Below are 115,343 nucleotides of genomic sequence, written 5' to 3' on the forward strand. Positions count from 1 at the left end.
CTTCCACGCCCCACAGGAAGGGGCTCGCCCTTTCCCGTCCCCCGGCCGCCGCCCCCCCCCCCCCCCCCCGGGACCACGGTTGCGAGGCGTGACCGAGCGCACGTCCACCGGGCCTGGCCCGGTTTGACCCTCTCGGCCACCGCCCCGTAACCTTGACCGTCGGCGTGTCCACTGAGCACGCCACATCCCCGTAAACCTCTTCCTCCCGAGCACACGGTGGTCGGGAGAGGTCGTCCGCGTCGTATGCCGGACGGCTGGCCTGCGGGGTGCCGTTCCGAGCGAAAGAGAGATCCGCGTGTACGCCATCGTGCGCAGCGGCGGTCGCCAGCACAAGGTTGCTGTCGGCGACGTCGTCGAGGTTGACAAGATTTCCACCGCCAATGTTGGCGACACGGTCGAGCTCTCGACCCTGCTCGTTGTCGACGGCGACTCCGTGACCAGCGACCCGTGGGTCCTGGCCGGGATCAAGGTCCAGGCCGAGGTCGTGGACCACCACAAGGGCCAGAAGATCGACATTCTGCGCTACAAGAACAAGACGGGCTACCGCCGTCGCCAGGGTCACCGTCAGCAGTACACGGCGATCAAGGTCACGTCCATCCCGACGGCCGCGAAGTAAAGAGGGACTGAGCAATGGCACACAAGAAGGGCGCATCGTCCACCCGGAACGGTCGCGACTCCAATGCCCAGCGGCTCGGCGTGAAGCGCTTCGGCGGTCAGGTCGTGAGCGCCGGTGAGATCCTGATCCGTCAGCGCGGCACCCACTTCCACCCGGGCTCGGGCGTCGGCCGTGGCGGCGACGACACGCTGTTCGCGCTCCAGGCCGGTGCGGTGGAGTTCGGTACCCACCGTGGCCGCAAGGTCGTGAACATCGTCCCGGTCGGCTGACCGGAACACTTTCGCGAGGCGGACCTCACTTCCCGGTCGGGAAGGCGGGTCCGCCTTTCGCGTGTTAAGCAGTAGACATCCCGTACGTACCAGGAGGCACCCACCATGACCACCTTCGTGGACCGCGTCGAGCTGCACGTCGCCGCGGGTAGCGGAGGTCACGGCTGTGCCTCCGTACACCGCGAGAAGTTCAAGCCGCTCGGCGGCCCGGACGGCGGCAACGGCGGCCGGGGCGGCGACATCGTCCTGACCGTCGACCAGTCGGTGACGACGCTGCTCGAGTACCACCACTCCCCGCACCGCAAGGCGACCAACGGCAAGCCCGGCGAGGGCGGCAACCGCTCCGGCAAGGACGGCCAGGACCTGGTCCTCGTCGTGCCGGACGGCACCGTCGTCCTGGACAAGGCGGGCAATGTGCTCGCCGACCTGGTGGGCCACGGCACCTCGTACGTCGCCGCCCAGGGCGGCCGCGGCGGCCTCGGCAACGCGGCGCTGGCCTCCGCCCGCCGCAAGGCGCCCGGCTTCGCGCTGCTCGGTGAGCCGGGCGACCTCCAGGACATCGTGCTGGAGCTCAAGACCGTCGCGGACGTGGCCCTGGTGGGCTACCCGAGCGCCGGCAAGTCCTCGCTGATCTCGGTGCTCTCGGCCGCCAAGCCGAAGATCGCGGACTACCCGTTCACCACGCTGGTCCCCAACCTCGGTGTGGTGACGGCCGGTTCGACCGTCTACACCATCGCCGACGTGCCCGGACTGATCCCGGGCGCCAGCCAGGGCAAGGGCCTGGGCCTGGAGTTCCTGCGCCATGTGGAGCGCTGCTCGGTGCTGGTGCATGTGCTGGACACCGCGACGCTGGAGTCGGACCGCGACCCGGTGTCCGACCTCGACATCATCGAGGCGGAGCTGAAGCAGTACGGCGGCCTGGACAACCGGCCGCGGATGGTCGTGCTGAACAAGATCGACGTGCCCGACGGCAAGGACCTCGCCGAGATGGTGCGGCCGGACCTGGAGGCGCGCGGCTACCGCGTCTTCGAGGTGTCGGCGGTGGCGCACCTCGGTCTGCGGGAGCTGTCGTTCGCGCTGGCCGACCTGGTCGCCAAGGCGCGTGCCGCGAAGCCGAAGGAGGAGGCGACCCGGATCGTCATCCGGCCCAAGGCCGTGGACGACGCGGGCTTCTCCGTCGTACGCGAGGACGTGGGCGGCGAGCCGCTGTTCCGGGTGCGCGGCGAGAAGCCCGAGCGCTGGGTCCGCCAGACCGACTTCAACAACGACGAGGCCGTCGGCTACCTCGCCGACCGGCTCAACCGCCTCGGTGTCGAGGACCAGCTGATGAAGGCGGGTGCCCGTTCGGGCGACGGCGTCGCCATCGGCCCCGAGGACAACGCGGTCGTCTTCGACTGGGAGCCGACGGTCACGGCGGGCGCGGAGATGCTCGGCCGGCGTGGCGAGGACCACCGTTTCGAGGCCCAGCGTCCGGCGGTCACGCGCCGTCGCGACAAGCAGGCCGAGCGGGACGAGGCTCAGCAGGAGTTCGACGACTTCGACCCGTTCTAAGCCTCACTCGTACTTCCGTTCGGGCGGTCCGCGTTTCTGCGTGGGCCGCCCGTTCTGTTGTGGGCGTGTTCTGCCGTGCGCCCGAATGGATCGGAATTCCGAGGTCCCGGCATTTGGAGAACATGTGCGGCCCGGCAACCCGGGGCGTGAAGATCTGTATACGTCGGTGACCGGGGTGGCGCGCTCCCACGGTGAACCGGACGCCCGAATGGCCCCCTCGTCGCATCCATGAAGCCCCCGGTGAGGACGCCGAGGTCCTGGTGCCCCAGGGGGTGTATGGTTTCGCCGATATCCGACGGAGTATCACGTCACGTAATCGAACATTTGCTGTGGAGTAACTCACAGCTAATTCATGTGTCCCGCTTGATCTGACTCGCTTGGAATGATCCCGACAATCACCGGGCGTACAAGGTGAATGACAGGTTGCCGACGCTTATGCTGTGAAGGACGTCCGCCTTGCATCGCGGTGACGGAAAGTGGGACAGTTTCCGCGTTCCGAGTCGTCCCGAGGTAGGTCATCTGTGTCTCAGCACCTAGCCAAGCCCCGAACCACCGCAGTGATCCTGGCCGGTGGCACTGGTCAGCGCGTGGGCCTGTCGATCCCCAAGCAGTTGCTGAAGATCGCCGGCAAGGCAGTCATCGAGCACACCCTGACCTCCTTCGAGAAGGCCGATTCCATCGACGACGTCATCGTGCTGATGGCGCCCGGCTATGTGCCCGACGTCGAGAAGATCGTCACCCGGGCCGGGTTCAGGAAGGTCCGCCGGATCATCGAGGGCGGCGCCACCCGCAACGAGACGACCGAGCGCGCCATCGAGGCGCTGAGCGAGGGGCTCGCCGAGGGCGAGGACGCGAACGTCCTGTTCCACGACGCCGTACGCCCGCTGCTCTCGCGGCGCGTCATCGACGACTGCGTGACCGCGCTCGAGCGCTACCAGGCCGTCGACGTCGCCATCCCGTCCGCGGACACCATCATCGTGACCCGCACGCACGGCGAGGACGGCGAGTTCATCACCGAGATCCCGGACCGATCCCGGCTGCGCCGGGGCCAGACGCCGCAGGCCTTCAAGCTGTCCACGATCCGGCACGCCTACGAGATCGCCGCGGGCGACCCGAACTTCCAGGCCACCGACGACTGCTCCGTCGTGCTGAAGTACCTGCCGGACGTCCCGATCCACGTCGTCGCGGGCGACGAGTACAACATGAAGGTCACCCAGCCGGTCGACGTCTTCATCGCCGACAAGCTCTTCCAGCTCGGCTCCACCGCCGCGCCCGACCGGATCGGCGAGGACGACTACCGCGCGCTGCTGACCGGCAAGACCGTCGTGGTCTTCGGCGGTTCCTACGGCATCGGGCACGACATCGCCCAGCTGGCCGAGTCCTACGGCGCCAAGGTGTACGCCCTCGGCCGCTCCACCACCGGCACGCACGTGGAGAACCCCGAGGAGGTCGACGACGCGCTGTCCCGGGCCTACGCCCAGACCGGGCGCATCGACCACGTGGTCAACACCGCGGGAGTCCTGCGCATCGGCAAACTCGCCGAGACGGACAACGCCACCATCCAGGAAGCACTCAAGGTCAACTACCTGGCACCGGTCCAGATCGCCCGATCAGCGTACAAATACCTCGCGGAAACCAACGGGCAGCTGCTGCTCTACACCTCCAGCAGTTACACCCGCGGCCGGGCCGAGTACAGCCTGTACTCCTCCACCAAGGCGGCCATGGTGAATCTCACCCAGGCGCTCGCCGACGAGTGGGCCGCCGACGGCGTACGGGTGAACTGCATCAACCCCGAGCGCACCGCAACGCCCATGCGTACCAAGGCTTTCGGGCAGGAGCCGGCGGAGAGCCTGCTGTCCTCCGAGGCCGTCGCCCGCACCTCGCTCGACGTGCTGCTCTCCGAGCTCACCGGGCATGTCATCGACGTCCGCCAGCAGGATCCGACGGCGGCCGCGGGACAGGCCTCCGGATTCGAGCAGGCGCTGGCCAGCGTCCTCGACCGTCAGGACGGCGTGGCATAATCGGGATCAATTAGCCTTCTGTCATTCAGGCCTCTGTGGATGTCCGTTCGGGGAGTATTCGCAGGGGCCTGAATCCGTAGATATCGGAAAAATGGCAACTCATGTTTTTCCGACTTTTACTTGGGCAGGCGGCACGGTCGATGGTTGCACGCTTTTCCACCACCGGTATCCGACAGAGCAGGTTCTCCGTGATATCCACCGCTATTCGCGTCGCCCGGGTCGGCAGCGCGGCCGAGCTGGCCGCGGCGGTCCTCCTGACGCTGGGCTTCCCGGCACTGATGGCGGCCGCGCTCGTCCCGAGCGTGCCCGCCTTCGTGGTCGCGGCCGTCGTGACGTACCTGGCGGACCACTATCTGCATCACAAGGGCAGCTACCTGATCAACCGCCTCAGCAAGGTGCGCGCGGGCGTCTCCATCCGCTTCCTGATCAGGGAGCTGCTCCTCGTCCTGCTGCTGGCCCGGCTCGGCCTGTCGGAGAGCATGGTCTTCTACAGCGCGGTCGCCTGCTTCACCGCGTTCTACGGCCTCCAGGCCCCGCACGGCGCGCTGATCACCCTGATCCGCAACCGTCGCCGGCTGCCCGTCGCCACCCGCAACGTCGACCTGGCCTCCCGCATCCGCATCCCCGACGCCCCGCCGCACGTCCTGCTGCACCGCTCCACGGAGAAGATGCTCCACCTCGACCTCTTCGCGGTCGTCGGGATACTGCTCACGGCCGGCACCGACAACGACGCCTTCGGCTGGACGGGCATCACCGTCACCCTCGCCCTGGGCCTCGCCTACGTCCTCGCCCTCGCGCCCTATGTGCGCGGCGACCGCATCCCGCCGAACGCCGAGAAGGTGCTCGCCGCCGTCGACGACTGGCTGCGTGCCTACCGGCCCGGGACCGTGCTCTACTTCTCCGGCTCCAAGGACTCCGCCTACCAGGTCAACATGTGGCTGGAGACCATGGAACAGTCGGACTCCGCCCCGCTGATCGTCCTGCGCGAGCGCACGATACTGGAGCGCCTCGCACCCACCACCGTGCCCGTGATCTGCGTGCCCGGCGGCGTCCACCTGATGAACATGGACCTGTCGACCGTACGGGTCGCGCTCTACGCGGCGAACGTCGGCAAGAACATCCACCTGCTGCGCGTACCGACCATGAAGCACGTCTTCATCGGCCACGGCGACAGCGACAAGCTCGCCAGCGTCAACCCCTTCAGCAAGGTCTACGACGAGGTGTGGACCGCCGGACGCGCCGGCCGTGACCGGTACGCCATCGCCGACGTCGGTGTCCGCGACGAGGACATCGTCGAGGTCGGCCGCCCGCAGCTGGCGCCGATCCGGACCTGGCAGGGCGTACCGGAGGACCGGATGCCCACCGTGCTCTACGCCCCGACCTGGGAGGGCTGGGACGACAACCCCGGCAACACCTCGCTCGTGCTGGCCGGCGAGAACATCGTGCGCGCGCTGGTCCGCGCCGACCCACCCGTCCGGGTCCTCTACAAGCCGCACCCCTTCACCGGCACCGTCAGCCCCGCCGCGAAGGCCGCCCACCAGCGCATCACCGCGTTGGTCGAGCAGGCCGCGGCCGAGCGCGCCGCCGCCGCGGCCCCGGCCCCCGCCGAACGCGCCCCCGATGCCGGCTCCGTCGGCCCCGCCGACCCGGACGGGCGTCTGCGGGCCCAGGAGGAACTGGCCCGCATCGAGGCCCGGCTGACCGAGCTGACCGGCTCCTCCGACTCCCACGACGAGGCCGAGGCCACCCGCGACGGAGTCGTCGACGTCGAGCGGCACCAGGAGATCGCCCGGCTGCGCGCCGAGTGGAACGACACGTACTGGCGCTCCTTCCCCGACTGGGAGCACCGGGTCGTCACCGGCGCCGAGCCGCATCTCTACGACTGCTTCAACACCTCCGACGCGATGGTCTCCGACATCTCCTCCGTCGTCTCCGACTTCATCGCCAGCGGCAAGCCGTACGCCGTCACGGACTCGGCCGGCATCGGCGCGGCGGAGTTCAAGCGGCAGAACACGGCGGTGCGCGCCGCGGTGATCCTTTCGAACGGCGCCGACGAGCTGGGCGAACTGCTCGACGCCGTCCGCGACCCGTCCGAGGACCCGCTCGCGGGGGAGCGCACGGAGCTCAAGCTGTATCTGATCGGGCCGGACGAGCCGAGGTCCATCGACCGGTTCAACGGCGCCGTCGCGGACCTCGCGCTGAAGGCCGAGACCCGCAACCTCGGGCAGTCGGCGCGGGCCGCGGCGGAGGCCGGCGCGGGGACGGATGCCGACCTGGCCGCGGACGTGGCGGTCGACGCCGTCGTCGACGCGGCCGCGGGCGCCGCCGCCGATGCCGCCGAGGACGCCGCCGGGGCGGGCACCGAGATGGCGGATGTGCTCCCCGGGCAGCACGAGACGAACCGGCCCGGGGCGGGGTGACCTGGGCGGTGGCACCGGGATGTGCGGCGGTGTCGTGACGGCCCGGGCCGCGGGGTGACCCGGGCGGTGGCGCGTGAGCCGTTCAGTGCTGCTTTCCCCGCGGTGACCGGGCCGGGGCGGTGATCCCGGGGGCTGGAATGCCCGCGCGTGTGTCGATCGTCTTCGCGTACATTGCGGGCGGACAGCCGTAAAGCGATGTGCAGCCATGCGAGGGGACGGAAGAGCGAGTGTCAGGGGCAAGGCAGGCCGTGCGCGAGGCCCACAGGATCGTCGTCAAGGTGGGTTCCTCGTCGCTGACGACGGCCTCCGGCGGACTCGACGCCGACCGGGTCGACGCGCTCGTGGACGTCCTGGCCAAGATCCGCAGCGGCGGGGAGAAGGAGATCGTCCTCGTCTCCTCCGGCGCCATCGCCGCCGGGCTCGCCCCGCTCGGGCTGCGCCGCCGCCCCAAGGACCTGGCCCGCCAGCAGGCCGCGGCGAGCGTCGGCCAGGGCCTGCTGGTCGCCCGCTACACCGCCTCCTGCGCCCGCTACGGCGTCCGTGTCGGCCAGGTGCTGCTCACCTCCGACGACATGAGCCGCCGCGCCCACCACCGCAACGCCTCCCGCACCCTCGACAAGCTCCTCGCGATGGGCGCCCTGCCGATCGTCAACGAGAACGACACCGTCGCCACGGACGAGATCCGCTTCGGCGACAACGACCGGCTCGCGGCACTCGTGGCCCACCTGGTGCGGGCCGACCTGCTGGTGCTGCTGTCCGACGTGGACGGCGTCTACGACGGGGACCCCAGCAAGCCCGGCACCTCCCGGATCGCCGAGGTGCGCGGTCCCGCCGACCTGGCGCATGTCGAGATCGGCAGCGCCGGCAAGGCCGGGGTCGGCACCGGCGGCATGGTCACCAAGATCGAGGCGGCCTCCATCGCCGCCGCGGCCGGCATCCCCGTCGTCCTGACCAGCGCCGTGCACGCCGCCGACGCCCTCACCGGCAAGGACACCGGCACCTACTTCCACCCCACCGGCAAGCGCTCCGCCGACCGGCTGCTCTGGCTCCAGCACGCCTCCGCCCCGCAGGGCGCGCTCGTCCTCGACGACGGGGCGGTGCGCGCGGTGGTCGAGCGCCGCAAGTCGCTGCTGCCCGCCGGTATCGCCGCCGTCGAGGGCGACTTCAGCGCGGGCGACCCCGTCGAGCTGCGCGACGGGCAGGGCCGCCCGGTCGCCCGCGGCCTGGTCAACTTCGACGCCAAGGAGATCCCCCGGCTGATCGGGCGTTCCACGCACGACCTCGCGGCCGAGCTGGGACCGGCGTACGAACGCGAGGTCGTACACAGGGACGACCTGGTCCTCCTCCTCCCGTAAAAGGCCCGAAACGTCCGCCCCCGGTGGGGGACGTTCCGTAAAACCGCCCCACAGAGGCTTGCGGCCTGCTCAACTTTGATTCAAGGACGTGTTCCGGGCGCACCTGTCCGTCCGGGCACGGCATGGGTCCGCTGGGGCTGCCGCTCGGTCGTTGCCGGGCGTCGTCCGGGCACTGCGGGAGAAGGAGGCCGTCGTGAGACGAGTGCGCCCTGGGGCGGCGGCGACCCGGGCGGCCGGCGAGGAGCGCGCCCTGACGAGTGTGGCGGCCGGCGAGCGGTACGAGACGGAGGAGCCGGCCGACCTGCCCCGGCTGTGGCACGTCACCCTCAGCGTCTCCGGCGAGGCGGCCCCTCTGAAGGAGGTGCGCCGGGCGCTGGAGCAGCTCGCGCACGACCACCCCTTCCTGCTGACCAGCCGGTACGCCGACGACCACGCCGAGATCCGGTACTGGGAGGAGGCCCGCGACCTGCACGACGCCGCGGCCGTCGCCCTGCGGCTGTGGGGCGAGCACCGGCAGACGGCGGGGCTCCCGCCCTGGGAGATCGTCGGCCTGGAGGTCATCGACCGCGCGACCTACCACCAGCGCGTCGCGGAGGGCTACGGCCCGCCTCCGGCGTCACCGGTGGGGGTGCATCCGTACTGAGGCCGGCGGCCCGGGCCGGGGACCTGGGCCGGGCCAGGGATCAGGCCTGACGGCCTGGGCCGGGCCGGGGGACTGGTCTGACGGTCCGGGCTGCGGCTGGGCCCGGGGGCCGGGCCGGGGCCGTCTCCCGGTGGTGGCGTCGGTGGGGAAAGGTGACGACGTCCCTGCCGCGATCCCCGCGTCGAGGGGCCGGTGTCCGCGCACTGGTACGTGTGTCTCGGGCTGTGGAACAAGCCGTGGGACGCCCCGCCCGTCGCACTACCCTTTCCGCATGACGACGCTCTCCCCGTACGACTCCATGTCCCCGGTCACCCAGGCCGCCTACCGGGCCAAGGCCGCCGCCGCCGACCTCGCCCCGCTGCCGCGGGCCACCAAGGACGACGCGCTGCTCGCCATCGCGGACGCGCTGGAGGTCCGTACGAGTGAGATCGTCGAGGCCAACGCCAAGGACGTGGCCAAAGCCCGCGAGGCCGGGACCAGCGAGTCCGTCGTGGACCGGCTCACCCTCACCCCCGAGCGGGTGCGCGCCATCGCCTCCGACGTGCGGGACGTCGTCGCCCTGCCCGACCCGGTCGGCGAGGTCGTCCGCGGCTCGACCCTGCCGAACGGCATCGACCTGCGCCAGGTCCGCGTCCCGCTCGGCGTCGTCGGCATCATCTACGAGGCCCGCCCCAACGTCACCGTCGACGCCGCCGCCCTCTGCCTGAAGTCCGGCAACGCGGTCCTGCTGCGCGGCTCCGCCTCCGCCTACGAGTCGAACCTCGCCCTCGTCCGGGTGATCCGCGACGCCGTCGGCGGTGCCGGGCTGCCCGCCGACGCCGTCCAGCTCGTGCCCGGCGAGAGCCGCGACAGCGTCCGTGAGCTGATGCGCGCCCGTGGCCTGGTCGACGTGCTCATCCCGCGCGGCGGCGCCTCCCTGATCCGGACGGTGGTGAGCGAGTCCACCGTTCCCGTGATCGAGACCGGCACCGGCAACTGCCACGTCTACGTCGACGCCCAGGCCGACATCGACACGGCCGTCGAGATCCTTGTCAACTCCAAGGCCCAGCGGGTCAGCGTCTGCAACGCCGCCGAGACCCTCCTCGTCCACCAGGACATCGCCCCCGAGTTCCTGCCCCGCGCCCTCGAAGCCCTCGCCGAGGCGGGCGTGACCGTGCACGCCGACGAGCGCGTACTGGCCTATGCCAAGGACTCCCGCGCGAACGTCGTGGAGGCCACGCCGGAGGACTGGGAGACCGAGTACCTGTCCTACGACATCGCCGCCGCGGTCGTGGACTCCCTCGACCGGGCCGTCGAGCACATCCGGCTGTGGACCTCCGGCCACACCGAGGCGATCGTCACCACCTCCCAGCAGGCCGCCCGCCGGTTCACCCAACTGGTCGACTCCACCACCGTCGCCGTCAACGCCTCCACCCGCTTCACCGACGGCGGCCAGTTCGGCTTCGGCGCGGAGATCGGCATCTCCACCCAGAAGCTGCACGCCCGCGGCCCGATGGGCCTGCCGGAGCTGACCAGCACGAAGTACATCGTCACCGGTGACGGGCACATTCGACGCTGACCGGGGCCCGCGGAGGCCACCAGGGCGGGTTCGGGGCGTGCGAGGCCGCTCAGGCGCTCCGGGGCGCCCCGTGCGGCGGCCCGGCGGCGCCCTCGGCCGGAACCGCTCGGTCCGTGTCTCGCCAGGCGGATAATTTCCATACCGTCTGCCCAAATTGACCCCCCAGGTCTACTCTGGACCCGTGCCGGAGGACGTGGGGGGCACGCCGTTCCCTGACGGCTGGGAGCCCGACGACGACCACGACCGCGGGGTGTCGGACGAAGAGTTCGCCTCCGTGGTCTTCGACGAGGCCTTCGTGCGAGCGGCCCAGGTGCATGAGCCGACCGCGGTCGAACGCCTCCTGGCCGCCGCGGAGGCCAGAGCCGAGGCCTCCGAGGCCGAGGCCGCCCGCCGGGCCCGCGGCGGCGGCGAACGTTACGACGACGGCTACGGCACCGCGGACCGCACCGGTTTCGGCCACGATCCCGAGCTCGACGATCTGGACGACCCGGACATCCTCGACAGCCGCTACGGCACCGCAGGACCCTTCGGCAGGCACGCCCGCTGGCACCGCCCCGTCGCCTGGGTGCTCGCCCTCGTGATGGGGGTCGGCATGGTGGTGCTGGCCTTCGCGGCGGTCTACCGGGGAGCCGCCTCGAGCCGTCAGGACCAGGTCCCGCCCCCCGCCTCCACCGGATTGGAGCAGGGCGGCGCGCCGTCCCCGTCCGCCTCCGCGGACTACTCCCGGCCGACCGTCTCGGTGGTGCCCCGCAGCCCCTGAGCCGAGCCCTGTCCACGGGGCCGTCCAGCCCCCGCGCAGGCCCGCGGACCAGGCGTTCGCACCGGCTGGGGGAGTCCTCGCGAAGCCCCGGCAAACCTGGTGAGAACCTGCCAGAACTTGTCGCGCGGCAGTGCGTTTACCGCGGCTCCGCGAGACCTACCCTGAAGGTATGGGAGGGCCAGGAGAGCCACCGGAGGGCACACCCGACGGCGCCCCCGGCGGTGCTGAGGACGAGTACCGGTCCGTCGTGTTCGACGAGTCGTTCATCCGTGCTGCCCGCCTCCAGGAGTTCTCCGCGCAGGAGCGCATGGGCGACCACGCGCCCGCCGTGCGCAGCCTCCCGCCCCTGCGCCGAGGAGGCCTGTCCCGGCAGGCGCTCATCCTGCTCGTGCTGATCGCCCTCGCCTTCGGCACCGCGATCTTCATGGGGCTGCGCAACCCCTACCCGGCGCCCCGGAACGCCTCGCAGCCCACCGGCGCACTCCGGATGACCCTCGTGCCGCTCGCCCCCCAGGGCAGGGTGCCCGGCTCCGAGGACCCCGCCGAACTGTTCGCCCACAGCCCCGCCGCCCCCTACCGGCTCGGCGCCGAGGGCATCCCGCTGCCCTCCGCCCGGCGTACCGCGAACTTCTCCGAGGGCCAGGTCATCGCCGCCCTGACCACCGCCAAGGACTATCTGGTCCGCTCCTCCCTCTATCCGGACGTGCTCACCGGGCAGCAGGTCCGGCCGGTGCGTCTGCTCGTCGCCCCCGATCAGCTGGACCAGTTCGACGCGAGCATCGCCCACCCGGCCGCCGACGGCCTCCACGCGGCCACCGGCTGGCTGGTCCGCTTCGACCCCGCCGACACCGAGCTCGCCGACCCGGCGATCCGGGTGCGGGGCACCCTGCACGCCGTCGAGGCGGACTCCTCCACGCTGGAGGTCACCGCCGACCACACCTTTGTGTACGCCCTGCGCCCGGCCGGCTCCGGGGCCGACGCGAAGGCCTCCCTCTTCACCGTGCGCCGCGAACTGCGCTTCAGGTTCGACCGTGACGACCTGCGTCTGCACCAGGCCCAGCTGGTCGTCTCCTCGCTCCAGGCGGGCCCGCTCTCCTGCGCCACCGACGCGGCCGGCCATCTGACCCCGCTCCTGGCCGGCCAGACGGCCAAGCCCGGGAGCCCCGCGGGCACGAACCCCTATGCCACGGGTGCGGTGCCCGCGCTGTGCGGGACTCTGGCGGACGAGGCACAGCCGAAGGTGTGAGGGCGGACGCCAATCCGGCGATGCGAGCCCGGACGGAGGCCAAGCCGACGCTGCGAGGGCGGGTGAGTGGGCCGGGGGAGGGCAGGCGGCCCGGCGGCCCCCTCACCCCTGTGCTCAGTCCTCGTCGCGCGGGGGCTGGTCCTTCGGCGGGGCGTCCGTTGTGCCGGTCGATCCAGCGGAGCCGGAGTCGGGGGCCGAGCCGGAGCCGTTCGTGCCGCCGGAGCCCGAGCCCGTGAAGCCGCCGAAGCCGCGGCGGACCCGGCTGCCGAGGTCGCCCGCGCCGCCGGCTATGTCGGTGACCAGCTTCATCAGCGGGTCCTTGGAGCTCTTCACATGCCCGGCGTAGCTCGACGCCGACTCGCGGAAGGAGTCGGTGACCGAGGTGTCCTTGTCCTCGGAGCGCCGCGGGTAGTGGCCGTCCATGATCCGCTGGTAGTCCCGGGACTCGGCCCACTTCTTCAGCTCGGCGGCCCGTACGGCCGCGAAGGGGTGGGTGCGCGGCAGCATGTTCAGGATCTTCAGCACCGAGTCGCGCAGATCGCCGCCCGCCTCGTACTCCTCGGCCTGCTCCAGGAACGCGTCCACGTTCATCTCGTGCAGGTGGTTGCCGCCCGCGAGCTTCATCAGGCCACGCATGGACGCCTGAAGGTCCTGGCCGACCAGCAGCCCGGCCCGGTCGGCGGAGAGCTCCGACTTGCGGAACCACTCCCGCAGGGCCGTCACGATCGCCATGATCGCCACATTGCCGAGCGGGATCCACGCCACCCGCAGGGCGAGGTTCGTCAGGAACAGCAGGATGGTCCGGTAGACGGAGTGCCCGGACAGCGCGTGCCCGACCTCGTGGCCGATGACCGCCCGCATCTCCTCCTCGTCGAGCAGCTCGACGAGTCCGGTGGTGACCACGATGATCGGCTCGTCCAGGCCGATGCACATCGCGTTGGGCTGCGGGTCCTGGTTGACGTACATCGGCGGGACCTTCTCCAGGTCCAGGATGTAACAGGCGTCCCGCAGCATGTCGTTCAGATGCGAGAACTGGCGGTCGGACACGCGCACGGAGTCCGACAGGAACAGCAGTCTCAGGCTCCGCTCGGGCAGCAGCCCGCTCAGCACCTTGAAGACGGTGTCGAAGCCGCTCAGCTTGCGCAGCGCCACCAGCGCGGAACGGTCCGCGGGGTGTTCGTAGGCCCGGGAGGAGATCCCCGGGAAGCGCCTGCGCTGCCTGCTCGGCACGTGCTCGTGCCCGTCGTGCTGATGGCTGTCGTCGGACATGTCTTCCCCCATGTGCGTATGAGTGCCTGCCCTGAGGCGCCGGGCCGTCCGTGCCCCCGAAGCCGGGCCCAGCCTAGGCCGGGTTACCGTGGTCGGGCAGTACAGCGAACGGAGTCCGGAGCCATGGAGCACAGTCCCGCAGCCGCCTGGATCGACCAGGCCACCGTCGCCGCCGAACAGCAGGGAGCGGGGAGTCTGCTCCGGGTGGTACTGATCGTGATGGTCGTGGGCTGTGTCCTGACCGCGTGGTTCCTGTTGCGCGGCTACAAACAGAAGGACGACTGACGGAGCCCCCGAGTTCCGGAACACGGGCCGGGGCGGGCCCTCGCGACCCTGACGTTCCCCCTAGGTGTTTCCCCGGGCTCTCCAACGGCGGAGTCGGCGTGAGCCGCGTGAAGCCGCCCGATTACGATGGGCCGACATCTTTATCCCGCCCACACCGGATTGGTCCTGCCGAAGATGAGCTTCCACAGCGCCGCTGCCCAGTTGGTCACTCTCGCCTCCGAGGGCGAGGAGCACGGCGGCAACCACGAGAGCCTCAATCCCCTGGTCACCGGAGGCGCCGCCTTCGTCATCCTGCTGCTGCTCCTCTGGATCACCACTCTCTTCAACCGCGACCGCTGAATCCGGCTCCACCCCGCACGGCGGGCCCCGCGGGAACCGTCCGCCGGAGCCCACAGTCCGGGCCGGTAGGGTCTGCACGCATGGGAGAGCAGGACATGCCTACCGGTCCGGCGCACGACAGGACCGATACCCCGGACACCGGCGGCCGTTTGGCGCGGCAGGACACCGGCGGCCCCGGACAGGGCCCGGCGAGCACCGGCAAGCGCCGGCTCGGCGTCATGGGCGGAACGTTCGACCCGATCCACCACGGGCACCTCGTGGCGGCCAGCGAGGTCGCCGCGCAGTTCCACCTCGACGAGGTGGTGTTCGTCCCCACCGGCCAGCCCTGGCAGAAGACCCACCGTGACGTCTCCCCGGCCGAGGACCGCTATCTGATGACGGTCATCGCGACCGCCGAGAACCCGCAGTTCTCGGTGAGCCGTATCGACATCGACCGCGGCGGCCCCACCTACACCGTGGACACCCTGCGCGACCTGCGGGTGCTCAACCCGGACACGGACCTGTTCTTCATCACCGGCGCCGACGCCCTCTCCCAGATCCTCACCTGGCGGGACACGGAGGAACTGTTCTCCCTGGCGCACTTCATCGGCGTCACCCGGCCGGGCCACCCGCTGGCCGACCCAGGCCTTCCCGAGGGCGGGGTGTCCTTCGTGGAGGTGCCCGCCCTCGCCATCTCCTCCACGGACTGCCGTGCGAGAGTCGCCAAGGGCGACCCTGTCTGGTACCTGGTGCCGGACGGAGTCGTGCGCTACATCGCCAAACGAGAGCTGTACCGCGGCGAGTGAGCCGAGAGGGGCACCGGTGAACGACCGATACGACGCTGGCCACGGGGGCGACCAGTACGAGATCGTCGGCTACGACGAGTACGGCCGACCTGTGTACCAGCAGGTCCAGCCGCCTCGGCCCACCGGCCAGGGCTACGACCCCTACGCACAGCAGGGATACGGTTACGACCCGTACGCGACGGGCACCCAGCAGCCCGTCCCCCCGTACGACGCCTACGACACCGGCAGACAGCCCCAAGTGCCCTCCTACGATCCGTACGACCCCTACGGCACGGGCACGGGAACCAACCCCGGCCAGGCCTACGACCCGTACGGACAGACCGCCGCCGGACGGCCGCCCCGTGCCGCCGAGCAGACCGCCTACATCCCGCAGCAGCCGGCCCCCGCCCAGGAACCGGAGGCCCCCGCGCGCCCCGGGCAGCGCGGCGGCCTCGGTGCGGGCGCGAGCGACCGCGGCGACCGGGACTACCGCACGGAACAGTTCGCCTTCGTCGAGGAGCCCGACGGCGACTCCGAGGACGTCATCGACTGGCTGAAGTTCACCGAGAACCGCACCGAGCGCCGTGAGGAGGCCAAGCGCCGCGCCCGCAGCCGCGTCATGGCCCTCGTGGTCGTGCTCGCCCTGGTCGCGGTCGGCGGCATCGGCTACCTCTGGTACGCGGGCAAGCTCCCGGGCGTGTCCACGACGGCCGCCGACAAGGAGGGCTCGGTCGCCGCCGGCGCCCAGAAACGCGACGTGATCGTCGTCCACCTGCACAACACCAAGAAGGGCGGCACCTCCACGGCGCTGCTCGTCGACAACACCACCACCGAGCAGGGCACCACCGTCCTGCTCCCCAACGCCCTCGCCCTGACCTCGGACGACGGCAGCACGACGACGTTGTCCAAGTCCGTGGACGACGACGGCTCGTCCGGCACCCGGGAGGCCCTGGACACCGTCCTCGGCACCCAGATCCAGGGCACCTGGCGCCTGGACACGCCCTACCTCCAGAACCTCGTCGACATCGTCGGCGACATCGACATCGACACCGACACCGCCGTGCCCGACCCGGCCGCCAAGTCCAAGGGCACGACCCCCCTGGTGCGCAAGGGCCAGGACCAGACCCTCAGCGGCAAGATGGCCGTCGCCTATGCCACCTACCGCGCCTCGGGCGAGGACGACAACGCCCAGCTCCAGCGGTTCGGGCAGGTCATCCAGGGCGTGCTGCGCAAGATCTCGTCCGACCCGCAGGCCGCGACGATCACTGTGCAGACACTGGCGCAGATCCTGGACCCCTCGCTGACCGACAAGGACCTCGGCACCTTCCTGGCCGAACTGTCCGACCTGGCCAAGGGCGGCGACTTCAAGACGGCCATGCTGCCCGTGCGGACCGACGGCACCCTGGACGCGAAGGCCAGCGCCAGCGTGGTCAAGGACGTCCTCGGCGGCACCGCGAAGAGCCCCGCGGAGGGCGCGGCCCTGCGCGTCTCGGTCCAGAACGCCACCGGGGAGAAGGGCCGCGGCGAGAAGGCCCGGATCGCCCTGCTGAACGGCGGCTTCACCTTCCTCGACGGCGGCTCGGCCACCGAGAACGAGAGCGAGTCGAAGGTGGTCTACACCGACGCCGCCGACAAGCAGAACGCCACCGAGGTCGCCAGGACCCTCGGCCTGCCGGACGGCTCCGTCACCAAGGGCGAGGTCTCCAACAACGCCGACGTCACCGTGATCCTCGGTCAGGACTACAGCCCGCCGTCCTCCTAGCCCGCCCCGGCGGGGCGGCCCCCGGTTTTATTCACGTGGGGTGCCGTCGGCGGTCCGTGAGACCCTTGAGGTCAAGTGACCGCCGACGGAAAGCCATGTAGTGACCGCCACCGACCGTTCCATCGAGCTCATCACCACCGCCGCCCAGGCGGCCGCCGACAAGCTCGCCCATGACGTCATCGCCTACGACGTCAGCGACGTCCTGTCGATCACGGACGCCTTCCTGCTGGCGTCCGCACCCAACGACCGCCAGGTCAAGTCGATCGTCGACGAGATCGAGGAGCGGCTCCAGAAGGAGCTCGGTGCCAAGCCGGTGCGCCGCGAGGGCGACCGCGAGGCCCGCTGGATCCTGCTCGACTACGTCGACATCGTCGTGCACGTCCAGCACAGCGAGGAGCGCGTCTTCTACGCCCTGGAGCGGCTGTGGAAGGACTGCCCCGAGCTGGAGCTGCCCGCCGACGCCAAGGCCACCCGCGGCAAGGCCAAGGAGCACGCCGAGCTGAAGGCCGCCGAGGAAGCGGCCGACACGGGCGGTGAGTGGTGATGACCACACCGGGTGCCGGCGCCGCCCGGACGCCCGGCCGCGGCCGCCGCATCATCCTGTGGCGCCACGGCCAGACCTCCTGGAACGTGGAACGCCGCTTCCAGGGCACCACGGACGTCGAGCTCACCGAGACCGGCGTGGCCCAGGCCCGCCGCGCCGCCCGGCTGCTCGCCTCCCTGAGCCCCGACGCGATCGTCTCCTCCGACCTCCAGCGGGCCGCGAACACGGCCGCCGAGCTCGCCGTGCTCACCGACCTGGACGTCGCCCGTGACGAGGCGCTGCGCGAGACGTACGCGGGCGTCTGGCAGGGGCTGACGCACGACGAGATCATCGCCCGCCACGGCGAGGAGTACGCCGCCTGGAAGCGTGGTGAGCCGGTGCGCCGCGGCGGCGGCGAACTGGAGACGGAGGTGGCCGACCGGGCCGCTCCCGTCGTGCTGCGGCACGCCGACAAGCTGCCCGAGGACGGCACGCTCGTCGTCGTCAGCCACGGTGGCACCATCCGGACCACCATCGGCCGCCTGCTCGGCCTGGCACCGCACGACTGGGAGAGCCTCGGCGGTCTCTCCAACTGCTGCTGGTCCGTCCTCGGCCAGGGCGCCCGCGGCTGGCGCCTGCTGGAGCACAACGCCGGCACCCTGCCGGAGCCGGTTCTCGGCGACGACGACTGAGCGACAGCACCCGCTCACCGCGCCCGTGACCCCTCCGGGGGCCCGGATTTCACTTTCCGGCAGGTCGCAGGCTAAAGTTCTTCTTGTTCGCCCCCGCCGAGCGGGAAGAACGCAAGGGGCTATAGCTCAGTTGGTAGAGCGCCTGCATGGCATGCAGGAGGTCAGGAGTTCAATTCTCCTTAGCTCCACACAATGACTCTCTGTCGAGTTGTCAAAGAGCAGTGAGCGAAGATCCCGTCCCCGGTCAGGGGGCGGGATTTTTCGTGGGCTCACGCGGGCGGAGCTCCCGCAGCACCGCCATCCCGCGCACCGTCCCCTCGTCGTCGGGGGTGTAGACGACGATCCGGCACTCCGGCATCCCGTCGATCGACAGCGACTGGGACGTCATCCGCAACTCGCCCACCAGCGCGTGCCGGAAGGCCTTCACGCGGCGTCCGGGCTGGCGTACGTCGCCGGACTCCCACAGCCGCGCGAACAGCGGGCTCGCGGCCGACAGCCGGCGTATGAAGTGCTCCCAGGCCGGCTCCCCGCAATGGGTGCCGTAGGCCGCGCGCAGGGTGGCCACCATGAACGGAAGCTCCTCCTCCCGGAACAGCAGCCGACAGGTCTCCTGAGGGCTGTTGAACAGCGTCCACAGTGCGTTGGGCGCCTCGGGCAGCCCGTCGTCGGCGTAGAACAGGTCGCGGTAGGGGGCGTTGGTGGCGAGGATGTCGTAGCGCGCGTTGTAGACCACGGCCGGGCGCGGGACGAGGGCGTCGAGGATGCCCTGGATCTCGGCGCCCACCGCGCGCGTGGGCGGCGTCGGCGCGGACGCGTACGGTACTTCGGCCAGGTGGTACAGATGCTCCCGCTCGGGCGCGTCCAGCCGCAGGGTGCGTGCCACGGCGTCCAGCACCTGTGCGGAGGCGTTGATCGGGCGGCCCTGTTCCAGCCAGGTGTACCAGGTCACGCCGACCCCGGAGAGCTGGGCGACCTCCTCCCGGCGCAGCCCAGGGGTGCGGCGCCGCAGGCCGGGCGGCATCCCCACGTCCGCCGGAGTCACCCGGGCGCGCCTGCCGCGCAGGAAGGCGGCCAGCTCCGGCCTACGGCGGTGTGTCGTCGTCATCGTCACGTCCCCCCAGTCGTCACGTCCTCATCGTCGGCAGTGCGGCCCGGTCTTGCCAGGTGCTGCCAGTACCAGCATCGGCGGGCTCTCGGCACCCGTATCGGAGGGCCGTCAGGCTCCGGGCATGACGACTACTCCCCGAACGGGCCCGGTTTCCGATCCCGTCTCAAGTCCTGTGGCCAGTAAAGCGCCTGGCACTGACAACGGCTCCCGGCCGCTGCTCGCGGTCGTGCTCGCGGCCATGTTCATGGCCCTGCTCGACGTCTTCATCGTGAACGTCGCGGCCCCCACGATCAGTTCCGACCTGAGCGCCTCGGGCGCCGACCTGCAACTGGTGATCGCCGGGTACACCATCTCGTACTCGGTGCTGCTCATCACCGGAGCCCGGCTCGGCGACCGGCTGGGGCACGGCCGTGTCCATCTCGCCGGGCTCGGGGTGTTCACGGCCGCCTCGCTCGCCTGCGGACTGGCGCAGGACGCGGAGCAGCTCATCGCCTTCCGGCTGGTGCAGGGCGCCGGGGCGGCGCTGATGATCCCGCAGGTGCTCAGCCTGATCCAGCGCACCTTCACCGGGGAGGCGCGGGCGCGGGCCCTCGGCGCCTTCTCGGCGGTCCTCGCCGTCGGCGCGGCCGCCGGCCAGATCGTGGGCGGTGTGCTGGTCAGCGCGGACCTGTTCGGGTTCGGCTGGCGGCCGGTGTTCCTGGTGAACGTGCCGGTGGGCCTCGCCCTGCTGGCCGCCGGGCGGCGAGTGCTGCCGCGAGGCGGGGCACCGGCCGGCGAACCTGCGCGGGCGCTCGACGTCCCCGGCCTGGTGCTCCTCGGCGCGGCCGTGTCGCTGCTCACGGTGCCGCTGGTGCTCGGCCAGGAGACGGACTGGCCGCTGTGGTCATGGCTGTCCCTGGGCGCGGCCGTGCTGGTCTTCGCGCTGTTCTGCGGCTACGAGACGTGGCTCGCCCGGCGCGGCGGCGCCCCGCTCATCGCGCCGCGGGTGCTGAGGCATCCCGGCATGCCCCTGGCCGTCGTACGGATTCTGGCGGTGACGGCGGTCAACGCGGGCTTCCTTTTCACCCTCACCCTGCATCTCCAGGGTGGGCTCGGCCACAGTGCGCTGCGGACCGGGCTCAGCTTCGTGCCCACCGCCGTGGTCTTCGGGGTGGTCGGGCTGACCTGGCGGAGCTGGCCCGACTCCTGGCAGCGGGCGCTCACGCCCGTCGGGTTCGCGCTCATCGTGCCGGGGCTGGCAGGGGCGGGCTGGGCGCTCCAGGACGGCGGGGACGGGGGAGTGGCGCTGTACCCGGCCTTCGCCGTCGTGGGCGTCGGGCTGGCGCTCGCCTACAGCCCCACGCTGACCCGGGCGCTGGCCACCGTGCGGCCCGAGGACGCCGCCGACGCCAGCGGTTTGCTGGCCACGGTCACCCAGCTCGGCCAGGTGATCGGCGTCGCGGCCTTCGGCACGCTGTTCCTGAACCGCCTTGAGTCACTCGGTGCCCCGGGGGCGTATACCTCTGCGGAGGCGCTGTGGGTGTGCGTGTGCGCGCTGGCCGGGACCGCCGTGGTGGGCGCTGTGTCCGGACCGGTACTACGGCGTCGCTGACCGTATTGGTCCGGGCGTGGCAGAATCAGACGGCCGGAAGGGGGCGCGACCCGACGGGAGGGAGTAGCGATGCCTGCGAGCATCCTCGGGGAGGTCGGTGACCTCCTCGGAGAAGCAGCGTTGATACGGAACAAAGCCACCCGGCTCGACTGCCCCTCCTGCGGTTCCGCGCATGTCGCGCAAGTGCTCGGCGACAACGGCGGGATCTCCTACGTGTGCACGGCCTGCGGCCACAGCTGGAGCTGATCGATGGGTGCACACAGGCGGAAGTGCGACTGGTGCGGCAGCGGTACGCCGATCGTCCGTGACATGGAACCGGTGAACCCCGACTACCAGTACTGGTGCGAGGAATGCGCGCGGGCGCTGATCATAAAAGGCGACCCGATCGAGACCTACAGGGAGCTGGAGGGTGAGCCGATCTACGGCCGCCTCCTGGAGGAGCACTGCACCCTCAAGCGGTTCTACTCGTTCGTCACGGCCTGACGCCGGGACCTGGCGGTCCCGGGTCGGGTCCCGGCCCAGTTTCGGACATTCGGGGCGTAAGGCGGTAGAGCGGAAACGATTTGGTGTTCCACCAGGGGGACCGTGTAATGTTCTCTCTGTCGCCGCGAGGGAAACCCGCAAGGGAAACGAGGCGGACGGCACACCGCGAGGGGCTATAGCTCAGTTGGTAGAGCGCCTGCATGGCATGCAGGAGGTCAGGAGTTCAATTCTCCTTAGCTCCACAGCAGATCCCGCCGGATCGGAAATGATCCGGCGGGATCTTTTTTTGCGTTCGGGTGTCGCGAGGGCGCGTCCGGCCCGCGCGCGTAGAGCGTCCGTCGACGGAGTTCAGCACCTTCGAGCAGCGCACGTCCGGCCCGCGCGCGCGTAGAGCGTCCACGCGCGCGCGTGCGGCTCGGCTCAGCGGCCCAGTGCGCGCCGGCCGCGGCCCTGGGACAGCACCGGCAGGTTGTTGCGGGCCGGCGCCTGTGCGCGGGTGTCCTCCTCGATGCGCAGAGCCAGGGCGGGGCAGCGACGCACCGCGCGTAGAGCCTTCGCCTCGGCGGGGCGGGGCACCGTGGCCTGGGCGACGGTCGGGAAGCCGTCGGCGCCCAGCTCGAAGACCTCCGGCAGGATGTCCGCGCACAGGCCGTGGCCCCGGCAGAGCGTCCAGTCGACGAAGATCTTCTGGCGGCTGGGGCCGTTCTCCTCGGCCTCGCTGCCGCCCGGGATGCCCGTCGGGGCCCTGCCGCCCTCGAAGAGCGGCAGAACGCCCGCCACGGGCCGTCCGCAGCCGTTCCCGAGGACGTGCGCGGCGAGGTCGTCGGTGAAGGCCTTGATCGTCGACTCCAGGAACATCGCGGAGCCGTCCGGGTGCGAGCACGCGCCGCGCCGCTTCACATTCCTCGCGACCTGCTTCACGGCCTCCAGGGCGGCCGGACCGCCGCCGTTGAGGATGTCCTCCATCCCGCGCGCGGCGGCGGGCAGCCCCAGGTAGCAGGGGCCGCACTGGCCGGCGCTCTCCTCGGCCAGCCACTGCGCCACGCGCAGCGACTCGCCCAGCGGGCAGGTGTCCTGGCTGATCGGCAGGATCGCACCGGCGCCCAGCGAACCGCCCACCGCGTCGAGGGAGTTGCGGGAGACGATCGCCTCGTTCACGGTCGCCGCGTCGATCCACTTGCCGTGGTAGCCGCCGGTGAGCACGCCCTGCGGCACCGGCGGCGCCCCGGCCAGCTGGAGGACGTAGCGCAGCGGAACGCCCGTGGGGACCTCGATCACCATCGGGCGGGCCACCGCGCCGGACACGGTCAGCATGACCGTGCCGGGCTCGTCGTACAGGCCCGTGTTGCTGTAGCGCTCCGGGCCGATGCGGGCGGCGATGGCCAGCTGGGCGAACGTCTCGGCGTTCGACAGCAGGGTGGGTGCGCCGCCCACGCCGGTCTGCGAGGCGCTGATCTTGCGGCCCGGCGGGACCGCCGGGCCGCCGTCGATCGAGCGGATCAACGACGCGGCGGCGCCGGTGACCATGCGTACCGGGTTGCGCTGCACGCGTGCGCGCAGCGCGGACCGTCGTCCGTTGTTCAGGCCGCGCTCGGCGAGCGCGGCCTCCATCGAACGCTGGGTGGACTCACGGGTGACCCCGATGACGAGCGTGCGGGCGCCGAGGGCCTCCGCGCACAGCAGCGCGCCGTCCAGGATCAGGTGAGGGGCACGGTTGATCATCACCGTGTCCTTGCGGCAGGCCGGCTCGTCCTCACTGCCGTTGACGACGACGACCGGCCGTACGCCGCGCTTGATCGCCGATTCGGCGACCGAGCGCAGCTTCTTGTGGAAGGGGAAGCCCGCGCCGCCGCGGCCCCTGAGGTTGATGCGTTCGGCGAGCTGGGCGAGCTGCTCGCCGCCCATCGGCTCGAGCGGCCCGTGCACCTTCAGGTGCATGGGCAGATCGAGCCGTTCGACAAGGTCGAAGCCAGACGTGAGCTGCGGAAGTCCTACGACGCGGACTTCCGGGACGTCGGGCAGGGCCTCGTTCACTTAAAGCCTCCGGAGGGCGTGTTCCAAGGTTCGCCCGAACCCGGTGCCTCGTAGTCGTAGGAGGCACCGGGGAATGGTTCTGTGGCGGGACCGCTGTTGTACGTGTCACCCGCGTTGTACGTGCCGTAGACGGTGTTCGACTCATTCGTGTCGTACACGTCACTGGAACCGTAGGTTCCGGCGCCCGGATTGCCATAGGTCGGGATGGTGTATCCCGTGTCGTTGAGCGGGTCGTAGGACGAGGGCGGTGCCTCTCCCACCGGCGGCGGGGAGGGGATGGGCCAGGAACCGGTGGTGTTGTCCACGCGTGGGAGCGCCTCAGTGGGGGCGCTGAAGTCGGCGAGATCCATCCGCGCGGTCTCGTCGGCGGCCACGGAGCCACCCGGACGCGGGGGCGTCGAGACCGCCCGGTAGGCGGCCGCGAAGCCGTTCGCGGGCTCGGTGGGCGCGTTGAAGGACTCGGGGGCCGGACGCTGCCCGTTCTCGCGGGTGCGCGGCCCGGACTCGGCCGTGCGGGCGCGGCTGGCGTCCAGGTCCTCGAGGCCCGGCCTGTCGTCGTTGCCGATCAGCGCGGTGATGCGGTCGGCGATCTTCCGCTTGACCGGGCGGGGAGCCGCGCGCAGGGCCAGGGCGGCGGTGACGCCGGCGAGGGACAGGCCGTAGAGGATGATGAAGATCGGCTTCGCCTCACGGCCGGCGTACAGGCCGTGCAGCAGGGCGGCGCACCAGGCCGGGTAGGCGAGCATGTGCATGGCCCGCCAGCGGGCGGCGACGGGCGCCGGAGAGGCGAACGCGCTGCGCAGCGCTCCCGTGATGCCGACGAAGATCATCATCAGGCCGGCCATGGAGCCCAGGCCGATCAGGCCCGCGCTGCCGGTGACGCCGAGCGAGAAGGGGATCACCGCGGCGACCAGGTCGACATGGTCGAGGGCGAGTTTGGTGGTGACGTGCAGCAACAGGAACGCGATCGAGGCGACCGCGGTGGTGCGGTGCACCGCCTGGCCGACGATCCGCTGGCGCGTGTTGAGGAAGATGCGGTCCTGGGCGACCAGGCCCCAGATCACCGAGCAGCTGAGTGACACGAGAGACAGCACGCCGGCGCCGAAGTTCAGGAAGTCGCGGACCTGGTCGCCTCCGATCAGGACGACCACGGGGATGAGGAACAACATGGCAGCCGTCGCGGCCCCGTAGGCCGAGCGGCCGGGTTTGGCGAGCGAGCTGTTACTACGTCGAGGGTTCATGGGGGCAACTCCGAGCGGTTCGGGAAAGCGGTCCCGAGGCGGAACTCTAAGTGGCTCTGATACCGACGAGTACGGGGTTTGAGTTATTGCGCTGTTATCAAAGGACAATGAGCTTGTTGTGATGCCCCTTAGTGACTGTTACGCGAAGTAATCATTGACTATGGTTCAGCTTTGACTGTGTGTGACGAGTGTGATCTTCACGACTCCCGGCGGTGACACTGTGTGAAGTTGCGGTCGCGTAAGGCCGTCGCAAGCCCCTACAGGGCTGCGGTACCCTGACGCCATGCGTGCCGTACGCCTTCTGCTTAGCGAGCCGCGCTGATCAGTCCCGGCCCCGGGCGAACCGAGAGGCCGGAGTCGGCGCGGCGTCCCCTCCTGTGCGAGGGGATTTTTCGTTTCCGAAATGGCAGCCGCTGGCAGAGACGATCGATGGAGCTTTGAGGATCATGAGCGAGACGACCCCCGCTGCCGCCGCCGAGGTGGCGGCGCCGCACCGCTACACGGCCGCGATGGCCGCGGACATCGAGGCACGCTGGCAGGACTTCTGGGACGCAGAGGGCACCTACGCCGCGCCCAACCCGAGCGGTGACCTGGCGGGTGACCCCGAGCTGGCCGCCCGGCCCAAGAAGTTCATCATGGACATGTTCCCGTACCCCTCGGGCGCCGGCCTGCACGTCGGCCACCCCCTGGGCTACATCGCCACCGACGTCTCCGCCCGCTTCCAGCGGATGACCGGGCACAACGTCCTGCACACCCTGGGCTTCGACGCCTTCGGCCTGCCCGCCGAGCAGTACGCCGTGCAGACCGGCACGCACCCGCGCGTGTCCACCGAGGCCAACATCGCCAACATGAAGGCCCAGCTGCGCCGGCTGGGCCTGGGCCACGACAAGCGCCGGTCGTTCGCCACGATCGACCCGGACTACTACAAGTGGACCCAGTGGATCTTCCTGCAGATCTTCAACTCCTGGTACGACGACGAGGTCCGCAAGGCCCGCCCGATCGCCGAGCTGATCGCCCAGTTCGAGTCCGGTGAGCGGACCGTACCGGGACACACGCGCGCGTGGAACGAGCTGACCGCCGCCGAGCGCGCCGACGTCCTGGGCGAGTTCCGCCTGGCCTACGCCTCCGAGTCCCCGGTCAACTGGTGCCCCGGCCTGGGCACCGTCCTGGCCAACGAGGAGGTCACCGCCGACGGCCGTTCCGAGCGCGGCAACTTCCCGGTCTTCAAGGCCAAGCTGCGCCAGTGGAACATGCGGATCACCGCGTACGCCGACCGGCTGCTGGACGACCTGAACGAGCTGGACTGGCCCGAGGCCATCAAGCTGCAGCAGCGCAACTGGATCGGCCGCTCCGAGGGCGCCCGCGTCGACTTCCCGATCGACGGCGAGCGCATCACCGTCTTCACCACCCGCCCCGACACCCTGTTCGGCGCGACCTACATGGTGCTGGCGCCCGAGCACCCGATGGTCGAGAAGTTCACCCCGGCCGCCTGGCCCGAGGGCACCCACGACGTGTGGACCGGCGGGCACGCCACGCCGGCCGAGGCCGTCGCCGCCTACCGCGCGCAGGCCGCCTCCAAGTCCGACGTGGAGCGGCAGGCCGAGGCCAAGGACAAGACCGGTGTCTTCACCGGCGCGTTCGCCACCAACCCGGTCAACGGCGAGCAGGTCCCGGTCTTCATCGCCGACTACGTCCTGATGGGCTACGGCACCGGCGCGATCATGGCCGTACCGGCGGGCGACCAGCGTGACTTCGAGTTCGCGCGCGCCTTCGAGCTGCCGATCACCTGCATCGTCGAGCCCACCGACGGCCGCGGCACGGACACCTCGGTCTGGGAGAACGCCTTCTCCTCCTACGAGGCGAAGATCATCAACTCCACCGGTGAGGGCATCTCCCTGGACGGCCTGCCCGTCCCGGAGGCCAAGGCGCGCATCACCGAGTGGCTGGAGCGCAAGGGCATCGGCGAGGGCACCGTCAACTTCCGCCTGCGCGACTGGCTGTTCAGCCGCCAGCGTTACTGGGGCGAGCCCTTCCCGATCGTCTACGACGAGGACGGTGTCGCCCACTCGCTGCCCGAGTCGATGCTGCCGCTGGAGCTGCCCGAGGTCGAGGACTACAGCCCGCGCACCTTCGACCCGGACGACGCGGACACCCAGCCCGAGACGCCGCTGTCGCGCAACGAGGAATGGGTCAACGTCACCCTGGACCTGGGCGACGGTCCGAAGAAGTACCGCCGCGAGACCAACACCATGCCCAACTGGGCCGGTTCCTGCTGGTACGAGTTCCGCTACCTGGACCCGCACAACGACCGGCAGCTGGTCGACCCGGCCATCGAGCAGTACTGGATGGGCCCGCGCGAGGGCCTGCCGCACGGCGGTGTCGACCTGTACGTCGGCGGTGCCGAGCACGCCGTGCTGCACCTGCTGTACGCGCGCTTCTGGTCGAAGGTCCTGTTCGACCTGGGCCACGTCTCCTCGGCCGAGCCGTTCCACAAGCTGTTCAATCAGGGCATGATCCAGGCCTACGTCTACCGCGACAGCCGCGGCATCGCGGTGCCTGCCGCCGAGGTGGAGGAGCGCGACGGCGCGTACTACTTCGAGGGCGAGAAGGTCTCCCGTCTGCTGGGCAAGATGGGCAAGTCCCTGAAGAACGCCGTCACTCCGGACGAGATCTGCGCCGAGTACGGCGCCGACACGCTGCGGCTGTACGAGATGGCGATGGGCCCGCTGGACGTCTCGCGCCCCTGGGACACGCGTGCCGTGGTCGGCCAGTTCCGTCTGCTGCAGCGGCTGTGGCGCAACGTCGTCGACGAGAACACCGGCGAGGTCACGGTCGTCGACACCGAGGCCGACGAGGACACGCTGCGTGCCCTGCACAAGGCGATCGACGGCGTGCGCGGCGACCTGGAGGGCATGCGCTTCAACACCGCCATCGCCAAGATCACCGAGCTGAACAACCACCTGACCAAGGCGGGCGGGGCCGTCCCGCGGCCCGTGGCCGACGCGCTGGTACTGCTGGCCGCGCCGCTGGCCCCGCACATCGCCGAGGAGCTGTGGCGCAAGCTGGGCCACACCGGTTCCGTCGTCCACCAGGACTTCCCGGTGGCCGACCCGGCCTACGTGGTGGACGAGACGGTCACCTGCGTCGTCCAGATCAAGGGCAAGGTCAAGGCCCGCCTGGAGGTGCCGCCGGGCATCTCCGAGGAGGAGCTGGAGAAGGCCGCGCTGGCCGACGAGAAGGTCGTCGCGGCGCTGGACGGCGCGGCCGTCCGCAAGGTGATCGTGCGGGCGCCGAAGCTGGTGAACATCGTCACCGGGTGACGGTGGTCGTCATCGGATGACGGTGGCGGCCGCGGGCGGTCGGGCGGTCGTGGCCGGGTGCTGTCGGTTCTGAGTGCCGGATCCGGGGCTGTGGACGTCGGTGTGGAGTGCCGGGGTCGGTGGCTGTCCCGGTCGGTGTGGAGTGCCGGGGCCGGTGGCTGTGCCGGTCGGCTCCCCGGCAGGTTGGGGCGGCCGTGCCGATCGGGTCCGGGCGCCGGTACTCGCGGCTGCGCCGATCGGATCGGGTGCCGGTCCCGGTGGCTGTCGTCGCAGGTGAGCGGCGGTGCCGTCGGACGGTGGCCGGGGAGTCGGGGTAGTCCCCTACGGGCAGGTTCGGGGTTCCGTTGGAACTCCGGGCCTGCCCTTTGCGTTTACCGTTTGAAGTGCGGCGCGGAGCGTGCCGCGGCAGGCGGAGGAGGAGCACCGTGGAAGCAGTGGTCGCAGTGGTGGTACTGCTCTTCGCGCTGTTCCTGGCAGCCGGTGCCTACGCGGCGGTGAAGGCGGTCGGCGCCGCCAAGCGCGGGGTGGACCGCACCCTCACCCAGGCCCGCCGCACGGTCGAGAACCACACCCTGCGGGCGAAGTCCTTCGCGGCCCCGGGCCCCGCGGGCGAGATCGCCCAGCTCCGTCTGACGCTGCGCACCTCGATGCGGGCCACACAGGACGCCCTGCACGCGGGCGTGGCCGAGGACGAGTCCCTCAAGGAGTCCCTCGCCCTCTTCGAGCGGCTCAGCGCGCACGGCCACGAGCTGGACGCCGAACTCCGGCGCCTGGAGTCGGAGCCCGACCGGGCCACGCTCGCCGAGCGCCTGCCCGCGCTGCGCGAGCGCACCGAACGCATCATCGGCTCCGCCGACTCCCTGCGCTGGGCGGCCCGCGACCGGGCCCGCCGCTTCGCCGAGGACGACCTCGACTCCCTGAGCACGCAGATCGACCTGGAGGCGGGCGCCCTGCGGCACTGGACGACGACGGACTCGGCGACCCCGCCGCCCTCGTGGTCCGACTCGTCCGCCACCACCGAAGGGGCGGCCCGCCCTCCCCGCCCCGCCGAGGAACCCGCCCAGCCCGCCATCACCCCGCCCGGGGTGCGCCCCACCTACCCCTGGCAGAAGAAGCCCCGCCCCGAGAGCACCACCTGAGCGCACCCGAACACGTCACCGGAGCCCCGCTGAGCGGGGCCGGACTGCCGCACGAGCGCTACGCCAGGTAACCTCCAGCTCATGTCCCGCCATGTCGCGATCGTCACTGATTCAACGGCCTACCTGCCGCAGAGGACGATGGAGCGTCACGGCATCACCGCGGTGCCCCTGACCGTGGTGCTCGGTGACCAGGCACTCGAAGAGGGCACCGAGATCTCCACTCGTTCCCTCGCCCAGGCGCTGCAGAAACGACGCCCCGTCACCACCTCACGCCCCGGCCCGGAGATGTTCGCGCGGCACTACCGCGAGGTCGCCGAGTCCGGGGCCACCGGCATCGTCTCGCTCCATCTGTCCGCGGAACTGTCCGGCACCTACGACGCGGCGGTCGTCGCGGCCCGTGAGGCGCCCGTGCCGGTGCGGGTGGTGGACACCGGCATGGTCGCCATGGCGCTCGGATTCTGCGCGGTCACCGCGGCCGAGACGGCCGAGTCGGGCGGCACGATGGACGACGCCGTCGCCGCCGCGGAGAAGCGCGCCGCCGGTACCACGGCCTACTTCTACGTCGACACCCTCGACTTCCTGCGCCGGGGCGGGCGGATCGGAGCCGCCCAGGCCCTCTTCGGCTCCGCGCTCGCCGTGAAGCCGCTGCTCCAGCTCGAAGGGGGCCGCATCGGCCCGCTGGAGAAGGTCCGTACGGCGTCGAAGGCGATCGCCCGGCTGGAGACACTCGTCGTCGAACGAGCCGGTGCCGCACAGGTCGACATCGCCGTCCACCACCTCGCCGCCCCCGAACGGGCCGGTGCCCTCGCGGATCGTCTGCAGGAGCGGGTGCCGGGACTGGTCGACCTGCACGTCAGTGAGGTGGGCGCGGTGATCGGGGCGCATACGGGTCCGGGGCTGTTGGGGGTCATCATCTCGGTGCGCTGAGTCCTCGGTGCGCTGAGTCCTTGGCACTCTGAGTGCTCGGAGGGCTTGGGCCGTCGCGGGGGCGCCGACGGGTTGCGCGGGTTCGCGCCGAAGCCGGTCGGTGGCTCGGGTTCGTGCCCATGCCGGCCGGTTGCCCGGTTTCGCGTCAGGTCGGCCGGTGGCTCGGGGTGCCGTCAGAACCGGCGGCGACCAGCTGGCGTCACCCTCGCGCGTGGTGGAGTTTTCCACAACCAGTGGATCGTCCACGGAACTTGACCAAGATCATCGCGGGACGTCGCCATGCCTGATCCTCGTGGCATGGCACTTCGATCACATCCACGTACACCGTCCGCGACCAGTGGCCCCGGCCGGGGTCCGTCCTCCGACGGCCGCGTGCGTCACCGGCGTCGGCCCACCCGGGCCCGGCACGGAAGCAGCTCCGCCGATGAACTGCGGCGGCGCGCCGCGTCGTTGTTCGCCGAGCCGTCGGCCGGGCGCGTCGAGACGGGGGCGGGGCCGCCACGGGCGGTTCATCCGAGGGCGCGGGCAGGAAGTCCGGAGGCCGGGGACGAGTTACCTGTCTCGGAGGAAGGCGGCCCGGTGCCCGTGCCGGTGCCCGTGCCGGTGCCCGGCCCGGTCTCTGCGACCGACGGCAGTGAGGTCGCGGGCCGTCCGGGTCCCGAGGAGGACTACGGGGATCTGCTGCGGCGCCGGGCGGGGCTCGCGCTGCGGGAGCGGATGCCGGTGTGGTTGCAGTCGCGGTGCGGGCTGGAGCGCCGGAGCGTGGTCGCGCTGGCGGTGGTCCTTGTCGTGGCGGCGGGGCTCGCGGGGCAGCACTTCTGGAGCGGCCGCACCCAGCCGGTGGCGGCACCCGAGGTGGTGCGCGCGGCCGACTCCTATGTGGAGGAACGGACGGATTCCACCGCCGCCGAGCCCGGTGGCTCCTCGTCCGGGGGCGGCGCACGGGTCGGCGCGCCCCCGGCGGAGATTGTGGTCGACGTCAGCGGCAAGGTCCGAGAACCCGGCATCCACCGGCTGCCCGCCGGGTCACGGGTCGCCGACGCGCTCCAGGCCGCGGGGGGAGTGCGGCCCGGTACGAAGCTCGACAGCCTCAACCGGGCCCGGTTCCTGGTGGACGGCGAGCAGGTGATCGTCGGAGGCCCGGCCGGCGCGGCGCCGGGGGGCGTGATGGGCGGAGCCGTGCCGGGAGCCGTGCCACCCGCGGGACCGGCGGCGCCGGTGTCGCTCGGCACGGCCACGGTCGAGCAGTTGGACGGGCTGCCGGGAGTGGGGCCCGTGCTGGCCCAGCACATCATCGACTACCGCACACAGCACGGGGGCTTCCGCTCGGTCGACGAGCTGCGAGAGGTCAACGGCATCGGTGAGCGCCGTTTCGCCGACCTGCGGAACCTGGTGCGGCCGTGATCCCCGACGAGACCGCGCTCCCCTCTCGGGTGGGCCACGCCGACCGGGCCGGTTCCACCGCTCCCACGCCTGCCGTCGCACGGGGCAGCCTCGTTGCCACGGGAGGCGCCCTCGCCGTCGGAGGGGGCGCCTCGACCCCTCCCGACCGCCGCGCCGTGCACAGCGGCTCCGGCAGACGTCTCGGATCCGCCCACCCCCGGCACGAGGAGGCGCCCGCGGACCTGCGGCTCGTGCCACCCGCGCTCGCGGCCTGGGCGACCGCGGCACTGACGCTCGGCGCAGCGCCGGGGTGGGTCATGGCCGTGGCCGCTGTCAGCGTCGCCGTGGCCGGTGGGCTGCTGTCGGTGTGGGGGCGAGGGGCCGGCGGAACTGGGCGGCGTCACTGGTCGGTGGCTGCCGTGCTGCTCTGTGCGGCCGCGGCCGCCGCATCGGCCGGACTGCACGGGGCCGACCCGCGGAGGGGGCCCGTGCCGGGGCTGGTGCGGCAGTACGCGACCGTGACCGCCGACGTCGAGATCACGTCCGATCCCCGGCTCTCCAGACCGCGTGTCCGAGGTAACCACATGGCGCCCGGGGTCGTGCTCGTCGACGCCGAGGTGCGCGAGGTCCTGGCGCCGGGCGGGACCGCGGCGGTGACGCGTACGCCCGTGCTGATGATGGTCGACGCGCGGGAACGCGGTGCCACCCCGGCTGTCGGCGCCGGAGGGCCGGTCTCCTCGCCCTGGCTGCGGCTGCTGCCGTCGACCCGGTTGAGGGTGACCGGGCGGCTGGCGCCTGCGCTGATGGGCGCGGACCGGATCGCGGGAGTGCTGCGAGTACGGGGGTCTGCCCCCGAGGTGACGGCGATGCCGTCGGCGCACCAGCGTCTCGCGGGCCGGCTGCGCGCCGGGCTGCGAGAGGCCACCGACGGGCTTCCGGCCGACGCGCGGGCACTGCTGCCGGGGCTGGTGGTCGGGGACACCTCCCGGATCACGCCGGAACTGGACGAGGCGTTCAAGGACACGGACCTCACGCATCTGCTGGCCGTGTCCGGCAGCAACCTGACCATCGTGCTGGCGCTGCTGCTCGGCCCGCCGGGGCTGGCACAGCGGGCCGAGCGCCGTGGGCTCGCCCCGCGGCTGGGGATTCCCCTGCGGAGCACCGCGGTGCTGGGGGGAGGGCTGACGCTGGCGTTCGTCGTGGTGTGCCGGCCCGATCCGAGTGTGCTGCGGGCGGCCGCCTGCGGGACCGTCGTGCTGCTGGCCCTGGTCACGGGACGCCGTAGATCGCTGATCCCGGCGCTGGCGACGGCGGTGCTGTTGCTGGTGCTGTACGACCCCTGGCTGACCCGCAGTTACGGGTTCCTGCTGTCGGTGCTGGCCACGGGAGCCCTGCTGACGGTCGCGCCGCGCTGGAGTGCGGGGCTGAGGCGACGGGGCGTTCCCCCGAGGGTGGCCGAGGCGCTGGCCGCGGCGGGGGCGGCGCAGGCGGTGTGCGCGCCGGTCGTGGTGGTGCTGTCGGCGCGGGTCAGCCTGGTGGCGGTGCCGTGCAACCTGTTCGCGGAGTTCGCGGTGGCACCGGCCACGGTGCTGGGGTTCGCCGCGCTGGCGGTGGCGCCGGTGGCGATGCCGGTGGCCAAGGGCATTGCTTGGGTGGCGGGTTGGCCCGTCGGGTGGATCGCCGACGTCGCCCGGGCCGGGGCGGCGCTGCCCGGTGCGGGAATGGACTGGCCGCGCGGCTGGCCCGGGGCGGTGCTGCTGGCGCTGGTCACGGCGGTGGTGGTGTTGCTGGGCAGACGGCTGTCGGGGCGGCCGTGGCTGTGCGCGGTCTGCGGGGTGCTGTTGCTGCTCGTGGTGGTGCGGCCGCCGCCGCTGACCAGGGCGATCACGGGCTGGCCGCCGCCGGGCTGGCGGCTGGCGATGTGCGATGTCGGGCAGGGGGACGCGCTGGTGCTGGCGGCGGGTGCGGGCAAGGGGGTGGTGGTGGACGCGGGGCCCGATCCGGAGCCCGTCGACCGGTGTCTGCGGGCGCTCGGGGTCGCGGAGGTGCCTCTCGTGGTGCTGACGCACTTCCACGCGGATCATGTGGCCGGCCTGCCGGGTGTTCTGCGGGGCCGGGCGGTGGGGGCGATCCAGACGACCGGGTTCGAGGAGCCGGTCGAGCAGGTGGAGTTCGTGCGCAGGGAGGCGGCCGCACGGCGGATTCCGGTCACGCGGGCGGTGGCGGGCGAGCGGCGGCGTACCGGGGATCTGTCCTGGGAGGTGGTGTGGCCACCGCCCCCGGCAGCGCCCCCGGGGCCTGGCGCCGGACCGTTCGCCCGGGTGCCGATGCCGGTTCCGACACTGGAGCCCGAGGGGCCGAACGACGCGAGTGTCGCGTTGCTCGTGCGGTCTGCCGGACTGCGGATGCTGCTGCTCGGAGACCTCGAACCACCGGCCCAGCGGGCGCTGTTGAGGTCGTCGGCGGCGGTGCGGTTCGAGGGGGTGGACGTGCTGAAGGTCGCCCATCACGGATCCGCGTACCAGGATCCGGAGCTGATACGGCTTGCTGCGCCCAGGCTGGCGCTCATCTCGTCGGGAGCGGACAACCCGTACGGCCACCCGGCTCCGGGCACCGTCGGGGCGCTGCGACGGCAGGGGGCGGTGGTGCTGCGAACGGATACCGGCGGCGCGATTGCGGTGGTCGGAGAGGGCGGGGAGGTGCGAGTGGCGCGAGACTGAAGGCATGAATTCCGAAGAGGTTGAGGCCTATCTCGCTCGCATCGGGGCCGAGTACCCGGCGTGGCCCACTGTCGACGTCCTGCGCGATCTGCATCTGCGGCATCTGCGGACCGTGCCCTTCGAGAACCTGTCGATCCACCTCGGCGAGGAGATCGCCCTGGAGGAGAAGCGGTTGGTGGACAAGGTCGTGGGCGCGCGCCGAGGCGGGTTCTGCTACGAACTCAACGGTGTCTTCGGGGCGTTGCTGACGGCATTGGGGTTCGACGTGGCGTACCTCGCTGCGCGGGTCTACGGCAAGGAGGGGCGGCTCGGGATTCCGTACGACCATCTCGCGCTGCGGGTGCGGACGGTGGACGGGGGAGCGTGGCTGGCGGACGTCGGGTTCGGGGCGCACAGTCATCTGCCGTTGGAGTTCGAGGCGCGGGGTGAACAGGTCGACCCCGGTGGGGTGTTCCGGATCGTCGAAGCGGGAGGGGGCGTGCCGGGGCAGCGGGGCGACGGCCCGGACTTCGGGGACCTGGACGTGTTCCGGGACGGGCAGCCGCAGTACCGGCTGGAGGTGCGGTCGCGGGCGCTGGAGGAGTTCGCGGTCGGGGTGTGGTGGCACAGCACCTCACCGCAGTCCCACTTCCAGCGGTCGCTGGTGTGCTCGCGGCTCACGGAGGACGGAGGGCGGATCACGCTCAGCGGGCGGAACCTGACCGTGACGTCGGTGGGCGGAAGCCGTGAGGTGAGCGAGCTGGGGACGGACGAAGAGGTGCTCGCGGTGTACCGGGAGAGATTCGGGATCGAGCTGGACCAGGTCCCGGTGGTGCGGAAGGACTGAAGGACTGGAGGGGCTCTGCCGGCGTCGGCCGGCCCGCGGGCACCTCCCTGGGGCCCCTGGGCGGGCGGAGGCGGCCGGTCCTGACCCCGAGGCGGAGGCGGCCGGCTCCCGAGGCCGGTGGCCGGGTCGTGACGGGAGGACGACCCGTGTGCCCGAGGGGTGAACGTGTACCGGAAAATGGGCTCCGTGAGCGATGTGAGACATGTGCTGGTGCTGCCCGACCGCGATACGGCGGAGGAGGTGGCCGAGGCGTTGGGGGAGCGGTTCGGGCTCGACGAGGAGCCGCGGCTGGTGCGGGACGCGTTGGCGGGGGAGGACGACGCCGAGGACGCGCAGTGGCTTGTCGTTCTGAGGGACGAAGAGGGGCGGCTGGATGCCCGGGAGCTGGACGAGTTCGCCGGGGAGTGGGAGGGCTGGCGGGAGGAGCCGTAGCCCCGCCGGGCGGGTGGCCGGGCTGTGGTTCCGACGGCCGGGCAGCCCACAGGCCGGGCAGCCCACCGGCCCGGCCCCTCCCCACCTCGTGCCGCCCCTTCCCACCGGCCCCTCCCCACCTCGTCCCGCCCCTTCCTGGTCCGCCCGGTCCGTCCGCCCCCCGGCCCGCTCCCGTCCTCGATGTCAGTGGGGCATGGGATGCTTGGGGCAATGGCCAGGAAAGCTGCGAATGACGACCCCCTCGCCCCGGTGACGCTTGCCGTGGGGCAGGAGGAGCTGTTGCTCGACCGTGCCGTGCAGGAGGTGGTGGCCGCTGCCCGGGCCGCCGACGCGGACACGGACGTGCGGGATCTGAATCCGGACCAGTTGCAGCCGGGGACGTTGGCGGAGCTGACCAGTCCGTCGCTGTTCGCCGAGCGCAAGGTCGTCGTCGTGCGCAACGCGCAGGATCTGTCGGCCGACACGATCAAGGACGTGAAGTCCTACCTCGGAGCGCCCGCCGAGGAGATCACACTGGTGCTGCTGCACGCGGGCGGCGCCAAGGGCAAGGGCCTGCTGGACGCTGCGCGCAAGGCCGGGGCGCGTGAGGTGGCCTGCCCCAAGATGACCAAGCCGGCCGACCGGCTGGCCTTCGTGCGGCAGGAGTTCCGCGCGCAGGGGCGGTCCGCGACGCCCGAGGCCTGTCAGGCGCTGGTCGACGCGATCGGCAGTGATCTGCGGGAGCTGGCCTCCGCCGTGTCGCAGTTGGTCGCCGACGTGGAGGGGACGATCGACGAGGCGGTCGTCGGGCGGTACTACACCGGGCGGGCCGAGGCGTCGAGCTTCACCGTGGCGGACCGGGCCGTGGAGGGACGGGCGGCAGAGGCGCTGGAGGCGTTGCGGTGGTCGCTGGCCACCGGTGTGGCCCCGGTGCTGATCACCAGCGCGCTGGCGCAGGGCGTGCGGGCGATCGGCAAGCTGTCCTCCGCGCGCGGGGGCCGGCCCGCCGATCTCGCACGCGAGCTGGGCATGCCGCCGTGGAAGATCGACCGGGTGCGGCAGCAGATGCGGGGATGGACCCCGGACGGCGTGGCCTTCGCGCTGCGGGCCGTGGCCGAGGCGGACGCGGGTGTGAAGGGCGGCGGGGACGACCCGGAGTACGCGTTGGAGAAAGCGGTCGTGGCCGTCGCGAGGGCCGCGCGTTCCAGAGGACGGTAGGCGCGCGGGGGAGGAGAATCGTCCGTGTCAGCCGTCCGTCGCCGGACACGGAAAGGTGGCGATCGCCATGGCTGAGCACGCGCACGCCAAGCTCGTCCGCGAGGGCTACGAGGCCTTCCAGCGCGGGGACATGGACGCCCTGCGCGGCATGATGACCGGGGACTGTACGCACCACGTACCGGGCTCCGGCGCGCTCTCCGGGGACTACAAGGGGATCGACGCGGTCCTCAACGACTACTACGCCAGGCTGTACTCGGAGACGGGCGGCACGTTCAAGGTCGAGTTGCGCAATCTGTTCGTGGACGGCCGTGGGCATGTCATGTCCGTGCACCACTTCACCGCGGACCGGAACGGCATGCACATCGACCAGATGGGCGGCATCATTTTCCGGGTCGTCGGAGAGAAGATCAGCGACCTCGACGAGTGTGTGGCGGACATGGCGGAGAACGACCAGTTCTGGATGTGAGTGCCGCCGGTAGCGCCGGGGCCGGTTGCCGATCCGACCGGCCCCGCCGCCCGCCGCGCACACCCGACGCCCGACCCGCCCGACGCACACCCGACGCCCGACCCGCCCGACGCCCGACCGCCCGACGCGCGCCCGCCGCCCGACGGTAAGCCCGCCCGCCCTGCGGCCGACGGCGGCCGCCCCGCCCCCACCCTCGCTCCATGCCGAAGGCCCCGGCTCCCGCCCTGGGGAAGGGCGGAAGGCCGGGGCCTTCGGATCAAGCAGGTTCAAGCAGGTCAAGCTAGAAGGAGCAGCGCCCGCGTGGCGAACGCAGGCCGCGCGCCGCTCCGGGGTGCCGGTCGGGGGCGGATGAGAGAGGGCCCGCCCTGGGTCCTTCCGGCGAAGGGAGCTCCGGGCAGGCCCGGAGATCCGTCAGATCAGAAGGGTTCAGCCCTTGAGGGTCTCGACCTTGGAAGCAAGCGCCGACTTCTTGTTGGCGGCCTGGTTCTTGTGGATGACGCCCTTGGAGACGGCCTTGTCGAGCTGACGCGCGGCGGCGCGCTGGTACTCGGTGGCCTTCTCGACGTCACCCGCGGCGGCGGCCTCGCGGGCCTTGCGGATCGCGGTCTTCAGGGAAGACTTGACGGCCTTGTTGCGCTGCCGGGCCTTCTCGTTGGTCTTGATCCGCTTGATCTGGGACTTGATGTTCGCCACGAATGAGCCTTTTCAGGTTCTGGTGCGGGGCCACGGCGGGTCCCGTACCGGTGATTACTTGGGGTTGCGCCTCGCGCTGAGAGGGCATGAGGCACAGCCACCCAGAGTACCAGCGGCCCACCAGGTGGCCCAAACCGGCTTCCGGTCGCCACGCGTGGGACCATGGAGGCTACGTATCGATCCGACCCGAGGCACAAGGCGCCTCAAGAGACAGGACCCTGCGTGCCCGCGACCCCTAACAATGTGCCCGAGCCGAGCCGTACCGACCCGGCTCTGATCCGCAACTTCTGCATCATCGCGCACATCGACCACGGCAAGTCCACGCTCGCCGACCGGATGCTCCAGCTGACCGGTGTGGTCGAGCAGCGGCAGATGCGCGCTCAGTACCTCGACCGCATGGACATCGAGCGCGAGCGCGGCATCACGATCAAGTCCCAGGCCGTGCGTCTGCCGTGGGCTCCCACCCATGACAAGAGCAAGACGCACATCCTCAACATGATCGACACCCCCGGGCACGTCGACTTCACCTACGAGGTCTCACGGTCGCTCGCCGCCTGTGAGGGGACCGTCCTCCTCGTCGACGCCGCCCAGGGCATCGAGGCGCAGACCCTCGCCAACCTCTACCTGGCGATGGAGAACGACCTCACGATCATCCCGGTGCTCAACAAGATCGACCTGCCGGCCGCGCAGCCCGAGAAGTTCGCCGAGGAGCTGGCCAACCTGGTCGGCTGCGACCCGAGCGACGTCCTCAAGGTCTCCGCGAAGACCGGCCTCGGCGTCGACGCCCTGCTCGACAAGGTCGTCGCCGAGGTCCCCGCGCCGGTCGGCGTCAAGGACGCCCCCGCCCGCGCGATGATCTTCGACTCGGTCTACGACTCCTACCGGGGCGTGGTCACGTACGTCCGTGTCATCGACGGTCAGCTCAACAAGCGTGAGCGGATCCGGATGATGTCGACCGGCGCGACGCACGAGCTGCTGGAGATCGGTACCAACTCGCCCGAGATGCTGCCCGCCGACGGCCTCGGCGTCGGTGAGGTGGGCTACCTCATCACGGGTGTGAAGGACGTCCGCCAGTCCAAGGTCGGTGACACCGTCACCAGCCAGGCCAAGGGCGCCACGGAGGCGCTCGGCGGCTACAAGGACCCGAAGCCGATGGTCTTCTCCGGTCTGTATCCGCTGGACGGCTCGGACTACCCCGAGCTGCGCGAGGCCCTCGACAAGCTCCAGCTCAACGACGCGGCCCTGGTCTACGAACCGGAGACCTCCGCGGCCCTCGGCTTCGGCTTCCGCGTCGGCTTCCTCGGCCTGCTGCACCTCGATGTGATCCGGGAGCGGCTGGAGCGCGAGTTCGGCCTCGACCTGATCGCCACCGCGCCCAACGTGGTCTACCGCGTCGTCATGGAGGACCGCACCGAGCACGTCGTCACCAACCCGAGTGAATTCCCCGAGGGCAAGATCAGCGAGGTGTACGAGCCCGTCGTACGCGCCACGATCCTCGCCCCGACCGAGTTCATCGGCTCGATCATGGAGCTGTGCCAGACCCGGCGCGGCACCCTGCTCGGCATGGACTACCTCTCCGAGGACCGGGTGGAGATCCGCTACACCCTCCCCCTCGCGGAGATCGTCTTCGACTTCTTCGACCAGCTGAAGTCCAAGACCCGCGGCTACGCCTCCCTGGACTACGAGCCCACGGGCGAGCAGACCAGCTCCCTGGTCAAGGTCGACATCCTGCTGCACGGCGACAAGGTGGACGCCTTCTCGGCGATCACCCACAAGGACGCCGCGTACGCGTACGGGGTGCGGCTCGTCGCCAAGCTGCGCGAGCTGATCCCGCGGCAGGCCTTCGAGGTGCCGATCCAGGCCGCCATCGGCTCCCGGGTGATCGCCCGCGAGACCATCCGCGCCATCCGCAAGGACGTCCTCGCCAAGTGTTACGGCGGTGACATCTCCCGTAAGCGGAAGCTGCTGGAGAAGCAGAAGGAAGGCAAGAAGCGGATGAAGATGGTGGGCTCCGTGGAGGTGCCGCAGGAGGCCTTCATCGCGGTGCTCTCCAGCGACGAGAGCGGCGGGTCGAAGCCCAAGAAGTAACCGGCGGTCACGGCCCGCGGGCTGCGTGGACGCCGTCGTCGAGAGGCCCGTCGTACGAAAGTGCGGCGGGCCTCCGGCGTGTCGGAGGGCGTGCGCGGCGGGGGTGTCGGGTACGTCTTGGCCGGTCGCCGGGTGCGTTCGCGGGGGACGGGCCGGCGGGTCGTCGCCCGGGTGCCGGGGGGCGTCTTCGCAGGACCGGCACGTTCGTGTCCGACCGACCGGCGGGTACGTGTCTGTAGGAAGTGACAGGCCGCACACCCTTACGCAGGAGCCGATCGGGCTCTAACCTGTCCCTGCTCGATAGTTACTCGCGAGTTAAACAAGGACTCGTGGGTGAGAACCAAGCCGCAGTGTTGGCGCTAGCCGCCCTGAGCCAGCCGCATCGTCGCGGGCCCCGGAGGATGTCGTGAGCGACACACAGATTCTGATCGAGAACCGTCCGCCGTCCGTCGCGGCTCTCTTCCTGGAACGCGTGGCCGCCACGCCGGATGCCGAGGCGTACCGCTACCCGGTGCCCGCCGCCGACGGGCAGGGTCCGGAAGAGTGGAAGTCCCTGAGCTGGGGGCAGGCCGCCGAACGGGTCTACGCCCTCGCCGCCGGGCTCATCGAGCTCGGCGTGGAGCCCGAGCAGCGCGTCGCCCTCGCCGCCGCCACCCGGGTCGAGTGGCTGATCGCCGACCTCGGCATCATGTGCGCCGGCGCCGCGACCACGACGATCTACCCGCAGACCAACGCCGACGAGGCCGCGTTCATCCTCGCCGACTCCGCCAGCCGGGTGCTGATCGCGGAGAACGCCGAGCAGGTCGCCAAGGCCCAGGAGAAGCGCGCCGACCTGCCCGACCTCACCCATGTCGTGGTGATCGACGCCGAGGGCGTGGAGACCGACGACTGGGTGCTCTCCCTCGCCGAACTGGAGAGCCGCGGCGCCGCCCGGCTGGAGCGGGACCCCGGGCTGATCAAGGAGAAGGTCGCGGCGATCACCGCCGACCAGCTCGCCACGCTCATCTACACGTCCGGCACCACCGGCCGCCCCAAGGGCGTACGTCTGCCGCACGACAACTGGTCGTACATGGCCAAGGCCATCGCCGCGACCGGGCTGGTCGGGCCGGACGACGTGCAGTACCTGTGGCTGCCGCTCGCGCACGTCTTCGGCAAGGTGCTCACCTCCGGCCAGATCGAGGTCGGCCATGTCACCGCCGTCGACGGCCGGGTCGACAAGATCATCGAGAATCTGCCGGTCGTCCAGCCGACCTACATGGCCGCCGTGCCGCGCATCTTCGAGAAGGTCTACAACGGCGTCGCCGCCAAGGCCCGGGCCGGCGGTCCCGCCAAGTACAAGATCTTCCAGTGGGCGGCCGGGGTCGCCCGCGAGTACGCCAAGGTCACCCAGGACAACTTCCGCCGTACCGGCACCGCGAAGGCGCCCTTCGGTCTCGCCGCCAAGCACAAGGTCGCCGACACGCTCGTCTACTCCAAGCTCCGCGAGGCCTTCGGCGGCAACCTGCGCGCCTGCATCTCCGGCTCGGTCGCCCTCGCGCCCGACATCGGCTACTTCTTCGCCGGCGCCGGCATCCACATCCTGGAGGGCTACGGCCTCACCGAGACCTCCGCCGCGTCCTTCGTCAACCCGGGCGAGGCCTACCGCACCGGCACCGTGGGCAAGCCGCTGCCCGGCTGCGAGGTGCGGATCGCGGACGACGGCGAGATCCTGCTGCGCGGTCCCGGCGTCATGCAGGGCTACCACGGGCTGCCCGAGAAGACCGCCGAGGTGCTGGAGGCGGACGGCTGGTTCCACACCGGTGACATCGGTGAGCTGTCCCCCGACGGCTACCTGCGCATCACCGACCGCAAGAAGGACCTCTTCAAGACCTCCGGCGGCAAGTACGTCGCGCCGACCGAGATCGAGGGGCAGTTCAAGGCGGTCTGCCCGTTCGTCTCCAACATCCTCGTCCACGGTGCGGACCGGAACTTCTGCACCGCGCTCATCGCGCTCGACGAGGCTGCGATCGGCGGGTGGGCCGCGGACAACGGGATCAAGGGGTCGTACGCCGAGATCGTGGCTGCGCCGGCGACGGTGGAGATGGTCGAGGGGTACATCAAGCAGCTGAACTCGGGGCTTCAGCGCTGGCAGACGATCAAGAAGTTCCGGCTGCTGCCGCGGGATCTGGATGTGGAGCACGGTGAGATCACGCCGAGTCTGAAGCTGAAGCGGCCGGTTGTGGAGCGGGAGTACTCGCATCTCCTGGAGGAGATGTACGCGGGGGCTCGGGAGGCGTAGTTCTTTCGCTTGCCGCGTTCCGCTTGCCGCGTGGGGTTTGGCGCGTGCGGGCTTGGGGGTGCGGGGCTGTGTGGCGGGTGCGGCTGGTGCCGTGGCCTGTCGCGCAGTTCCCCGCGCCCCTTTTGGTTGGGTGCGGCGTGTGTTTTGGTTGGGTGCGCAGTTCCCCGCGCTCCTGAAGATCGCGCAGTTCCCCGCGCCCCTTTTGGTTGGGTGCGGCGTGCGTCGTGGCTGGTCGCGCAGTTCCCCGCGCCCCCTGAAGATCGCGCAGTTCCCCGCGCCCCTGGCGACCGTGCAGTTCCCGGCACCCCTGGCGAACGTGCAGTTTCGCGCGGGTTGGGGCGTTGTTCTTCGTGGGGGCGTTTTGGGGTGCGGCACCGTAGCACGGATGGGGGGTGGGGTGGCGTTGATTGGTGACTCGGTGCTTATGGGCGGGGTCTTTCTGTCACTGTGGCGGGCGACAGATGTGCATTCGTCCTACTGCTCGGGAGCCGTCCATGGGGGCCATTCCGGTGCAACGGGAGACCGTTCCCCTCGCGTCCGCGCGGCCCGGTGACCCTCGCTTCCGTACGACCGTGAGCGGGGGGTCGCTCGCGCCCGCGAACGCGCGGGGGCTGGCGCGCGGCGCGTTCCGGCAGTGGACGGAGCTCGGGGTGGCGGGGGCCGACCTGCTCGGCGAGCGGCTGGCGGGCGACGCCCTGGTCGTGGTCAGCGAACTGGTCACCAACGCCGTGGTGCACACCGGGACCGACGTCGAGCTGGCCTGTCGGCTGGAGCCCGACAACGGGTCCCTCGTCGTCGAGGTCAGCGACCGGCGCCCCGCCCGGCCGCCCGTCGGCGGCGCGGCGGAGGGCCACGAGTACGGGGGCGGTCTGCGGCTCGTCGCGGGGCTCGCCGAGAGCTGGGGCGTCACCTACCGCGGGGGAGCCAGGACCGTCTGGGCGCGGCTCGGCGGCGAGGACGGCGGCTGTGATCCGGACACCGCCCTGGACGCCGCCGCCCTGTTCGGTCACGAGGCCGCGCGGGCGGACCGCGACGGCGACTGGCTCGGCCGTGGCGCGCTGTCCTTCCTCGCCGAGGCCTCCGACCTGCTCGCCGGACAGCTCGACGAGGACCTGGTGGCCGCGCTGACCGGGCAGCTGATCGTGCCGCGCCTCGCCGACTGGTGCGCGATCTGGCTGGAGGACGAGGCCACCGGGCGCGGCTGGAGCGAGGGCGGCGGGGTGCCCGGACCGCGCCTCGGGCGGGTCTGGCACGGCTGCGAGGACCGGACCGAGGAACTGCGCCGCGCCCTGGAGAAGGAACCGCCCCGCCCGCCGGACGGCCTGCGCTCCGGGCCCGTCGGGCACCCCTGGCCCGCCACCGCCCTCGCGCCGGGCGCCCCGTACGGCTCGGCGCTCGCGTACCGGCTGATCGCCGGCGGCCGCCCGCTGGGCACGCTCGTCATCGGCCGCGCCGGGATCCTGCGCTTCCCCGACGAGATCACCGGGCTGGTCGAGGACCTGGCCCGCCGGGTCGCGCTCGCGATCGGCGCCGCCCGGCAGTACGCCCGCCAGGCCACCATCAGCGCCGTGCTCCAGCGCGGCCTGCTGCCCGGGGCGGTCGCCCAGATCCCGGGCGTGCGCAGCGCGCTCGTCTACGAGCCGCGCGACAAGGGCGGCCCGAGCGGCGACTTCTACGACCTCTTCCCGGCCGGCGACGGCCGCTGGTGCTTCGCCGTGGGCGACGTCCAGGGCAAGGGTCCCGAGGCCGCCGTCGTCACCGGCCTCGCCCGGCCCTGGCTGCGGCTGCTGGCCCGCGAGGGCTACCGCGTCGCCGACGTCCTGGACCGCCTCAACCAGCTGCTCCTCGACGACGCCACCGAGACCGCCGACGCAGCCGCCCGTGCCCTGGTGGGCCCGGCCCCGCCCGGGGACGGGCCGCAGACACGCTTCCTGTCGCTGCTGTTCGGCGAGCTCGTGCCCTTCGACGGCGGGGTCCGCTGCACCCTGGCCTCGGCCGGACACCCGCTGCCGCTGCTGCTCGGCCCGGACGGCGGGGTCCGTACGGTCGCGCGGCCGCAGACCCTGCTCGGGGTCGTCGAGGACGAGACGTACACCAGCCAGACCTTCGCGCTGCGGCCCGGCGACAGCCTGCTCTGCGTCACGGACGGGGTCACCGAGCGGCGCGACGGCTCACGCCAGTTCGACGACGGCGACGGCCTCGCCACCGCGCTCGCCGGCTGCGCGGGCCTGGACGCCGAACTGATCGCGGAACGCATCCGACGGCTCGTCCACGACTTCGGGGACCAGCCCCCGGAGGACGACCTGGCCCTGCTGGTCCTCCAGGCCGAACGGCCCCGGACCTGAGAGAACCCCGGCGGGACGCCCGGAACCGGCCCGGGCCGGGGACGGGGGACACATGGGGGACACTGGAGGACATGCCCTCCGCACTTCCCGACGGCGAGCCCGTCCCCGCCGACGGCGCGCTGCCCGCGTCCGCGCGCGCCGGGTCCGCCGACCGGCCCCTCGGCTTCTACCTGCACGTTCCGTACTGCGCGACCCGCTGCGGCTACTGCGACTTCAACACCTACACCGCGACCGAGCTGCGCGGCACCGGCGGTGTGCTCGCCTCCCGCGACAACTACGCCGAGACCCTGATCGACGAGATCCGCCTCGCCCGCAAGGTGCTCGGCGACGACCCGCGCGAGGTCCGCACGGTCTTCGTCGGCGGCGGCACACCGACCCTGCTGGCCGCCGACGACCTCGTACGGATGCTGGGGGCCGTCCGCGACGAGTTCGGCCTGGCACCCGACGCCGAGGTCACCACGGAGGCCAACCCGGAGTCGGTCGGCCCGGCCTATCTGAGCGCCCTGCGCGAGGGCGGCTTCAACCGCGTCTCCTTCGGCATGCAGAGCGCCCGGCAGCACGTGCTGAAGGTCCTGGACCGCACGCACACCCCCGGCCGCCCCGAGGCCTGTGTCGCGGAGGCCCGGCAGGCGGGCTTCGAGCACGTCAATCTCGACCTGATCTACGGCACCCCCGGCGAGTCCGACGACGACTGGCGGGCCTCGCTGGAGGCGGCGCTCGGAGCGGGCCCCGACCATGTCTCGGCGTACGCCCTGATCGTCGAGGAGGGCACCCAGCTCGCCCGGCGCATCCGGCGCGGCGAGGTCCCGATGACCGACGACGACGTCCACGCCGACCGCTATCTCATCGCCGAGCAGATGCTCTCGGAGGCGGGCTTCGACTGGTACGAGGTGTCCAACTGGGCCACCTCCGAGGCCGCCCGCTGTCTGCACAACGAGCTCTACTGGCGCGGCGCCGACTGGTGGGGCGCGGGCCCCGGAGCGCACTCCCACGTGGGCGGCGTGCGCTGGTGGAACGTCAAGCATCCGGGGGCGTACGCGGCGGCGCTCGCGGAGGGCCGTTCCCCGGGCGCGGGCCGTGAGCTGCTGACCGACGAGGACCGCAGGGTCGAGCGCGTCCTCCTCGAGCTGCGCCTGCGCGAGGGCGCGCCCCTGGACCTGCTGAAGGCGGACGGACTGGCCGCCGCCCGCCGGGCGCTGTCCGACGGACTGCTCCGGCCGGAGCCGTACGACGAGGGCCGCGCGGTGCTGACCCTGCGGGGACGGCTGCTGGCGGACGCGGTGGTCAGGGACCTGGTGGACTGAGCGGCTGGGCCCACCGGACGGCCGCCGCCGGAGCCCCGCCCCGAGGCCACCGGACGGCCGCCGCCGGAGCCCCGCCCCGGGGCCCACCGGACAGCCGACGCCGGAGCCTCGGGACCCACCGGACGGCCGGCGCCCCGGCCGCGCCCCGCCTCAGGGCTCGACCGGCACCGTCACATGGTCGATCAGCCGCTCCACGCAGCCCAGCAGCTCCGGCTCCAGGTCCTTGTACGACCCGACCCGTCCCAGGATCGCCTGCCACACCGCGCCGGTGTTCTCCGGCGGCCAGCCCAGGGCCCGGCACACGCCCGTCTTCCAGTCCTGGCCGCGCGGGACGCGGGGCCACCCGGCGATCCCCAGGGACGCCGGTTTCACGGCCTCCCAGATGTCGATGTAGGGGTGGCCCACCACCAGGGCGTGCTCGCCGGTCACCTCCTGCGCGATGCGCCACTCCTTGGAGCCCGGCACGAGGTGGTCCACCAGGACGCCGAGGCGGGCGTCCGGGCCGGGGGCGAACTCCGCGACGATCGCCGGGAGGTCGTCCACGCCCTCCAGGTACTCCACGACCACGCCCTCGATGCGCAGGTCGTCGCCCCAGACCTTCTCGACGAGCTCGGCGTCGTGGCGGCCCTCGACGTAGATCCGCCCGGCCCGGGCCACCCGCGCGCGGGCGCCGGGCACGGCCACCGAACCGGACGCCGTACGGGCGGGGCGGGCGGGGGCGCAGGACGGGCGCACGAGCGTCACCGCCCGCCCCTCCAGCAGGAAACCGCGCGGCTCCAGCGGGAACACCCGGTGCTTGCCGAAGCGGTCCTCCAGCGTCACCGTGCCCGCCTCGCAGCGGATCACCGCGCCGCAGAAGCCGGTGCCGGGCTCCTCGACCACCAGACCCGGCTCGGCCGGGACCTCGGGAACCGGCTGGGGCTTCTTCCACGGCGGGGTGAGGTCGGCGGAGTACTGGCGCATTCGGATGACGATAGGAGAAGCCGGGGCCCCGTCAGGGCGACACGCCGAACCGCCGCGCCAGCTCGTCCCGCTGCCGCCGGACGAACGCGGCGTCCACCACCGCTCCGTGACCGGGGACGTACAGCGCGTCCTCGCCGCCCAGGGCGAGCAGCCGGTCCAGCGCGTCCGGCCACCGGGAGGGCACCGCGTCCGGGCCCGACTGCGGCTCGCCGGACTCCTCGACCAGATCGCCGCAGAAGACGACCTCGGGCGAGCCGGGGACCAGGACCGCGAGATCGTGGGCGGTGTGGCCGGGGCCCACGTTGGCCAGCAGGACCTGGCGGCCGCCGCCCAGGTCCAGGGTCCACTCGCCGGTGACGTGGTGGCGGGGCGCGGCCAGCGCGGCCGAGGCCTCGCGCGCCGCCTCGGCGTCCAGACCGTGGCGCACCGCGTCCGCGCGCAGTTCGTCGCCCGCGCGGGCCCCGGTCAGGGCCCCGTCCACGCCCACCGCGCCGAACACCTCCGCGCCGGGAAACGCCGCCGCGCCGAAGACATGGTCGAAGTGGGGGTGGGTGAGCGCGAGATGGGTCACATCGTGGCCGGCCAGCCATTCGGCCCGCGTCCGCAGCAGATTCCCTTCAGACAGGCTCGAACCCGCGTCGATCAGCAGCGCCGCGCCGTCTCCGAGGACCAGCCCCGCCGTGCAGTCCCACACCGGGAGCCGGCACCGGCCGACCCCTGTGGCCAGCGGCTCCCATCCCAGGTCTTCCCAAGTCACCGTCATACCGCGACGCTAACGGTGACCCCCGCGCGGGGCACGGTCGTACGGGACCGGTCTTGCCGGGGGGCCACCCGACAGCCGTACACTGGGCCGGTGAGGCTGGCACTCCTATGTTCCGAGTGCCAGGCGGGGGAAACAGAGGGACAGAGCGCCAGGGTGACGACTGCTGGAGGTGTGCGCGATGCTCAGTGAACGAAGGCTCCAGGTGCTGCGCGCCATCGTCCAGGACTACGTCGGAACCGAGGAACCGGTCGGCTCCAAGGCCCTCACGGAGCGCCACAACCTCGGCGTCTCCCCGGCGACCGTGCGCAACGACATGGCGGCCCTGGAGGACGAGGGCTTCATCGCGCAGCCGCACACCAGCGCCGGGCGGATCCCGACCGACAAGGGCTACCGGCTGTTCGTCGACAAGCTCGCCGAGGTCAAGCCTCTCACCGCGCCCGAGAAGCGGGCGATCCAGAACTTCCTCGACGGCGCCGTCGACCTCGACGACGTCGTGGCCCGCACGGTGCGGCTGCTCGCGCAGCTCACCCGGCAGGTGGCCGTCGTGCAGTACCCCTCGCTGACCCGGTCCACGGTCCGGCACGTCGAGCTGCTGTCGATGGCCCCGGCCCGGGTGATGCTGGTGCTGATCACCGACACCGGCCGGGTCGAGCAGCGGATGGTCGACTGCCCGGCGCCGTTCGGCGAGGCCTCGCTCGCGGATCTGCGGGCGCGGCTGAACAGCCGGGTGGCGGGCCGGCGCTTCACGGATGTGCCCCCGCTGGTGCAGGATCTGCCGGAGGCCTTCGAACCGGAGGACCGCGGCACGGTCCAGACGGTCCTCTCCACCCTCCTGGAGACGCTCGTCGAACAGACCGAGGAGCGGCTGATGATCGGCGGCACCGCCAATCTGACGCGCTTCGGACATGACTTCCCCCTCACCATCCGTCCCGTCCTGGAGGCCCTCGAGGAGCAGGTCGTGCTCCTCAAGCTCCTGGGCGAGGCGGGGGATTCGGGCATGACCGTGCGCATCGGTCACGAGAACGCCTACGAGGGACTCAACTCCACGTCGGTGGTGTCGGTGGGCTACGGTTCGGGCGGCGAGGCAGTCGCCAAACTCGGCGTGGTCGGACCGACCCGCATGGATTACCCGGGAACGATGGGAGCGGTACGCGCAGTGGCACGTTACGTCGGACAGATCCTGGCGGAGTCGTAAGTGGCCACGGACTACTACGCCGTTCTCGGCGTGCGTCGCGACGCGTCGCAGGATGAGATCAAGAAGGCCTTCCGGCGGCTCGCGCGCGAGCTGCACCCGGACGTGAACCCGGACCCGAAGACCCAGGAGCGGTTCAAGGAGATCAACGCCGCTTACGAGGTGCTGTCGGACCCGCAGAAGAAGCAGGTCTACGACCTCGGCGGCGACCCGCTCTCGCAGGCCGGCGGCGCGGGCGCGGGCTTCGGCGCGGGCGGCTTCGGCAACTTCTCGGACATCATGGACGCGTTCTTCGGCACGGCGTCCCAGCGCGGCCCGCGTTCGCGTACGCGGCGCGGCCAGGACGCGATGATCCGGATCGAGGTCGAGCTCGACGAGGCGGCCTTCGGCACGACCAAGGACATCCAGGTCGACACGGCCATCGTCTGCACCACGTGCAGCGGCGAGGGCGCGGCGCCGGGCACCTCCGCGCAGACCTGCGACATGTGCCGCGGCCGTGGTGAGGTCTCCCAGGTCACCCGGTCCTTCCTGGGCCAGGTCATGACCTCGCGGCCCTGCCCGCAGTGCCAGGGCTTCGGAACCGTCGTGCCGACTCCGTGTCCGGAGTGCGCCGGTGACGGCCGGGTCCGCTCCCGCCGGACCCTGACGGTGAAGATCCCGGCCGGTGTCGACAACGGCACCCGGATCCAGCTCGCCGGCGAGGGCGAGGTCGGCCCCGGCGGTGGTCCGGCCGGCGACCTCTACGTCGAGATCCACGAGCTGCCGCACTCGACGTTCCAGCGGCGCGGCGACGACCTGCACTGCACGGTGACCATCCCGATGACGGCGGCGGCCCTCGGCACGAAGGTGCCGCTGGAGACCCTCGACGGCATGGAGGAGGTCGACATCCGGCCCGGCACCCAGTCCGGCCAGTCGATCCCGCTGCACAACCGGGGCGTCACCCACCTGCGCGGCGGCGGCCGCGGCGACCTCATCGTCCACGTCGAGGTCCAGACCCCGAACAAGCTCGACCCGGAGCAGGAGCGTCTGCTGCGCGAGCTGGCCAAACTCCGCGGCGAGGAACGCCCCCAGGGACAGTTCCAGCCTGGGCAGCAGGGGTTGTTCTCGCGGTTGAAGGATGCCTTCAACGGTCGCTGACGTGTGCCGGGCCGGCTGCCGGGGGTCCGGGGGTCGGCCCCCGGGCGGGCACGGTCAGCCGGGGCAGCAGGGGTTGTTCCCGCGGTTGAAGGACGCGTTCAACGGTCGCTGATCCGCAGGCTCCGGACGGTCTCGCCGTACGGCTCGGGTGGCTTTCGCAAACAGGTGAAAGCCGCCCGTGCCACAGGCCTATGCCTCCCGGAAGTCCCGATTCGGACTTGTTCGAAGGACGTGACAACATGCGGGCATGTCCTCCGCGCTGACCGGTCTTCTCCCCCTTCCGATCGTGCAGGCCCCCATGGCGGGCGGCGTCTCCGTGCCGCAGCTCGCCGCCGCCGTGTCCGAGGCCGGAGGGCTCGGCTTCCTGGCCGCCGGGTACAAGACGACGGACGGCATGTACCAGGAGATCAAGCAGCTGCGCGGACTGACCTCCCGCCCCTTCGGCGTGAACCTCTTCATGCCGGTCCTCGAACACCCCGACCCCGCCGCGGTCGACGTCTACGCCCACCAGCTCGCCGGCGAGGCCGCCTGGTACGAGACCGAGCTGGGCGATCCCGACAGCGGCCGCGACGACGGCTACGACAACAAGCTGGCCGTCCTGCTGGACAACCCCGTCCCGGCGGTCTCCTTCCACTTCGGCGTGCCCACCGCGGAGGCCCTGGCGGCCCTGCGCCGCGTCGGCACCGTCACGCTCGTCACCGCGACCACCGCCGAGGAGGCGCTCGCGGTGGAGCGGGCCGGCGCCGACGCGGTGATCGTGCAGGGCCTGGAGGCCGGCGGCCATCAGGGCACCCACCGCGACCTGCCCGGGGCCGAGCGGGCCGGGACGGGCCTGCTGTCCCTCGTCGCGCAGGTCCGCGAGACCGTCGCCCTGCCGATCGTCGCCGCCGGCGGAATCATGCGCGGCAGCCAGATCGCCGCCGTGCTCGCCGCGGGCGCGAGCGCCGCACAGCTCGGCACCGCGTTCCTCGCCACCCCCGAGTCCGGGGCGCCCGCGCTGCACAAACAGGCGCTGACCGACCCCCTCTACGTACGCACCGAGCTCACCCGGGCGTTCTCCGGGCGCCCGGCCCGCGGGCTGGTGAACCGCTTCGTGCGCGAGCACGGCCCCTACGCCCCCGCCGCCTACCCCGACGTCCACCACCTCACCGCGCCGCTGCGCAAGGCGGCCGCGAAGGCCGGCGACGCCCAGGCGATGTCGCTGTGGGCGGGCCAGGGGCACCGCATGGCACGGGACCTGCCCGCCGGGCGGCTGGTGGAGGTACTGGCCGGGGAACTCGCCGCGGCCAGGACAGCGTTGTCGGACCTTCCGGCACAAGGAGGTGCGCACGGATGACGGCTCCCGTGTTCGTGGTCGACCGGCTCGACGGTGTGGGACGCGAGTTCGTGCTCGACGGCCCCGAGGGACGGCACGCCGTCTCGGTGAAGCGGCTGCGGTCCGGTGAGGACGTGGTGCTCACCGACGGGCTCGGGCGCTGGGCCGAGGGCGTGGTGAAGGCCGCCGAGGGCAAGGACCGGCTGGTGGTGGAGCTCGCCCAGGTCCACGAGGAGCCCGAGGAACAGCCCCGGATCACCGTCGTGCAGGCGCTGCCCAAGGGCGACCGCGGTGAACTCGCCGTGGAGACCATGACGGAGACCGGCGTGGACGCGATCGTCCCGTGGGCCGCCTCCCGCTGCATCACGCAGTGGAAGGGCGAGCGCGGGCTGAAGGCCCTCGCCAAGTGGCGGGCCACCGCCCGGGAGGCGGGCAAGCAGTCCCGCCGGGTGCGCTTCCCGGAGGTCGCGGACGCCGCGACGAGCAAGCAGGTTGCGGCATTTCTCGCCAAAGCCGACTTCGCCGCCGTGCTCCACGAGAGCGGCGAGGAACCCCTCGCCACCGCCGAACTGCCCGCCGAGGGCGAGATCGTGCTGGTCGTCGGCCCCGAAGGGGGCGTGTCCCCCGAGGAGTTGGCGCTGTTCACGGAAGCGGGCGCGAAGCCGTACGTCCTCGGGCGTACCGTGCTGCGGACATCCACCGCCGGCACCGCGGCGGCGGCCCTGCTGCTGGGCCGTACCGGCCGCTGGTCCTGAGGACAGGGGAAGGTCATGGAACTTGCCCAGGTACGGCTGCTGGTGACGGACTTCGCCGCCTGCTACCGCTTCTACGCCGACGTCCTCGGCCTCAAGCCCCGGTCGGGCGCGACCGAAGGTCCGTACGAGAAGTTCAGCCCCGCCACCGGCTCCGCGGGCATCGCGCTGCAGGACCGGGCGATGATGGCCGCGGTGCTGGGCGAACTGGGCGACACGGCGGCCGGGCACCGGTCCCTGGTGGTGCTGCGGGTGGACGACCTCGACGCGTACTGCGAGCAGATCACCGGCCGCGGCGCCGAACTCCTGCACGGCCCGGCGCCGATGACCGACCGGATGCGGGTGGCCCATCTCAAGGACCCCGAGGGCAACCTGGTGGAGCTTCAGGAGTGGCTGCTGCTCCGGGGCTAGACCCGGGGGAAGGGCCCTGGCGCACACGCGCGGTGGCCGTATGCGCACTACCGCGACGGGCGGGGCGGTGGCAGGCTGTCCTCCATGGGGGCATTGCGACGGATTTGGCGCGGCGGACGAGGACGACGGACCCAGCGGGGCGCGGCCGCGCTGGCGCTCGCGGTGATCGCCGTGGGCGGGGCGGCGGCGTGCGACCCGGCGGGCCTGAGTTCGGCCACGGTCTCGTTCACCACCGACCAGTTGGCCACCCGGGAGCTGGAGCGGCTGAACGCCGACGTGCGCTGGCTCACCTGCACGGCCGAGGTGGACGGCGGCGACAGCGCCTCGCCGTCCGCGACGCAGGACGACGTGGCCACCGTCCACTGCGAGGGCGAGACCGACGACGGCAAGGACATCACGGTCGACGGCCGGGTGACCCGCGCGGTCGACGGGGCGTGCGTGCGCGGCGACCTGACCGCGAAGGTCGACGGCAGGCAGGTGTTCCGCGTGCAGGGCCTCGGCGACTGCGACGCCGCCCCCACCCCGCCCGCGGGCCAGGTGCCCGGCCCCGCCGTCACGGTGACGGTCACCCAGACCGTCTGGTGCGACGACTACCCGCAGTGCCGCCCGGTGCAGGGCAAGTAGCCCCCGACGGCGGCCAGGCAGCTCCCGGAGGCCGCCAAGCAGTCCCCGACGGCGGCCAGGCAGCTCCCGGAGGCCGCCAAGCAGCTCCAGGCGGTCGCCAAGCAGTCCCCGGCGATGACCAAGTGATCCGAACCGCCCGCCTCGCCCGCCTCCGCTGCATACGCTTGATCGCGTGACGCAGACCGCAGCTCCGGCCCCGTCGGCCTATCTCCGCTTCCCGCACCTGCACGGCGAGTCGGTCGCCTTCGTCGCCGAGGACGACGTCTGGCTCGCGCCGCTCGACGGCGGCCGGGCGTGGCGGGTGAGCGCCGACAACATGCCGGTGACCATGCCGCGCATATCGCCCGACGGCACCACCGTCGCCTGGACCTCCACCCGCGACGGCGCCCCCGAGGCGCACATCGCCGCGGCCGACGGCGGCCCCGCCCGGCGGCTGACGTACTGGGGCAGCGCGAAGACCCAGGTGCGCGGCTGGACCCCGGACGGCCGGGTCCTGGTGCTCAGCACCCACGGCCAGGCCACCCTGCGCCGCACCTGGGCACGGGCCGTCCCGCTCGACGGCGGCCCGGCCGAGACCCTGCCCTACGGCCCCGTCGGCGACGTGGCGTTCGGCCCGGCCACGGTGCTGCTCTCCGCGCCGATGGGCCGCGAGGCGGCGTGGTGGAAGCGCTACCGGGGCGGTACCGCGGGCAAGTTGTGGATCGACCGGGCCGCCGAGGGCGAGGAAGGCGCCGGCGAGTTCGTCCGGCTCCACGAGAACCTCGACGGCAACATCGAGCACCCCTGCTGGGTGGGCGAGCGCCTCGCCTTCCTCTCCGACCACGAGGGCACCGGTGCGCTGTACTCCTCCCTCGCCGACGGCTCCGACCTGCGCCGCCACACCCCTCTCGACAGCTTCTACGCCCGGCACGCGACGAGCGACGGCCGCCGGGTCGTCTACGCCAGCGCGGGCGAACTCTGGCTCCTGGACGACCTGGAGGGCGCCGAGCCGCGCCGCCTGGACGTCCGGCTCGGCGGCCAGCGCACCGACCGGCAGCCCCACACGGTGGACGCCGGCCGCTGGTTCGGCTCCGCGTCCCCCGACCACAGCGCCCGCGGCAGCGCGGTGAACGTGCGCGGCGCGGTCCACTGGGTCACCCACCGCGCCGGCCCCACCCGCGTCCTGGCGGCCGAACCCGGCGTCCGCGCCCGGCTGCCGCGCACCTTCCGCGTCGAGGGCGAGGAATGGGCGGTGTGGGTGACGGACGCCGAGGGCGAGGACGCCCTGGAGTTCGCGCCCGCCACCGGCCCCGCGCCCGGCACGACCGCGCGCCGTGTCGCGGCCGGCCGGCTGGGCCGGGTCCTCGGCCTCGCCATGGCCCCCGACGGCACCCGCGCCGCGGTCGCCGCGCACGACGGCCGCGTGCTCCTCGTGGAACGCGAGAGCGGCGAGGTCCGCGAACTCGACCGCAGCGAGCACGGAGACGTGTCCGGCCTCGCCTTCTCGCCCGACTCCGGCTGGCTCGCCTGGTCCCACCCCGGCCCGCACCCGCTCAGCCAGCTCAGGCTCGCCAACACCACCGACCTGACGGTCACCGAGGCGACCCCGCTGCGCTTCCAGGACTACGCGCCCGCCTTCACCCTGGACGGCAGGCACCTCGCGTTCCTCTCCACCCGCTCCTTCGACCCGGTCTACGACGAGCACGTCTTCGACCTGGCCTTCGTCACCGGATCGCGTCCGCATCTGATCACCCTCGCCGCGACCACGCCCTCGCCCTTCGGCCCGCAGCGCCACGGCCGCCCCTTCGAGGTGTCCGACAAGGACGAGACCCCGGACAGCGAGGGCACCCCCACCACCCGTATCGACCTCGACGGCCTCGCCGACCGCATCGTGCCCTTCCCGGTCGAGGCCGCCCGCTACTCCAACCTGCGCGCCGCCAAGGACGGTGTGCTGTGGCTGCGCCACCCCGTGCGCGGTGTCCTCGGTGTCTCCCGGGCCACGCCCGACGCGCCCGACCCGCACACCGAGCTGGAGCGCTACGACCTCGCCGAGCAGCGCGTGGAGCATCTCGCCTCCGACGCCGACCACTTCGCGGTCAGCGGTGACGGCAAGCGGGTCCTGCTGTGGACCGACGGCCACCTCAAGGTCGTCCCCAGCGACCGGCGGGCCTCCTCGGACGCCGACAGCGACTCCAACATCACCGTCGACCTCGGGCGGGTCCGCAGGACGATCGACCCGGCCGCCGAGTGGCGCCAGATGTTCGACGAGACCGGCCGCATCATGCGCGACCACTTCTGGCGCGCCGACATGAACGGCGTCGACTGGGACGCCGTCCTGGACCGCTACCGCCCCCTCGTCGACCGCGTCGCCACCCACGACGACCTCGTCGACCTGCTCTGGGAGGTGCACGGCGAACTGGGCACCTCCCACGCCTACGTCATCCCGGGCGGCGGCCACGGCGGCGACCGGCAGGGCCTGCTGGGCGCCGACCTCTCGCGCCACGAGGACGGCACCTGGCGGGTGGACCGTGTCCTGCCCACCGAGACCTCGGACCCCGAGGCCCGCTCCCCGCTGGCCGCCCCGGGCGTGGCCGTGCGGCCGGGGGACGCCGTCGTCGCGGTCGCGGGAGTGCCGGTGGACCCGGTGACCGGCCCCGGGCCGCTCCTCGTGGGCACGGCGGACCGGCCGGTGGAACTGACCGTCGCCCCCTCGGGCGGCGGCGACCTCCGCCATGCCGTGGTGGTCCCCCTGGCCGACGAGGAGCCCCTGCGCTACCACGCCTGGGTCGCCGACCGCCGCGCCCATGTCCACCGCGTCTCCGGCGGCCGCCTCGGCTATCTGCACGTCCCCGACATGCAGGCCCCCGGCTGGGCGCAGATCCACCGCGACCTCAGGGTGGAGGTCGCGCGCGAGGGACTCGTCGTCGACCTGCGCGAGAACCGCGGCGGCCACACCTCCCAGCTCGTCGTGGAGAAACTGGCCCGCCGCATCGTCGGCTGGGCCGTCCCGCGCGGCATGCGGCCCTACAGCTACCCCCAGGACGCCCCGCGCGGCCCGGTGGTCGCCGTGGCCAACGAGTTCTCCGGCTCCGACGGCGACATCGTCAACGCCGCCATCAAGGCGCTCGGCCTCGGCCCGGTCGTCGGGGTGCGCACCTGGGGTGGGGTCGTCGGCATCGACAGCCGTTACCGCCTGGTGGACGGCACGCTGATCACCCAGCCCAAGTACGCCTTCTGGCTGGACGGTTACGGCTGGGGCGTGGAGAACCACGGCGTGGACCCGGACGTGGAGGTCGTACAGACGCCGCAGGACTGGGCGGCGGGCCGGGACACCCAGCTCGACGAGGCGATCCGGCTGGCCCTGGAGGCGCTCGGGACCCGGCCGCCGAAGACACCCCCGGTCGTCGGCGCCGAGGAGTGACCGGCCACGGCGAACTCGCGGACGCCGACGATACGATGCCTCACGTCACCCCACCCCGGAGGGAGCCGCATGGCGGGCGAAGCTCAGGAAGACTGCCTGTTCTGCAAGATCGTCGCGAAGCACATCCCCGCGACGATCGTGCGCGAGACGGACACCACGGTCGCCTTCCGCGACATAAACCCGCAGGCTCCCACCCACGTCCTGGTGATCCCCAAGGTCCACTACGCCAATGCCGCCGAACTGGCCGCCGCGGAGCCGGCGATCGCCGCCGACGTGCTGCGCGAGGCCCGGTCCGTCGCGGACGAGGACAAGCTGGACAGCTACCGCATCGTCTTCAACACGGGCAGCGGCGCGGGCCAGACGGTGTGGCACGCCCACGCCCATGTCCTCGGAGGCCGCGGCCTCGAATGGCCCCCGGGATAAGTCGTCGTGTCCGCTCGTGAACTGGTGGTGCTGGGCACCGCCAGCCAGGTTCCGACCAGGCATCGCAACCACAACGGCTATTTCCTGCGCTGGGACGGCGACGGCCTGCTGTTCGACCCCGGCGAGGGTACGCAGCGCCAGATGCTGCACGCCGGGGTCGCCGCGCACGACCTGAACCGGATCTGTGTCACGCATTTCCACGGCGACCACTCGCTGGGCCTGGCCGGGGTGATCCAGCGCGTCAACCTCGACCAGGTTCCGCACGAGGTCACCGCCCACTTCCCGGAGTCCGGCCGCCGCTTCTTCGACCGGCTCCGGTACTCCACGGCCTACCGGGAGTCGGTCCGGCTCACCGAGGCCCCGGTGGCAGGGGACGGTGTCATCGCCGAGACGCCCGGCTACCTGCTGGAGGCCCGCAGGCTCTCCCACCCCGTGGAGTCCTTCGGCTACCGCCTGACCGAGCCCGACGGCCGCCGCATGCTGCCCGAGAAGCTGGCCGCGCACGGCGTCAAGGGCCCGGACGTGGGCCGCATCCAGCGCGACGGGGTGCTCGACGGCCTGTTCCTGGAGGAGGTCAGCGAGGTGCGGCGCGGACAGCGGTTCGCGTTCGTCATGGACACCCGGCTGTGCGACGGGGCGTTCGCGCTCGCCGAGGGCTGCGACATGCTGGTCATCGAGTCGACGTTCCTCGACGAGGACGAGCGACTCGCCACGGACCACGGTCATCTGACGGCGGGCCAGGCCGCGAGGGTGGCCCGGGAGGGCGGTGTGCGCCACCTCGTGCTCACCCACTTCAGCCAGCGCTACACCGACCCGGAGGAGTTCGAGCGCCAGGCGCGCGCGGCCGGGTTCGAGGGCGAGCTGACCGTGGCGCACGACCTGCTCCGGGTCGCCCTTCCGAAGCGCCGCTAGGGCCTGTCGCCGACCGCGGCGGTTCCGAAACGACGGCGAGACGGTCGTACGATGCCGTAATGCCCCTCCCCAAAGCCGAACTGCACCTCCACATCGAAGGCACGCTGGAGCCGGAACTGGCCTTCGAGCTGGCCGCGCGCAACGGCGTGACCCTGCCGTACGCCGACACGGACGCGCTCCGCGAGGCGTACCGCTTCGACGACCTCCAGTCCTTCCTGGACCTGTACTACGAGCTGATGGCGGTCCTGCGCACCGAGCGGGACTTCGCCGATCTCGCCGACGCCTATCTCGCGCGCGCCGCCGCGCAGGGGGTGCGGCACGCGGAGATCTTCTTCGACCCGCAGGCCCACCTCGCGCGCGGTGTGTCCATGGGCACGGTCGTCGAGGGGCTGTGGCGGGCGCTGGAGCACAGCGAGGAGAACCACGGAGTCTCCACCCGGCTGATCATGTGCTTCCTGCGCGACGAGTCCGCCGAGTCCGCGCTGCGGACGCTGGACGAGGCCGAGCCGTATCTGCACCGGATCACCGGCGTGGGGCTGGACTCGGCCGAGGTCGGCCATCCGCCGGCGAAGTTCCGCGCGGTGTACGAGGCGGCCGCCGCGCTCGGGCTGCGCCGGGTCGCGCACGCGGGAGAGGAGGGCCCACCGGAGTACATCACCGAGGCCCTGGACGTGCTCGGCGTGGAGCGCGTCGACCACGGGCTGCGCTGCATGGAGGACCCGGCGCTGGTGGCCCGGCTGGTCCGGGACCGCGTCCCGCTGACGCTGTGCCCGCTGTCCAACGTCCGGCTGCGCGCGGTGGACGCACTCGCCGAGCACCCGCTGCCCGCGATGCTGGACGCGGGCCTGCTGTGCACGGTGAACTCCGACGACCCCGCCTACTTCGGCGGCTACGCGGGCGACAACTTCACCGCCGTGCGCGAGGAACTGCACCTCGGCGACGAGGCCCTGCGCACCCTGGCGCGCAACTCCTTCCTCGCCTCCTTCCTGGAGGACGACGAGGAACGCCGGGCGCGCTGCCTCGCCGAGGTCGAGGCGTACGCGTTCTAAGGCGGCCGGTTCCGGTTCTGGGCGTCTGCTTCCGGCGACCGCCGTCGCGCAGCGCCTCAGGCCGCCTTGGCCGTCTGCGGGGCCGGGCTCTCCACAGGGATCTCGACCACGGGCAGCGGCCGACGGCCCGCCCGCATCGCCACGGCCGTCATCGGTACGGCGATCAGCAGCAGCCCGGCCGCCAGGATGGCGCCCATCGCCGGGAAGCCCGCCTGCGCGGAGAGCAGACTGCCGGTCAGCGGGCCCGCGGCCGTGCCCAGCGAGGACGCCGAGCCGGCGAACACCGCCCAGCGGCCGCGCGGATCGAGGGAGGCGGCGAGGCCGATCAGATACGACAGGACGATCGGGTAGCAGGCGTTCCAGGCGATCTCGCCGCCCGCGAAGGCCGGCAGACCGGTGGCCGAGGCGCTGACCACGATGCACCCGGCGATCAGGACCGTTCCCGCGCCGACGGGCAGCGCGCGGCCGAGCCGGGGACCGAGCGCCCCCGCGCCGAGGACGCCGAGCAGTCCGGCGCCGAGCGCGACAGCGAAGACCGCGCCGACGGTCGCCTCGGTGAGATGGGCCTGGGTCAGCCCGATGCGGCCGCTGACGCCCCACAGCGCATTCTGCGCGAGCGACCAGAAGGGCATGACCGCGACCAGGACGAGACCGGCGCCGAGATGGGGGAGCGGGGCGCGCTCGCGCCGGGCGTACGGGACGGCCGCGGCGGCGGGCAGCCGCCCGGCGAACGGCCATACGGCCATCGCGGTCAGCGCGATCGCGGCCGGTGGCAGCCCGTGGCCGGGGCCGAGGTGCGGGACGGTGAGGTAGACGGCGCCCGCCAGCGCCGAGACGCCGAGCAGACTGAGCGCGGAGGCGCGGTGCGGATCGCGTTCGGCGGCTATCCGGGTGGCGGCGACCGCGGTCACCGTGCCCGAGCCGAAGCCGCCGACGACCGCTCCGGCGACGACGGCCGGTACGGCGTGCAGCAGCGCGGCCGTGCCGTAGCCGATGACGGCGAGCAGCAGTCCGGCGCGGGCGAGGCGGCGCGGCCCTGCCCGCTCGACCAGTGAGGCCAGCAGGAATCCGGCGGTCGCCGAACTCAGGAGCAGCGCGCTGCCGATGGCGCCCGCCTGGGTCGCGGACACGGGCAGATAGGCGTCGAGCCGGCCGACGAGGGTCGGCAGCAGATAAGGAGCGAGGTACCCGGCCGTGAACAGGGCGACGAGCGGCCAGGGAGTGGTGCGGGGGGCGGACACGGGCGTTCCCAGGGCATGCGAAAGAAGCGGCACAAAAGGGGGGATTGGGCGACGACTGTCGACGGACAGGAACGCGCGGGCAATTTGTATCAAGACCGGGCGGGTGCGGGGGAGGGCAGGTGATGTGATGTGGGGCACGTTTCTGTTTGGCGGTCGGAGGGGTGGGTATAAGCGCGGTCGCTGTTCGCATACACATTTATGTTTCACATACATGAACAACTGCCGGAGGTCGTCCCGTGCCCCACGCCCCGACCGTCGCCGAGGTCCGCCTCACGCCCGTGCTGGTCGCCGACCCGCCCCTGCTCAACACCCAGGGTGTCCACCAGCCGTACACGCCACGCCTGATCGTGGAGATCGTGACGGAGGACGGGACCACCGGCGTCGGGGAGACCTACGGCGACACCAGGTACCTCGAACTCGCCCGGCCGCTGGCCGCGCTGCTGCCCGGACGCCGGGTCGACGACCTCAACGGGCTGTTCACGCTGATGGACGGCGTCGGCGTCGACGCCTCACGCGTGGACGAATCCGTCGACGTCGGCGGGCTGCGCGGTGTCCAGACCGCCGACAAGCTCCGCCTGTCCGTCGTCTCCGCCTTCGAGGTCGCCTGTCTCGACGCGCTCGGCAAGGCGCTCGGGCTGCCCGTGCACGCCCTGCTCGGCGGCAAGGTGCGCGACTCCGTCGAGTACAGCGCCTACCTGTTCTACAAGTGGGCCGAGCATCCGCAGGGCGTCCCGGCCGAGCGCGACGACTGGGGCGCGGCCCTCGACCCCGCCGGGATCGTCGGGCAGGCCCGCCTCTTCACCGAGCGCCACGGGTTCACCTCCTTCAAGCTCAAGGGCGGTGTCCTGCCGCCCGACGAGGAGGTCGCCGCCGTGCGCGCCCTCGCCGAGGCGTTCCCGGGGCGGCCGCTGCGGCTCGACCCCAACGGCGCCTGGTCGGTGGAGACGTCCGTGAAGGTCGCCGACGCCCTGCGGGACGTCCTGGAGTACCTGGAGGACCCGGCGCTCGGCACCGCCGCGATGGCCGAGGTCGCCGCGCGCACCGACGTGCCGCTCGCCACCAACATGTGCGTGACCACCTTCGGCGAGATCCCCGAGGCGTTCACCCGTGGTGCCGTGCGGATCGTGCTCTCCGACCACCACTACTGGGGAGGGCTGCGCAACACCCAGCACCTGGCCGCCGTGTGCCGCACCTTCGGCGTCGGCATGTCCATGCACTCCAACACCCATCTCGGCATCAGCCTGGCCGCCATGACCCAGGTCGCGGCCACCGTGCCCGGACTGCGCCACGCCTGCGACTCGCACTACCCCTGGCAGTCCGAGGACGTCCTCACGGAGCGCATCGCCTTTACCGGGGGCCGCGTCACGGTCTCCGACGCGCCCGGTCTCGGCGTCGAACTCGACCGTGAACGGCTGGACTTCCTGCACCGGCGCTGGCTGGCGGACGACGGCCGGCTGCGCGACCGTGACGACGCGGCGGCGATGCGGGTCGCCGAGCCGGGGTGGGTGACGCCGGGGGTGCCGCGCTGGTAGGACCGTGTCCGTGGGGGCGGTGGTGCGGGTGCGGCCGGTGCGGTGCGGACGGCCCGCCCGGGGAGATGTGGTGCACACTGGCCTGAATCCACACCATGTGTCCGCCATGTGTCAGGAGCGCCATCGTGATCGCGTCCGAGGTGTCCATGGGGCAGGGGCCGCACCGCAGGTCCCAGGTCGACCCGCTCGCCGGGCTGCGGGCGCCCGCGGACCCGCCGTGGGACGTCTACCTCACCGGCACCGTCTTCCTCGACATCATCTTCACCGGGCTGGACTCCGCGCCCGTGCGCGGCACCGAGTCCTGGGCGCGCGGCATGGGCTCCAGCCCCGGCGGCGTCGCCAACATGGCCACCGCGCTGGCCCGCCTCGGGCTGCGCACCTCCCTCGCGGCGGCCTTCGGCGACGACCACTACGGGGAGTACTGCTGGGACGCGCTGGAGCAGGGCGAGGGGATCGACCTCGGCTCGTCGCGGACGGTGTCGGGCTGGCACTCGCCGGTCACCGTCTCCATGGCCTACGAGGGGGAGCGCACGATGGTCTCCCACGGCCACGAGCCCCCGCCGGAGGAGCCCGCGCCGGACTGCCCGCCCCGGGCCCGGGCCGCCGTCGCCTCCCTCACGCCCGGCAGACGGGCGCCGTGGATTGCGCAGGCCGCGGGGCAGGGGACCCGGCTGTTCGCCGACGTCGGCTGGGACGACACCGGGGCGTGGGATCTCGCGGGGCTGGCGGATCTGGAGCACTGCGAGGCCTTTCTGCCCAACGCGCAGGAGGCCATGCGGTACACCCGCACCGGGTGCCCCCGCGCGGCCGCGCAGGCTCTGTCCGCGTACGTTCCCGTCGTCGTGGTGACGCTCGGAGCGGAGGGGGCCTACGCCATGGACGGGCGGACGGGGGAGACCGCCGAGGTGCCCGCCATCGCCGTCGAGGCGCTCGACCCCACCGGGGCGGGGGACGTGTTCGTGGCCGGTTTCGTCACGGGCACGCTCGCCGGCTGGCCGCTGGCGGACCGGCTGGCCTTCGCGGGGCTGACGGCGGCGCTGTCCGTGCAGGAGTTCGGGGGGTCGCTGTCGGCGCCGGGCTGGAGCGAGGTGGCCGCGTGGTGGCGCAAGGTCCAGTCCCTGGCCGACCAGGACCCCGCGGCCCTGCGCCGCTACGCCTTCCTGGACCGGCTGGTCCCCGACGACTGCGTAAGCCCCTGGCCGCTGCGCCGAGCCGTCCCCACGATCGGCTTCGGCAAATCCACCTGACCCCCGCCCCGGTCCAGGGCCGCTCCCCACCTACCCCGGGCTCGGGCGCCCCCCCACCTGCCCCGATCCAGGGCCGCTCCCAACCCCCCGGGTCCCGGCGTCCCACCACCCGACCCTGGAAGGTGCCGCCGCGCCCACCCGTGCCGCCCCAAGCGGCACGCCTGCCCGCGGCTGGGAGCCGACACCGCCCTGCTTTTAGGGGGCGCGGGGCTGTGCCGATATGCGGCTCCGTCACGTGACCGCGTCCAGCGCACGACGCCCTGCCTTCAGGGGCGCGGGGAACTGCGCGACCAGCCCACCACGGCCCGCACCCGCCCCACGGCACAAGCCGCCCCGCACCAACGGCCACCCCAGTCACATCCACCCCATGAAAAGGCCTACGGCCTCGACCGCCCCCCGGCGTACTCTGGATTGCGCGAGGCCGCCCTCAGCCACGCGGCCGTGAAGAGGAGGAAAAGCAGGCCTACAGAGCCGGCCCATGACTCAGACACCCACAGCTCACAGCCCCGCACAGGGGCAGGCACGAGCACAGTTCACCGTCCCCGCCCAGCATCCGATGGTCACCGTGCTGGGGTCCGGAGACTCCCTTCTGCGCGTGATCGAGAAGGCCTTCCCGGCGGCCGACATCCACGTCCGGGGCAATGAGATCAGCGCGGTCGGCGAAGCGGCGGAAGTCGCCCTGATACAGCGCCTGTTCGACGAGATGATGCTCGTGCTCCGCACCGGGCAGCCGATGACGGAGGACGCAGTGGAACGCTCGATCGCCATGCTGAGGGCGAGCGAGAACGGCGAAGGCCCGGAGGAGACCCCGGCCTCGGTTCTCACCCAGAACATCCTGTCCTCGCGCGGCCGCACCATCCGCCCCAAGACGCTCAACCAGAAGCGCTACGTCGACGCGATCGACAAGCACACGATCGTCTTCGGCATCGGCCCCGCGGGTACCGGCAAGACCTACCTCGCCATGGCCAAGGCGGTACAGGCCCTGCAGTCCAAGCAGTGCAATCGCATCATCCTGACCCGCCCGGCGGTGGAGGCGGGCGAGCGCCTGGGATTCCTGCCCGGCACCCTGTACGAGAAGATCGACCCCTACCTGCGCCCGCTGTACGACGCGCTGCACGACATGCTCGACCCCGACTCCATCCCGAGGCTGATGGCCGCCGGGACGATCGAGGTCGCGCCGCTCGCCTACATGCGCGGCCGCACCCTCAACGACGCCTTCATCATTCTCGACGAGGCCCAGAACACCAGCCCCGAGCAGATGAAGATGTTCCTCACCCGACTCGGCTTCGACTCGAAGATCGTGATCACGGGCGACGTGACCCAGGTCGACCTGCCGAACGGCACCAAGTCCGGCCTGCGCCAGGTCCAGGACATCCTGGACGGCGTCGAGGACGTCCACTTCTCCCGGCTGTCGTCGCAGGATGTCGTCCGCCACAAGCTGGTGGGCCGTATCGTCGACGCGTACGAGCAGTACGACAGCCAGCACGGCACGGAGAACGGCGCGCACAGGGGCGGCCGTGGCAAGGCCGGGCACAAGGGGAAGTAGACCGAGCACGACCATGTCGATCGACGTCAACAACGAGTCCGGAACCGAGGTCGACGAGCAGGCGATCCTCGACATCGCCCGCTACGCACTCGCACGGATGCGCATCCACCCGCTCTCCGAGCTCTCGGTGATCGTCGTGGACGCCGACGCCATGGAGCAGCTGCACATCCAGTGGATGGACCTGCCCGGCCCCACCGATGTCATGTCCTTTCCCATGGACGAGCTCCGGCCGCCCGGCAAGGACGACGAGGAGCCCCCGCAGGGCCTGCTCGGCGACATCGTGCTGTGCCCGGAGGTCGCCGCCAAGCAGGGCGCCGAGGCGGACACGCAGCACACCATGGACGAGGAACTCCAGCTCCTCACCGTCCACGGTGTGCTGCACCTGCTCGGCTACGACCACGAGGAGCCGGACGAGAAGGCCGAGATGTTCGGCCTCCAGGCGGCCATCGTGGACGGCTGGCGGCAGGAGAGGGGCCTGACCGGCCCGTCGCCCGCGCCGACCGTCTCCTAGCGCCCGCCGAGTCGACCATGAGTCCTCAACTCGTCCTCGGCGCGATCCTGCTGACCGTCGTCGCCTGGCTCGCCGCCTGCGCGGAGGCCGGCATCGCCCGGGTCTCCAGCTTCCGCGCCGAGGAGGCCGTGAAGTCCGGCCGCCGCGGCAGCGCGAAGCTCGCGCAGGTGGCCGCCGACCCCACCCGCTATCTGAACGTGGCCCTGCTGGTCCGCGTCGCCTGCGAGATGGCGGCCGCGGCCCTGGTCACCTACGCCTGCCTGGCGGAGTTCGACTCCACGGCCGAGGCCCTGCTGGTCGCCATCGCGGTCATGGTCCTGGTGTCGTACGTCGCCGTCGGGGTGTCCCCGCGCACCATCGGCCGCCAGCACCCCATGAACACCGCCACGGCGGCGGCGTACGTGCTGCTGCCGCTGGCCCGGGTGATGGGCCCGATCCCGTCGCTGCTGATCCTCCTCGGCAACGCCCTCACCCCCGGCAAGGGCTTCCGCCGCGGCCCGTTCGCCTCCGAGGCCGAGCTGCGCGCGCTGGTCGACCTCGCCGAGCAGGAGTCCCTCATCGAGGACGAGGAGCGCCGCATGGTGCACTCCGTCTTCGAGCTCGGCGACACCCTGGTGCGCGAGGTGATGGTGCCGCGCACCGACCTCGTCCTCATCGAGCGCTACAAGACCATCCGCCAGGCCCTCACCCTCGCCCTGCGCTCCGGCTTCTCCCGGATACCCGTGACCGGCGAGAGCGAGGACGACATCGTCGGGATCGTCTATCTGAAGGACCTCGTCCGCAAGACGCACATCAGCCGCGACGCCGAGTCCGAGCTGGTGTCGACCGCGATGCGCCCCGCGTTCTTCGTGCCCGACACCAAGAACGCCGGCGACCTGCTCCGCGAGATGCAGAAGGAACGCAACCACGTCGCCGTCGTCGTCGACGAGTACGGCGGCACCGCCGGCATCGTCACCATCGAGGACATCCTCGAGGAGATCGTCGGCGAGATCACCGACGAGTACGACCGGGAACTGCCGCCCGTGGAGAGCCTCGGCGAGGACCGTTTCCGGGTCACCGCCCGCCTCGACATCACCGACCTCGGCGAGCTGTACGGCCTGGAGGAGTACGACGACGAGGACGTGGAGACCGTCGGCGGACTGCTCGCCAAGGCCCTCGGCCGCGTCCCCATCGCCGGCGCCTCCTCGACGGTCGAACTGCCCGACGGCCGGCAGCTCAGGCTGACCGCGGAGTCCTCGGCGGGCCGCCGCAACAAGATCGTGACCGTGCTGGTGGAGCCGGTCTCACCGGCCGGGACCCCCGAGGAGCAACCGGAGTGACGCCCCAGGAGCTGCGCGCCCTCTGCCTGTCGTTCAACGCGGCGGTGGAGGACTTCCCGTTCCGCCCGGAGATCTCCGTCTTCAAGGTCCGGGGCAAGCTGTTCGCCCTCACCGACCTGGGCGCGCGGCCCCTGACGGTCAACCTCAAGTGCGACCCGGACGACGCAGTTCGGCTGCGCACCGAGCACGAGGGCCTGATCGTCCCCGGCTACCACATGAACAAACGCCACTGGAACACGGTGACGGCCGACGGCACCCTCCCCGACGGCCTGGTCCGCGAACTCGTCGAGGACTCCTACGACCTCGTCGTCGCGGGCCTGCCCCGGGCCGACCGCCTCCGCCTCGACCGGTCCTAGGCCCGGCCGTCCCCCGGGAACACCAGGCCCGAAGGGCGGCGCGGGGCCGTGTACCCCGTCGCCGGGTGAGCCCGGGACGCCTACGTATCCTCGAGCCATGACCGACAGCAACGCGCTCGACCCCGAGGACCGCAAGATCGTCACCCTGGCGCGCACGGCCCGCGCCCGCAACGGGGTGCCGGAGGGCGCGGCCGTCCGCGACGAGACCGGCCGGACCTATGTCGCGGGGACAGTCGACCTGGACTCGCTGAGGCTCAGCGCCCTGCGGACCGCCGTCGCCATGGCGGTGGCGTCCGGGGCGAAGTCGCTGGAGGCCGCGGCGGTGGTGACGCAGGCGCAGTCGGCGTCCGACGCGGACCTGGCCGCCGTACGCGATCTGGGCGGATCCGGGACGCCGGTGCTGGTCGCCGGCCCGGACGGGACCGTGCACACCACCGTCACCGCCGGCTAGGGCGCTTCTACAGGGCGTCCGGGCCGCGCTCGCCCGTGCGGACCCGGACGACCGTGTCGACCGGCAGCGCCCACACCTTGCCGTCGCCGATCTTGCCGGTGTGCGCGGCCTTCACCACCGCGTCGATCACGTCGTCGGCGTCCGCGTCGTCGACGACGACCTCGATCCGGACCTTCGGCACGAGGTCGACCTGGTACTCCGCGCCGCGGTAGACCTCGGTGTGCCCGCGCTGGCGGCCGTAGCCGCTGGCCTCGGTGACGGTCAGGCCCTGGACGCCCAGTTCCTGAAGGGCGTTCTTCACTTCGTCGAGGCGGTAAGGCTTGACGATCGCGGTGATGAGCTTCATGCCTGGGGCCTGACCTTCTGGGCGGTGGGGACGGAGTGGGCGACCGGGGCGCCGTGCCCCAGAACGCCGTGATCGTATGCGGTCTCCGCGTGCACCGTAAGGTCCAGGCCGGTGTGCTCGTGGTCCTCGCTCGCGCGCAGGCCGATCGTCCTGTCGATCAGCTTGGCGATGCCGTAGGTGACGGCGAACGCGTACGTCCCGACGGCCACGATCGCGACGAGCTGCTTGCCGAGCTGGCCGAGTCCGCCGCCGTGCAGCAGGCCCTCGGGACCGCCGGTCATGGACTCCACCGCGAAGACGCCGATCAGCAGGGTGCCGATCACGCCGCCGACCAGGTGCACACCGACGACGTCGAGCGAGTCGTCGTAGCCGAACCTGAACTTCCAGCTCACGGCGTAGGAGCAGACGACACCGGCGGCCAGGCCGACCACGAGCGCGCCGAGCAGGGACACCGAGCCGCAGGACGGGGTGATCGCCACCAGGCCCGCGACCGCGCCCGAGGCGGCGCCCAGGGTGGTGGGGTGCCCGTCGCGACGCTGCTCGACGAACAGCCAGCCCAGCAGGCCCGTGCAGCCCGCGGCGAGGGTGTTGAGGAAGGCTGCGGCGGCCAGGCCGTTGGCGCCCAGCGCCGAGCCCGCGTTGAAACCGAACCAGCCGAACCACAGCAGACCGGCGCCCAGCATCACCATGGGCAGGTTGTGGGGCCGCATGGCGTCCTTGCGGAAGCCCAGCCGCGGACCCAGGACCAGGCACAGGGCGAGACCCGAGGCGCCCGAGGTGATCTCCACGGGCAGACCGCCCGCGAAGTCCAGCGCGCCCAGCTCGGCGACGATCCAGCCGCCCGGGCCCCACACCCAGTGGGCGACCGGGACGTATACCGCCAGCGCCCACACGGGCACGAAGACCAGCCACGCCCCGAACTTGGTCCGGTCCGCCACGGCACCGCTGATCAGCGCGGCGGTGATGATCGCGAAGGTGAGCTGGAAGGTGGCGAAGAGCACGGTGGGGACCGTGCCGTGGACGCTGTCCGGGCCGAGGTCCGCCATGCCGAGGTGCTCCAGGCCGCCGATGAGCCCGCCGCCCGCGTCCTCGCCGAAGGCGAGCGAGTAGCCGGCCGCCAGCCACACGACCGTGACCAGCGCGATCGAGACGAAGCTCATCATCAGCATGTTGAGGACGCTCTTGGCGCGGACCATGCCGCCGTAGAACAGGGCCAGGCCCGGGGTCATCAGCAGGACGAGGGCGGTGGCGGCGAGCAGCCAGGCCGTGTCGCCGGTGTCGACGTGCGCTGCGGCAAGGGTCACGGTCGTCTCCAACGGGTGGGGGATGCGAGAGAGACTCACCGCTGTCGGTTTCCGGTCGTGTACGGGTGTGTTTCCGTGACGTTTCGTTGCCGTCGGGTTTCCGGAAGCTCACGGTGGGTGCCCTTCGGAAAGGGTCTTCATGCCGGTGGTGCGGCACGGCTTCGGGGATCAGGGAGAATGAGCGGCATGAGCGCTCGCAACCAGTCATCCGAACAGCCGGCCGAGGATGGGGGCACCTCTCGCGCCCTTGAGGCAGCGGGGGAGCACCGGGCCGGTTTCGCGTGCTTCGTGGGACGGCCCAACGCGGGCAAGTCCACCCTCACGAACGCTCTGGTCGGGCAGAAGGTGGCGATCACCGCCAACCAGCCGCAGACGACCCGGCACACGGTCCGGGGGATCGTGCACCGCCCGGACGCGCAGCTGATCCTGGTGGACACCCCCGGGCTGCACAAGCCGCGCACGCTGCTGGGCGAGCGGCTGAACGACGTGGTCCGCACGACCTGGGCCGAGGTCGACGTGATCGGCTTCTGCCTCCCGGCGAACGAGAAGATCGGCCCCGGCGACCGCTTCATCGCCAAGGAGCTGGCGGGCATCAAGAAGTCCCCGAAGGTCGCCATCGTCACCAAGACGGACCTCGTCGACTCCAAGACCCTCGCCGAGCAGCTGATCGCGATCGACCAGCTGGGCAGGGAGCTGGGCATCGAGTGGGCGCAGATCGTCCCGGTGTCGGCGACCGCGAACAAGCAGGTCGACCTGCTGGCGGACCTGCTGATCCCGATGCTGCCCGAGGGCCCCGCCCTGTACCCCGAGGGCGACCTCACCGACGAGCCCGAGCAGGTCATGATCGCGGAGCTGATCCGTGAGGCCGCGCTGGAGGGTGTGCGGGACGAGCTGCCGCACTCGATCGCCGTGGTCGTCGAGGAGATGCTCCCGCGCGAGGACCGGCCCGCCGACAAGCCTCTCCTCGACATCCACGCCTTCGTCTACATCGAGCGGCCCAGCCAGAAGGGCATCATCATCGGCCCCAAGGGCAAGCGGCTGAAGGAGGTCGGGATCAAGTCGCGCAAGCAGATCGAGGCGTTGCTGGGTACGCCGGTGTTCCTCGACCTTCATGTGAAGGTCGCCAAGGACTGGCAGCGCGATCCCAAGCAGCTGCGGCGGCTGGGTTTCTGAGGCCACCCTGGCCTTCGGGCGCCTCCGGGGGTGCCTCCTCGGCCCTGGGTGGCGGGTGCGGGTCCGTCGCGGCTTGTCGCGCAGTTCCCCGCGCCCCTGAATGAAGGGCGTTGTTGCCCGGGTCCCTCAGGACGGGCGCTGCTCCCCGAGCATGTCGCGGTACCAGGCGTAGGAGGCCTTCGGGGTGCGGGTCCGGGACTCGTGGTCGACGTGGACCAGGCCGAATCTGCGCTCGTAGCCCTCCGCCCACTCGAAGTTGTCCAGGAGGGACCAGACGAAGTACCCGCGGACGTCGACGCCCTCCTCGATCGCGCGGTGCAGGGCGCGGACGTGGCCGTCCAGGTAGGTGATGCGGGCCTGGTCGTCGAGGCCCTCGTAGGAGCAGCCGTTCTCGGTGATGACGACGGGCGGCAGGCGGTCGGCGTAGCGGGCGCGGAAGTCCGTCAGCAGTTCGGTGAGCGCCGAGGGGACCACCGGCCAGCCGAAGTCGGTCCTCGGGACGTCCTCGATCTCCCTCACGGAGAAGGGGAGTTCGGCGGGCATCCGGACACCGCCGAAGTCGATCTCCGTGCCCTGCGGGGCGCCCACCCGGGTCGGGGCGTAGTAATTGATCCCGTACCAGTCGACGGGCTCCCCGATGACCTTCAGGTCCGCGGCCACGTCGCCCGGCATGAGTTCGGCGATGCCCTCCGGGTACCGCCCGAGCAGGACCGGGTCCGCGAACAGGCGGTTGAGCAGCAGGTCGTAGAAGCCGGCCGCCTCCAGGTCGGCCTCGTCGCGGGAGGCCGGCCAGGTCGGTCCGTGGGAGTTGGCGATGCCGATGTCCGTGGCACCGGCCGCGCGCAGCGCCCGGACGGCCAGACCGTGCGCGAGGAGCTGGTGGTGGGCGACCGGCAGGGCGTCGAACAGCAGCTGCCGGCCCGGGGCGTGGACACCCAGGGCATGGCCCAGAAGGGTGTGCTCGGCGGGCTCGTTGAGGGTGATCCACTTCTCCACGCGGTCGCCGAGCCGGCCGGCGACGACCGACACGTACTCCGCGAGCCGCGCGGCGGTGTCCCGCTCCAGCCAGTCCAGCGCGGCCGGCAGGTCCCAGTGGAAGAGGGTCGGCACCGGGCGGACCCCCGCCGCGCACAGCTCGTCGACGAGCCGGTCGTAGAAGTCCAGGCCGCCGGGGGAGTTCACCCGGGGCCAGGAGACGGAGAACCGGTAGGCGTCCACGCCGAGCCCGGCCAGCAGCGCCACGTCCTCGCGGTAGCGGTGGTAGTGGTCGCAGGCCACGGCCGCCGTCGAGCCGTCCTTCACCCGGCCCGGCACGGCCGTGAACTCGTCCCAGACGGAGGGGCCGCGCAGCTCCGCGGCACCCTCGATCTGATGGGCCGAGGTCGACACGCCCCACAGGAAGCCGGCCGGGAAGCGGGGCATCGCGTCGCGCTCATGAGTCGCCATGCGCCGGATCATCCGTACCGTCGGTAACGGAAGTCAACGGGCAGACGGGAAGAACCCGTTACGCGCCTTCCTTGAGCACCCTGCTGATCAGCCTGCGCTGCTCCTCGGTGAGCCGTGGGTCCGCGCAGTACACGGTCTTCCCGTCCACCGTGATCTGGTAGCTGAACCCGTCGGGCACGCCGACCGGGGGCGTGCCCCGGCCGTCCGCCATCGCGCCTTCGGCCAGGGCCTGCCACTCCTGGGCGTCGTCACGGCCCGAGGTGTCCACCTCGGCATGCCGCTCGATGCCCCCGAAACCACCTGTGCGCCGCACCAGAATCCGCATGGTTCCTGTCTAGTACGGAACTACGGCGTGCGCACGCCGACCTGCTCCCAGGCCTTGGTGACGGCCTGGAGCTCGTCGCCCTCGCGGTAACGGTCGCGGGCCGCCGCGACCGTAAGGGCGGCGAAGTCCTCGAACTGCGCGTCCTCGGTGAGCCGGCCGCCGGTCAGCACGTCGTACCAGATCTGCCCGGCCCGTTCCCACGCGTGACCGCCGAGGGCGGTGGCGGCGAGGTAGAAGGCGTGGTTGGGGATGCCGGAGTTGATGTGCACGCCGCCGTTGTCGCGGCCGGTGTGCACATAGTCGTCCATGGTCGCGGGCTGCGGGTCCTTGCCGAGCACGTCGTCGTCGTACGCCGAGCCCGGTGCCTTCATCGAGCGCAGGGCCGTGCCGGTGACGCGCTCGGCGAGCAGGCCCGCGCCGATCAGCCAGTCGGCCTCGGTGGCGGTCTGGCCGAGCGTGTACTGCTTGATCAGCGAGCCGAAGACGTCGGACAGCGACTCGTTGAGGGCGCCGGACTGGCCGAAGTAGGCGAGGTTCGCGGTGTACTGCGTGACGCCGTGGGCGAGTTCGTGGCCGATGACGTCGATGGGGATGGTGAAGTCGTTGAAGATCTCCCCGTCCCCGTCGCCGAACACCATCTGCTCGCCGTTCCAGAAGGCGTTGTTGTAGTCCTCGTCGTAGTGGACCGTGGCGTCCAGCGGGAGGCCGTCGCCGTCGATCGAGTCGCGTGCGAAGGCCTTCTGGAACAGCTCGAAGGTGGCGCCGAGTCCCGCGTAGGCGCGGTTGACGGTGGCGTCCTTGCCGGGCTCCTGGCCCTCACCGCGGACCTTCTTGCCGGGCAGGGCGGTCCGGTGCCGGGCGTCGTAGACGGTGCGGTGCGGCTGCCCGGTCTCCGCCTCGGGCGGCGCGGCGATCGCGGGCGCACCGATCACCGTGGTCAGGCGGCGCTGGGTGCGTTCGAAGGCGTCGCGCTGGAGGGTCCGGCGGGCGGGGCCGGCGAGCGCGGGGTCCTCGGCGCGGGCGAGCGTGTCGAGGACGTGGGGCGGGACGATGGTGCAGAAGACGGGCTGGAAGCCCCCGTTCGTCGTCATGGCGGAACCATCGCACTGGGTGAGTGCGGTGTCACTAGTTGCCACCATGATTGGTGAAATGTGGGGATGCGGGGGGTGCGGGTGGTTGCCCTGTGCTACCGGCCGCGTGACGTGGCACACCTTTTGTCCTGATATGGCACACGGTCCCGCATACTGATACACACCGCCACAACCGGAAGGGCTCGGCTAGCATGCTGCGCATCATGCGTTTCGGGCTGCTTCTTCTTAGCTGCCGCGGCGAGGGCCTGTAGTTCAGGTCGACTCCCTCCCCGCGGAGCTTCGTGTTGCGTGTCGGCCGTCCATCCGGACACCAAGAGGAGCCCCGCACTCATGGCGAACCGCCAGCAGCCCAGCACGATGCCGGTCCACAAGTACGGACAGTACGAGCAGGTCGACATCTCCGACCGGACCTGGCCGAACCAGCGGATCACCACCGCCCCCCGCTGGCTCTCCACCGACCTGCGTGACGGCAACCAGGCCCTGATCGACCCGATGTCGCCCGAGCGCAAGCGCCGGATGTTCGACCAGCTGGTCAAGATGGGCTACAAGGAGATCGAGGTCGGCTTCCCCGCCTCCGGCCAGACCGACTTCGACTTCGTGCGCTCCATCGTCGAGGAGCCCGGCGCGATCCCCGACGACGTCACCATCTCCGTACTGACCCAGGCCCGCGAGGACCTGATCGAGCGGACCGTGGAGTCCCTGAAGGGCGCCCGGCGGGCGACCGTCCACCTGTACAACGCGACCGCGCCCGTCTTCCGCCGGGTCGTCTTCCGCGGCTCCCAGGACGACATCAAGCAGATCGCCGTCGACGGCACCCGCCTGGTCGTCGAGTACGCCGAGAAACTGCTGGGCCCCGAGACGGAGTTCGGCTTCCAGTACAGCCCGGAGATCTTCACCGACACCGAGCTGGACTTCGCGCTGGAGGTCTGCGAGGCGGTGATGGACGTCTACCAGCCGGGTCCGGGCCGCGAGATCATCCTCAACCTGCCCGCCACCGTGGAGCGTTCGACGCCCTCCACGCACGCGGACCGCTTCGAGTGGATGCACCGCAACCTGACCCGCCGCGAGCACGTCGTGCTGTCGATCCACCCGCACAACGACCGCGGCACCGCCGTCGCCGCCGCCGAGCTGGCCCTGATGGCCGGCGCCGACCGCGTCGAGGGCTGCCTGTTCGGACAGGGCGAGCGCACCGGCAACGTCGACCTGGTCACCCTGGGCATGAACCTGTTCTCCCAGGGCGTCGACCCGCAGATCGACTTCTCCGACATCGACGAGATCCGTCGTACGTGGGAGTACTGCAACCAGATGGAGGTCCACCCGCGCCACCCGTACGTGGGCGACCTGGTCTACACGTCCTTCTCCGGCTCCCACCAGGACGCCATCAAGAAGGGCTTCGACGCCATGGAGGCCGACGCGGCCGCGAAGGGCGTCACCGTCGACGACATCGAGTGGGCGGTCCCCTATCTGCCGATCGACCCCAAGGACGTCGGCCGCTCCTACGAGGCGGTCATCCGGGTCAACTCGCAGTCGGGCAAGGGCGGTATCGCCTACGTCCTGAAGAACGACCACAAGCTGGACCTGCCGCGCCGGATGCAGATCGAGTTCTCGAAGCTCATCCAGGCCAAGACGGACGCCGAGGGCGGCGAGGTCACGCCGAAGGACATCTGGGCGGTCTTCCAGGACGAGTACCTGCCGAACCCGGAGAACCCCTGGGGCCGCATCCAGGTGCGCAACGGCCAGTCGACCACCGACACCGACGGCGTGGACACGCTCAAGGTGGAGGCCACGGTCGACGGCGTCGACACCGTCCTGGCCGGTACCGGCAACGGTCCGATCTCGGCCTTCTTCGACGCCCTGCAGTCCATCGGCATCGACGTACGCCTGCTGGACTACCAGGAGCACACGATGAGCGAGGGCGCCTCCGCGCAGGCCGCCTCGTACATCGAATGCGCGATCGACGGCAAGGTTCTGTGGGGCATCGGCATCGACGCGAACACGACACGTGCCTCGCTGAAGGCGGTCGTCTCCGCGGTGAACCGCGCCGCCCGCTGACCTCGCCGGACCGGCGCCCCGCCCGGTCCCCGGCCGCTTCGGACGCCCCGTCCGCCGCTCACCCGGCGGGCGGGGCACCGTCGTTTCCCGGCCAATCAACACCCCAGGTCACGGAAAGGTCTCGTCCAAGGTACTGACTGCACCTCCGTAATGTGGCTAACATCACGCCAGCGCGGCGATGTTGCCGCGGGCCTACGGAGGTGCGACGTGCTGCCAGGACGGGGACGAGACGGCCGAGCGGGCAAGGCTGTGCGCATCCTGGGCACCCGCACCGTGTGGACCGCCGTGGGCGACGGACAGTTCTTCTGCCCCGCCTGCGGGGGCGACCGCAACTACCAGCGGCTGACCGGCCGCCGCCGCTTCACCGTGCTGGGCGTGCCCCTCGTGGCGCGCGGCGAGACCGGCCCCGCCGTGGAGTGCGCCGCCTGCCGCCGCCGCTACGGCACCGACGTCCTCGACCACCCCACCACCAGCCGCTTCTCCGCGATGCTCCGGGACGCCGTGCACACGGTCGCCCTCGCGGTGCTGGCCGCGGGCGGCGGACCGCGCACCCCGCTCGCCCTGAGCGCCGCCGCCTCGGCCGTGCGCCGGGCCGGCTTCGACGACTGCACCGAGGAACAGCTCAACGCCCTGGTCGAGGCCCTCGCCGCGGACACCGGCCGGGTCTACGGCGCCCCCTGCGGTCCCGGTCTCGCCATAGAGCTCCACGAGGCCCTCGACCCGCTCGCCCCGCACCTCGCCCCGCCCGGCCGAGAGTCGATCCTCCTCCAGGGCGCCCGCATCGCCCTCGCCGACGGCCCGTACACCCCCGCGGAGCGCGAGGTGCTCGCCACGGTCGGCTCCGCGCTGACCATCACGGCCGATGAGGTCACCCGCCTCCTCGCGGCGGCCTGCACGCCGTCCTGACGGGCGCGGTGACCCCGCCCGGCCGGCGCACCGGCGGAGCGGTCGAATCCGCGGCGACGGCGCCACTGGCCGATTTCCGTCCGCCCCGCACAGCGTCGCTCCCGCGGTCCGGGAAACTCGCGGCATGAGCGTTCCGGAGGCGGCCGGGAGAGCGGTGCTCGTCGCCGTCGAGACCTACGAGGCCGGAAGCGGCTGGGACCTGGACGGCCCGGTGAGGGACATCCTCGCGTACCGGGCCTGGCTCCTGGAGCTGGGTCTCGCCCCGGATTCCGTCACCCATCTGGCCGCGCCCCTGCCCGGCAGCCGGGGCCTGCTGGAGGAGAGCGGCGTGCGGTGGCGGCCTGCCGACCGGGAGAACGTGCACCGGGCGCTGTTCCGGGAGACGGCCGGCACACCCGGCGACTGGCTGTGCGTCGCCTGGTCCGGTCACGGCCTCGTCGGCCTGGACGGACACCGCAGGCTGCTCTACGCCGACGCCGTGCCGAACGATCTGCGCAGCCTGGACCTGGAGGACGCGCTGGCCGCGTTCCGGTCCGACCTCGCCCCCGCCCTCCCGCGGCAGCTGTGGCTCGTCGACGCCTGCCAGACCTTCGCCGACGCGGCCACGGCGGGCGACGCGCTGCGCCCCGACCCCGTACCGCGCGGGCGGCTGCGCCCAGGACACCGGCAGGGCGTCGTCTTCGCCTGCGGCCCCGGCGGGACGACCCTCAACCGCGCACCGGGCACGGCTCCGGGCGGCGGCACCGGCCCTCCCTCCGCCTCGGGAGCCTTCAGCGCCGCCGCGCTGCACCTGCTGCGCACGCATCCGCATCTGCGTCACGACGCCGTCGAGCTGGGGAGGGCGCTGAGAGACCGGCTGCGGTCCGCGTCCGCGGCGCCGACCGCGCTGTGGTTCGAGGGCGGCGGACTGGCGGTGCGTGCCGAGGCCGACCGCAGCACCTCGCGGCGGCGCCTGGGGATCGCGGACCACCGCAGGCTCTACGAGGCGCTGGCCGCCGTCCCGGTCATGCGGGACCCCGGACTGCGCGCCGCCGTCATCGGGCGCCTGCCGTCCGCCCTCTGCGCGTCGGTGCCGCGTTCCGCCGTCATGCGGATGGAGATCCTGGAGCTGATCGACACCTGCCTGCTCTTCGAGAACGGGCTGGGGCATCTGTGGGAGGCGGTCGCGCTCTTCGACGCCGGGACGGTCGCGCTGGACGGGCTGCTGTCCGTCCTGAAGGACTACCCCGAGTGGTTCTCGACGGAGTGAGTCGGCCAACCACCTTGTGAGGCTGGCTGGTTGACGATGTTTCCGGCATGCGGGGCTTGGGCCATGATGTAAGGGACGTAGGGGCGGATCGCAGGATGAGCAGTGCTCTGTGACTTCGGGGGAGGTCTACCGCAGGATGGACAAGCCGGAACCCGCCATCGGGTCGGACCTGCCCGACCTGAACGACACCTCGCTGGAGGAACTGCGCGGTCGCTTCAGCGATCGCCGGGAGAAGGCCAAGGCGCGCCTGCTGGAGAGCGTCGGCAGGCCGGCGAGGAGCGCGTCTCCCGGCTCTGATGGTGTCACCTATCACGGGTCGGTGTGATGGCCCCGACTCCGGGAAGCACCGGAGGCCGGGAGCACCGACTGACCGCCCGGCAGTTCGAGAGTCTCACCAGGGCGGAAGGCGACGCCGACGCACTGGCCGAGTTGGCCGGAGCGGAACGCAGCCACCGGCTGCTGCTGCTGGATCTGCTCATGGACACGCTCACCCCGCTCACCGGCGTGGCGGGTCCTCTGCCCGACCCCCAGCGGGCCTGGGACCTGCTGTCGGCCGCTCAGCGGCACGACCCCGCGGCCGTCGACGAGGTCCTCGGCCTGCCCGAGACGGGCCTGTGGGCGGCCCAGCTGGTGAACCGCGTGTGCCGCCCTCGGCGTCGCGCGCTGCCGCTGTGGGCCGACGTGGGACATCTGCACTGCCTGGCCGCCGCGGCCGCGGTGCGCGCCGGTCTGGACTTCAGTTTCGCCGTGCCGTCGGTCGCGGGACGGGTCGATCTCCCCGCCCTCGGGCAGGCCCGGCTGCCGTACCGGGCGCCCGCCGAGACGGCCGTGCTGGCGGCCCGCGCGGGCACGGTCACGCTGACCACGCGGGTGGGAGAGCTACGGCTGCCGAGGGCACGGCACGGCCCGGTGGAGGACGGCCCGTCATCGGGCTGGCAGCCGCTGTACCGGGGCGAGCTGGGCGGGACCGGGACCGGGACCGGGACCGGAGCCGGTCCGGTCGCCTTCGCCCTCGACGACCTCGGCCCGCACCGGATCGCCGCCCTGCCCTCCGGTGCCGCCCGGCGGCTGACGGCCCCCGAAGCAGCCCGGCTGATCGGGCTGATCCGCAGCGGGTACGAGCGGATCGCCGAGAGCGACCCCGCGTCGGCCCGGACCGTGACGGCCCTGCTGCGTACCGTCCAGCCCCTGCCGGACCATGAGCCGTACCGGGTACGCAGTGCGAGCAGCGGTCACGCGGTGGGCGGGCTGGCGCTCTCCCGGCCCTCGTCCGATCTGGCCTGCGCGGAGGCCCTGGTCCACGAACTCCAGCACAGCAAGCTCAACGCGCTGGCCCATCTCGTCCCGCTGACGGAGCCGCAGCCGGGCCCCGAACGGCTCTACCGCGCGCCCTGGCGGGACGATCCGAGGCCGCTGTCCGGCGTACTCCAGGGCATCTACGCCTTCACCGGTGTCGCCCGTTTCTGGCGGAGCCGCACACGGCTGCCCGGCAGAGCGCACGACGCGTGCGCCTGGTTCGAGTTCGGGCTGCGCCGCCTGCAGTTGGCGCAGATCCTGCCCCAGGCGGTGGACGATCCACAGCTGACCGACGCGGGCCGCATGCTGCTGGAAGGGATACGGGCCACCGTCGCGGGCTGGTCGGCCGAGTCCCCGGAGGGTACAGGCGCGCGGGCGGCCGTCCTGCTGGCCGGCAGGCTGGCCGAGGACCACCGCACCCAGTGGCGGCTGCTCCATGTACGGCCGTACACCGCTGACGTCGAGCGGCTGACGGAGGTCTGGCTCGCCGGGGCCGAGCCGGTGCTGCCCGTCCGGCGGCGACTGGTGCGGACCGCCCGCGGCCGGCGGCATCTGGACACACGGACCGTGCTCGCGCGGATCGCCCTCGCCGATCCGCCCGCCCTGGACAAACTCCTGGACGTCATGGACGAGAACGGTGTGCCGGGCCTCGACGCCGTACCGGCCGATGTGATCTGGGCGTCGGGCGAACCGGCGATCGCCCGGGAGGACTACCGGCGCCGTCTGACCGCCGGAACGGACGAGCCGGCCGTCTGGGCGGGGCTGCGGCTCACCCTGGAGCAGGCCGACGGCCCTCGGCGCGCCGTCCAGGCACTGACCCGGGTGCCCGAGCTGGTGAGCGCGCTCGCGCGCGCCGTGAGGGAGCGCACCGGTGCCTCCGCCGATCCGGTGCGACTCGCCGAGTGGGTCGGTTCGGCATCGGCCGGCGGGGCGCCGGAAGAGGTCCGGACGGGGCGCTGCGACGGCTAGCCGACGCCGCCGCACGGCCGCGGGGCCCGGCGGGGCGGCGGTCGGCGTCTCACGGCCGGCCGCCGTCCGTCGGCGGCTAGAGGTACATCGCGTCGATGTCGGTGTTGGCCCGTCTCCAGGCCAGCGCGTCGTCGTACGCGGGATGCGCGGCACCCAGCTTCTCCGCGATCGCCGAGGCGGCCCGCGCCTGCATGGCCTGCGCCTCCTCGCCCCTGCCCAGGGCCCGAAGGCCGATGGCGAGATTGGCCCACAGCACCAGCGCGGTGGGGTGGCTGTCGCCCATGTGCTCGCGCACCCGGGCCACGGTCCGCTCGTCCAGCGCGTGCGCCGCTGCGGCGTCGCCCTGGGCGAACAGGTCGTTCGCCAGGTTGACGGCGGTGGCCAGGGTGTAGGGGTGGCCTTCGCCGAGCTGCTCCCTGAACCTGGCCAGCGCGTTCTCGTTGAGTTTGCGGGCGGTGTCCACCCGGTCCAGCAGCCGCAGGATCACGGCGAGGTCGGCGTCCGCGGCCAGGGTCGCCGGGTGATCGTCGCCCAGTGTCTCCGCGTACAGGTTCCGCGTGCGCTCGCACAGTGACAGCGCCTCCGGCAGCCGGCCGGTCTGCCGCAGGTCGATGGCATAGCTCAGCGCGACCTGGAGGACGTCCAGGGCCTTCTCGCCGTACGCCTCGGTGAGCGGTGTCAGTGCGGTGCGGGTGTTCTCCGCCGCCTCCTGGTGCAGGCCCGCCTTGCGCTGCGCGACACCCAGCCGGGCGAGGGACCGGAACGTGGAGCGGTGGTAGTCGCCGAACACCTCCCGGGTCTTCTCGACGTTCTCCTCGCACATGCTCAGGGACTGGGCGTACTCGCCCAGTTCCTGCCGGTCCACCTGCACCGAGGCGTCCGAGATCAGCGACAGTGGGTCGTCCGCCCCGAACATCTGCACCCGCTGGCGCCAGACCTCCTGATCCACTTCCAGCGCCCGGCGGTAGTCACCCATGCAACGCAGGGTCACCGCCAGGTTGAAGGCGTGCAAGAGCGTCGCGGGATCGTCCTCGCCGAAGGCGCGCAGCGCGCGCTGGTAGACGTCCTCGTCGAACTCCAGCGCGCCGCGGAAGTCTCCCCGCGTGCGGCGATCGGTGGCCAGCTGGCCCTTCGCCGTGAGCAGCTCCTCCTCCATGTCGGGGCCGAGCGCCTCCAGCGTGGCGAACAGCCGCTCCCCGAGCCGGGCCGACTCGGCGTACTGGCCCATGCGCAGCATCACGAAGCGCAGATGCTGTCCGAGCGCGAGGGTCTGCGGGTCCTCCTCGCCGAACCGCTCGCTCCAGCTGTCGTACACCTGGTTGCCGAAGCTCAGGGCCGCGTTGTGGTCGCCCCACAGGAAGAGGTAACGAGCCACCAGATAGACCATCTGCCGCACATTGCGATGCGACGACTGCATCGCTCCCGAGACGATCACATGCGGGTACAGCTCACCGAAGCGCGGCCAGCTCTGGGGATCGCTCGGTGCGCTCGGAGTGTTGGCGGCGAGCAGCAGATGGGCCCCGTGACGGAAACGCTCGCGCTGCTCCTCCGTCATCCGGGCTTTGAGCACCGCCTGCACCAGCCGGTGCATCTGGATCGAATTCGTCCGGTGGTCGATCTTCGCCAGGGAATAGCGGTTGATCTCGCGAATGGCCCGGCTGAGCCGGATGGGGTCGGTGAAGATCAGATCCAGTTCGGGTGCGATGGGTTCGGCCACCGCATTGGAGAAGAATTGCCGGTTGATCGGATCCGGTGCGAAATACGAGCACAGCTGGAGAAGTTGCAGCGCGCCGGGGTTCTTGGTCTCCACATGGTCGAGAGACACGTTCCACGCGGTGGCGACCGTTTCCTCGTACTGGGTAGGCGGGGACACCGCCATGAGTTCGGAGCGTTTTTCCTCAAACACCCTCAAGTATTCGGCAGCGGGCATCCCGGTCTCGGCGCGCCACGCCGAAGCCTGCTCGACGGCCAGTGGCAGGTCGCCGAGGACCTCGGCCAGCATGCCGGCGTCGTCGTCGGTGAGGTCGGGGTTCCGGCGGCGCAACAACTGGATGCTTTCCGGGCGGGTGAACACGTCGACCTCCAGCGGATGGGCCAAGGTGTTCCACTGGGGATTGCGTGACGTCACGATCACCGATCCGGTGGGGCCGCCCTCGGCGGCACTCGGGAAGAACTCCTGCACCGCGTTGGGGCTTTCCGCGTTGTCGAAGACCAGAAGCCACTTGCCGTAGGGAACACCAGTGCGCAGCGCTTCCAGTACGGCGGGAACGGCGGTGATGGCCTCGGCGCTGACGGGGAGATGAAGCCGACGGGACATTTCCACGAATGCCTGCTGGATCTGTGTGGGCCGTTCGGCCGCGATCCACCACACCAGTTCGAATTCGGCGGCGTGCCGGTAGACGAACTCCAGTGCTAGCTGCGACTTTCCTACTCCGCCCATTCCGTGCAGGGCGTGCGGCAGGACCGCCGTCGGACCCGAGCGCAGCCCGCGCTCCAGGGCGACCAGGAGTTCGTCACGGCCTGTGAACACCAGATTCCTCGGTGGCATGTTCCCCCAGACCGCGGGCCGGGCGGGTCGAGGGCCACGTGCGGTCAGACGTTGTGTGTGCTCGCGCTCGGACGCGGCGGGGACCGTGCTCACGGGTGTGTCTCCTTCTGCTGGATCAGTTCCAGCCGTGTCGGGTGTCGCCGAGGCACGGGGGGAGATGCCGTCGAGCACCGGATCGGGCCAACTCGAAAACGATCTAGGGGCCGGGTCGGAAACGGCGGGGTGCTCCGAACCGGGCGCGGTGGGCGGGTTGGGGGCGCGCGAGAGGTGCGCGTCGCTGCGGGGGCTGCGCCGGGCCGCCAGCACGTCGAGTTCCCTCGCCCGGTGGCTGTGCTCGGAACTCATCGCGTGCAGTACGGCGCGCTCGACCTCCCGGAACTCCGCGTCGGCGGGGCCGACCCGGACGGGGCCGGAGCTCTGGCCGCCGAAGTAGGCGAGCAGGTCACGGGCGGCCGGGCTGCGCGCCGCCAGCAGCTCGGCCGTGTGCCGGATCACGCGTTCCGTCGCGTGCCGGGAGCCGTAGGAGAGCAGTTCCTCGCGCACGCCCGGCGCGAAGAGATAGGACAGATGGGCGTCGCCGTACCACAGCAGCGGCGAGACGAGTCCGCTGAGCAGGAACTCGGCCATGTGCTCCGGCCCGGTGAGCGGCATGGTGCGCCGCTGGACCTCGGTCATCGTCGACAGGTCCAGCCGCACCGCCGCCATATGGGTGGCGAGCTGGAACGCCTCGGGGGAGGCCCATCCGCGGAAGGCCGCCACCTGTGTGACGGGATCGGTGTGCGGAGTGTGATGCCCGCCTTCCAGCGGTGTTCGTACGCTGGTGAGGACGGCGGACAGTTCGATGTCCCGCGGCTCCTCCGCGCCGACGAACCGCGCCCACGGATCCAGCCAGTCCCCATCCAGCTGGAGGACGGGCACGGGCACCGCAGACGCTCTGCCGATGCGGGTCAGCAACACCTCCGACAGCGCCTCGGCCGGCTCCCACACCGGTCGGCGGCCGTCGGCCCAGGGGCCGGACGCCCGCATCCTGACCCACGACGGATGCAGTCCCGTCCGGTGCCACAGACGTTGCGGCAGCATGTGCAGTACGGCCACCGGCTGCCGCCTGCCCCACAGGGCCAGCAGCCGCTGCGCCGCGCCCGAGCGCCACGCGGGCGCGGCGCCGTCGGTCAGCACGAAGACGACCGACCGTCCCGTCGGGTCGACCAGACCGCGCGGCGAGGTCGGCCGCGCCCGAAGCGCCGGACCGGGCAGCGACACGGTGGCCCGGTCGGTGGAGGACGCGTCCAGCGCCACCTCGGTGACGTCACGGAAGCCCCCGAAGCGCTGGGCGATCTTCGCGAAGCGGCCCGTGACGTCCCGCCACACCGCCATGTGCGGGGCCGTGTCCACCACCAGCACCGCGCGCCATCGCCGCTCGGCCGTGGGCCGGAGCACCGGCGGCAGCGACGGGGCGAGGGCGATGCGCTCCGCCGTGGCCTCGTGGTCCAGTTCGGCGTCGTACGCGGACGCGACAGCCGTCCGGAAGGCGCGCAGCGCCCGGCCCACTGCCCGGTTGCCGGTGGACCGCCAGGCGGCCAGCGGCCCTGTCCGGGGCAGGGGCCGGCGCAGCTCGTCAAGCGGCTCCGTACCGTCCCCGGACCCGGTCGGCACGGGTGGTCCCGACATCCCGCTGTCCGGCAGGACGTCCTCGGGCGGGTTCGGCTCGGCGTGCGGGACGACAGGCTCTCGCCGTAAGCCGTCGGTCTCCGGTTGCTCCGGTTGCTCCGGTCGCTCCGGGCGTTCGGTGCCGGGCACCTCGGCGCCCGGTGACCCTTCCTGCCGAGCCGGGAGCGGTGCTCCCGGGCCGGCGTCGCCCCCTGGGCCGGGCGCCGGGTCCGGGGGTGGCACCACACCGGTCAGCCAGGGATGCTCACCGGCCACCCACAGGGCGTCGGCCACTTCCCGTGGATGAAGACGCGCAAGTGGACGGTGTTCCTCGGCGGGCGCGCCCGGCCCGGCCCGGCCGCGCACGCCCCGCCCGTGAGGAGCGGGGTCGTGTGTCACGCCGGTTCCGCCCCCTCACCACCGAGGGGATGCCAGATCTCCCGCAGAACCTGCGCCCAGTCGTCGCCCTCGTCCGGCGCGTAGTGGCCCGAGGTGACGAGGTGCGCCGCGTTGAGCAGCATGTCCGCTGCCAGTCCGCCCACTTGGTCGCTGCGGCGCAGGAAGTCGCGGATGAGCCGCTCCTGGTGGCTGCCCAGCCGGTCCCCGAAGTGCGCTGCCACCAGCTCGCCCAGGGCCGCGGCGTCGGGGTCGGGGATGTCCAGGCGCAGACACCGGCGCATGAACGCCTCGGGGAACTCGCGCTCGCCGTTGGACGTCATGACGATGACGGGGAAGGCGTGGCAGCGCACCACGCCCTCGGTGACCTCGGCCGTACCGCCCGGATCGGCGGTGTGGACCGAGGCGACGGGCTCCTGCGCCTTCGCCCTGACCAGCGGCGGGACCTCGTAGAAGCCGTCCTCGAAGAGGGTGAGCAGGTCGTTCGGCAGATCGATGTCGCACTTGTCGATCTCGTCGATGAGCAGCACGCGAGGCAGCCGGTACGGGAGCAGGGCGCTGCCGAGGGGTCCCAGCTGGACGAAGTCACCCGTGCCGGTCGGTGAGCCGCCTCCCGACGCGGCTCCCTGCAGGGCCTGGGCGCGGCCTATGGCGTCGTACTCGAACAGCCCCGAAGCGAGCGTGGTCCGGCTGGTCACCGCCCAGTGCAGGACCCGCCCCAGCCGTAACTCCCGCGCGATCCGGTAGGCGAGGCCCGACTTGCCCACTCCCGGACGGCCCGTCACGAGCAGGGGCCTGCGCAGCAGCAGTGCCGCGTTGACCAGCCGCACCTCCTCCGGACGGGGGCGACGGGCCGTGCGCGGTCTGCCGAGCCTGCGGTCGGCCTCGTCGTCCTCGGGGGGCGGGGGCATCACCGGCGGTGCGTCGAAAGCGCGCCAGGGTGGCCCCGCGGGCCAGACGCGCTCGGCGTACGGGACGTCCGGCACCGGTACGCCGGCACCCTGGTAGAGGGGTTCACCATGCTCCGCCGGCAGGTTCAATCGGTCCCCCCTACGAACGTGGCGGGAGCACTCGGGCCCCCGTCGAGAAGATGCTCAGGGTCGTCCCAGATCATGCCCAGCGCACGGACGGCCTCGGGGTCGAGCGGGACCGGCCGGGCAGCCGCGGCTTCCGTCTTCCACTGTCGCGCCCGCTGCGGGATCGCGGCCAGCCCCTCTTCGGCCATCGCGTCCCGGACCGCGGCACGCCATGCGGGCGCCACGTCGTCCTGCCGGTGGTACATCACAATGGGCACTCCCAGATCCAGGGCCAGGCTCACCTCCTGCATGCCCAACTGGCCGTGTTTCAGAGGCGGTTCACACAGAAGTACGCCCACCACATCATCGTCGCTGCCGATGGCTACGTCCAGGGCTGCCAAGTGGTCCATCGGGTTACGGGACTGCTCCGGCCAGGCACACTCATGCACAACGCGCCGTCCGTGCCCGGGGTTTCTGTCCTGGGCCTTCCAGTGCGCCCACCGCGCTCTCCACGCGCGGTGCAGTTCAGGCCGTTGCACACGTTCCAGACTGTGGACGGAGATCCGGTACGTACTCAGCAGGGGGTTGGCGTAGCCACGGGTCGGATCGCGGTCCCAGTACTCGATCGGCTCGGTGAGCAGGTCGAGCGGAAGGAAGAACTCCAGGGCGACCAGCTGCTCCTGGCGGTTGTGCCACAGCCTCGACATCGTGGTCAGCAGGGTCGCCACACACGGGCCGAGCTGCTCGCGGGTGACGGGCTCCTCGGGGTCGGCGCCCGCTGCCCGGTGCAGGGTGAGGGAGTCCGAATACCGTACACAGGCCGACACGTGGTAGCGCGGCCGCCCGCCACGGCGTCGGCCGGCGGCGGGCCTGGGGGTGCGGTCCGGGGCGATTCTTATGTACACGCGGATGACGGGCCGTCCGTCGGCCCCCGCCCCCCGCCCGGCCGGCTCGGGCCGCGCCGCCGTGGCCGCGGAGACACCGGACCCGGCCGGCCCGGCGCCGTCCTCGGCAGGTGGCGCTCCGCCCCGCTCCGCGCCCTCCAGCCGCCGACGCAGGGCGCGCAGCCCCGTGTCACCGTCCAGCAGCTGCCACTCCTTGGCGAAATGGTCGTTCCACGCGCGTATCTCACCGACGGAGTCCGCCAGTTCCGGCCGTTGGGCGAGGTGCTCGAGCAGAACCATGCTCGGCGGCAGACCGCCCGCCGGGGCGTTGGCGTCGGCGAGATGGACGAAGGCCTGCCACGGCGTCCCGCAGTGGGCGGGCAGGCTCAACCGGCCCCGTGTCAACGACAAGACCAGGGAGGCCAGTTCGGGCAGCCGCAGCTGGAGCGCCGCCCGCAGGGACCTCCAGTCCCGGCCCGCGTACACGGTGTGCGCCCGCCACTCGTCCAGCAGGGGCCGAAGATGCGGCACGAGAGCGGGTGCGACCAGATCGGTGGCGCTGATCAGCCCCTCCAGATCCTCGTCCCGCTGCGCACACGCCCCGACCACGCTGAGGAACTCCTGACGCGGCACCGCGTAGGCGGCCTGCGGCACCCCGTCCACCAGCTGGTCGACCCACTGCCGCCACAGCTGACGCCCCTGCTCCCGCATCAACCCCCCGGCAGGCTCCGAAAGCACCGCGACAAAGGCCTCCACCAGCGCAAATTGGACTTTGTCGAACCGCTTTCTCTCCACGCGCGTTCCCCCTCGCACCGCGGTAGGCCGTCGTGCCGCGCGGACACACCCGGCGTTGACTCTCCAGTCTTCCGGGCCGATCGATGCCCAGCACCGTCGACCCCCCGGCGCCTCACGGCGGACCGGCCCCGTCCAGCACGCCCGTCAGCGCGGCGTAGAAGCGGTCGTTGGCCCAGTACGCCCCGTGCGCGGCAGAGACCGGCTGCCGATTGTCCACCTCCAGATCGGTGACCCCGCCCCGGAACACCTCGGCCGCGGTGTAGGAGAGCAGGTCCCGTCGGTCGTAGACGTTGAGCCAGTGCGGGAAGCCGTCCGGCAGACCGCTTCCGTACGGGCGGGAGGGCAGGGCGTCCAGTTCGTAGAGAAGAGGCACCTGCGAGCCGACGGTGACCAGGGCGGCGACCCCGCCCGGCCGCCCGTCCTGGGCGCGGCCCTGCAGGACCCCCGAAGCCAGCAGGTCGAAGCAGACCACACCGCCCAGGCTGTGGCCGAGCAGCACCACCGGCCCGGGCTGTTCCCGCACCGACCGCGCCACCAGCGCTCGCACCCCCTCGCCCCGGACGAGATAGCGCGCGATGTCACCGAAGAACCCCACCGACCTGCCGCTCCACGCGGTCCGCCGGGCCACGGCCAGGCGGGAGCCCAGCGCGTTCTCGAACAGGCGGGCGCCGAGCCGCGTGGCAGCGGCCACCGCCTCCGGCAACGCCCGCACGTCACCGCCCAACTCCTGGGTCAGCCGGTCCACCAGCGCGTCCCTCACCGCCACCGCCTGACACCCGGGGTCGTCCTCGCGGGCCAGTGCGTACGCCACCAGCGCCCGGGCCGTCAGCCTGGGCAGAGCGACGGCCTCGGCGGCATGCGCGGCCGCCCGGCGCAGCGCCCCGGCGGAGGCCACCGCCGCCGCGGCCTCCGCCAGGGACAGCCCGAGCGCGGCGTCCGTCCACGCCGAGACCACGTCCTGGCGGTCCGCAAGTCCCTCCAGCACGAGCAGCAGCCGGTCCCCCGGCGCGAGACCGCCCGGTACGAAGGGTGCGCCGGCGGCCGGGGCCGTCAGGGCGAGCAGTTCCAGTTCGGCGAAGGGGTCCGCGTACAGCAGCGCCCAGCGGGCGATCTCCTCGTCCTCCCCGGCAGGCGCGGCCGGACCCCGCCCGCCCTGTTCGACGAAGCCGGGGATCGACGCACCACCCTCCCGCAGGTATGTGCCCAGAGCCGCGCCCCAGTCGCACGCCTCCACGCGGACCTCGGGGTGACGGGCGGCGATCTCGGAGCGGACGCGCTTCAGCGCCGCGCCGTCGGAGAACTCGCGCACGCCCGTGCCGTGCACGAACAGAACCGTCACCATGAACGCACCCCCCGGTCGGATCGCGTCGGACCGTACGCAAGCACTCAACGCGCAAGGACGGCACGGCGTTCCGGCGGGCCTGCCCGAAGGATCGGGCGCGGCCGGCGGGCCGTGCCGGGAAGACGGCGCATACCCGTCGGGCGAGGGGATTACTCCCTGAGGAGTAACCGGGCCCGCACAACACCTCGGGCAGTACCCCCGAACTCGCCCTCGAGCCCGACGATCCGGTCCCCGTCGGGCGGGAGTCTTGAGGACGTCCAGACAAGCCGTGCCGGAGGGAGGGCCCGATCCATGGGGGCCGGAAACACGCAGACGAGACGACGAGCGGTGCCCTGGCTGCTGCTCGCCCTGTGGGTCGGCGTGCTCGCCGTCGTCTCGCCGTTCGCCGCGAAACTCGCCGATGTGCAGCACGACCGGATCACCGACTACCTGCCCGCGAGCGCCGACTCCACGAAGGTGGCCGAGCTCCAGGAGCAACTGCCCGGCGGCGAGACCACCCAGCTGGTGCTCGTCTACCACCGCGACGGCGGCCTCACCCCGGCCGACCGCGAGACCGCCGAACGCCAGGTCGCCCGGATCGCCGGCGAGCACGAGCTGACCGCCGACCCGCGGGGCGTGCCCGCCGCGGACGGCGCGACCCTCATGTACCCCGTCGCCACCAACGAGCCCGGCTCCGACGAGGACCTGCGCGACGCGTTCGTCGAGGACGTCCGCGACACCGCGCACTCCACGGACGGCCTCACCGTCGAGGTCGGCGGCCCCGGCGCGCTGAACACAGACGCCGCCAAGGTGTACGACTCCCTCGGCGGCCCGCTGCTCTACACCACCGTCGCCGTCGTCGCCGTCCTGCTGATCCTCATCTACCGCAGCCCCGTGCTGTGGCTGGTCCCGCTGGTCGTCGCCGGGATCGCCGACTATCTGTCGATGGGCGTCGCCTACGGCCTCAACCAGGCCTTCGGCACCACCGTCTCCGGACAGAGCTCCGGCATCATGACGATCCTGGTGTTCGGCGCGGGCACCGACTACGCCCTGCTCATCGTCTCCCGCTACCGCGAGGAGCTGCGCCGCATCGAGCGGCCGTACGAGGCCATGCTCGCGGCCCTGCGCGGCTGCGGCCCCGCCGTGCTCGCCTCCTCCGGCACCGTCGCCGCCGGACTGCTGTGCCTGCTGGCCGCCGACCTGAACTCCAACCGGGGCATGGGCCCCCTCGGCACCGTCGGTGTGCTGTGCGCCCTGGTCGCGATGCTCACCCTGCTGCCCGCGATCCTGGTGCTGCTCGGCCGCCGGGTGTTCTGGCCGCTGGTCCCGGCCTTCGGCAGCACGCCCAAGGCGCGCCGCTCGCTGTTCGCCGCGATGGGCAGCTCGGCCGGCCGGCGCCCGGTGACCGTCCTGGTCAGCGGCGCCCTGGCGCTCGGCGCGCTCGCCCTCGGCGCCCTCAACCTGCCCGGCAGCCTGAAGCAGGAGGACTCCTTCGTCGACCGGCCGGAGTCCGTCGCCGCGATGCGGACCCTGGCCGCCGCCTACCCCGAGAGCTCGGGCCAGCCCATCACCGTGATGACGCCGACCGGGCGCGCCGAGGCCACCGTCACCGCGATCCGGGCCACCGACGGCGTCGACAGCGCCACCCCGGGCCGCGCGGGCGAGGGCTGGACCGAGATCTCCGTCCTCGCCTCCGCGCCGCCGCAGACCCCCGCGGAGACCCGCACGATCGAGACGCTGCGCGACAGGCTCGACGGCTCCTACGTCGGCGGCCCCAGCGCCCAGCAGCTCGACCTGAAGGACACCAACGCCCGCGACCGGCTCGTGGTCGTGCCGATCGTCCTCGTCTCCGTCCTGCTCATCCTGATCGCCCTGCTGCGCTCCCTGGTCGCCCCGCTGCTCCTGGTGGCCGCCGTGGTCGCGGTGTGGGGCGCCGCCCTCGGCCTCGGCGGGCTGGTGTTCGAGCCGGTGTTCGGCTTCGAGGGCACCGATCCCGGGCTCGGGCTGCTGTCCTTCGTGTTCCTGGTCGCCCTCGGCGTCGACTACGGCATCTTCCTGATGCACCGGATGCGCGAGGAGTCCCTGGCCGGGGCCGAGCCCGCGGCGGCGGCGCTCACCGCCCTGCGCACCACCGGCGGGGTGATCGCCTCGGCGGGCCTGGTGCTCGCCGCGACCTTCTCGGTGCTGATGAACATGGGCCTGGTCCAGCTCGTGGAACTCGGCTTCGTGATCGCCGTCGGCGTCCTGCTGGACACCTTCCTGGTGCGCACCTACCTGGTCACCAGCGCGAGCGTGGCGCTCGGCCGGAAGGTGTGGTGGCCGGGGCGGATGTCCAAGGCGCCCGCGCCCGAGACCGCCGTGCGGCAGCCGGAACGCGTCTGACCCCCGCGCCGCGGCCACCGCGGACGACCCGAGGACGCCCCTCCCTGCCGGAGGGGCGTCCTCCTCACGGAAGATGTGACCGTGTCCGAAGCAGCTCTCAAACCCCGCGTCGGCGAGCGGATCATGGCGGCGGTCAACCGCGACCCGCTCACGGCCCCGCACGCCCTGCGCAACGACGCCCTCCTCGCGCTGACGGCCGCCGTCCACGCCGTCGTCGTCGCCCTGACCACCGACGACGGGCGGCGGCCCGACGCGCTCGGCTGGACGCTGCTGCTCCTCGCGCAGGCCGCCGTGGTGTGGCGGCGGCGCCGTCCGCTGCTGGTGCTGGCCGCCGTGGTCGCGCTCATCGCCCCCTACCACGCCCTCGACTTCAACCACGCGGCGCCGACCGCGGCCGCGTACGTGGCCCTGTACACCGTCGCCGTCACCAGCGCCCCCCGCACCAGCCTGCTGATCACGGTGTCGGTCCTCGGTGTGGTGATCAGCATCATGCTGGCCGTCAACACCCATAAGGCCCTGGAACTGCTGAAGGTCTCCGGCTGGCTGATCTCCGTGGTCCTCGCGGGCATCAGCGTGCGCGGCTACCGGCAGTACGTCGCCGCCGTCGTCGAACGCGCCGAACGCGCCGAACGCACCCGTGAGGAGGAGGCCCGCCGCCGGGTCGCCGAGGAACGGCTGCGCATCGCCCGCGACCTGCACGACCTGCTCGCCCACAGCATCACCCTGATCGGCGTGCAGACCTCCGTCGCCGCCCACGTGCTGGGCGCCGACCCCGACCGCCTGGACCGCGCGGCCGTCGCCAGGTCCCTGGACGACATCGCCGAGACCTGCCGCACCGCCCGCGGCGAACTGCGCACCACCCTGGAGGTGCTGCGCGAGCACGGCATCCCCGACGGGCGCGAACCGCTGCCCGGCCTCGGTGGACTGGACGGCCTGGCGGAGGCCGCGCGGGCCTCCGGGGCCAGCGTCGACCTCGCCGTCGAGGCCGACGCCGTACCGCCCGCGGTGGGCGCGGCCGCCTACCGGATCGTGCAGGAGGCCCTCACCAACGCCGTACGGCACGGCGGGCGCGAGGACCTCGGCATCCGGGTCGGGGTGCGCTCCGGGGAGGGCGCGCTGCGGGTCACCGTCACCGACGACGGGGCCGGCGCCGGAGGGGGCACCCCCGGCTTCGGGCTGGTCGGCATGCGCGAACGGGCCCGCAGCGTCGGCGGCACCGTGGACGCCGGGCCGCTGCCCGAGGCGGGTTTCGAGGTCAGTGCCGTCCTGCCGCTGGGAGGAGTCCAGTGACGATCCGTGTCCTGCTCGCCGACGACCAGACCCTGGTCCGGGCCGCCTTCGCCATGCTCGTCGAGTCCGCTCAGGACATGGCGGTCGTCGGACAGGCCGGCAACGGCCGGGAGGCCGTGGAGCTGGCCCGCAGCGAACGAGCCGACCTGGTGGTGATGGACATCCGCATGCCCGACCTCGACGGCATCGAGGCCACCCGGCTGATCGCCGCCGACGAGGACCTGGCCGGGGTGAAGGTCCTGGTGCTCACCACCTACGACACCGACGAGCACATCGTGGAGGCGCTGCGCGCGGGCGCCTCCGGCTTCCTGGTGAAGGACACCCGTCCGGCCGAGCTCCTGGAGGCGATCCGCACGGTGGCCGGCGGGGACGCCCTGCTGTCGCCCGGACCGACCTCCCGGCTCATCGCCCGCTTCCTGCGCAGCCCCACCGCGACCCCCGCCGAGGGCGGCCCCGAGTGTCTGTCGGAGCGCGAGCGCGAGGTGCTCACCCTGGTCGCCCGCGGGCTGAACAACACCGAGATCGGCGAGACGCTGGGGCTGAGCCCGCTCACCGCGAAGACCCACGTCAGCCGCATCATGGGCAAGCTGGGCGCCCGCGACCGGGCGCAACTGGTCATCGTGGCGTACGAGTCGGGGCTGGTGACGCCGGGAGCGTCGTGACGGAGTAAATCCTACGATCTGTCAGGACTCGTGCGATCATCGGGATCTCCGCCACCCGTGAGGGAGAGGGATGACCCGTCTGAGCCGTACCCTCCTCGTCGCCTCCGTCCTTCTCGGCACGCTCTCGGTGCCGGTCTCCGCCTCCGCCGCGTCCGGCTGCACGGGGTCCGTCCCCTATGTCGCCGGGCAGGGCGGCTACGCCGCCTACCGCGTCCCGGCCGCCGTCGCCACCGGCCTCGGCACGGTCCTCGCCTTCGCCGAGGGCCGCCGGGACGGGGCGGGTGACACCGGCACCATCGACGTGGTGCTGCGCCGCTCCGACGACGGCGGCTGCACCTGGGGCCCGCTCACGGTGGTGGCCGCCGGGGAGGGCGACACCCGGGGCAACCCGGCCCCCGTGTTCGACCCGTACACCGGCGCCGTCGTCCTCGTCACCTCGTACAACAGCGGGGCGGTGACCGAGGAGCAGATCATGCGCGGCGAGGTCACCGACGCCCAGAGCCGCCGGGTGTTCGTGCAGCGCAGCTGGGACGACGGCCGCAGCTTCGGCCCGCCGCAGGAGATCACCGCGCAGGTGAAGCCGCCCGGCTGGCGCTGGTACGCCACCGGCCCCGGACACGCCGTCGTGCTCACCCGGGGCCCGCACGCCGGCCGGCTGGTCGTCCCCGCCAACCACTCGGCCGCCCCGCCCCCGGGCTCCGGCGACACCGGCCAGGAGCCCCGCTACTACGGCGGCCACACCCTCTACAGCGACGACGGCGGGGTCACCTGGCGGCTCGGATTCGTCGACGACACCTACGACGGATTCGCCAACACCAACGAGACCAGCGCCACCCAACTGCCCGACGGCCGGGTCTACTTCTCCGCCCGCGACCAGCACGGCCTGTCCACCGGCAACCGGCTCGACAGCACGTCCGCCGACGGCGGCGAGAATCTGGAGCGGCCCTACGCGGTCCAGCCCACGCTGAACGACGTGCCGGTGGTCCAGGCGAGCGTGCTGCAACTGGGCGATCCCGGCGCCCCGCTGCTGTTCTCCGGGCCGTCGGTGCCCACCACCCGGCAGGCCCTGGCGGTGTGGCGCTCCACCGACGGAGGGCGCACCTTCGCCAAGGTGCTCACTCTGTCCGACCGCAAGGCCGCCTACTCCGACCTGGTCCGGATCAACGCGGGCACGGCCGGGGTGCTGTACGAGACGGGGACGGCGAGCGCCTACGAGACGATCGAGTTCCGCAGGCTCCCGGCCGAGCTGCTGTACTGAGGCCGCTCGGCGCGGCCGGGGCGGGCGGCCCGGCGGGCCGTGGCGAGGGGCCGTGGCGCCGGGGTCTCACAGCAGTCCGGCCCCGGCCAGTACCTTGCCCACCCGCTCGACCTCGCCCTCGGACAGCGGCACCTGGGGCGCGGCCGTCGCCGGGCAGTCGATGATCCCGCGCAGCTGCAGGGCCGCCTTGAACGCGCCCAGCGCCGAGGAACTCGGCCCCATCCGGGCGGGGTCGCCGACGCCGGTCATGCGGAACAGGGTGCACAGCCGCTCCTGCTCCGAGCGGGCCCGCTCCCAGTCGCCCGCCCGGCACAGCCGGTACAGCCGGACGTAGCCGTGCGGGTCGACGTTCGCCAGGCCCGGCACCGCCCCGTCGGCGCCCATCGCCAGGGCCGCGTCCATGACGACCTCCGACCCGGTGAGCACGGAGAAGCCGGGCAGGCCACGGGCCCCGGTGAGGACCTCGCGGAAGGCGCCCAGGTCGCCGCTGGAGTCCTTCAGCCCGGCCAGCACACCCTCCGCGGCCAGCTCCAGCACCACGTCGGCGGGCAGCTTCGAGTGCACCGCGGCCGGGATGTCGTAGGCCACGACGGGGACCGGGGAGGCGGCGGCGAGCAGACGGTAGTGGCGGGCGATCTCGGCCGGGTGGGTGCGGGCGTAGAACGGGGCGGTGACGACCACGCCGTTCGCGCCCGCCGCGGCGGCGGAGGCGACGTGCTCCGCCACCCGCGCGGTCGTCATGTCGATCGCGCCCGCCAGCACCGGCAGCCGCCCGTCCGCGTGGCCGACGGCGGTCTCCACCACCAGGCGGCGCTGCCGGTCCGTCAGGAACGCGGCCTCGGAGGTCGATCCGAGCACGAACAGCCCGTGCACCCCGCCGGCCACCAGATGGTCGATCAGCCGGCGCAGCGAGGGCACGTCCACCTCGCCCTCCGGGGTCAGGGGCGTGCAGACGGGCGGTACGACACCGGACAGCGGGGCGGGCAGGGTCATCAGGGCTCCCTGGGGCGGATCTGGGCGGCGAGATCGCGGGTCGACTCGTCCTCCTGCACGGGATGGTGGCACCGAAAGCGGTGTTCTGTCCCGGAAGCATGGCGGAAGTCCGGCATGACCGCTCCGCACAGCTCGTCCGCTTTCCAGCAGCGGGTGCGGAACGGGCACCCGCTCGGCGGCCGGGTCGCCGACGGCACCGGGCCTCTCAGCGGGATCGGCTCGACCGGCGCCAGCAGGCCGGGCGCGGCGGAGAACAGGGCACGCGTGTAGGGGTGCCGGGCACGGTCGGCGACCAGGCCGGCCGGGGCCTCCTCGACGATCCGGCCCAGATACATCGTGATCACCCGGTCGCTCATCCGCCGTACGGTCTGGATGTCGTGCGAGACGAACACCAGCGCCAGACCCAGGCGTTCCTTCAGATCCAGCAGCAGATTCAGGATCTGCGCGCGCACCGACACGTCCAGCGCGCTCGTCGGCTCGTCCGCCACCACCAGGCCCGGCTCCAGCGCCAGCGCCCGCGCGATGGCCACCCGCTGGCGCTGACCGCCCGACAGACTCCCCGGCAGCGCGTCCGCCAGCGCGGGCGGCAGGCCCACCAGCGCCATCAGCTCCCGCACCCGCGCGTCCCGCCCGGCCGCGCCGCCGTGCCCGTGCACATCCAGCGGATCGCGCAGGATGCGCCGCACCGGCAGCCGCCGGTTCAGCGCGGTCGAGGGGTCCTGGAACACCATCCCGGCGGACCGCCCGACGGTCGCCCGGCGCTCCCCGGCGGGCATCGCCCACAGATCCCGGCCCCGGAAGGACACCGTGCCCGCGGCCGGCCGCTCCACCCCCACCAGCACCTTCGCCAGCGTCGACTTCCCGCACCCCGACTCGCCCACCACCCCCACCGTCTCGCCCGGCGCGACCGCCAGACTCGCCCCGGTCAGGGCGTACACCCGGTCCCGGCGCAGCAGTCCGCCGCCGCGCGCCCGGTGCACCACGTGCACGTCGTTCACCTCGATCAGCGCGCTCATCAGGTCAACGCCTCGCTCTCCACGGCCGTCGGGTCCACCACGGGATGCCGGCAGGCGACCGTGTGCGCCGGCGGGCCCACCGGGAGCGGCACGGCCGCGCGGCACAGCTCGTCGGCCCGTCCGCACCGGTCGGCGAAGCGGCAGCCCGCGGGAAAGTCCGCCGGGGACGGGACGGCACCCCTGATCTGGCTCAGCCGCTCGTCCGAGGACTCCAGCGACAGCACACTGCCGAGCAGTCCGCGCGTGTACGGGTGGGCCGGCGCCGCGACCAGCCCGGCCGTCACCCCCGACTCCACGATCTGCCCGCCGTACATCACCACGATCCGGTCGGTGACGTCCGCGACCAGCGCGAGATCGTGCGAGACGAGGACCAGCGCGAAGCCGAGCTCCTCGCGCAGCCGCAGCAGCAGCTTCATGACCTGCGCCTGCACCGTCACGTCCAGCGCGGTCGTCGGCTCGTCGGCGACGATCAGCTTCGGGTCGCGGGACAGCGCCATCGCGATCAGGACACGCTGGCGCTGGCCGCCGGACAGCTCGTGCGGATAGCTGCGCAGGGTGCGCACGGGGTCCAGGCCGACCAGCGCCAGCAGTTCGGCCGGGCTTCTGCGGCCGCCCCGCCGGACCACCTGCCGCAGCTGCGCCCGCACGGTCATCGCCGGGTTCAGCGAGGACAGCGCGTCCTGGTACACCATCGCCATGTCGTGGCCCAGCATCCGCCGCCGCGCCTTCGCCGGTACGGCGGTCAGCTCGCGGCCCAGGAAACGGATCTCGCCGCGCACCCGGGCGCCCTTCGGCGGCAGGCCCATCACGGTGAGCGCGGTCAGCGACTTGCCGCAGCCGGACTCGCCGACCAGACCCAGCACCTCACCGGGGCGCACCTCGAAGCCGACCCCCGCGACGACGTCCACGCCGCGGTGCCGCCCCTCGAAGCCGACGTGCAGGTCCCGCACGGCCAGGACGGGATCGCCCCCGGGGAGCGGACGGGCCCGGTCCCGCAGCCGGCGCGCGGCGGCCTCGAGGGCGGGCAGGGGGAGGAGCCCCTCGGGACCGGCCGCCGGCTTCGGGGGCGCCCCGGTGTTCCCCGGCTGCCCGAAGCCGTCGGCGTCCCCGGCGCCCTCGGCGTGCCCGTCCTTCCCGTCCTGCCCGGTGTCCCCGGCGTTCCCGGCGTCCGCCCCCCGGTCCGCCGCCGGGGCCGCCCACGCGTCCGACACCCCCTCCGACAGGACGTTCAGCGCCAGCACGGTCGCCAGCATCAGCAGGCCCGGGAACACGGTGGCCCACCAGCCGCCGGTCAGGACCATGTTCTTGCCGTCGGCGATGACGCTGCCCCAGGACGGGTCCGGGGGCCGCACCCCCGCGCCGATGAAGGACAGGGACGCCTCGAACACGATCGCCTCGGCGACCTGCACCGTGCAGAACACCAGCACGGGAGCGAGGCAGTTGACGGCCACGTGCCGGAGGACGATGTGCGGGGTGCGGGCACCGATCACCCGCTCGGCCGTCACATAGTCCTCGCCGTACTGGTCGAGGACGTTGGCCCGCACGACCCGCGCCACCGGCGGCGTGAACAGGAACGCGATCGCGCAGATCAGTACGGTGATGCCGCCGCCGAACACCGCGACCAGGACCGCCGCCAGGGCGATCCCCGGGAACGCCATCACCACGTCCAGACAGCGCATCAGCGTCTCGTCGACGCTTCTGCGGGAGGTCGCGGCGACCGCGCCGAGCAGCGCGCCCACGACCAGGGCCAGCAGGGTCGCGCCCAGCCCGATGGCCAGCGACCAGCGCGCCCCGTACATCAGCCGGCTCAGGATGTCCCGGCCCAGGCTGTCCTGGCCCATCCAGTGGGCGGCCGAGGGATGCCCGCTGCCGTCGGTCAGCGGCTGCTGGTCGAGCGGGTCGTACGGGGCGAGCAGCGGCGCGAACACCGCGCTCAGCGCGACGACGCCGAGCAGGCAGACGGCGGCCTTCGACGGCGCGGACAGCTGTTGCCGGCCGCGCAGCCGGACACCGCCCGGCCGGGTGAGCGCCTCGGTGAGGTTCTTGCGCGTGATCACGGTCCGGCGTCCCTCAGTCGCGGGTTGACCAGGAGATAGAGGATGTCGATGACCAGGTTCACCACCACGAACCCGGCCGCGGTGGTCAGTACGACGCCCTGCACGACGGCCGGGTCGCCGTTCTTCACGGCGTCGATCATCAGCTTGCCCATGCCGGGCAGCGCGAAGATCGTCTCGATGACGACCGCGCCGCCCAGCAGATAGCCGACCCGCAGCCCGAGCACGGTCAGCGGGTTCACCAGGGCGTTGCGCAGCACGTTGCGGCCGACCACGACCCGGGGCGGCAGCCCGCTGCCGATCGCGGTGCGGACGTAGTCCTTGTCCAGCTCCTCCACCATCGAGGTGCGCACCACGCGGGTGAGCTGGGCGGCGACCGGCAGGGACAGGGCGAGCGCGGGCAGCGCCATGGTGCTCAGCCAGCCGGTGACCGAGTCGGCCGGGTTGATGTAGCCGCCGGTGGGGAACCAGCCCAGCTCCACCGCCAGGTACTGGATCATCAGCAGGGCCAGCCAGAAGCCGGGCGCGGCCACGCCGATCAGGGACACCGCCCGCACCAGCTGGTCCGGCACCCGGTCCCGGTGGATCGCCGCGGCGACCCCGCCGAGCAGCGCCAGCACCATCGCGATGCCGAGGCCGAGGAAGGTCAGCTGGAGCGTGAGAGGCAGGGCGGTCGCGACCAGCTCCAGCACCGGTGCCCCGGTCAGCGCGCTGGTGCCCAGGTCGCCGTGCAGGAGGTCGTCGACGAAGTGGGCGTAGCGCACGGGCAGCGGGTCGAGCAGGCCGTGCTCCTCGCGGAAGGCGCGCAGCTGCCCGGGTGTCGGATTCGCGCCCTGGAAGAACGCGGACGCCGGGTCGACGTCCGAGAACCGCATCACCAGGAACACGAACAGCACGATCCCCAGCATCAGCGGCACCAGCAGCGCGAGCCGGCGGGCCAGGATGCGTACGACGGCCGTCATGCCGTCAGATCCACTTCGCCCGGAGCAGGTTGACGCCCGGGTAGGGCTGGGCGCGCAGGCCGGTCAGCCGCCGGGGGTCCCACGCGGTCATCAGCTCGTTGTGGACGACCGGGTACAGCACCCCCTGCTCGGCGACCACGTCGATGTAGTCCTGGATCATCGCCTTCTTGCGCTCCGGGTCGGGTTCGCGGGTGGCCCGGTCCATGTCCGCGAACAGGCCCCGCGCGACCGGGTCGCCGGCCCAGCGGGCGTAGCCCGTCCACAGGTTCTGCGGGCCATGGTTGTAGTGCATGATCAGGTCGGCGTCGAGCCCGAACTGGCCGGGGTTGGAGGCCGCGGCGACCACCTGGTAGTCGCGCTTCTGGTCCAGCTTGGTGAACACGGCCGTCGTCTCCTGCGGCGACAGCGTCGTACGCACCCCGATCGCGTCCCAGGACGCCTTGATCGTGGGCAGGCAGTCGACGACCCAGCTGACGTTCACCGACATGATGTCGACCTTCAGCCGCTTCACCCCGGCCGCCCTGAGCAGGGCGCGCGCCCGGTCCGGGTCGTGGGTGTAGACGGTGCGGGCCCGCCGGTACGCCGGATGTCCCTCGTCCAGGAACGACGAGGCCGGGGTGCCGTGCCCCTTCAGGGCGACCTGGACGAGCTTGTCGGTGTCGACGGCGTACCGCAGCGCCTGCCGCACCCGTACGTCGTCGAACGGTTCGTGCCGGGTGTTGAACATCAGGAACAGGTTGTTCATCCCGGACCCGCCCGCCACCGACAGCCCGTCGTCGCGCAGCCGGCCGATGTCGGCGTAGGGGATGTTGTCCGCGATCTGCGCGCCCGCGCCGGACATCCGGGCCACGCGCGGGGCGGCGTCCACGATCGACAGCCAGTTCATCCTGCGGAAGGCCGGGCGCAGCGGGCCGTTGTAGCCGGCGAACGCCTCGAAGGCCGTGTTCGACCTCGGATGGTGGGCCGTCTGCCGGTACGGCCCCGAGCCCACCGCCAGTCCCCTGATCGCCTCGTCCCAGGCGCCGGGCCGCCCGAACACATGCCGGGGCATGACCTTGGCGAGGGTGAGCCGGGAAAGGCCCTCGGGGAACGGGAACTTGAGCACCAGTTCGACACTACGCGGCCCGGTCGCGCGCACGCTCTCCAGCCAGGGCGCGAAGAACCCCTTCACCAGGGTCTGGGTGCCCGGGTCCAGGACGCGGTCGAAGACGAACACCACGTCGTCCGCGGTGACGGGCCGTCCGTCGTGGAACACCGCGCCGCGCCGCAGATCGAACCGCCACCGGGTGGCCCGGGGATCGGCGGGAAGCGCGACGGCGAGCGCGGGATGGGGCGCGCGGGACACCGGATCGGTGTCGACCAGCCCCTCGTAGAGATGGTTGTTCGCCGCCATGGAGAACGCGGACGCCGTCTGCGTCGGGTCCCAGCTGCCGTCGTTGCCGTACCCGATCACCGCCGTCAGCGTCGTCCCGCCCCCGCCGACGGCGATCGTCGACTCGGGACCGCACCCCGGCACCGCGGCGCCCGCACCGAGCGCACCGGCGAACGTCAGCAGCGACCGGCGGTGGGGCGCCGGAACACCAGGAGCCACGTCGGCCTCCTCCAGGGGGAGGTGAAGCGTCCGATCTTCTTCCGGTCCGTCATGTTACGTGCGCTTATGTCCCCTGCGCGGGACCGACGCCTGCCCCTGTACGGCGTCGGCCCCACGCGTCCGTAGCGGTCAGGGGGTCAGACGAGGGTCTCCGCCAGGAGTTCGGCCGTCTCCTTGATCAGGGCGTCGACGCGGGGTGCGTCCGGGGTGGGGCGGGTCGACTGGATGCTCAGGAGCAGGGGGACGCCGCGGTCGGTCCAGGCGATGCCCACGTCGTTGTTGGTGCCGTACGAGCCGCCGCCCGTCTTGTCGGCCACCCGCCAGCCGACGGGCAGGCCGGCCCGCAGCCGGGTGGTGCTGGTCGTGTTGGACAGCAGCCAGTGGGTCAGCAGCTCGCGGTCCGGGGCGTTCAGGGCCCGGCCCAGGACGAGACGGGCGTAGGTGCGGCCGATCGCCCGCGGCGTCGTGACGTCGGTGCGCCGCCACGGCTCGGCCGTGTTCAGCTCGGGCTCCCAGCGGTCCAACCGGGTCACCGGGTCGCCCAGCGAGCGGGCGAAGCGGGTGATCGCCGTGGGGCCGCCCAGTTCGCGCAGCAGCAGGTTGCCCGCCGTGTTGTCGCTGTGGGTGATCGCGACCTCGGCCAGCTCGGCGACCGTCATCCCGGTCTCCAGATGTGCCTCGGTGATGTCCGAGTTCTCGACGATGTCGTCCCGCGTGTAGTGGATGCGCCGGGCGAGGACCTCGCCGTCCCTGTCCAGGTCGCGCAGGACGGCCGCCGAGGCCAGCGTCTTGAACAGGGAGCAGACGGGGAACCGCTCGTCCTCGCGGTGGGCGACCGTTCGCCCGGTGAGGACGTTGCGGGCGTACACGCCGAGCCGGGCTCCGTGCACCGCCTCCAGCTCGAGCAGCCGGGGGGTCACCGGGTCGGGGGCGGCCGGGCCCGAGGCGTGGGCCGCGGGGGCCGCCGCCAGCAGGGCCGTCGCGGTGACGGCACCGGTGGCGGCGAGGAGCGAACGCCGGGACGGGGAGGGTACGGACGATGAGATGACGACCTCCGGAACTCGGCGGAGGCGCACCGCCCAGGCGGCGGGCACCCCCGCGAACGGGATGATCTTCCACTCCCAGGGACGTCCGGGGTGCCCGCCGTAGTTGCCCCGGACCGTCAGCGGCAGTACAGATCGCCGTCCGGGCGCTCGCCCGTGGCCAGGAAACGGGAGACCGCGGCGTCGCCGCAGGCGTTGCCGTTGGCCAGATAGGCGTCGTGGCCGGTGGAGTTCACCGTGACCATCACGGCACGCCGGCCGAGCGCCTCGCGCAGCTTGAGGGCGCCGCTGAGCGGGGTGGCGACGTCCCGCTCGTTCTGCACCAGCAGGAAGGAGGAACGGCCCCGGTCGGTGATCCGCACCGGCGGCTCCTGCGGGGTGAACGGCCAGGCGGCGCACGCCATCGCGTTGCGCGGCATACCGGCGGTGAGCGGGAACTTCGCCCGGCTGACGGTGACGTCCTTCTGGTACACGGCGGCCTCGCGCGGGAAGTCCACGTCGTTGCAGATCGTCCCCATCGCCACGGCCGTGACGTTCTGGAGCAGCTCCTCGGGCGGGGCGGGCGGAGCGGGCGGCAGCTGGCCCCCGCGCGCGGCGTCGATCAGCCGGACGAGCCCGGGGAAGTCGTCGGGGTCGTAGAGGCTGGACAGCATCGCCTGGCGCAGTTCGTTGCCGTCCAGCACGGGCGGGTTGGCGCCCGGCCACGGCAGCGGCTCCCGGTCGAGCCTCGCGGCCAGCTCCAGGAACACGCGCCGCACCCCGGCCGGGGTCTCGGCGATCCGGTGCGGTGTGCCCGGCGCCGAGGCGTACGCGGCGAACCGCGGGAAGGTGTCCTCCACGCCCCGCTCGAACCCGGCGAGCCAGGCGCGGCCGACCCGCCCGGGGTCCGGGTCGTCGTTGCTGTCGAGCACGAACCGGTCGGTGCGGTGCGGGAACAGCTCGCCGTAGACCGCGCCGACGTACGTGCCGTACGACACACCCCACGCCGAGATCCTGCGCTCCCCGAGGGCGGCCCGGACGCGGTCCAGGTCCCGGGCCTCGTTGCGGGTGCTGATGTGCCGGATCAGCTCGTCGGCGTTGGCGGCGCAGGCCCCGGACATCCGGCGGGCGTTGGCCATGTTCCCGGCCACCGAGCCGTCGGGCGCCGGCCAGGGCCGCAGCTTGGTCGCGGCGAGGTCGGAGGTCTCCAGCTCACAGCCGACCGCCGTGGAGGGGGCCATGCCGCGCGGGGCGAAGCCGATCAGGTCGTAGGCGTCCCGGACCTCCTTCGGCAGCAGCGCGGCCTTCTCCGAGGGCTGGCCGAGACTGTCCCCGCCGGGTCCGCCCGGGATCAGCAGCAGGGCGCCGCGGCGGGCGGCCGGGTTCTCGCTGGGCAGCCGCGAGACGGCGATGTCGATCTGCCGGCCGTGCGGGTCGGCGTAGTCCATGGGGACCTTCACGGTGGCGCACTGCTGACGGGGGTCGAGGCCCTGGCCCTCGCAGCTGGTCCACTTCAGCGGCTCGGCGGCCCGCACGGGGGTCGCCGTCGCGGGGGCGGTGAGACCGAGGACCAGGGCCGCCGCGGAGGCGGTCGCGGACAGACTGACGATGCTGGCGATGCGGGTCGGCTTCTTCATGCTCCGAGCCTCGTGGATCACGCCCACCCGTCCCATCCGGTCAACGGCCCACTTCCCAGGGGGGTTTACCCCAGCACCGACCTCGGGGCCGTCCCCGGCGACGGGGACGCCCCGGGCGCCGGGAGCGGGGTGACGTAGGGTGCTGGGCCATGAGATTCCCGGATCTGCTGAGGTGGCGGCGCCGCGGGCCGAGGGCCGAGCGGCGGTTCCGCACGCCCCTCACCCGCCACCAGCTGTGGATGGTCTCCCTCGGCGCCCCCGCCGCCTGGGACGCGGGCCCCTCGCGCACGACCCTCTACCCCCTCGCCCGGCTCGACGACGACGGCGTCCGCCGGCGACTGGCCGAGCAGTGGGGCATCCGCGGCAGACAGGACCTCGTCGCCCGGCTCGACGGACTGTCCAGGACCGGGGACCGGGCCCGCGCGCAGCGGATGCTCGGCGTCGCCCCGCTCGCCTGGGACGCCGCGCAGTACGTCGAGATCTCCCGGCGCGCCTTCGCCGCGGGCCTGATCAGCGAGGCCGACGCCTGGACGGCGCTGAAGAACATCGTCCCGTCCGTCGCCCGCACCTACGCCTCCTGGCAGGAGTACGGCGAGCACTACCTGCTCGGCCGCGGCCTGGGCCGGAGCGGGCTCCCGGATCTCGCCTTCCCCGGCGAGGACGAGGTGCGCGCCCTGCTCGACCCGGAGAACCGCGCGAGCCCCTGGAACGTCGTCCCCTGGGACACCATCTACGACCCGGACCGCCCCCGCTGACTTGGGGCCATCGGCCCTGGCGGCCGTCCGCATACGGGAGAATGAGGGCATGAGTCTGTTCCGCGACGACGGCATCGTGCTGCGCACCCAGAAGCTGGGCGAGGCGGACCGGATCATCACCCTGCTCACCCGCGGCCACGGACGGGTGCGGGCCGTCGCCCGGGGCGTGCGGCGGACCAAGTCCAAGTTCGGCGCCCGGCTCGAACCGTTCTCGCACGTGGACGTGCAGTTCTTCGCGCGCGGCAGCGAGCTGATCGGCCGCGGACTGCCGCTGTGCACCCAGAGCGAGACCATCGCGCCGTACGGCGGCGGGATCGTCACCGACTACGCCCGCTACACCGCGGGCACCGCCATGCTGGAGACCGCCGAGCGGTTCACCGACCACGAGGGCGAGCCGGCCGTGCAGCAGTACCTGCTGCTGGTCGGGGCGCTGCGCACCCTGGCCCGCGGCGAGCACGCCCCGCACCTCGTCCTCGACGCCTTCCTGCTGCGCTCCCTCGCCGTCAACGGCTACGCACCGAGCTTCGGCGACTGCGCGAAGTGCGGGATGCCGGGTCCGAACCGTTTCTTCTCCGTGGCCGCGGGCGGCTCCGTGTGCGTCGACTGCCGGGTGCCCGGTAGCGTCGTCCCGTCGCCGCAGGCGCTGGTGCTGCTCGGCGCTCTGCTCACGGGAGACTGGGAGACCGCGGACGCCTGCGAACCGCGGTACGTCCGGGAGGGGAGCGGGCTGGTCTCCGCCTATCTGCACTGGCACATGGAGCGCGGGCTGCGTTCCCTTCGGTACGTGGAAAAGTAAGAGAGAGACGAGAAGCACATGGTCGTACGCGGGTTCCTGGGGCGCCAGCGGCGCGAGTACAGGACGCCGGAGCCGCACCCGTCCGGCGCGCGGCCGCCGAAGCTGCCGGGCGAGCTGATCCCGAACCACGTGGCGATCGTGATGGACGGGAACGGCCGCTGGGCCAAGGAGCGCGGGCTGCCGCGCACCGAGGGTCACAAGGTCGGCGCGGAGCGGGTCCTCGACGTGCTCCAGGGCGCCATCGAGATGGGCGTCGGCGCGATCTCCCTGTACGCCTTCTCCACGGAGAACTGGAAGCGCTCGCCCGACGAGGTGCGCTTCCTGATGAACTTCAACCGCGACTTCATCCGCAAGACCCGCGACCAGCTCGACGAGCTGGGCATCCGGGTGCGCTGGGTGGGCCGCATGCCCAAGCTGTGGAAGTCGGTCGCCAAGGAGCTCCAGATCGCCCAGGAGCAGACCAAGGACAACGACCGGCTCACGCTGTACTTCTGCATGAACTACGGCGGCCGCGCGGAGATCGCCGACGCCGCGCAGGCCCTCGCCGAGGATGTGAGGGCGGGCCGCCTCGACCCGTCGAAGGTCAACGAGAAGACCCTGTCCAAGTACATGTACTACCCGGACATGCCGGACGTGGACCTCTTCCTGCGGCCGAGCGGCGAGCAGCGCACCTCCAACTACCTGCTGTGGCAGAGCGCCTACGCGGAGATGGTCTTCCAGGACGTGCTGTGGCCGGACTTCGACCGGCGTGATCTGTGGCGGGCCTGTCTGGAGTTCGCCTCCCGCGACCGACGCTTCGGCGGCGCCATCCCGAACGAGGAACTGGCCGCGATGGAGGGCAGGCTCCCGTAGGACGCCCGCGGGCCCGGGGGTGGTGACCTCCGCGCGGCCGGGTGCGGATACGCCGTGGTCGCTCGCGCAGTTCCCCGCGCCCCTCAGGGCGTGCCACTGACGCGCCTCGAAGGGGCGCGGGGAACTGCGCGACCAGCCACCCACCACTCGCACCCGGCAGCCGGAGATCAACCACCCCCGAACACGCCCGGCTCAGCCGCGCGCAGCGCACTCCGCACAGGTGCCGAAGATCTCCACCGTGTGCGCCACGTTCACGAAGCCGTGCTCCGCGGCGATGGCCTCCGCCCAGGACTCCACCGCCGGGCCCTCGACCTCCACGGCCTTGCCGCAGGACCGGCACACCAGGTGATGGTGGTGCTCACCCGTCGAGCAGCGGCGGTAGACGGACTCGCCGTCGGAGGTGCGCAGGACGTCGACCTCGCCGGCGTCGGCGAGGGACTGAAGGGTCCGGTAGACCGTGGTCAGGCCCACCGAGTCGCCCTTGTGCTTGAGCATGTCGTGCAGTTCCTGCGCGCTGCGGAACTCGTCGACCTCGTCGAGGGCGGCCGCCACCGCGGCTCGCTGCCGGGTGGAACGGCCCTTGACGGGCGGTCCAGCGGTCGTCACCGGTTGCCTCCTCACGTCTCGCCTGCCGGGCCATTGTGCCAGCCCGGGTGGAAGGCGGTCAGACGCCGACTTCCCGCTCCGGGCCGCGTCCGGCCGGAATCGCGCACTCTGCCGGGTCCCCGGCCGGGTGCGCCGCGGCCGCGGCCCGCGCCCTGCGCCTGGCCAGTGGGGCGGCCAGCGCGGTCAGCGTGATGAACGCGGCGATGGCCAGCAGCACGATCGTCGCGCCGGGCGGTACGTCCTGGTAGTACGACGTGATCGTGCCGCCCAGGGTCACCCCGACACCGATCGTCACGGCGAGGGCGAAGGTGGCGGCGAAACTGCGGCTGATCTGCTGGGCGGCGGCCACCGGGACCACCATCAGCGCGGACACCAGCAGCAGGCCCACCACGCGCATGGCGACGGTGACGGTGACCGCGGCGGTCACGGCGACGAGCAGGTTCAGCGCGCGCACCGGCAGGCCGGTGACCCGGGCGAACTCCTCGTCCTGGCTGACGGCGAACAGCTGGCGGCGCAGCAGCAGCGTGGTGAGGATCACGAACCCGGCCAGGACGCAGATGGCGGTCACGTCGGACTCGGACACCGTGGACAGCGAGCCGAACAGGAACGACATCAGATTGGCGTTGGCGCCGCCGGGCGCGAGGTTGATCAGCATCACGCCGCCGGCCATGCCGCCGTAGAAGAGCATGGCGAGGGCGATGTCGCCGCGGGTCCTGCCGTACCAGCGGATCAGCTCCATCAGGACCGCGCCCGCGACGGAGACCAGGGTGGCCATCCACACCGGGGACCAGGAGAGCATGAAGCCGAGGCCGACACCGGTCATGGCGACATGGCCGATGCCGTCGCCCATCAGGGCCTGGCGGCGCTGGACGAGGTAGATGCCGATCGCCGGGGCGGTGATGCCGACGAGGACGGCGGCGAGCAGGGCCCGCTGCATGAAGGCGTAGTTCAGGAATTCCATCAGCTCAGCAGTCCCGTCCGGATCGGTTCGGCGTCGTGAGCCGCGTGCGGGTGGACATGGTCGTGGCCGGGCAGCGCGTGCTGGCCGACGGCCTCCGGCGGCGGGCCGTCGTGCAGGACGCAGCCGTCGCGCAGGACGACCGCCCGGTCGATCAGGGGCTCCAGCGGGCCCAGTTCGTGCAGCACGAGCAGCACGGTGGCGCCCGCGGCGACCTGGGTGCGCAGGGTCTCGGCGAGCACCTCCTGGCTGGCGAGGTCGACGCCCGCCATGGGCTCGTCCATGATCAGCAGCTCGGGCTCGGAGGCCAGCGCGCGGGCGATCAGCACCCGCTGGTGCTGGCCGCCCGACAGGGCCTCCACCGGGTCCTTGGCCCGGTCGGCCATGCCGACCAGCTCCAGGGCACGGCGTACGGCGGCGTGGTCGGCCTTGCGCAGGACGCCGAGACGGGCGCGGGAGAGCCGGCCCGCCGAGACGACCTCGGTGACGGTGGCTGGCACGCCGCCCGCGGCGGTGGTGCGCTGCGGTACGTAGCCCACACGCGCCCAGTCGCGGAAGCGGCGGCGCGGGGTGCCGAAGAGTTCGATCTCTCCGGCGGACACCGGGACCTGGCCGATGACGCTGCGGATCGCGGTCGACTTGCCGGAGCCGTTCGCGCCGAGCAGCGCGACGACCTCGCCGCGGCGGACGGTGAGGTCGATGCCGCGCAGCACGGTGCGGGAACCCAGCTCGGCGCGCACGCCGCGCAGGGAGATGACGGGCTCGCCCATGGCGTCCTCCGTGACGGTCATTTCGTGCCCAGGGCGGTCTGGAGGGCCTTGAGGTTGGCCCGCATGACCTGGAGGTAGTCGTCGCCGCGGGACTTGTCGGTGATGCCCTCGAGCGGATCGAGGACGTCGGTGCGCAGTCCGGCGTCGGAGGCGAGGGTCTTCGCGGTCTTGTCGGAGACGAGGGTCTCGTAGAAGACGGTGGTGACGCCGTCGGCCTCGGCCTCCTCCTGGAGTTCCTTGATCCGGGCGGGGCTGGGCTCGCTCTCCGGGTCGAGGCCGGAGATGGCCTCCTGGGTCAGGCCGTAGCGCTCGGCGAGGTAGCCGAAGGCGGTGTGGTTGGTGAAGAACGTCTTGGTCTTCGTGTCCTTCAGGCCCTGCGCGAAGGCGGTGTCGAGGCCGCCGAGCTCCTCGACCAGGGCGGCGGTGTTCTTCCGGTAGTCGGCGGCGTGCTCCGGGTCGGCCTTCTCGAAGGCCTTGCCGACGCCCTCGGCGATCTCGGCGTACCGGACCGGGTCGAGCCAGACGTGCGGGTCGAGGTGGGAGCCCTCCTCGGAGCCCTCCTCGGCGGAGCCGCCGTGGTCGTGACCGTCCTCGACGCCGAGGTCCTCGAGGTGCGTGAGCTTCGCCGCGTCGATCTTCGTGCCGGCCGAGGACTGCCCCACCGCGTCGTCCACGGCGGGCTGGAGACCGGCGAGATAGAGGACGGCGTCGGACTCCTGGAGCTGCGCGGTCTGGCGGGCGCTGATCTCCAGGTCGTGCGGCTCCTGGCCGGGCTCGGTGAGGGTGGTGACGCTGACGTGCGCCCCGCCGATCCGCTCGGCGAGGAACTCCATCGGATAGAAGGACGCCACGACATCGAACTTGTCCGTGTTGCCCGCGGCCGCGCCGGCGGTGGAGCAGGCGGACAGGGTGCCCATGCCGAGCAGGCCGACCGCGGCGAGCGCGAGCCCGGATATGTGATGTCGTCGTACGTTCATGACACTCATTTTCAGCAACGATGGAAACCATTGTCAACAAGCCTGCGGAACGGCCCGGAGGCCGGACCGATTTGGTCGAGGGGCAGGCAACGCCGGTAACCTGAAGCATTCGCTGGAAGCACCTCGCTTCGCCCGCCCGTCTCCCGACCACCACCCCTCATCGAGGCGCTACGCGCCGCACCCGTCAGCATTCGTCGTCGTAATGAAGAGAGCACCGTGGCCGCCGACAAGATCGACACCATCGTCAGCCTGAGCAAGCGCCGTGGCTTCGTTTTCCCTTGCAGTGAGATCTACGGCGGTCAGCGTGCCGCCTGGGACTACGGGCCGCTGGGTGTCGAGCTCAAGGAGAACATCAAGCGCCAGTGGTGGCGCTACATGGTGACCTCGCGCGAGGACGTCGTCGGTATCGACTCCTCCGTGATCCTCGCCCCCGAGGTCTGGGTCGCCTCCGGTCACGTCGCCACGTTCACCGACCCGCTCACCGAGTGCACCTCTTGTCACAAGCGGTTCCGCGCGGACCACCTGGAGGAGGCCTTCGAGGAGAAGAAGGGCCGCGCCCCCGAGAACGGCCTGGCCGACATCAACTGCCCCAACTGCGGCACCAAGGGTCAGTTCACCGAGCCCAAGCAGTTCTCCGGCCTGCTCTCCACGCACCTCGGCCCGACCCAGGACTCCGGCTCGGTCGCCTATCTGCGTCCCGAGACCGCCCAGGGCATCTTCACCAACTTCGCCCAGGTGCAGACCACCTCGCGCCGCAAGCCGCCGTTCGGCATCGCGCAGATGGGCAAGTCCTTCCGCAACGAGATCACGCCCGGCAACTTCATCTTCCGCACCCGCGAGTTCGAGCAGATGGAGATGGAGTTCTTCGTCAAGCCGGGCGAGGACGAGAAGTGGCAGGAGTACTGGATGGAGCAGCGCTGGAACTGGTACACCGGCCTGGGCCTGCGTGAAGAGAACATGCGCTGGTACGACCACCCGCAGGAGAAGCTCTCCCACTACTCCAAGCGCACCGCCGACATCGAGTACCGCTTCCAGTTCGGCGGCTCGGAGTGGGGCGAGCTGGAGGGTGTCGCCAACCGCACCGACTACGACCTCGGCGCGCACTCCAAGGCCTCCGGCCAGGACCTGTCCTACTTCGACCAGGAGGCCGGCGAGCGCTGGACTCCGTACGTCATCGAGCCCGCGGCCGGTGTCGGCCGCACCATGCTCGCCTTCCTGCTGGACGCCTACGTCGAGGACGAGGCGCCCAACGCCAAGGGCAAGATGGAGAAGCGGACCGTGCTCCGCCTCGACCACCGCCTCGCCCCGGTGAAGGTCGCGGTGCTCCCGCTGTCCCGCAACCCCGAGCTGTCCCCGAAGGCCAAGGGGCTCGCCCAGGCGCTGCGCCAGCACTGGAACATCGAGTTCGACGACGCCGGTGCGATCGGGCGGCGCTACCGCCGTCAGGACGAGATCGGTACGCCGTTCTGTGTCACGGTCGACTTCGACACGCTCGACGACAACGCGGTGACCGTGCGTGAGCGCGACACGATGAAGCAGGAGCGCGTGTCGCTGGACCAGATCGAGGGGTACCTCGCCTCGCGTCTGATCGGCTGCTGACCGACGTTTCCGCTGAGGTACCAGGGGGCTCCGCCCCCTGGACCCCCGGCCTTTGCCCACCCTCCCGTCCGGAACCGCCGGTCGGGAGGGTGGGCTCTTTGCTTTTCGGTCAACGGCCCTGGAGCGCCTTGACGTTGTCGCCGAAGGTCCAGTTCTTCGAGCCGTCCCAGTTGACCGACCACGTCATCAGGCCCTTGAGGGACGTGCCGTAGTGCCGCCAGGCCTGGGCGACCAGGCTCGGTGACATGTGACCACCGCCCGCGCCGGGCTGGGCGGGCAGGCCCGGGACCTGCTTGTCGTAGGGCACCTTGACGGTCGTGCCCTGGATCACGAGGCCCTTGTTCAGGCAGTCGGTCTGCGCGGTGAAGCCCTGGACGGTGCCGGCCGAGTAGGAGTCGCCGGAGCAGCCGTACATGCTGCCGTTGTAGTACTGCATGTTCAGCCACCACAGGCGGCCGTTGTCCGCGTACTTCTTGATGACGGGCAGGTACGCGCCCCAGATCGAGCCGTAGACGATGCTGCCGCCGGTGACGTAGGCGGTCTCCGGGGCCATGGTCAGGCCGAAGCCGGCGGGCATCTGGGCGAGGACGCCGTCGATGATGCGGATCAGGTTGGCCTGCGAGGGGGAGAGCTGGTTGATGTTGCCGCTGCCCACCAGGCCCGTCTCGATGTCGATGTCGATGCCGTCGAAGTTGTAGCGCTTCAGGATCGGGACGATCGTCGCGACGAAACGGTCGGCGACGGTGGCCGAGCTGAGGTCGATGCCCGCCGTCGCGCCGCCGATGGACAGCAGGATCGTCTGGCCGGAGGCCTTCGCGGCGCACATCTCGGCGGGCGTGGCCACCTTCACGCCGGTGTCCATGCCGTCCTCCCACAGTGCTGTGCCGTCGGAGCGGATGACCGGGAAGGCCGCGTTGATCACGTTGTAGCCGTGGGCGCGGATGCGGGAGTCGGTGATCGGGGTCCAGCCGAAGGGCGGATGGACCCCGTTGGCGGCGCCGTCCCAGTTCTCCCAGTAGCCCTGGAGCACCTTGCCCGTGGGTCGTGGCTTCACCGCGCAGGTGTCGGCGGCGGAGGCGGCGGGCGCGGTGGCGATCGCGAGCGGGGCGAGGACGGCGGTGGTGAGGGCGCAGGTCAGCAGGCGCAGGGCGCGGCGGAGCATCGGGCCTCCCGGTGGGGGTCGGTGAGGTGGCGCTGACATGACAGTGCTCTTGGTCCAGACCTTTCGTCAATAGGTCTGGACCAAACGCCCCTCCGGACGGCGGCTGACATGTATGGACTGACAGATATTGAAATCTGTCAGCTGTCATGCGACAGTGGAGGCACACCACCCCCCACGGCATCCCCAAGGAGCCCCTCATGCGCACTCGCGCTCTCGGAACCACCGGCCCCCAGGTCTCCGCCCTCGGCCTCGGCTGCATGGGCATGTCCGCGCTGTACGGCGAGGCGGACCGGGCCGAGTCCGTCGCGACGATCCACGCCGCCCTGGAGTCCGGCGTGAACCTGCTGGACACCGGCGACTTCTACGGCATGGGCCACAACGAACTGCTGATCGGCGAGGCCCTGCGCACCGCCCCGGCCGCCCTGCGTGAACAGGCCCTGGTCAGCGTGAAGTTCGGCGCCCTGCGCGACCCGGACGGCAACTGGGACGGCTACGACGGCCGCCCGGCCGCGGTGAAGAACTTCGCCGCCTACTCGCTCCAGCGCCTGGGCGTCGACCACATCGACGTCTACCGCATCGCCCGCCTCGACCCCGGCGTGCCGATCGAGGAGACCGTCGGCGCCATCGCCGAGCTGGTCGAGAAGGGCCATGTCCGGCACATCGGACTGAGCGAGGTCGGCGCCGACACCGTCCGCCGGGCCGCCGCCACCGCCCCGATCGCGGACCTCCAGATCGAGTACTCGCTGATCTCCCGCGGCATCGAGGAGTCGGTCCTGCCCGTCACCCGTGAACTGGGCATCTCCGTCACGGCGTACGGCGTTCTCTCCCGCGGCCTGATCTCCGGCCACTTCACCGCCGGACGGCAGCTCGGCACGGGCGACTTCCGGGCCATGTCGCCGCGCTTCCAGGGCGAGAACCTGCGGCACAACCTGGACCTCGTCGAGGCGCTGCGGAAGATCGCCGAACAGAAGGGCGTGAGTGTCGCCCAGATCGCCGTCGCCTGGGTGCTCGCCCAGGGCGAGGACATCGTCCCGCTGGTCGGCGCCCGCACCCGCGAGCGGCTGGCCGAGTCCCTCGGCGCCCTGGACGTGACCCTGGAGGCGGCCGACCTCGCCGCGATCGAGGAGGCCGTACCGGCGGGCGCGGCGGCCGGCGAGCGCTACCCGGCCGCCCAGATGGCCCACCTCGCGACCCGATGACGACCGGGCGGCCCCACGACGGCTCGGCACCGGACCGCCGGACCGTGCCCGGTACCGTCTAGACCATGGCAGCGACCGAGACCCTGACCGCCGAGCGCATCCTCGAGGCGACCGAGGAGGTGCTGCGCCGCCACGGCCCGGCCAAGGCGACCGTGGTGGACGTGGCCCGCGCCCTCGGGGTCAGCCACGGCAGCGTCTACCGGCACTTCCGCACCAAGGCGGCGCTGCGCGAGGCCGTCACCAAGCGCTGGCTGGACCGCACCTCCGAGACGCTCTCCGCGATCGTCGCCGAGGACCGCGACGCCCGGGAGCGGCTGCGCGACTGGCTCGCGGCGCTGCTCGCGGCCAAGCGGCGCAAGGCGGGCGAGGACCCCGAGCTGTTCGCCACCTATATGGTCCTGACCGGCGAGAACACCGCCGCGGTCGGCGAGCACATCGACGATCTCACCGCCCAGCTCACCCGGATTGTCGAGGCCGGTGTCGCCGACGGCGTCTTCGCCGCCGCCGACCCGGAGGCCGCCGCCCGGGCCGTCTTCCAGGCCACCGGCCGCTTCCACGACCCCGGTTACCACAAGGAGTGGGAACAGCCCGGCGTCGAGGCCGAGTTCACCGCGGTCGTCGATCTGCTGCTGCGCGGGCTGCGGGCCTGAGGGCCTGAGGGCCTGAGGTCACAGCGCCGACAGCGCGGCGTACGGCACGAACAGCGCCGGCAGCGTCACCAGCCAGGGCGTCAGCGGCCGTTCCCGGCGCAGCGGCCCGAGCACGTCCGCGAGCAGCACGAGCGCCAGCACGAACAGGCCGCCGCCGACCAGGCCGAACAGTACGAAGCCGCTGCTCTCGATCTGGTCGTAGGTGCAGTGGTCCAGGTCGGGCCGGCGCAGGTCGTCCTCCCCGCAGTGGCCGTGTGCCAGGTACCAGCGGGCGCACAGCAGCGGGACCAGGGCCGGGACGCCCAGCAGCAGGTTCACCAGCAGGGGCAGCGGGTAGCGCCGGATCACCGTCGGGCCTCCCGGCGGGCGCGCAGCTCCGTGGCGTACCCCGTCCCGATCGCGAGCAGCGCCGCCGTCAGGCCGAGACCGGCGGCGGTGGGGTTCATCCACGCGTACGACGGCTCGGCGGAGTAGGTACTGCCGTCGGCGCGGACGCAGTCGAAGGCCAGCGGCAGATAGGACGCCCGGTGGTGGGACAGGCCCGCGACGGTCTCCGGCGGGAAGCCGTCGCGGCAGGCCGGGGCCGGGACGGAGTCGGCACCGTTGCCGAAGCCGTGCTCGGCGGCACCCACCGAGGCCAGCCCCCAGAAGTAGACGGCGGCGGCCCCGGCCGCCGCCAGCCACGCGGCCCGTCGGGCCAGCAGCGGGCGCCAGGGCCCGGGACGGCCCGGCAGGACCGCGGTGAGAACGCCGATCGAGGCGAAGACGATGCCGAGGGCGGCGGCGAGGAAGGCCGGATAGGCCAGCAGCATGATCACGCCCGGTGCCCCCTGCCGGGCCGCGGACGATCGGTGGGACGGGCACGCATCGGCCCAGCTCATCAGTGGCCCCGCCGCGCGGCTGTGGCGGAAGCCACACCTCCGGTCACAGTCCTGTGACAGCCGTCCGGTCATGGGGCGGACGAGCGCAGCCGGACGGCCGCCGGGCGCAGGGCACAATGGAGCAATGGCCACGCCCACCACCGCCCCCGACACCGCGCTGCGGATCGGTCCGCACATCGTCTCGCCGCCCGTCGTCCTCGCCCCCATGGCGGGGATCACGAACGCGCCCTTCCGGACCCTGTGCAGGGAGTTCTCCGGCGGCAAGGGCCTCTACGTCAGCGAGATGATCACCACCCGGGCGCTGGTCGAGCGCAACGAGAAGACCATGCAGCTGGTCCACTTCGACGCGAGCGAGAAGCCGCGCTCGATCCAGCTGTACGGCGTCGACCCCGCGACCGTCGGCAAGGCCGTCCGCATGATCGCGGAGGAGGACCTCGCCGACCACATCGACCTCAACTTCGGCTGTCCCGTGCCGAAGGTGACCCGCAAGGGCGGCGGCTCGGCGCTCCCGTACAAGCGGAACCTGCTGCGGGCCATCCTGCGCGAGGCCGTCAGCGGCGCCGGTGACCTGCCCGTCACCATGAAGATGCGCAAGGGCATCGACGACGACCACCTCACCTACCTCGACGCCGGCCGGATCGCCGTGGAGGAGGGCGTCACCGCCATCGCCCTGCACGGCCGCACCACCGCCCAGCACTACGGCGGCACCGCCGACTGGGACGCCATCGCCCGGCTCAAGGAGCACGTGCCCGAGATCCCCGTCCTCGGCAACGGCGACATCTGGTCCGCCGAGGACGCGCTGCGCATGGTCCGGGAGACCGGCTGCGACGGTGTCGTCGTCGGCCGCGGCTGCCTCGGCCGGCCCTGGCTGTTCGCGGACCTGGTCGCCGCCTTCGAGGGCCGCGCCGACGACCTCGCGCGGCCCTCGCTGCGCCAGGTCGCGGACGTCATGGTCCGGCACGCCACGCTGCTCGGCGAGTGGATCGGCGACGAGGCGCGCGGCGTGATCGACTTCCGCAAGCACGTCGCCTGGTACCTCAAGGGCTTCGCGGTCGGCTCCGAGATGCGCAAGCGGCTCGCGATCACGTCCTCCCTGGAGGCGCTGAGGGCCGGGCTCGACGAACTCGACCTCGACCAGCCGTGGCCCACCGGCGCCGACGGCCCCCGCGGCCGTACGTCCGGCAACAACCGCGTGGTGCTGCCGGACGGCTGGCTGAAGGACCCCTACGACTGCGCGGGCGTCGACGAGGACGCCGAACTGGACACCTCCGGCGGCTGAGCCGGCCGCCGGACACCTCCGGCTGCCGAGTCAGCCCTTCGTCGGGTGCGGTACGGAGCCGTAGGCGGTCAGGAAGCGGTCGCGGAAGGCGCTCATCCTCCACACGGGCGCGTCGCTCCCCGGCCGCAGCCCCGGGCTCCAGCCCCAGCTGTCGACGGCGGCGAGCACCTTCGGGTCCTTGGCGACGATCGCCACCGGCACGTCCCGGCTCGCGCGTTCGCCGCTGACCCGGGCGACCGGCTGGTGGTCGCCTAGGAAGACCAGGACCGTGTCGTCGGTGCCGTAGCGCTCCAGCCACTCGGTCAGGCTCGTCACCGAGTACTGGACCGACTTGCCGTACTCCACCTTCGAGCGGTCCGAGGAGGCGATCACGCCCTCCGGGTCCTTGCCCGCCTTCTCGATGTCCTCGAAGATCCGGCCGTCGCCCAGCTCGTCC

The 115,343-nt window shown here is 72.1% G+C and carries 98 protein-coding genes and 2 tRNA genes (1 of these 100 only partly in view); 68 read left to right on the forward strand and 32 right to left on the reverse strand.

What is annotated here, in order from left to right:
- Positions 1 to 295: 295 nt before the first annotated feature.
- The 10 genes from rplU to ACZ6SQ_RS11145 all read left to right on the forward strand — a co-directional run bounded on the left by rplU (position 296) and on the right by ACZ6SQ_RS11145 (position 12,439).
- Positions 296 to 616, forward strand: coding sequence for a 50S ribosomal protein L21 (gene rplU, locus ACZ6SQ_RS11100; RefSeq protein WP_386378488.1), 321 nt, complete (start codon positions 296 to 298; stop codon positions 614 to 616).
- 14 nt (positions 617 to 630) lie between these two features.
- A complete protein-coding gene (gene rpmA / locus ACZ6SQ_RS11105; protein WP_469559323.1) occupies positions 631 to 885 on the forward strand; it encodes a 50S ribosomal protein L27 in 255 nt (84 codons plus the stop codon).
- 105 nt (positions 886 to 990) lie between these two features.
- Positions 991 to 2,436, forward strand: coding sequence for a GTPase ObgE (gene obgE, locus ACZ6SQ_RS11110; protein ID WP_469559326.1), 1,446 nt, complete (start codon positions 991 to 993; stop codon positions 2,434 to 2,436).
- Between the two features lie 521 nt (positions 2,437 to 2,957).
- Positions 2,958 to 4,457, forward strand: a complete 1,500-nt coding sequence (locus ACZ6SQ_RS11115; protein WP_469559329.1) for a D-ribitol-5-phosphate cytidylyltransferase — start codon at positions 2,958 to 2,960, stop codon at positions 4,455 to 4,457.
- Positions 4,458 to 4,645: 188 nt separating this feature from the next.
- Entirely contained in the window at positions 4,646 to 6,877 is a 2,232-nt protein-coding gene (locus ACZ6SQ_RS11120) for a hypothetical protein (RefSeq protein ID WP_469559332.1), read from the forward strand.
- 227 nt (positions 6,878 to 7,104) lie between these two features.
- Entirely contained in the window at positions 7,105 to 8,232 is a 1,128-nt protein-coding gene (proB, locus tag ACZ6SQ_RS11125; RefSeq protein ID WP_469559335.1) for a glutamate 5-kinase, read from the forward strand.
- A gap of 193 nt (positions 8,233 to 8,425) precedes the next feature.
- Positions 8,426 to 8,875, forward strand: a complete 450-nt coding sequence (locus ACZ6SQ_RS11130; RefSeq protein ID WP_386378483.1) for a hypothetical protein — start codon at positions 8,426 to 8,428, stop codon at positions 8,873 to 8,875.
- Between the two features lie 271 nt (positions 8,876 to 9,146).
- Positions 9,147 to 10,433, forward strand: a complete 1,287-nt coding sequence (locus ACZ6SQ_RS11135; protein ID WP_469559339.1) for a glutamate-5-semialdehyde dehydrogenase — start codon at positions 9,147 to 9,149, stop codon at positions 10,431 to 10,433.
- Positions 10,434 to 10,614: 181 nt separating this feature from the next.
- Positions 10,615 to 11,193 carry an SCO2584 family spore wall biosynthesis protein gene (locus ACZ6SQ_RS11140; RefSeq protein ID WP_469559343.1) on the forward strand — a complete coding sequence of 193 codons (579 nt, stop codon included), beginning with the start codon at positions 10,615 to 10,617 and terminating at the stop codon, positions 11,191 to 11,193.
- Between the two features lie 169 nt (positions 11,194 to 11,362).
- Positions 11,363 to 12,439: an SCO2583 family membrane protein gene (locus ACZ6SQ_RS11145; RefSeq protein WP_469559349.1), complete on the forward strand. Its 1,077-nt coding sequence runs from the start codon at positions 11,363 to 11,365 to the stop codon at positions 12,437 to 12,439.
- A gap of 114 nt (positions 12,440 to 12,553) precedes the next feature.
- On the opposite strand, the gene ACZ6SQ_RS11150 is transcribed toward ACZ6SQ_RS11145, so the two are convergent.
- Complete coding sequence (locus tag ACZ6SQ_RS11150; RefSeq protein ID WP_469559352.1) at positions 12,554 to 13,708, reverse strand: M48 family metallopeptidase; 1,155 nt, start codon at positions 13,706 to 13,708, stop codon at positions 12,554 to 12,556.
- Positions 13,709 to 13,831: 123 nt separating this feature from the next.
- On the opposite strand from ACZ6SQ_RS11150, the gene ACZ6SQ_RS11155 reads away from it, so the two are divergent.
- The 7 genes from ACZ6SQ_RS11155 (at position 13,832) to ACZ6SQ_RS11185 (ending at position 18,261) form a co-directional block, all read left to right on the forward strand.
- A complete protein-coding gene (locus ACZ6SQ_RS11155) occupies positions 13,832 to 13,993 on the forward strand; it encodes a hypothetical protein (RefSeq protein WP_386378476.1) in 162 nt (53 codons plus the stop codon).
- A 174-nt stretch (positions 13,994 to 14,167) separates the two neighbouring features.
- Positions 14,168 to 14,332, forward strand: coding sequence for a hypothetical protein (locus ACZ6SQ_RS11160; protein WP_386378475.1), 165 nt, complete (start codon positions 14,168 to 14,170; stop codon positions 14,330 to 14,332).
- An 80-nt stretch (positions 14,333 to 14,412) separates the two neighbouring features.
- Positions 14,413 to 15,117, forward strand: a complete 705-nt coding sequence (nadD, locus tag ACZ6SQ_RS11165) for a nicotinate-nucleotide adenylyltransferase (RefSeq protein WP_469559356.1) — start codon at positions 14,413 to 14,415, stop codon at positions 15,115 to 15,117.
- Between the two features lie 16 nt (positions 15,118 to 15,133).
- Positions 15,134 to 16,858, forward strand: coding sequence for an LCP family protein (locus ACZ6SQ_RS11170; protein WP_469559359.1), 1,725 nt, complete (start codon positions 15,134 to 15,136; stop codon positions 16,856 to 16,858).
- Positions 16,859 to 16,958: 100 nt separating this feature from the next.
- Entirely contained in the window at positions 16,959 to 17,402 is a 444-nt protein-coding gene (gene rsfS / locus ACZ6SQ_RS11175; RefSeq protein ID WP_386378472.1) for a ribosome silencing factor, read from the forward strand.
- A complete protein-coding gene (locus tag ACZ6SQ_RS11180) occupies positions 17,402 to 18,073 on the forward strand; it encodes a histidine phosphatase family protein (protein ID WP_469559363.1) in 672 nt (223 codons plus the stop codon). The genes rsfS and ACZ6SQ_RS11180 overlap by 1 nt, the downstream gene beginning before the upstream one ends.
- A 115-nt stretch (positions 18,074 to 18,188) precedes the next feature.
- Positions 18,189 to 18,261: transfer RNA gene (locus tag ACZ6SQ_RS11185), tRNA-Ala, on the forward strand.
- 56 nt (positions 18,262 to 18,317) lie between these two features.
- Here ACZ6SQ_RS11185 and ACZ6SQ_RS11190 read toward each other — a convergent pair.
- Positions 18,318 to 19,178, reverse strand: coding sequence for a helix-turn-helix transcriptional regulator (locus ACZ6SQ_RS11190; protein ID WP_469559365.1), 861 nt, complete (start codon positions 19,176 to 19,178; stop codon positions 18,318 to 18,320).
- 229 nt (positions 19,179 to 19,407) lie between these two features.
- Between ACZ6SQ_RS11190 and ACZ6SQ_RS11195 the strand changes: the two genes are divergently transcribed.
- From ACZ6SQ_RS11195 to ACZ6SQ_RS11210, 4 genes are all read left to right on the forward strand, one after another.
- The gene (locus ACZ6SQ_RS11195) at positions 19,408 to 20,772 is read left to right on the forward strand and encodes an MFS transporter (protein WP_469559601.1); all 1,365 of its coding nucleotides are present in this window, start codon (positions 19,408 to 19,410) and stop codon (positions 20,770 to 20,772) included.
- Positions 20,773 to 20,841: 69 nt separating this feature from the next.
- The gene (locus tag ACZ6SQ_RS11200; protein ID WP_469559367.1) at positions 20,842 to 21,018 is read left to right on the forward strand and encodes a hypothetical protein; all 177 of its coding nucleotides are present in this window, start codon (positions 20,842 to 20,844) and stop codon (positions 21,016 to 21,018) included.
- Between the two features lie 3 nt (positions 21,019 to 21,021).
- Complete coding sequence (locus ACZ6SQ_RS11205; RefSeq protein ID WP_003976229.1) at positions 21,022 to 21,255, forward strand: hypothetical protein; 234 nt, start codon at positions 21,022 to 21,024, stop codon at positions 21,253 to 21,255.
- A gap of 169 nt (positions 21,256 to 21,424) precedes the next feature.
- Positions 21,425 to 21,497 (forward strand) — tRNA-Ala (locus tag ACZ6SQ_RS11210).
- 178 nt (positions 21,498 to 21,675) lie between these two features.
- Here the strand turns inward: ACZ6SQ_RS11210 and ACZ6SQ_RS11215 are convergent.
- Complete coding sequence (locus ACZ6SQ_RS11215) at positions 21,676 to 23,289, reverse strand: NADH-ubiquinone oxidoreductase-F iron-sulfur binding region domain-containing protein (protein WP_469559370.1); 1,614 nt, start codon at positions 23,287 to 23,289, stop codon at positions 21,676 to 21,678.
- Positions 23,286 to 24,530: a cytochrome b/b6 domain-containing protein gene (locus ACZ6SQ_RS11220; RefSeq protein ID WP_469559372.1), complete on the reverse strand. Its 1,245-nt coding sequence runs from the start codon at positions 24,528 to 24,530 to the stop codon at positions 23,286 to 23,288. Before ACZ6SQ_RS11220 ends, ACZ6SQ_RS11215 begins: the two co-directional genes overlap by 4 nt.
- Positions 24,531 to 24,976: 446 nt before the next feature.
- On the opposite strand from ACZ6SQ_RS11220, the gene leuS reads away from it, so the two are divergent.
- From leuS to ACZ6SQ_RS11265, 9 genes are all read left to right on the forward strand, one after another.
- Entirely contained in the window at positions 24,977 to 27,850 is a 2,874-nt protein-coding gene (leuS, locus tag ACZ6SQ_RS11225; RefSeq protein WP_469559374.1) for a leucine--tRNA ligase, read from the forward strand.
- A 425-nt stretch (positions 27,851 to 28,275) separates the two neighbouring features.
- Positions 28,276 to 28,989: a hypothetical protein gene (locus tag ACZ6SQ_RS11230; RefSeq protein WP_469559378.1), complete on the forward strand. Its 714-nt coding sequence runs from the start codon at positions 28,276 to 28,278 to the stop codon at positions 28,987 to 28,989.
- Positions 28,990 to 29,070: 81 nt separating this feature from the next.
- Entirely contained in the window at positions 29,071 to 29,916 is an 846-nt protein-coding gene (locus ACZ6SQ_RS11235) for a DegV family protein (RefSeq protein ID WP_469559381.1), read from the forward strand.
- Between the two features lie 579 nt (positions 29,917 to 30,495).
- Complete coding sequence (locus tag ACZ6SQ_RS11240; protein ID WP_469559384.1) at positions 30,496 to 31,320, forward strand: ComEA family DNA-binding protein; 825 nt, start codon at positions 30,496 to 30,498, stop codon at positions 31,318 to 31,320.
- 155 nt (positions 31,321 to 31,475) lie between these two features.
- Positions 31,476 to 34,019: a ComEC/Rec2 family competence protein gene (locus tag ACZ6SQ_RS11245; RefSeq protein WP_469559603.1), complete on the forward strand. Its 2,544-nt coding sequence runs from the start codon at positions 31,476 to 31,478 to the stop codon at positions 34,017 to 34,019.
- A 4-nt stretch (positions 34,020 to 34,023) separates the two neighbouring features.
- Complete coding sequence (locus tag ACZ6SQ_RS11250) at positions 34,024 to 34,845, forward strand: arylamine N-acetyltransferase family protein (RefSeq protein WP_469559386.1); 822 nt, start codon at positions 34,024 to 34,026, stop codon at positions 34,843 to 34,845.
- 186 nt (positions 34,846 to 35,031) lie between these two features.
- Positions 35,032 to 35,277 carry a hypothetical protein gene (locus ACZ6SQ_RS11255; RefSeq protein ID WP_469559391.1) on the forward strand — a complete coding sequence of 82 codons (246 nt, stop codon included), beginning with the start codon at positions 35,032 to 35,034 and terminating at the stop codon, positions 35,275 to 35,277.
- Positions 35,278 to 35,487: 210 nt separating this feature from the next.
- A complete protein-coding gene (gene holA / locus ACZ6SQ_RS11260; RefSeq protein WP_469559394.1) occupies positions 35,488 to 36,474 on the forward strand; it encodes a DNA polymerase III subunit delta in 987 nt (328 codons plus the stop codon).
- A 67-nt stretch (positions 36,475 to 36,541) separates the two neighbouring features.
- On the forward strand, positions 36,542 to 36,940 hold the full coding sequence (locus tag ACZ6SQ_RS11265) for a nuclear transport factor 2 family protein (protein WP_386378458.1): 399 nt from the start codon (positions 36,542 to 36,544) through the stop codon (positions 36,938 to 36,940).
- A 426-nt stretch (positions 36,941 to 37,366) separates the two neighbouring features.
- Here the strand turns inward: ACZ6SQ_RS11265 and rpsT are convergent, their stop codons facing one another.
- Positions 37,367 to 37,633 carry a 30S ribosomal protein S20 gene (gene rpsT / locus ACZ6SQ_RS11270; RefSeq protein ID WP_386378457.1) on the reverse strand — a complete coding sequence of 89 codons (267 nt, stop codon included), beginning with the start codon at positions 37,631 to 37,633 and terminating at the stop codon, positions 37,367 to 37,369.
- 222 nt (positions 37,634 to 37,855) lie between these two features.
- Between rpsT and lepA the strand changes: the two genes are divergently transcribed.
- From lepA to hemW, 4 genes are all read left to right on the forward strand, one after another.
- Entirely contained in the window at positions 37,856 to 39,721 is a 1,866-nt protein-coding gene (gene lepA, locus ACZ6SQ_RS11275; protein ID WP_469559399.1) for a translation elongation factor 4, read from the forward strand.
- A 406-nt stretch (positions 39,722 to 40,127) separates the two neighbouring features.
- Complete coding sequence (locus ACZ6SQ_RS11280; protein WP_469559402.1) at positions 40,128 to 41,999, forward strand: AMP-dependent synthetase/ligase; 1,872 nt, start codon at positions 40,128 to 40,130, stop codon at positions 41,997 to 41,999.
- A gap of 494 nt (positions 42,000 to 42,493) precedes the next feature.
- Entirely contained in the window at positions 42,494 to 44,344 is a 1,851-nt protein-coding gene (locus tag ACZ6SQ_RS11285; RefSeq protein ID WP_469559405.1) for a SpoIIE family protein phosphatase, read from the forward strand.
- Positions 44,345 to 44,415: 71 nt separating this feature from the next.
- Positions 44,416 to 45,648: a radical SAM family heme chaperone HemW gene (gene hemW / locus ACZ6SQ_RS11290; protein WP_469559408.1), complete on the forward strand. Its 1,233-nt coding sequence runs from the start codon at positions 44,416 to 44,418 to the stop codon at positions 45,646 to 45,648.
- A gap of 150 nt (positions 45,649 to 45,798) precedes the next feature.
- Here hemW and ACZ6SQ_RS11295 read toward each other — a convergent pair whose 3' ends face one another.
- Together ACZ6SQ_RS11295 and ACZ6SQ_RS11300 are read right to left on the reverse strand one after the other, a co-directional pair.
- On the reverse strand, positions 45,799 to 46,611 hold the full coding sequence (locus tag ACZ6SQ_RS11295; RefSeq protein ID WP_469559411.1) for a DUF3097 domain-containing protein: 813 nt from the start codon (positions 46,609 to 46,611) through the stop codon (positions 45,799 to 45,801).
- A gap of 31 nt (positions 46,612 to 46,642) precedes the next feature.
- Positions 46,643 to 47,374 carry an MBL fold metallo-hydrolase gene (locus ACZ6SQ_RS11300; protein ID WP_469559413.1) on the reverse strand — a complete coding sequence of 244 codons (732 nt, stop codon included), beginning with the start codon at positions 47,372 to 47,374 and terminating at the stop codon, positions 46,643 to 46,645.
- Between the two features lie 178 nt (positions 47,375 to 47,552).
- Here ACZ6SQ_RS11300 and hrcA point away from each other — a divergent pair, with 178 nt between their 5' ends.
- The 10 genes from hrcA (at position 47,553) to ACZ6SQ_RS11350 (ending at position 58,589) form a co-directional block, all read left to right on the forward strand.
- Positions 47,553 to 48,569, forward strand: a complete 1,017-nt coding sequence (gene hrcA, locus ACZ6SQ_RS11305; protein WP_389320760.1) for a heat-inducible transcriptional repressor HrcA — start codon at positions 47,553 to 47,555, stop codon at positions 48,567 to 48,569.
- Complete coding sequence (dnaJ, locus tag ACZ6SQ_RS11310) at positions 48,570 to 49,703, forward strand: molecular chaperone DnaJ (RefSeq protein WP_386378450.1); 1,134 nt, start codon at positions 48,570 to 48,572, stop codon at positions 49,701 to 49,703. It begins immediately after the preceding gene.
- A 247-nt stretch (positions 49,704 to 49,950) separates the two neighbouring features.
- Positions 49,951 to 51,039: a nitronate monooxygenase gene (locus ACZ6SQ_RS11315; RefSeq protein ID WP_469559418.1), complete on the forward strand. Its 1,089-nt coding sequence runs from the start codon at positions 49,951 to 49,953 to the stop codon at positions 51,037 to 51,039.
- On the forward strand, positions 51,036 to 51,773 hold the full coding sequence (locus tag ACZ6SQ_RS11320) for a 16S rRNA (uracil(1498)-N(3))-methyltransferase (RefSeq protein WP_469559421.1): 738 nt from the start codon (positions 51,036 to 51,038) through the stop codon (positions 51,771 to 51,773). Before ACZ6SQ_RS11315 ends, ACZ6SQ_RS11320 begins: the two co-directional genes overlap by 4 nt.
- Before the next feature lie 15 nt (positions 51,774 to 51,788).
- A complete protein-coding gene (locus ACZ6SQ_RS11325) occupies positions 51,789 to 52,181 on the forward strand; it encodes a VOC family protein (protein ID WP_469559424.1) in 393 nt (130 codons plus the stop codon).
- 84 nt (positions 52,182 to 52,265) lie between these two features.
- A complete protein-coding gene (locus tag ACZ6SQ_RS11330) occupies positions 52,266 to 52,805 on the forward strand; it encodes a hypothetical protein (protein ID WP_469559427.1) in 540 nt (179 codons plus the stop codon).
- 172 nt (positions 52,806 to 52,977) lie between these two features.
- On the forward strand, positions 52,978 to 56,205 hold the full coding sequence (locus ACZ6SQ_RS11335; RefSeq protein WP_469559430.1) for a S41 family peptidase: 3,228 nt from the start codon (positions 52,978 to 52,980) through the stop codon (positions 56,203 to 56,205).
- A gap of 69 nt (positions 56,206 to 56,274) precedes the next feature.
- Positions 56,275 to 56,628 carry a histidine triad nucleotide-binding protein gene (locus tag ACZ6SQ_RS11340; protein WP_469559434.1) on the forward strand — a complete coding sequence of 118 codons (354 nt, stop codon included), beginning with the start codon at positions 56,275 to 56,277 and terminating at the stop codon, positions 56,626 to 56,628.
- Between the two features lie 6 nt (positions 56,629 to 56,634).
- A complete protein-coding gene (locus tag ACZ6SQ_RS11345; protein WP_469559437.1) occupies positions 56,635 to 57,540 on the forward strand; it encodes a ribonuclease Z in 906 nt (301 codons plus the stop codon).
- Between the two features lie 59 nt (positions 57,541 to 57,599).
- Positions 57,600 to 58,589 carry an adenosine deaminase gene (locus ACZ6SQ_RS11350; RefSeq protein ID WP_469559440.1) on the forward strand — a complete coding sequence of 330 codons (990 nt, stop codon included), beginning with the start codon at positions 57,600 to 57,602 and terminating at the stop codon, positions 58,587 to 58,589.
- A gap of 56 nt (positions 58,590 to 58,645) precedes the next feature.
- Here the strand turns inward: ACZ6SQ_RS11350 and ACZ6SQ_RS11355 are convergent, their stop codons facing one another.
- The gene (locus ACZ6SQ_RS11355; protein WP_469559442.1) at positions 58,646 to 59,830 is read right to left on the reverse strand and encodes an MFS transporter; all 1,185 of its coding nucleotides are present in this window, start codon (positions 59,828 to 59,830) and stop codon (positions 58,646 to 58,648) included.
- Between the two features lie 236 nt (positions 59,831 to 60,066).
- Here ACZ6SQ_RS11355 and ACZ6SQ_RS11360 point away from each other — a divergent pair, with 236 nt between their 5' ends.
- The 7 genes from ACZ6SQ_RS11360 to ACZ6SQ_RS11390 all read left to right on the forward strand — a co-directional run bounded on the left by ACZ6SQ_RS11360 (position 60,067) and on the right by ACZ6SQ_RS11390 (position 66,792).
- On the forward strand, positions 60,067 to 61,362 hold the full coding sequence (locus tag ACZ6SQ_RS11360; RefSeq protein ID WP_469559445.1) for a glucarate dehydratase family protein: 1,296 nt from the start codon (positions 60,067 to 60,069) through the stop codon (positions 61,360 to 61,362).
- A gap of 146 nt (positions 61,363 to 61,508) precedes the next feature.
- Positions 61,509 to 62,609: a carbohydrate kinase family protein gene (locus ACZ6SQ_RS11365; RefSeq protein WP_469559605.1), complete on the forward strand. Its 1,101-nt coding sequence runs from the start codon at positions 61,509 to 61,511 to the stop codon at positions 62,607 to 62,609.
- A 478-nt stretch (positions 62,610 to 63,087) separates the two neighbouring features.
- Positions 63,088 to 64,155, forward strand: coding sequence for a PhoH family protein (locus ACZ6SQ_RS11370; protein ID WP_389320789.1), 1,068 nt, complete (start codon positions 63,088 to 63,090; stop codon positions 64,153 to 64,155).
- A gap of 13 nt (positions 64,156 to 64,168) precedes the next feature.
- Positions 64,169 to 64,666 (forward strand): rRNA maturation RNase YbeY, encoded by a 498-nt coding sequence (gene ybeY, locus ACZ6SQ_RS11375; protein WP_389320792.1) that lies wholly within the window; start codon positions 64,169 to 64,171, stop codon positions 64,664 to 64,666.
- A 17-nt stretch (positions 64,667 to 64,683) separates the two neighbouring features.
- A complete protein-coding gene (locus ACZ6SQ_RS11380; RefSeq protein WP_469559450.1) occupies positions 64,684 to 65,985 on the forward strand; it encodes a hemolysin family protein in 1,302 nt (433 codons plus the stop codon).
- Positions 65,982 to 66,341: an MmcQ/YjbR family DNA-binding protein gene (locus ACZ6SQ_RS11385; protein ID WP_469559453.1), complete on the forward strand. Its 360-nt coding sequence runs from the start codon at positions 65,982 to 65,984 to the stop codon at positions 66,339 to 66,341. Before ACZ6SQ_RS11380 ends, ACZ6SQ_RS11385 begins: the two co-directional genes overlap by 4 nt.
- A gap of 97 nt (positions 66,342 to 66,438) precedes the next feature.
- Positions 66,439 to 66,792: a cytidine deaminase gene (locus tag ACZ6SQ_RS11390; protein WP_469559456.1), complete on the forward strand. Its 354-nt coding sequence runs from the start codon at positions 66,439 to 66,441 to the stop codon at positions 66,790 to 66,792.
- A gap of 7 nt (positions 66,793 to 66,799) precedes the next feature.
- Here the strand turns inward: ACZ6SQ_RS11390 and ACZ6SQ_RS11395 are convergent, their stop codons facing one another.
- Entirely contained in the window at positions 66,800 to 67,138 is a 339-nt protein-coding gene (locus tag ACZ6SQ_RS11395; RefSeq protein ID WP_386378433.1) for a P-II family nitrogen regulator, read from the reverse strand.
- Positions 67,135 to 68,442 carry an ammonium transporter gene (locus tag ACZ6SQ_RS11400; RefSeq protein WP_469559461.1) on the reverse strand — a complete coding sequence of 436 codons (1,308 nt, stop codon included), beginning with the start codon at positions 68,440 to 68,442 and terminating at the stop codon, positions 67,135 to 67,137. The genes ACZ6SQ_RS11395 and ACZ6SQ_RS11400 overlap by 4 nt, the downstream gene beginning before the upstream one ends.
- 186 nt (positions 68,443 to 68,628) lie before the next feature.
- On the opposite strand from ACZ6SQ_RS11400, the gene era reads away from it, so the two are divergent.
- Entirely contained in the window at positions 68,629 to 69,615 is a 987-nt protein-coding gene (era, locus tag ACZ6SQ_RS11405; protein ID WP_389320809.1) for a GTPase Era, read from the forward strand.
- 126 nt (positions 69,616 to 69,741) lie between these two features.
- Here the strand turns inward: era and ACZ6SQ_RS11410 are convergent, their stop codons facing one another.
- From ACZ6SQ_RS11410 to ACZ6SQ_RS11420, 3 genes are read right to left on the reverse strand one after another with little or no spacing between them, the layout of a single operon-like run.
- Entirely contained in the window at positions 69,742 to 71,073 is a 1,332-nt protein-coding gene (locus ACZ6SQ_RS11410; RefSeq protein ID WP_469559464.1) for a GH1 family beta-glucosidase, read from the reverse strand.
- Between the two features lie 46 nt (positions 71,074 to 71,119).
- Complete coding sequence (locus ACZ6SQ_RS11415) at positions 71,120 to 71,386, reverse strand: protealysin inhibitor emfourin (RefSeq protein ID WP_469559470.1); 267 nt, start codon at positions 71,384 to 71,386, stop codon at positions 71,120 to 71,122.
- A 20-nt stretch (positions 71,387 to 71,406) separates the two neighbouring features.
- The gene (locus ACZ6SQ_RS11420; protein WP_469559473.1) at positions 71,407 to 72,477 is read right to left on the reverse strand and encodes a M4 family metallopeptidase; all 1,071 of its coding nucleotides are present in this window, start codon (positions 72,475 to 72,477) and stop codon (positions 71,407 to 71,409) included.
- A gap of 330 nt (positions 72,478 to 72,807) precedes the next feature.
- Here ACZ6SQ_RS11420 and leuA point away from each other — a divergent pair, with 330 nt between their 5' ends.
- The 5 genes from leuA to ACZ6SQ_RS11445 all read left to right on the forward strand — a co-directional run bounded on the left by leuA (position 72,808) and on the right by ACZ6SQ_RS11445 (position 78,949).
- Positions 72,808 to 74,529, forward strand: coding sequence for a 2-isopropylmalate synthase (leuA, locus tag ACZ6SQ_RS11425; protein ID WP_469559475.1), 1,722 nt, complete (start codon positions 72,808 to 72,810; stop codon positions 74,527 to 74,529).
- Positions 74,530 to 74,736: 207 nt separating this feature from the next.
- Positions 74,737 to 75,435 (forward strand): tellurite resistance TerB family protein, encoded by a 699-nt coding sequence (locus ACZ6SQ_RS11430; protein WP_469559478.1) that lies wholly within the window; start codon positions 74,737 to 74,739, stop codon positions 75,433 to 75,435.
- Between the two features lie 124 nt (positions 75,436 to 75,559).
- Complete coding sequence (locus ACZ6SQ_RS11435) at positions 75,560 to 76,684, forward strand: effector-associated domain 2-containing protein (RefSeq protein WP_469559481.1); 1,125 nt, start codon at positions 75,560 to 75,562, stop codon at positions 76,682 to 76,684.
- A gap of 136 nt (positions 76,685 to 76,820) precedes the next feature.
- On the forward strand, positions 76,821 to 77,009 hold the full coding sequence (locus tag ACZ6SQ_RS11440; RefSeq protein ID WP_469559484.1) for a hypothetical protein: 189 nt from the start codon (positions 76,821 to 76,823) through the stop codon (positions 77,007 to 77,009).
- Complete coding sequence (locus tag ACZ6SQ_RS11445; RefSeq protein WP_469559487.1) at positions 77,009 to 78,949, forward strand: aKG-HExxH-type peptide beta-hydroxylase; 1,941 nt, start codon at positions 77,009 to 77,011, stop codon at positions 78,947 to 78,949. The genes ACZ6SQ_RS11440 and ACZ6SQ_RS11445 overlap by 1 nt, the downstream gene beginning before the upstream one ends.
- A gap of 76 nt (positions 78,950 to 79,025) precedes the next feature.
- On the opposite strand, the gene fxsT is transcribed toward ACZ6SQ_RS11445, so the two are convergent.
- The 4 genes from fxsT to ACZ6SQ_RS11465 form a co-directional block, all read right to left on the reverse strand.
- Complete coding sequence (fxsT, locus tag ACZ6SQ_RS11450; RefSeq protein WP_469559490.1) at positions 79,026 to 83,438, reverse strand: FxSxx-COOH system tetratricopeptide repeat protein; 4,413 nt, start codon at positions 83,436 to 83,438, stop codon at positions 79,026 to 79,028.
- Between the two features lie 101 nt (positions 83,439 to 83,539).
- Complete coding sequence (locus ACZ6SQ_RS11455) at positions 83,540 to 84,526, reverse strand: AAA family ATPase (protein WP_469559492.1); 987 nt, start codon at positions 84,524 to 84,526, stop codon at positions 83,540 to 83,542.
- Between the two features lie 50 nt (positions 84,527 to 84,576).
- The gene (locus tag ACZ6SQ_RS11460) at positions 84,577 to 86,151 is read right to left on the reverse strand and encodes a VMAP-C domain-containing protein (protein WP_469559495.1); all 1,575 of its coding nucleotides are present in this window, start codon (positions 86,149 to 86,151) and stop codon (positions 84,577 to 84,579) included.
- 196 nt (positions 86,152 to 86,347) lie between these two features.
- The gene (locus ACZ6SQ_RS11465) at positions 86,348 to 87,577 is read right to left on the reverse strand and encodes a hypothetical protein (RefSeq protein ID WP_469559498.1); all 1,230 of its coding nucleotides are present in this window, start codon (positions 87,575 to 87,577) and stop codon (positions 86,348 to 86,350) included.
- A 291-nt stretch (positions 87,578 to 87,868) separates the two neighbouring features.
- On the opposite strand from ACZ6SQ_RS11465, the gene ACZ6SQ_RS11470 reads away from it, so the two are divergent.
- From ACZ6SQ_RS11470 to ACZ6SQ_RS11485, 4 genes are all read left to right on the forward strand, one after another.
- Complete coding sequence (locus ACZ6SQ_RS11470; protein ID WP_469559501.1) at positions 87,869 to 89,938, forward strand: MMPL family transporter; 2,070 nt, start codon at positions 87,869 to 87,871, stop codon at positions 89,936 to 89,938.
- A 123-nt stretch (positions 89,939 to 90,061) separates the two neighbouring features.
- Positions 90,062 to 91,228 (forward strand): sensor histidine kinase, encoded by a 1,167-nt coding sequence (locus ACZ6SQ_RS11475; RefSeq protein WP_469559609.1) that lies wholly within the window; start codon positions 90,062 to 90,064, stop codon positions 91,226 to 91,228.
- Entirely contained in the window at positions 91,225 to 91,890 is a 666-nt protein-coding gene (locus tag ACZ6SQ_RS11480; RefSeq protein ID WP_386378417.1) for a response regulator transcription factor, read from the forward strand. The genes ACZ6SQ_RS11475 and ACZ6SQ_RS11480 overlap by 4 nt, the downstream gene beginning before the upstream one ends.
- 70 nt (positions 91,891 to 91,960) lie before the next feature.
- Positions 91,961 to 93,148 (forward strand): sialidase family protein, encoded by a 1,188-nt coding sequence (locus ACZ6SQ_RS11485; protein WP_469559506.1) that lies wholly within the window; start codon positions 91,961 to 91,963, stop codon positions 93,146 to 93,148.
- 66 nt (positions 93,149 to 93,214) lie between these two features.
- Here ACZ6SQ_RS11485 and ACZ6SQ_RS11490 read toward each other — a convergent pair whose 3' ends face one another.
- From ACZ6SQ_RS11490 to ACZ6SQ_RS11520, 7 genes are all read right to left on the reverse strand, one after another.
- Positions 93,215 to 94,141 (reverse strand): dihydrodipicolinate synthase family protein, encoded by a 927-nt coding sequence (locus ACZ6SQ_RS11490; protein WP_469559509.1) that lies wholly within the window; start codon positions 94,139 to 94,141, stop codon positions 93,215 to 93,217.
- A complete protein-coding gene (locus tag ACZ6SQ_RS11495; protein WP_469559511.1) occupies positions 94,141 to 95,157 on the reverse strand; it encodes an oligopeptide/dipeptide ABC transporter ATP-binding protein in 1,017 nt (338 codons plus the stop codon). Before ACZ6SQ_RS11495 ends, ACZ6SQ_RS11490 begins: the two co-directional genes overlap by 1 nt.
- On the reverse strand, positions 95,157 to 97,214 hold the full coding sequence (locus ACZ6SQ_RS11500) for a dipeptide/oligopeptide/nickel ABC transporter permease/ATP-binding protein (protein ID WP_469559514.1): 2,058 nt from the start codon (positions 97,212 to 97,214) through the stop codon (positions 95,157 to 95,159). The genes ACZ6SQ_RS11495 and ACZ6SQ_RS11500 overlap by 1 nt, the downstream gene beginning before the upstream one ends.
- Entirely contained in the window at positions 97,211 to 98,173 is a 963-nt protein-coding gene (locus ACZ6SQ_RS11505) for an ABC transporter permease (protein WP_386378412.1), read from the reverse strand. The genes ACZ6SQ_RS11500 and ACZ6SQ_RS11505 overlap by 4 nt, the downstream gene beginning before the upstream one ends.
- A gap of 4 nt (positions 98,174 to 98,177) precedes the next feature.
- Positions 98,178 to 99,764: an ABC transporter substrate-binding protein gene (locus ACZ6SQ_RS11510; RefSeq protein WP_469559517.1), complete on the reverse strand. Its 1,587-nt coding sequence runs from the start codon at positions 99,762 to 99,764 to the stop codon at positions 98,178 to 98,180.
- A gap of 137 nt (positions 99,765 to 99,901) precedes the next feature.
- Positions 99,902 to 100,840, reverse strand: a complete 939-nt coding sequence (gene bla, locus ACZ6SQ_RS11515; RefSeq protein ID WP_469559611.1) for a class A beta-lactamase — start codon at positions 100,838 to 100,840, stop codon at positions 99,902 to 99,904.
- Positions 100,841 to 100,926: 86 nt separating this feature from the next.
- A complete protein-coding gene (locus tag ACZ6SQ_RS11520; RefSeq protein WP_469559519.1) occupies positions 100,927 to 102,423 on the reverse strand; it encodes an alpha/beta hydrolase in 1,497 nt (498 codons plus the stop codon).
- A 149-nt stretch (positions 102,424 to 102,572) separates the two neighbouring features.
- Here ACZ6SQ_RS11520 and ACZ6SQ_RS11525 point away from each other — a divergent pair, with 149 nt between their 5' ends.
- The 3 genes from ACZ6SQ_RS11525 to ACZ6SQ_RS11535 are packed head-to-tail and all read left to right on the forward strand — an operon-like array spanning position 102,573 to position 104,826.
- On the forward strand, positions 102,573 to 103,178 hold the full coding sequence (locus ACZ6SQ_RS11525) for a DUF1266 domain-containing protein (protein WP_469559522.1): 606 nt from the start codon (positions 102,573 to 102,575) through the stop codon (positions 103,176 to 103,178).
- A gap of 49 nt (positions 103,179 to 103,227) precedes the next feature.
- Positions 103,228 to 103,974, forward strand: coding sequence for a DNA repair protein RecO (gene recO, locus ACZ6SQ_RS11530; RefSeq protein ID WP_469559525.1), 747 nt, complete (start codon positions 103,228 to 103,230; stop codon positions 103,972 to 103,974).
- 18 nt (positions 103,975 to 103,992) lie between these two features.
- Entirely contained in the window at positions 103,993 to 104,826 is an 834-nt protein-coding gene (locus ACZ6SQ_RS11535) for an isoprenyl transferase (RefSeq protein ID WP_469559526.1), read from the forward strand.
- 192 nt (positions 104,827 to 105,018) lie between these two features.
- On the opposite strand, the gene ACZ6SQ_RS11540 is transcribed toward ACZ6SQ_RS11535, so the two are convergent.
- From ACZ6SQ_RS11540 to ACZ6SQ_RS11555, 4 genes are read right to left on the reverse strand one after another with little or no spacing between them, the layout of a single operon-like run.
- The gene (locus ACZ6SQ_RS11540) at positions 105,019 to 105,432 is read right to left on the reverse strand and encodes a Fur family transcriptional regulator (protein ID WP_386378405.1); all 414 of its coding nucleotides are present in this window, start codon (positions 105,430 to 105,432) and stop codon (positions 105,019 to 105,021) included.
- 58 nt (positions 105,433 to 105,490) lie between these two features.
- Positions 105,491 to 106,393, reverse strand: a complete 903-nt coding sequence (locus ACZ6SQ_RS11545) for a metal ABC transporter permease (RefSeq protein WP_469559530.1) — start codon at positions 106,391 to 106,393, stop codon at positions 105,491 to 105,493.
- A complete protein-coding gene (locus ACZ6SQ_RS11550; RefSeq protein WP_386378403.1) occupies positions 106,393 to 107,160 on the reverse strand; it encodes a metal ABC transporter ATP-binding protein in 768 nt (255 codons plus the stop codon). Before ACZ6SQ_RS11550 ends, ACZ6SQ_RS11545 begins: the two co-directional genes overlap by 1 nt.
- A gap of 17 nt (positions 107,161 to 107,177) precedes the next feature.
- Positions 107,178 to 108,137, reverse strand: a complete 960-nt coding sequence (locus ACZ6SQ_RS11555) for a metal ABC transporter substrate-binding protein (protein WP_469559534.1) — start codon at positions 108,135 to 108,137, stop codon at positions 107,178 to 107,180.
- 216 nt (positions 108,138 to 108,353) lie between these two features.
- Here ACZ6SQ_RS11555 and ACZ6SQ_RS11560 point away from each other — a divergent pair, with 216 nt between their 5' ends.
- The gene (locus tag ACZ6SQ_RS11560) at positions 108,354 to 109,736 is read left to right on the forward strand and encodes a glycine--tRNA ligase (RefSeq protein WP_386378401.1); all 1,383 of its coding nucleotides are present in this window, start codon (positions 108,354 to 108,356) and stop codon (positions 109,734 to 109,736) included.
- Between the two features lie 109 nt (positions 109,737 to 109,845).
- Here the strand turns inward: ACZ6SQ_RS11560 and ACZ6SQ_RS11565 are convergent, their stop codons facing one another.
- Entirely contained in the window at positions 109,846 to 110,898 is a 1,053-nt protein-coding gene (locus tag ACZ6SQ_RS11565; protein ID WP_469559538.1) for a chitinase, read from the reverse strand.
- A gap of 197 nt (positions 110,899 to 111,095) precedes the next feature.
- On the opposite strand from ACZ6SQ_RS11565, the gene ACZ6SQ_RS11570 reads away from it, so the two are divergent.
- Together ACZ6SQ_RS11570 and ACZ6SQ_RS11575 are read left to right on the forward strand one after the other, a co-directional pair.
- On the forward strand, positions 111,096 to 112,097 hold the full coding sequence (locus tag ACZ6SQ_RS11570) for an aldo/keto reductase (protein WP_469559540.1): 1,002 nt from the start codon (positions 111,096 to 111,098) through the stop codon (positions 112,095 to 112,097).
- Positions 112,098 to 112,162: 65 nt separating this feature from the next.
- Entirely contained in the window at positions 112,163 to 112,747 is a 585-nt protein-coding gene (locus ACZ6SQ_RS11575) for a TetR/AcrR family transcriptional regulator (protein ID WP_469559543.1), read from the forward strand.
- 18 nt (positions 112,748 to 112,765) lie between these two features.
- Here the strand turns inward: ACZ6SQ_RS11575 and ACZ6SQ_RS11580 are convergent, their stop codons facing one another.
- Complete coding sequence (locus tag ACZ6SQ_RS11580) at positions 112,766 to 113,095, reverse strand: hypothetical protein (RefSeq protein ID WP_469559545.1); 330 nt, start codon at positions 113,093 to 113,095, stop codon at positions 112,766 to 112,768.
- Positions 113,092 to 113,559, reverse strand: coding sequence for a hypothetical protein (locus ACZ6SQ_RS11585; RefSeq protein WP_469559614.1), 468 nt, complete (start codon positions 113,557 to 113,559; stop codon positions 113,092 to 113,094). Before ACZ6SQ_RS11585 ends, ACZ6SQ_RS11580 begins: the two co-directional genes overlap by 4 nt.
- Positions 113,560 to 113,752: 193 nt before the next feature.
- Here ACZ6SQ_RS11585 and dusB point away from each other — a divergent pair, with 193 nt between their 5' ends.
- Entirely contained in the window at positions 113,753 to 114,907 is a 1,155-nt protein-coding gene (gene dusB, locus ACZ6SQ_RS11590) for a tRNA dihydrouridine synthase DusB (protein ID WP_469559547.1), read from the forward strand.
- A gap of 30 nt (positions 114,908 to 114,937) precedes the next feature.
- Here the strand turns inward: dusB and ACZ6SQ_RS11595 are convergent, their stop codons facing one another.
- Positions 114,938 to 115,343: the end of an alkaline phosphatase family protein gene (locus ACZ6SQ_RS11595; RefSeq protein WP_469559550.1), read on the reverse strand. Its footprint extends 1,580 nt past the window's final position; the window shows 406 of its 1,986 coding nt (coding positions 1,581–1,986); the start codon falls outside the window, past its right edge; its stop codon occupies positions 114,938 to 114,940.

The organism is Streptomyces sp. NPDC048600 (genome assembly GCF_055587025.1).

Bases quoted from the DNA above. Each gene is read 5' to 3' on its own strand.
- rpmA (WP_469559323.1), top strand. From the start codon at position 631: ATGGCACACAAGAAGGGCGCATCGTCCACCCGGAACGGTCGCGACTCC.
- obgE (WP_469559326.1), top strand. From the start codon at position 991: ATGACCACCTTCGTGGACCGCGTCGAGCTGCACGTCGCCGCGGGTAGC.
- ACZ6SQ_RS11135 (WP_469559339.1), top strand. From the start codon at position 9,147: ATGACGACGCTCTCCCCGTACGACTCCATGTCCCCGGTCACCCAGGCC.
- ACZ6SQ_RS11145 (WP_469559349.1), top strand. From the start codon at position 11,363: ATGGGAGGGCCAGGAGAGCCACCGGAGGGCACACCCGACGGCGCCCCC.
- ACZ6SQ_RS11150 (WP_469559352.1), bottom strand. From the start codon at position 13,708: ATGTCCGACGACAGCCATCAGCACGACGGGCACGAGCACGTGCCGAGC.
- ACZ6SQ_RS11155 (WP_386378476.1), top strand. From the start codon at position 13,832: ATGGAGCACAGTCCCGCAGCCGCCTGGATCGACCAGGCCACCGTCGCC.
- ACZ6SQ_RS11160 (WP_386378475.1), top strand. From the start codon at position 14,168: ATGAGCTTCCACAGCGCCGCTGCCCAGTTGGTCACTCTCGCCTCCGAG.
- nadD (WP_469559356.1), top strand. From the start codon at position 14,413: ATGGGAGAGCAGGACATGCCTACCGGTCCGGCGCACGACAGGACCGAT.
- ACZ6SQ_RS11180 (WP_469559363.1), top strand. From the start codon at position 17,402: ATGACCACACCGGGTGCCGGCGCCGCCCGGACGCCCGGCCGCGGCCGC.
- ACZ6SQ_RS11190 (WP_469559365.1), bottom strand. From the start codon at position 19,178: ATGACGACGACACACCGCCGTAGGCCGGAGCTGGCCGCCTTCCTGCGC.
- ACZ6SQ_RS11200 (WP_469559367.1), top strand. From the start codon at position 20,842: ATGCCTGCGAGCATCCTCGGGGAGGTCGGTGACCTCCTCGGAGAAGCA.
- ACZ6SQ_RS11205 (WP_003976229.1), top strand. From the start codon at position 21,022: ATGGGTGCACACAGGCGGAAGTGCGACTGGTGCGGCAGCGGTACGCCG.
- ACZ6SQ_RS11220 (WP_469559372.1), bottom strand. From the start codon at position 24,530: ATGAACCCTCGACGTAGTAACAGCTCGCTCGCCAAACCCGGCCGCTCG.
- leuS (WP_469559374.1), top strand. From the start codon at position 24,977: ATGAGCGAGACGACCCCCGCTGCCGCCGCCGAGGTGGCGGCGCCGCAC.
- ACZ6SQ_RS11235 (WP_469559381.1), top strand. From the start codon at position 29,071: ATGTCCCGCCATGTCGCGATCGTCACTGATTCAACGGCCTACCTGCCG.
- ACZ6SQ_RS11250 (WP_469559386.1), top strand. From the start codon at position 34,024: ATGAATTCCGAAGAGGTTGAGGCCTATCTCGCTCGCATCGGGGCCGAG.
- holA (WP_469559394.1), top strand. From the start codon at position 35,488: ATGGCCAGGAAAGCTGCGAATGACGACCCCCTCGCCCCGGTGACGCTT.
- ACZ6SQ_RS11265 (WP_386378458.1), top strand. From the start codon at position 36,542: ATGGCTGAGCACGCGCACGCCAAGCTCGTCCGCGAGGGCTACGAGGCC.
- ACZ6SQ_RS11285 (WP_469559405.1), top strand. From the start codon at position 42,494: ATGGGGGCCATTCCGGTGCAACGGGAGACCGTTCCCCTCGCGTCCGCG.
- hemW (WP_469559408.1), top strand. From the start codon at position 44,416: ATGCCCTCCGCACTTCCCGACGGCGAGCCCGTCCCCGCCGACGGCGCG.
- ACZ6SQ_RS11295 (WP_469559411.1), bottom strand. From the start codon at position 46,611: ATGCGCCAGTACTCCGCCGACCTCACCCCGCCGTGGAAGAAGCCCCAG.
- ACZ6SQ_RS11300 (WP_469559413.1), bottom strand. From the start codon at position 47,374: ATGACGGTGACTTGGGAAGACCTGGGATGGGAGCCGCTGGCCACAGGG.
- hrcA (WP_389320760.1), top strand. From the start codon at position 47,553: ATGCTCAGTGAACGAAGGCTCCAGGTGCTGCGCGCCATCGTCCAGGAC.
- ACZ6SQ_RS11315 (WP_469559418.1), top strand. From the start codon at position 49,951: ATGTCCTCCGCGCTGACCGGTCTTCTCCCCCTTCCGATCGTGCAGGCC.
- ACZ6SQ_RS11320 (WP_469559421.1), top strand. From the start codon at position 51,036: ATGACGGCTCCCGTGTTCGTGGTCGACCGGCTCGACGGTGTGGGACGC.
- ACZ6SQ_RS11325 (WP_469559424.1), top strand. From the start codon at position 51,789: ATGGAACTTGCCCAGGTACGGCTGCTGGTGACGGACTTCGCCGCCTGC.
- ACZ6SQ_RS11330 (WP_469559427.1), top strand. From the start codon at position 52,266: ATGGGGGCATTGCGACGGATTTGGCGCGGCGGACGAGGACGACGGACC.
- ACZ6SQ_RS11340 (WP_469559434.1), top strand. From the start codon at position 56,275: ATGGCGGGCGAAGCTCAGGAAGACTGCCTGTTCTGCAAGATCGTCGCG.
- ACZ6SQ_RS11350 (WP_469559440.1), top strand. From the start codon at position 57,600: ATGCCCCTCCCCAAAGCCGAACTGCACCTCCACATCGAAGGCACGCTG.
- ACZ6SQ_RS11365 (WP_469559605.1), top strand. From the start codon at position 61,509: ATGGGGCAGGGGCCGCACCGCAGGTCCCAGGTCGACCCGCTCGCCGGG.
- ACZ6SQ_RS11370 (WP_389320789.1), top strand. From the start codon at position 63,088: ATGACTCAGACACCCACAGCTCACAGCCCCGCACAGGGGCAGGCACGA.
- ybeY (WP_389320792.1), top strand. From the start codon at position 64,169: ATGTCGATCGACGTCAACAACGAGTCCGGAACCGAGGTCGACGAGCAG.
- ACZ6SQ_RS11380 (WP_469559450.1), top strand. From the start codon at position 64,684: ATGAGTCCTCAACTCGTCCTCGGCGCGATCCTGCTGACCGTCGTCGCC.
- ACZ6SQ_RS11390 (WP_469559456.1), top strand. From the start codon at position 66,439: ATGACCGACAGCAACGCGCTCGACCCCGAGGACCGCAAGATCGTCACC.
- ACZ6SQ_RS11395 (WP_386378433.1), bottom strand. From the start codon at position 67,138: ATGAAGCTCATCACCGCGATCGTCAAGCCTTACCGCCTCGACGAAGTG.
- era (WP_389320809.1), top strand. From the start codon at position 68,629: ATGAGCGCTCGCAACCAGTCATCCGAACAGCCGGCCGAGGATGGGGGC.
- ACZ6SQ_RS11410 (WP_469559464.1), bottom strand. From the start codon at position 71,073: ATGATCCGGCGCATGGCGACTCATGAGCGCGACGCGATGCCCCGCTTC.
- ACZ6SQ_RS11415 (WP_469559470.1), bottom strand. From the start codon at position 71,386: ATGCGGATTCTGGTGCGGCGCACAGGTGGTTTCGGGGGCATCGAGCGG.
- ACZ6SQ_RS11420 (WP_469559473.1), bottom strand. From the start codon at position 72,477: ATGACGACGAACGGGGGCTTCCAGCCCGTCTTCTGCACCATCGTCCCG.
- leuA (WP_469559475.1), top strand. From the start codon at position 72,808: ATGGCGAACCGCCAGCAGCCCAGCACGATGCCGGTCCACAAGTACGGA.
- ACZ6SQ_RS11435 (WP_469559481.1), top strand. From the start codon at position 75,560: ATGAGCGTTCCGGAGGCGGCCGGGAGAGCGGTGCTCGTCGCCGTCGAG.
- ACZ6SQ_RS11440 (WP_469559484.1), top strand. From the start codon at position 76,821: ATGGACAAGCCGGAACCCGCCATCGGGTCGGACCTGCCCGACCTGAAC.
- ACZ6SQ_RS11445 (WP_469559487.1), top strand. From the start codon at position 77,009: ATGGCCCCGACTCCGGGAAGCACCGGAGGCCGGGAGCACCGACTGACC.
- ACZ6SQ_RS11460 (WP_469559495.1), bottom strand. From the start codon at position 86,151: ATGCGGGAGCAGGGGCGTCAGCTGTGGCGGCAGTGGGTCGACCAGCTG.
- ACZ6SQ_RS11465 (WP_469559498.1), bottom strand. From the start codon at position 87,577: ATGGTGACGGTTCTGTTCGTGCACGGCACGGGCGTGCGCGAGTTCTCC.
- ACZ6SQ_RS11470 (WP_469559501.1), top strand. From the start codon at position 87,869: ATGGGGGCCGGAAACACGCAGACGAGACGACGAGCGGTGCCCTGGCTG.
- ACZ6SQ_RS11475 (WP_469559609.1), top strand. From the start codon at position 90,062: ATGGCGGCGGTCAACCGCGACCCGCTCACGGCCCCGCACGCCCTGCGC.
- ACZ6SQ_RS11485 (WP_469559506.1), top strand. From the start codon at position 91,961: ATGACCCGTCTGAGCCGTACCCTCCTCGTCGCCTCCGTCCTTCTCGGC.
- ACZ6SQ_RS11490 (WP_469559509.1), bottom strand. From the start codon at position 94,141: ATGACCCTGCCCGCCCCGCTGTCCGGTGTCGTACCGCCCGTCTGCACG.
- ACZ6SQ_RS11495 (WP_469559511.1), bottom strand. From the start codon at position 95,157: ATGAGCGCGCTGATCGAGGTGAACGACGTGCACGTGGTGCACCGGGCG.
- ACZ6SQ_RS11505 (WP_386378412.1), bottom strand. From the start codon at position 98,173: ATGACGGCCGTCGTACGCATCCTGGCCCGCCGGCTCGCGCTGCTGGTG.
- ACZ6SQ_RS11520 (WP_469559519.1), bottom strand. From the start codon at position 102,423: ATGAAGAAGCCGACCCGCATCGCCAGCATCGTCAGTCTGTCCGCGACC.
- ACZ6SQ_RS11525 (WP_469559522.1), top strand. From the start codon at position 102,573: ATGAGATTCCCGGATCTGCTGAGGTGGCGGCGCCGCGGGCCGAGGGCC.
- recO (WP_469559525.1), top strand. From the start codon at position 103,228: ATGAGTCTGTTCCGCGACGACGGCATCGTGCTGCGCACCCAGAAGCTG.
- ACZ6SQ_RS11535 (WP_469559526.1), top strand. From the start codon at position 103,993: ATGGTCGTACGCGGGTTCCTGGGGCGCCAGCGGCGCGAGTACAGGACG.
- ACZ6SQ_RS11545 (WP_469559530.1), bottom strand. From the start codon at position 106,393: ATGGAATTCCTGAACTACGCCTTCATGCAGCGGGCCCTGCTCGCCGCC.
- ACZ6SQ_RS11550 (WP_386378403.1), bottom strand. From the start codon at position 107,160: ATGGGCGAGCCCGTCATCTCCCTGCGCGGCGTGCGCGCCGAGCTGGGT.
- ACZ6SQ_RS11555 (WP_469559534.1), bottom strand. From the start codon at position 108,137: ATGAACGTACGACGACATCACATATCCGGGCTCGCGCTCGCCGCGGTC.
- ACZ6SQ_RS11565 (WP_469559538.1), bottom strand. From the start codon at position 110,898: ATGCTCCGCCGCGCCCTGCGCCTGCTGACCTGCGCCCTCACCACCGCC.
- ACZ6SQ_RS11570 (WP_469559540.1), top strand. From the start codon at position 111,096: ATGCGCACTCGCGCTCTCGGAACCACCGGCCCCCAGGTCTCCGCCCTC.
- ACZ6SQ_RS11575 (WP_469559543.1), top strand. From the start codon at position 112,163: ATGGCAGCGACCGAGACCCTGACCGCCGAGCGCATCCTCGAGGCGACC.
- ACZ6SQ_RS11585 (WP_469559614.1), bottom strand. From the start codon at position 113,559: ATGCTGCTGGCCTATCCGGCCTTCCTCGCCGCCGCCCTCGGCATCGTC.
- dusB (WP_469559547.1), top strand. From the start codon at position 113,753: ATGGCCACGCCCACCACCGCCCCCGACACCGCGCTGCGGATCGGTCCG.